This is a genomic window from Thiorhodovibrio frisius (genome assembly GCF_033954835.1).
Classification (GTDB): Bacteria; Pseudomonadota; Gammaproteobacteria; order Chromatiales; family Chromatiaceae; genus Thiorhodovibrio; species Thiorhodovibrio frisius.
The window spans coordinates 2340052-2455394 of the sequence record NZ_CP121471.1 but is presented as its reverse complement, the minus strand read 5'-3'; the positions used below and the strand labels follow the sequence as shown (position 1 = coordinate 2455394).

General features: G+C 61.3%; 101 protein-coding genes, 1 pseudogene, 1 CRISPR repeat array and 1 riboswitch (2 of these 104 only partly in view). Of the genes and pseudogenes, 53 read left to right on the top strand and 49 right to left on the bottom strand.

Annotation, left to right across the window (positions count from 1 at the left end; genetic code table 11):
• A protein-coding gene (gene rpsU / locus Thiofri_RS11465) for a 30S ribosomal protein S21 (RefSeq protein WP_009151539.1) crosses the window boundary here: on the bottom strand, positions 1–157 show its 5' portion. It extends 59 nt beyond the left edge of the window; only the first 157 of its 216 coding nucleotides appear in the window; the start codon lies at positions 155–157; the stop codon falls past the left edge of the window.
• Between the two features lie 150 nt (positions 158–307).
• Between rpsU and Thiofri_RS11460 the strand changes: the two genes are divergently transcribed.
• Positions 308–1561, top strand: a complete 1254-nt coding sequence (locus Thiofri_RS11460) for a lipoprotein-releasing ABC transporter permease subunit (protein ID WP_040857702.1) — start codon at positions 308–310, stop codon at positions 1559–1561.
• Between the two features lie 5 nt (positions 1562–1566).
• Positions 1567–2265, top strand: a complete 699-nt coding sequence (locus Thiofri_RS11455) for an ABC transporter ATP-binding protein (protein WP_009151537.1) — start codon at positions 1567–1569, stop codon at positions 2263–2265.
• Here the strand turns inward: Thiofri_RS11455 and Thiofri_RS11450 are convergent.
• Entirely contained in the window at positions 2211–2765 is a 555-nt protein-coding gene (locus Thiofri_RS11450) for a DUF2062 domain-containing protein (protein WP_040857700.1), read from the bottom strand. The genes Thiofri_RS11455 and Thiofri_RS11450 overlap by 55 nt on opposite strands.
• A gap of 111 nt (positions 2766–2876) precedes the next feature.
• On the opposite strand from Thiofri_RS11450, the gene Thiofri_RS11445 reads away from it, so the two are divergent.
• Entirely contained in the window at positions 2877–5219 is a 2343-nt protein-coding gene (locus Thiofri_RS11445; protein WP_190275878.1) for a DNA internalization-related competence protein ComEC/Rec2, read from the top strand.
• A 243-nt stretch (positions 5220–5462) separates the two neighbouring features.
• Here the strand turns inward: Thiofri_RS11445 and Thiofri_RS11440 are convergent, their stop codons facing one another.
• From Thiofri_RS11440 to cysS, 5 genes are all read right to left on the bottom strand, one after another.
• Positions 5463–7226, bottom strand: coding sequence for an Hsp70 family protein (locus Thiofri_RS11440; protein ID WP_009151533.1), 1764 nt, complete (start codon positions 7224–7226; stop codon positions 5463–5465).
• 80 nt (positions 7227–7306) lie between these two features.
• Entirely contained in the window at positions 7307–8101 is a 795-nt protein-coding gene (locus Thiofri_RS11435; RefSeq protein WP_009151532.1) for a nucleotide exchange factor GrpE, read from the bottom strand.
• Positions 8101–8394: a DnaJ domain-containing protein gene (locus Thiofri_RS11430; RefSeq protein ID WP_009151531.1), complete on the bottom strand. Its 294-nt coding sequence runs from the start codon at positions 8392–8394 to the stop codon at positions 8101–8103. The genes Thiofri_RS11435 and Thiofri_RS11430 overlap by 1 nt, the downstream gene beginning before the upstream one ends.
• Positions 8394–11225: a tetratricopeptide repeat protein gene (locus Thiofri_RS11425; protein WP_009151530.1), complete on the bottom strand. Its 2832-nt coding sequence runs from the start codon at positions 11223–11225 to the stop codon at positions 8394–8396. Before Thiofri_RS11425 ends, Thiofri_RS11430 begins: the two co-directional genes overlap by 1 nt.
• A 186-nt stretch (positions 11226–11411) precedes the next feature.
• Positions 11412–12812, bottom strand: a complete 1401-nt coding sequence (cysS, locus tag Thiofri_RS11420; RefSeq protein ID WP_009151529.1) for a cysteine--tRNA ligase — start codon at positions 12810–12812, stop codon at positions 11412–11414.
• Positions 12813–13057: 245 nt separating this feature from the next.
• On the opposite strand from cysS, the gene Thiofri_RS11415 reads away from it, so the two are divergent.
• The 3 genes from Thiofri_RS11415 (at position 13058) to Thiofri_RS11405 (ending at position 17568) form a co-directional block, all read left to right on the top strand.
• A complete protein-coding gene (locus Thiofri_RS11415; protein WP_009151528.1) occupies positions 13058–13546 on the top strand; it encodes a peptidylprolyl isomerase in 489 nt (162 codons plus the stop codon).
• A 57-nt stretch (positions 13547–13603) separates the two neighbouring features.
• Complete coding sequence (locus Thiofri_RS11410; protein ID WP_009151527.1) at positions 13604–14425, top strand: UDP-2,3-diacylglucosamine diphosphatase; 822 nt, start codon at positions 13604–13606, stop codon at positions 14423–14425.
• A 71-nt stretch (positions 14426–14496) separates the two neighbouring features.
• Positions 14497–17568, top strand: a complete 3072-nt coding sequence (locus tag Thiofri_RS11405; protein ID WP_009151526.1) for a DUF349 domain-containing protein — start codon at positions 14497–14499, stop codon at positions 17566–17568.
• Here the strand turns inward: Thiofri_RS11405 and Thiofri_RS11400 are convergent.
• The 4 genes from Thiofri_RS11400 to Thiofri_RS11385 form a co-directional block, all read right to left on the bottom strand.
• A complete protein-coding gene (locus Thiofri_RS11400) occupies positions 17536–18351 on the bottom strand; it encodes an adenosylcobinamide-GDP ribazoletransferase (protein ID WP_009151525.1) in 816 nt (271 codons plus the stop codon). The genes Thiofri_RS11405 and Thiofri_RS11400 overlap by 33 nt on opposite strands.
• A gap of 119 nt (positions 18352–18470) precedes the next feature.
• Positions 18471–20564 carry a CHASE3 domain-containing protein gene (locus Thiofri_RS11395; protein ID WP_009151524.1) on the bottom strand — a complete coding sequence of 698 codons (2094 nt, stop codon included), beginning with the start codon at positions 20562–20564 and terminating at the stop codon, positions 18471–18473.
• 85 nt (positions 20565–20649) lie between these two features.
• The gene (locus Thiofri_RS11390) at positions 20650–21240 is read right to left on the bottom strand and encodes a Uma2 family endonuclease (RefSeq protein WP_009151523.1); all 591 of its coding nucleotides are present in this window, start codon (positions 21238–21240) and stop codon (positions 20650–20652) included.
• A 380-nt stretch (positions 21241–21620) separates the two neighbouring features.
• Complete coding sequence (locus Thiofri_RS11385; RefSeq protein ID WP_223296847.1) at positions 21621–22355, bottom strand: class I SAM-dependent methyltransferase; 735 nt, start codon at positions 22353–22355, stop codon at positions 21621–21623.
• A 100-nt stretch (positions 22356–22455) separates the two neighbouring features.
• On the opposite strand from Thiofri_RS11385, the gene Thiofri_RS11380 reads away from it, so the two are divergent.
• A complete protein-coding gene (locus tag Thiofri_RS11380) occupies positions 22456–22917 on the top strand; it encodes a DUF1810 domain-containing protein (RefSeq protein WP_009151521.1) in 462 nt (153 codons plus the stop codon).
• A 111-nt stretch (positions 22918–23028) separates the two neighbouring features.
• Here the strand turns inward: Thiofri_RS11380 and Thiofri_RS11375 are convergent, their stop codons facing one another.
• The 3 genes from Thiofri_RS11375 to Thiofri_RS11365 all read right to left on the bottom strand — a co-directional run bounded on the left by Thiofri_RS11375 (position 23029) and on the right by Thiofri_RS11365 (position 26230).
• Positions 23029–24267 (bottom strand): glycerate kinase, encoded by a 1239-nt coding sequence (locus Thiofri_RS11375; RefSeq protein WP_323706150.1) that lies wholly within the window; start codon positions 24265–24267, stop codon positions 23029–23031.
• A 29-nt stretch (positions 24268–24296) separates the two neighbouring features.
• Entirely contained in the window at positions 24297–25658 is a 1362-nt protein-coding gene (locus Thiofri_RS11370; RefSeq protein WP_009151519.1) for a GntP family permease, read from the bottom strand.
• A 194-nt stretch (positions 25659–25852) separates the two neighbouring features.
• A complete protein-coding gene (locus tag Thiofri_RS11365; protein WP_040857694.1) occupies positions 25853–26230 on the bottom strand; it encodes a HipA domain-containing protein in 378 nt (125 codons plus the stop codon).
• Positions 26231–26618: 388 nt separating this feature from the next.
• On the opposite strand from Thiofri_RS11365, the gene Thiofri_RS11360 reads away from it, so the two are divergent.
• Genes Thiofri_RS11360 through cas2 form a run of 9 tightly spaced genes read left to right on the top strand, consistent with a single transcriptional unit; the run spans position 26619 to position 35189 of the window.
• Positions 26619–28868, top strand: a complete 2250-nt coding sequence (locus tag Thiofri_RS11360; protein ID WP_009151518.1) for a CRISPR-associated helicase/endonuclease Cas3 — start codon at positions 26619–26621, stop codon at positions 28866–28868.
• A gap of 8 nt (positions 28869–28876) precedes the next feature.
• Positions 28877–29545 (top strand): type I-C CRISPR-associated protein Cas5c, encoded by a 669-nt coding sequence (gene cas5c, locus Thiofri_RS11355; RefSeq protein ID WP_009151517.1) that lies wholly within the window; start codon positions 28877–28879, stop codon positions 29543–29545.
• On the top strand, positions 29542–31383 hold the full coding sequence (gene cas8c, locus Thiofri_RS11350; RefSeq protein ID WP_009151516.1) for a type I-C CRISPR-associated protein Cas8c/Csd1: 1842 nt from the start codon (positions 29542–29544) through the stop codon (positions 31381–31383). The genes cas5c and cas8c overlap by 4 nt, the downstream gene beginning before the upstream one ends.
• Positions 31380–32498 (top strand): type I-C CRISPR-associated protein Cas7/Csd2, encoded by a 1119-nt coding sequence (gene cas7c, locus Thiofri_RS11345; RefSeq protein ID WP_009151515.1) that lies wholly within the window; start codon positions 31380–31382, stop codon positions 32496–32498. The genes cas8c and cas7c overlap by 4 nt, the downstream gene beginning before the upstream one ends.
• A gap of 10 nt (positions 32499–32508) precedes the next feature.
• Entirely contained in the window at positions 32509–32751 is a 243-nt protein-coding gene (locus Thiofri_RS11340) for a DUF433 domain-containing protein (RefSeq protein ID WP_009151514.1), read from the top strand.
• Complete coding sequence (locus Thiofri_RS11335) at positions 32748–33131, top strand: DUF5615 family PIN-like protein (protein ID WP_009151513.1); 384 nt, start codon at positions 32748–32750, stop codon at positions 33129–33131. The genes Thiofri_RS11340 and Thiofri_RS11335 overlap by 4 nt, the downstream gene beginning before the upstream one ends.
• Positions 33128–33802 (top strand): CRISPR-associated protein Cas4, encoded by a 675-nt coding sequence (gene cas4, locus Thiofri_RS11330; RefSeq protein ID WP_009151512.1) that lies wholly within the window; start codon positions 33128–33130, stop codon positions 33800–33802. Before Thiofri_RS11335 ends, cas4 begins: the two co-directional genes overlap by 4 nt.
• Before the next feature lies 1 nt (position 33803).
• The gene (gene cas1c / locus Thiofri_RS11325; RefSeq protein WP_009151511.1) at positions 33804–34859 is read left to right on the top strand and encodes a type I-C CRISPR-associated endonuclease Cas1c; all 1056 of its coding nucleotides are present in this window, start codon (positions 33804–33806) and stop codon (positions 34857–34859) included.
• A gap of 39 nt (positions 34860–34898) precedes the next feature.
• On the top strand, positions 34899–35189 hold the full coding sequence (gene cas2, locus Thiofri_RS11320) for a CRISPR-associated endonuclease Cas2 (protein ID WP_009151510.1): 291 nt from the start codon (positions 34899–34901) through the stop codon (positions 35187–35189).
• Positions 35190–35367: 178 nt separating this feature from the next.
• A CRISPR array of direct repeats spans positions 35368–36127; the repeat unit is 37 nt; unit sequence GCATCGCCCGGCCAATTGGCCGGGCGCGGATTGAAAC.
• Between the two features lie 145 nt (positions 36128–36272).
• Here cas2 and Thiofri_RS11315 read toward each other — a convergent pair.
• The 5 genes from Thiofri_RS11315 to Thiofri_RS11295 all read right to left on the bottom strand — a co-directional run bounded on the left by Thiofri_RS11315 (position 36273) and on the right by Thiofri_RS11295 (position 42293).
• Positions 36273–36911: a histidine phosphatase family protein gene (locus Thiofri_RS11315; protein WP_009151509.1), complete on the bottom strand. Its 639-nt coding sequence runs from the start codon at positions 36909–36911 to the stop codon at positions 36273–36275.
• Entirely contained in the window at positions 36908–37459 is a 552-nt protein-coding gene (gene cobU, locus Thiofri_RS11310; protein WP_009151508.1) for a bifunctional adenosylcobinamide kinase/adenosylcobinamide-phosphate guanylyltransferase, read from the bottom strand. The genes Thiofri_RS11315 and cobU overlap by 4 nt, the downstream gene beginning before the upstream one ends.
• Positions 37460–37468: 9 nt before the next feature.
• Positions 37469–39349: a TonB-dependent vitamin B12 receptor gene (btuB, locus tag Thiofri_RS11305; protein ID WP_009151507.1), complete on the bottom strand. Its 1881-nt coding sequence runs from the start codon at positions 39347–39349 to the stop codon at positions 37469–37471.
• Between the two features lie 135 nt (positions 39350–39484).
• Positions 39485–39789: riboswitch (cobalamin riboswitch) on the bottom strand.
• Between the two features lie 153 nt (positions 39790–39942).
• Complete coding sequence (locus Thiofri_RS11300) at positions 39943–41715, bottom strand: N-acetylglutaminylglutamine amidotransferase (protein WP_009151506.1); 1773 nt, start codon at positions 41713–41715, stop codon at positions 39943–39945.
• A gap of 14 nt (positions 41716–41729) precedes the next feature.
• Entirely contained in the window at positions 41730–42293 is a 564-nt protein-coding gene (locus tag Thiofri_RS11295) for a Uma2 family endonuclease (RefSeq protein WP_040857691.1), read from the bottom strand.
• 460 nt (positions 42294–42753) lie between these two features.
• On the opposite strand from Thiofri_RS11295, the gene Thiofri_RS11290 reads away from it, so the two are divergent.
• The 5 genes from Thiofri_RS11290 to hypE all read left to right on the top strand — a co-directional run bounded on the left by Thiofri_RS11290 (position 42754) and on the right by hypE (position 48223).
• Positions 42754–44271, top strand: a complete 1518-nt coding sequence (locus Thiofri_RS11290; RefSeq protein WP_009151504.1) for a DUF4139 domain-containing protein — start codon at positions 42754–42756, stop codon at positions 44269–44271.
• Positions 44272–44287: 16 nt separating this feature from the next.
• Positions 44288–45484, top strand: coding sequence for a nickel-dependent hydrogenase large subunit (locus Thiofri_RS11285; RefSeq protein ID WP_009151503.1), 1197 nt, complete (start codon positions 44288–44290; stop codon positions 45482–45484).
• Positions 45485–45670: 186 nt separating this feature from the next.
• Positions 45671–45946, top strand: coding sequence for a HypC/HybG/HupF family hydrogenase formation chaperone (locus Thiofri_RS11280; RefSeq protein WP_009151502.1), 276 nt, complete (start codon positions 45671–45673; stop codon positions 45944–45946).
• The gene (gene hypD / locus Thiofri_RS11275; protein WP_009151501.1) at positions 45943–47085 is read left to right on the top strand and encodes a hydrogenase formation protein HypD; all 1143 of its coding nucleotides are present in this window, start codon (positions 45943–45945) and stop codon (positions 47083–47085) included. The genes Thiofri_RS11280 and hypD overlap by 4 nt, the downstream gene beginning before the upstream one ends.
• Before the next feature lie 67 nt (positions 47086–47152).
• Entirely contained in the window at positions 47153–48223 is a 1071-nt protein-coding gene (gene hypE, locus Thiofri_RS11270; RefSeq protein WP_009151500.1) for a hydrogenase expression/formation protein HypE, read from the top strand.
• Here the strand turns inward: hypE and Thiofri_RS11265 are convergent.
• From Thiofri_RS11265 to Thiofri_RS11255, 3 genes are read right to left on the bottom strand one after another with little or no spacing between them, the layout of a single operon-like run.
• On the bottom strand, positions 48220–50277 hold the full coding sequence (locus Thiofri_RS11265; RefSeq protein WP_009151499.1) for a proton-conducting transporter transmembrane domain-containing protein: 2058 nt from the start codon (positions 50275–50277) through the stop codon (positions 48220–48222). The genes hypE and Thiofri_RS11265 overlap by 4 nt on opposite strands.
• Positions 50274–51818 carry a proton-conducting transporter transmembrane domain-containing protein gene (locus Thiofri_RS11260; RefSeq protein WP_009151498.1) on the bottom strand — a complete coding sequence of 515 codons (1545 nt, stop codon included), beginning with the start codon at positions 51816–51818 and terminating at the stop codon, positions 50274–50276. The genes Thiofri_RS11265 and Thiofri_RS11260 overlap by 4 nt, the downstream gene beginning before the upstream one ends.
• Positions 51815–52822 (bottom strand): hypothetical protein, encoded by a 1008-nt coding sequence (locus Thiofri_RS11255; RefSeq protein ID WP_009151497.1) that lies wholly within the window; start codon positions 52820–52822, stop codon positions 51815–51817. Before Thiofri_RS11255 ends, Thiofri_RS11260 begins: the two co-directional genes overlap by 4 nt.
• Before the next feature lie 369 nt (positions 52823–53191).
• Here Thiofri_RS11255 and ppdK point away from each other — a divergent pair, with 369 nt between their 5' ends.
• From ppdK to vapC, 5 genes are all read left to right on the top strand, one after another.
• Positions 53192–55975, top strand: a complete 2784-nt coding sequence (gene ppdK / locus Thiofri_RS11250; RefSeq protein ID WP_009151496.1) for a pyruvate, phosphate dikinase — start codon at positions 53192–53194, stop codon at positions 55973–55975.
• A 182-nt stretch (positions 55976–56157) separates the two neighbouring features.
• Entirely contained in the window at positions 56158–56436 is a 279-nt protein-coding gene (locus Thiofri_RS11245; protein WP_040857679.1) for an EAL domain-containing protein, read from the top strand.
• A 1176-nt stretch (positions 56437–57612) separates the two neighbouring features.
• A complete protein-coding gene (locus Thiofri_RS11240; RefSeq protein WP_223296845.1) occupies positions 57613–58419 on the top strand; it encodes a PEP-CTERM sorting domain-containing protein in 807 nt (268 codons plus the stop codon).
• A gap of 463 nt (positions 58420–58882) precedes the next feature.
• Complete coding sequence (gene vapB, locus Thiofri_RS11235) at positions 58883–59122, top strand: type II toxin-antitoxin system VapB family antitoxin (RefSeq protein ID WP_009151494.1); 240 nt, start codon at positions 58883–58885, stop codon at positions 59120–59122.
• On the top strand, positions 59122–59520 hold the full coding sequence (gene vapC / locus Thiofri_RS11230) for a type II toxin-antitoxin system tRNA(fMet)-specific endonuclease VapC (RefSeq protein ID WP_009151493.1): 399 nt from the start codon (positions 59122–59124) through the stop codon (positions 59518–59520). Before vapB ends, vapC begins: the two co-directional genes overlap by 1 nt.
• A gap of 68 nt (positions 59521–59588) precedes the next feature.
• On the opposite strand, the pseudogene Thiofri_RS11225 reads toward vapC, so the two are convergent.
• Positions 59589–60988, bottom strand: a pseudogene (locus Thiofri_RS11225) (IS4 family transposase).
• 219 nt (positions 60989–61207) lie between these two features.
• Here Thiofri_RS11225 and Thiofri_RS11220 point away from each other — a divergent pair.
• A complete protein-coding gene (locus Thiofri_RS11220; protein WP_009151491.1) occupies positions 61208–62161 on the top strand; it encodes an RpnC/YadD family protein in 954 nt (317 codons plus the stop codon).
• 136 nt (positions 62162–62297) lie between these two features.
• Here the strand turns inward: Thiofri_RS11220 and Thiofri_RS11215 are convergent, their stop codons facing one another.
• Complete coding sequence (locus Thiofri_RS11215) at positions 62298–62690, bottom strand: type II toxin-antitoxin system VapC family toxin (protein WP_040857677.1); 393 nt, start codon at positions 62688–62690, stop codon at positions 62298–62300.
• A gap of 10 nt (positions 62691–62700) precedes the next feature.
• Positions 62701–62964 carry a hypothetical protein gene (locus tag Thiofri_RS11210; RefSeq protein WP_009151489.1) on the bottom strand — a complete coding sequence of 88 codons (264 nt, stop codon included), beginning with the start codon at positions 62962–62964 and terminating at the stop codon, positions 62701–62703.
• Between the two features lie 448 nt (positions 62965–63412).
• Between Thiofri_RS11210 and Thiofri_RS11205 the strand changes: the two genes are divergently transcribed.
• From Thiofri_RS11205 to Thiofri_RS11190, 4 genes are all read left to right on the top strand, one after another.
• On the top strand, positions 63413–63694 hold the full coding sequence (locus Thiofri_RS11205; protein ID WP_009151488.1) for a type II toxin-antitoxin system Phd/YefM family antitoxin: 282 nt from the start codon (positions 63413–63415) through the stop codon (positions 63692–63694).
• Positions 63669–63938, top strand: coding sequence for a Txe/YoeB family addiction module toxin (locus Thiofri_RS11200; RefSeq protein ID WP_009151487.1), 270 nt, complete (start codon positions 63669–63671; stop codon positions 63936–63938). Before Thiofri_RS11205 ends, Thiofri_RS11200 begins: the two co-directional genes overlap by 26 nt.
• A gap of 18 nt (positions 63939–63956) precedes the next feature.
• A complete protein-coding gene (locus Thiofri_RS11195; protein WP_143742056.1) occupies positions 63957–64178 on the top strand; it encodes a DNA polymerase III subunit beta in 222 nt (73 codons plus the stop codon).
• A 163-nt stretch (positions 64179–64341) separates the two neighbouring features.
• On the top strand, positions 64342–64701 hold the full coding sequence (locus tag Thiofri_RS11190; RefSeq protein ID WP_009151485.1) for a hypothetical protein: 360 nt from the start codon (positions 64342–64344) through the stop codon (positions 64699–64701).
• A gap of 65 nt (positions 64702–64766) precedes the next feature.
• On the opposite strand, the gene Thiofri_RS11185 is transcribed toward Thiofri_RS11190, so the two are convergent.
• From Thiofri_RS11185 to hflK, 5 genes are all read right to left on the bottom strand, one after another.
• Positions 64767–65207, bottom strand: coding sequence for a type II toxin-antitoxin system VapC family toxin (locus Thiofri_RS11185; RefSeq protein WP_009151484.1), 441 nt, complete (start codon positions 65205–65207; stop codon positions 64767–64769).
• Entirely contained in the window at positions 65197–65424 is a 228-nt protein-coding gene (locus Thiofri_RS11180) for a type II toxin-antitoxin system Phd/YefM family antitoxin (RefSeq protein WP_009151483.1), read from the bottom strand. The genes Thiofri_RS11185 and Thiofri_RS11180 overlap by 11 nt, the downstream gene beginning before the upstream one ends.
• A 195-nt stretch (positions 65425–65619) precedes the next feature.
• Positions 65620–67452 (bottom strand): sensor domain-containing diguanylate cyclase, encoded by a 1833-nt coding sequence (locus tag Thiofri_RS11175; protein WP_009151482.1) that lies wholly within the window; start codon positions 67450–67452, stop codon positions 65620–65622.
• Between the two features lie 517 nt (positions 67453–67969).
• On the bottom strand, positions 67970–68983 hold the full coding sequence (gene hflC / locus Thiofri_RS11170; protein ID WP_009151481.1) for a protease modulator HflC: 1014 nt from the start codon (positions 68981–68983) through the stop codon (positions 67970–67972).
• Positions 68980–69924: an FtsH protease activity modulator HflK gene (gene hflK, locus Thiofri_RS11165; protein WP_223296876.1), complete on the bottom strand. Its 945-nt coding sequence runs from the start codon at positions 69922–69924 to the stop codon at positions 68980–68982. The genes hflC and hflK overlap by 4 nt, the downstream gene beginning before the upstream one ends.
• Before the next feature lie 378 nt (positions 69925–70302).
• Between hflK and Thiofri_RS11160 the strand changes: the two genes are divergently transcribed.
• Positions 70303–71019: a lipid-binding SYLF domain-containing protein gene (locus tag Thiofri_RS11160; protein WP_009151479.1), complete on the top strand. Its 717-nt coding sequence runs from the start codon at positions 70303–70305 to the stop codon at positions 71017–71019.
• Between the two features lie 62 nt (positions 71020–71081).
• On the opposite strand, the gene Thiofri_RS11155 is transcribed toward Thiofri_RS11160, so the two are convergent.
• From Thiofri_RS11155 to Thiofri_RS11140, 4 genes are all read right to left on the bottom strand, one after another.
• The gene (locus Thiofri_RS11155) at positions 71082–71768 is read right to left on the bottom strand and encodes a response regulator (RefSeq protein WP_009151478.1); all 687 of its coding nucleotides are present in this window, start codon (positions 71766–71768) and stop codon (positions 71082–71084) included.
• The gene (locus Thiofri_RS11150) at positions 71765–73222 is read right to left on the bottom strand and encodes an ATP-binding protein (protein ID WP_009151477.1); all 1458 of its coding nucleotides are present in this window, start codon (positions 73220–73222) and stop codon (positions 71765–71767) included. The genes Thiofri_RS11155 and Thiofri_RS11150 overlap by 4 nt, the downstream gene beginning before the upstream one ends.
• Positions 73223–73281: 59 nt before the next feature.
• A complete protein-coding gene (locus tag Thiofri_RS11145; RefSeq protein ID WP_009151476.1) occupies positions 73282–73815 on the bottom strand; it encodes a Spy/CpxP family protein refolding chaperone in 534 nt (177 codons plus the stop codon).
• 144 nt (positions 73816–73959) lie between these two features.
• Positions 73960–74988, bottom strand: a complete 1029-nt coding sequence (locus tag Thiofri_RS11140) for a DUF4424 family protein (RefSeq protein WP_083848593.1) — start codon at positions 74986–74988, stop codon at positions 73960–73962.
• Positions 74989–75370: 382 nt separating this feature from the next.
• Here Thiofri_RS11140 and Thiofri_RS11135 point away from each other — a divergent pair, with 382 nt between their 5' ends.
• Both Thiofri_RS11135 and Thiofri_RS11130 read left to right on the top strand, forming a co-directional pair.
• On the top strand, positions 75371–76987 hold the full coding sequence (locus Thiofri_RS11135; RefSeq protein ID WP_009151474.1) for an NADH-quinone oxidoreductase subunit L: 1617 nt from the start codon (positions 75371–75373) through the stop codon (positions 76985–76987).
• A gap of 22 nt (positions 76988–77009) precedes the next feature.
• A complete protein-coding gene (locus Thiofri_RS11130; RefSeq protein ID WP_009151473.1) occupies positions 77010–79715 on the top strand; it encodes a DUF2309 domain-containing protein in 2706 nt (901 codons plus the stop codon).
• A 194-nt stretch (positions 79716–79909) separates the two neighbouring features.
• Here the strand turns inward: Thiofri_RS11130 and Thiofri_RS11125 are convergent, their stop codons facing one another.
• On the bottom strand, positions 79910–80755 hold the full coding sequence (locus Thiofri_RS11125; protein WP_009151472.1) for a DMT family transporter: 846 nt from the start codon (positions 80753–80755) through the stop codon (positions 79910–79912).
• 177 nt (positions 80756–80932) lie between these two features.
• Between Thiofri_RS11125 and Thiofri_RS11120 the strand changes: the two genes are divergently transcribed.
• Positions 80933–82696 carry a SulP family inorganic anion transporter gene (locus tag Thiofri_RS11120; RefSeq protein WP_009151471.1) on the top strand — a complete coding sequence of 588 codons (1764 nt, stop codon included), beginning with the start codon at positions 80933–80935 and terminating at the stop codon, positions 82694–82696.
• 184 nt (positions 82697–82880) lie between these two features.
• Here the strand turns inward: Thiofri_RS11120 and Thiofri_RS11115 are convergent, their stop codons facing one another.
• From Thiofri_RS11115 to Thiofri_RS11100, 4 genes are read right to left on the bottom strand one after another with little or no spacing between them, the layout of a single operon-like run.
• Positions 82881–84281, bottom strand: a complete 1401-nt coding sequence (locus Thiofri_RS11115) for a ribonuclease H-like domain-containing protein (protein ID WP_009151470.1) — start codon at positions 84279–84281, stop codon at positions 82881–82883.
• Positions 84282–84317: 36 nt separating this feature from the next.
• A complete protein-coding gene (locus Thiofri_RS11110) occupies positions 84318–84587 on the bottom strand; it encodes a hypothetical protein (protein WP_009151469.1) in 270 nt (89 codons plus the stop codon).
• A 31-nt stretch (positions 84588–84618) separates the two neighbouring features.
• Entirely contained in the window at positions 84619–84927 is a 309-nt protein-coding gene (locus tag Thiofri_RS11105; protein WP_009151468.1) for a type II toxin-antitoxin system RelE/ParE family toxin, read from the bottom strand.
• Positions 84924–85199, bottom strand: coding sequence for a YlcI/YnfO family protein (locus tag Thiofri_RS11100; protein ID WP_009151467.1), 276 nt, complete (start codon positions 85197–85199; stop codon positions 84924–84926). The genes Thiofri_RS11105 and Thiofri_RS11100 overlap by 4 nt, the downstream gene beginning before the upstream one ends.
• 253 nt (positions 85200–85452) lie before the next feature.
• Between Thiofri_RS11100 and Thiofri_RS11095 the strand changes: the two genes are divergently transcribed.
• From Thiofri_RS11095 to Thiofri_RS11085, 3 genes are all read left to right on the top strand, one after another.
• Entirely contained in the window at positions 85453–85665 is a 213-nt protein-coding gene (locus Thiofri_RS11095; RefSeq protein ID WP_009151466.1) for a TA system antitoxin ParD family protein, read from the top strand.
• Positions 85662–85934: a type II toxin-antitoxin system RelE/ParE family toxin gene (locus Thiofri_RS11090; RefSeq protein WP_009151465.1), complete on the top strand. Its 273-nt coding sequence runs from the start codon at positions 85662–85664 to the stop codon at positions 85932–85934. The genes Thiofri_RS11095 and Thiofri_RS11090 overlap by 4 nt, the downstream gene beginning before the upstream one ends.
• Positions 85935–86108: 174 nt before the next feature.
• The gene (locus Thiofri_RS11085) at positions 86109–87008 is read left to right on the top strand and encodes an IS91 family transposase (protein WP_051024003.1); all 900 of its coding nucleotides are present in this window, start codon (positions 86109–86111) and stop codon (positions 87006–87008) included.
• Between the two features lie 128 nt (positions 87009–87136).
• Here the strand turns inward: Thiofri_RS11085 and Thiofri_RS11080 are convergent, their stop codons facing one another.
• The 4 genes from Thiofri_RS11080 to Thiofri_RS11065 all read right to left on the bottom strand — a co-directional run bounded on the left by Thiofri_RS11080 (position 87137) and on the right by Thiofri_RS11065 (position 91037).
• Positions 87137–87409: a DUF2442 domain-containing protein gene (locus Thiofri_RS11080; RefSeq protein WP_009151464.1), complete on the bottom strand. Its 273-nt coding sequence runs from the start codon at positions 87407–87409 to the stop codon at positions 87137–87139.
• Positions 87390–87626 carry a DUF4160 domain-containing protein gene (locus Thiofri_RS11075; protein WP_009151463.1) on the bottom strand — a complete coding sequence of 79 codons (237 nt, stop codon included), beginning with the start codon at positions 87624–87626 and terminating at the stop codon, positions 87390–87392. The genes Thiofri_RS11080 and Thiofri_RS11075 overlap by 20 nt, the downstream gene beginning before the upstream one ends.
• Before the next feature lie 124 nt (positions 87627–87750).
• Entirely contained in the window at positions 87751–90159 is a 2409-nt protein-coding gene (locus Thiofri_RS11070) for a DEAD/DEAH box helicase (protein ID WP_009151462.1), read from the bottom strand.
• Entirely contained in the window at positions 90159–91037 is an 879-nt protein-coding gene (locus tag Thiofri_RS11065; protein ID WP_009151461.1) for an HDOD domain-containing protein, read from the bottom strand. The genes Thiofri_RS11070 and Thiofri_RS11065 overlap by 1 nt, the downstream gene beginning before the upstream one ends.
• A gap of 178 nt (positions 91038–91215) precedes the next feature.
• Here Thiofri_RS11065 and Thiofri_RS11060 point away from each other — a divergent pair, with 178 nt between their 5' ends.
• Complete coding sequence (locus Thiofri_RS11060) at positions 91216–91686, top strand: EVE domain-containing protein (RefSeq protein ID WP_009151460.1); 471 nt, start codon at positions 91216–91218, stop codon at positions 91684–91686.
• Between the two features lie 116 nt (positions 91687–91802).
• On the opposite strand, the gene Thiofri_RS11055 is transcribed toward Thiofri_RS11060, so the two are convergent.
• From Thiofri_RS11055 to Thiofri_RS11040, 4 genes are read right to left on the bottom strand one after another with little or no spacing between them, the layout of a single operon-like run.
• Positions 91803–92156, bottom strand: a complete 354-nt coding sequence (locus tag Thiofri_RS11055) for a hypothetical protein (RefSeq protein WP_009151459.1) — start codon at positions 92154–92156, stop codon at positions 91803–91805.
• A 32-nt stretch (positions 92157–92188) separates the two neighbouring features.
• Positions 92189–93067, bottom strand: coding sequence for a phosphatase PAP2 family protein (locus Thiofri_RS11050; RefSeq protein WP_009151458.1), 879 nt, complete (start codon positions 93065–93067; stop codon positions 92189–92191).
• The gene (locus Thiofri_RS11045) at positions 93060–94700 is read right to left on the bottom strand and encodes an ArnT family glycosyltransferase (protein WP_009151457.1); all 1641 of its coding nucleotides are present in this window, start codon (positions 94698–94700) and stop codon (positions 93060–93062) included. The genes Thiofri_RS11050 and Thiofri_RS11045 overlap by 8 nt, the downstream gene beginning before the upstream one ends.
• A gap of 36 nt (positions 94701–94736) precedes the next feature.
• A complete protein-coding gene (locus Thiofri_RS11040; RefSeq protein ID WP_009151456.1) occupies positions 94737–95753 on the bottom strand; it encodes a glycosyltransferase family 2 protein in 1017 nt (338 codons plus the stop codon).
• 277 nt (positions 95754–96030) lie between these two features.
• Here Thiofri_RS11040 and Thiofri_RS11035 point away from each other — a divergent pair, with 277 nt between their 5' ends.
• The 6 genes from Thiofri_RS11035 (at position 96031) to lon (ending at position 105137) form a co-directional block, all read left to right on the top strand.
• Positions 96031–96474: a hypothetical protein gene (locus Thiofri_RS11035; protein WP_040857666.1), complete on the top strand. Its 444-nt coding sequence runs from the start codon at positions 96031–96033 to the stop codon at positions 96472–96474.
• 112 nt (positions 96475–96586) lie between these two features.
• Positions 96587–97768 (top strand): efflux RND transporter periplasmic adaptor subunit, encoded by a 1182-nt coding sequence (locus tag Thiofri_RS11030; RefSeq protein ID WP_009151454.1) that lies wholly within the window; start codon positions 96587–96589, stop codon positions 97766–97768.
• Positions 97765–100875, top strand: coding sequence for an efflux RND transporter permease subunit (locus tag Thiofri_RS11025; protein ID WP_009151453.1), 3111 nt, complete (start codon positions 97765–97767; stop codon positions 100873–100875). The genes Thiofri_RS11030 and Thiofri_RS11025 overlap by 4 nt, the downstream gene beginning before the upstream one ends.
• 115 nt (positions 100876–100990) lie before the next feature.
• A complete protein-coding gene (locus tag Thiofri_RS11020; protein WP_051024035.1) occupies positions 100991–101437 on the top strand; it encodes a flagellar basal body-associated FliL family protein in 447 nt (148 codons plus the stop codon).
• A 61-nt stretch (positions 101438–101498) separates the two neighbouring features.
• Complete coding sequence (rsmA, locus tag Thiofri_RS11015; RefSeq protein ID WP_009151451.1) at positions 101499–102371, top strand: 16S rRNA (adenine(1518)-N(6)/adenine(1519)-N(6))-dimethyltransferase RsmA; 873 nt, start codon at positions 101499–101501, stop codon at positions 102369–102371.
• Positions 102372–102416: 45 nt separating this feature from the next.
• Positions 102417–105137 carry an endopeptidase La gene (gene lon, locus Thiofri_RS11010; RefSeq protein ID WP_009151450.1) on the top strand — a complete coding sequence of 907 codons (2721 nt, stop codon included), beginning with the start codon at positions 102417–102419 and terminating at the stop codon, positions 105135–105137.
• Between the two features lie 61 nt (positions 105138–105198).
• On the opposite strand, the gene rfbD is transcribed toward lon, so the two are convergent.
• Both rfbD and Thiofri_RS11000 read right to left on the bottom strand, forming a co-directional pair.
• On the bottom strand, positions 105199–106101 hold the full coding sequence (gene rfbD / locus Thiofri_RS11005; RefSeq protein ID WP_009151449.1) for a dTDP-4-dehydrorhamnose reductase: 903 nt from the start codon (positions 106099–106101) through the stop codon (positions 105199–105201).
• 213 nt (positions 106102–106314) lie between these two features.
• Complete coding sequence (locus tag Thiofri_RS11000) at positions 106315–106797, bottom strand: hypothetical protein (RefSeq protein ID WP_009151448.1); 483 nt, start codon at positions 106795–106797, stop codon at positions 106315–106317.
• 232 nt (positions 106798–107029) lie between these two features.
• Here Thiofri_RS11000 and pta point away from each other — a divergent pair, with 232 nt between their 5' ends.
• The 8 genes from pta to Thiofri_RS10960 form a co-directional block, all read left to right on the top strand.
• The gene (gene pta, locus Thiofri_RS10995; protein WP_009151447.1) at positions 107030–109189 is read left to right on the top strand and encodes a phosphate acetyltransferase; all 2160 of its coding nucleotides are present in this window, start codon (positions 107030–107032) and stop codon (positions 109187–109189) included.
• A complete protein-coding gene (locus tag Thiofri_RS10990) occupies positions 109186–110385 on the top strand; it encodes an acetate/propionate family kinase (protein WP_009151446.1) in 1200 nt (399 codons plus the stop codon). Before pta ends, Thiofri_RS10990 begins: the two co-directional genes overlap by 4 nt.
• 124 nt (positions 110386–110509) lie before the next feature.
• Positions 110510–111460 carry a transporter gene (locus Thiofri_RS10985; RefSeq protein WP_009151445.1) on the top strand — a complete coding sequence of 317 codons (951 nt, stop codon included), beginning with the start codon at positions 110510–110512 and terminating at the stop codon, positions 111458–111460.
• A gap of 1 nt (position 111461) precedes the next feature.
• On the top strand, positions 111462–111797 hold the full coding sequence (locus Thiofri_RS10980) for a hypothetical protein (RefSeq protein WP_040857661.1): 336 nt from the start codon (positions 111462–111464) through the stop codon (positions 111795–111797).
• 8 nt (positions 111798–111805) lie between these two features.
• Positions 111806–112636 carry a DEAD/DEAH box helicase gene (locus Thiofri_RS10975; protein WP_143742053.1) on the top strand — a complete coding sequence of 277 codons (831 nt, stop codon included), beginning with the start codon at positions 111806–111808 and terminating at the stop codon, positions 112634–112636.
• On the top strand, positions 112606–112812 hold the full coding sequence (locus tag Thiofri_RS10970; protein WP_143742052.1) for a hypothetical protein: 207 nt from the start codon (positions 112606–112608) through the stop codon (positions 112810–112812). Before Thiofri_RS10975 ends, Thiofri_RS10970 begins: the two co-directional genes overlap by 31 nt.
• Before the next feature lie 61 nt (positions 112813–112873).
• Positions 112874–113140, top strand: coding sequence for a hypothetical protein (locus tag Thiofri_RS10965; protein ID WP_009151444.1), 267 nt, complete (start codon positions 112874–112876; stop codon positions 113138–113140).
• 372 nt (positions 113141–113512) lie between these two features.
• Positions 113513–115343: the 5' portion of a DUF294 nucleotidyltransferase-like domain-containing protein gene (locus tag Thiofri_RS10960; protein WP_009151442.1), read on the top strand. The gene runs 74 nt beyond the window's last position; the window shows 1831 of its 1905 coding nt (coding positions 1–1831); its start codon is at positions 113513–113515; its stop codon lies beyond the right edge, outside the window.

Genomic DNA, 115343 nt, shown 5'->3' with positions numbered 1-115343 from the left:
CGGCAGCGGCTTTTTTGCGTTTCCGCTCAGAGGTGGGCTTTTCGTAGAATTCCCGACGACGGACTTCGGCAAGGATGCCGGCTTTCTCGCAGGAGCGCTTGAAGCGGCGCAGAGCGACCTCGAAAGGCTCGTTTTCTTTGACTCGAACGTTTGGCATGCAACAATCTCGTTCAGTGGCGGTGGCGCTGACCCTGTTAGGCAGCAAAACTGTTTGGAAGGAAACAACCGACAATGATAACGTGCACTGCTCCCAGGGAGCAACGCATTCGTGCCCCGCTTCGCTGCTAAATTTTCCCAACGCCAGCCCATGTTTCACCCACTGCCGCTTTTTATTGGCCTGCGCTACACCCGCGCCAAGCGTCGTAACCATTTTATTTCGTTCATCTCCCTGATTTCCATGCTGGGCATTACCCTGGGCATGGTGGCGCTCATCGTGGTGCTGTCGGTGATGAACGGCTTCCACAAGGAAATCCAGGAACGCATTCTGGGCATGGCCTCGCACGCCACCATTAGCAGCGCCGATCCTGGCGGGCTTGCCGACTGGCGCGACCTACTCGCGCAAGTGCGCAACGCGCCCGATGTGGTAGGCGCGGCGCCCTTTGTCGAAATTGAAGCCATGCTGATGAGCAACGGCCAGACCAATGCCGCCATCCTGCGCGGCATTCTGCCAGCGGAAGAAGACCAGGTCTCGGACCTGCGCACCGATATGATTGCCGGGCGGGTTGAGAATCTGATCCCCGGTGAGTTCAACATCATTCTTGGCGTGGAGTTGGCCAATGCGCTCCGCGTCGGCCTTGGTGACAAGGTTACAGTGGTCACACCTCAGGTGAATGCCACACCGGTCGGCGTGATGCCGCGGCTCAAGGCTTTTAATGTCGTTGGCCTGTTCGAGGTGGGCATGGCCGAATATGACAGCGGCGCGGCCTTCATGCACATGAGCGATGCCGCCCGGCTAATGCGCTTAGGTGAGGATAACGCCGAGGGCGTGCGGCTGAAAATCACCGACATGTTTCAGGCCCCGCGCATCGCACGCGAGATCGCCTCCACGCTCGGCGGCTACTATCGCGTGTCCGATTGGACCCAGATGCATCGCAATTTCTTTGCCGCATTGCGCACCGAAAAGCGCATGATGACCATTATTCTGTTCCTGATCGTGGCGGTAGCGGCCTTTAACATCGTCTCCACGCTGGTGATGGTGGTCACCGACAAACGCGGCGATATCGCCGTGCTGCGCACACTGGGCGCCTCGCCTGGCACTGTGATGGCCATTTTCATGGTGCAAGGCACCAGCATCGGCCTGGTGGGCACTGTGCTCGGCATGATTGGCGGCGTGCTGCTCGGGTGGAACGTCGAAACCATTGTCGCCAGCATTGAACAGGCCTTTGGGGTGCATTTTCTCGACCCCAGCATTTACTACATCAGCGCCCTGCCCTCGGATGTGCGCCTGAGCGACGTGCTGAGCATTGCCGGTGGCGCCTTTGCGATGTCGATTATCGCCACCCTCTACCCCGCCTGGCGCGCCGCGCGCACCGACCCGGCCGAAGCCCTGCGCTACGAATAATCACCATGACTAATCCCATCCCTGCTCTCGAAGCCAGCGGCCTGACCAAAACCTTCCGCGAAGGCCCGCAGGAGGTCAGCGTACTGCGCGGGCTCAACCTGCGCGTCGACCCCGGCGCGCGCATTGCCGTGGTAGGCGCTTCGGGCTCGGGCAAAAGTACCCTACTGCATTGCCTGGGCGGTCTTGATCGCCCCAGCGGCGGCGAAGTGCGCTGGGCCGGCGAACCTATCGCTGGGCTCTCTGAGCGCCAGCGCGGCCTGCTGCGCAACAAACGGCTTGGGTTCATCTATCAGTTCCATCACCTGCTCGGCGAATTGAGTGCGCTTGAGAACGCCGCCCTGCCCTTGCTGATTGGAGGCACCAAGGCGGCCGATGCGCGCACCCAGGCGGCCGATCTGCTCACGCGCGTCGGCCTGGCCGCGCGACTCGAGCACAAACCCTCGGAACTCTCCGGCGGCGAGCGCCAGCGCGTCGCCATTGCCCGGGCGCTGGTCACCCGACCGGACTGCGTACTGGCGGATGAGCCGACAGGCAATCTCGACCGCCGCACCGCGACAGACATTTATGAATTGATTCTGGAGTTAAACCGCGACATCGGCACCAGCGTGGTGCTGGTGACCCATGATCTGGACCTGGCCGCGCGTGCCGATCAGATCTGGCGGCTGGAGGATGGTGCGCTGGTCGCCGGGGACGGGCGGCCGTAGCGGGCAAGACGGCGTGCCTTGAGCCGTTGTATGAGGTTCCAGCGCCACAGCCCCTGCACCACCCAGTAGGCAATTACGGCGCCGATTGTGGCGCAGACCAGGCTACCGAGTAGCACGGGGCCGAGAATGCCAAACCAGTTGTGCCAGTCGATCCAAAAACTGAATTGAAAAGGCAGGATCGGGCGCAGCAACAGCAGGCAACCAACGATATAGGCAAAGTAGAACATGGGTGGAATGGTCAGCGGATTGCTGATCCACACCAACAACACGGAAATCGGCAGGTTAACGCGCAGCTTGACCGCGCCTATGGCCGCACAAAATGTTTGACCCACAGGCGGCAGGTAGAGAATGAAAAAACCCAGCGCAAAGGCGCCGGCGACTGAGCGCCGGTTCAGCGCCCATAGGCTCGGCTCGCCCAGCAAATGGGCAATACCTCGAAGGGCCCGGTTTTCAAGCAGAACCCGGGGATCAGGCAGACGCCGTTGCAGCCAGCGTTTCATGCGTCAGCACCTACTCCGCCCAAATACCGCACCAGTTTTCCCCCCAGCTTCATCCATCGCCTCGCCTCTGATTTGAGTATAACGGCAAAGTCCCGCAATGGTTCGCGGTATTTGAGCGCTGGCGACCTTGTGCCTGGCGGTCTGCCAGCCATCGCCTTGGCTTTGTCGGCAGGCATTGGGATCTTCTTCCTGCAACAACGGCTGCCATCAGGTCTGCTGGTCCTCGGCATGGGTGCGCTGCTGACGCTGGCGGCTATAGGCTGGCGCTGGCTGCGGCTGGCCGCCCTGGTGGTCATCGGGTTCGGTTACGCCTATTGGGCCAGCAGCCCACTGCTGACTCAGCCCTTCTCCGAGTCCCTGTTGCGCCAAGATCTGCTCATCGAAGGTCGGATTGCCGGCCTGCCGGACCAAACGCCGGAACGCGCGCGCTGGCTGTTCGACATCGAACAGGCCAGCCATCAGGGCCAGTCAGTTCGCCTGCCCGAACGGGTTCGACTGAGCTGGTACAAGGGTGCTCCGGCACTGGCAGCGGGCGAGCGCTGGCGCCTGCTGGTGCGGCTGAAGCCGCCGCACGGGTTTATGAATCCCGCCGGTTTCGACTACGAGCGTTGGCTGTTTCAACAAGGCATTGGCGCCACCGGCTATGTGCGCGACAGCGACCAAAACCAGCGTCTTGATGCCGGCCCTGGCGGCGATTGGCTGAACCGTCTGCGCCAGCAGTGGCGCACGCACATCATTACCGTGCTGGGCGAGACTCGCGCCGCAGCCCTGGTGCGCGCGCTGGTGCTGGGTGATCGCGAAGGACTTGGCCCGCCGGAATGGCAGGTGCTCACGCGCACCGGCACCAATCATCTGCTGGCCATCTCGGGGCTGCACATCGGCCTGATCGCGGCGGCGGTGTTTTTTCTCGGACGCTGGCTGTGGGCGCGCCTGGGCTCGCTCGCCCTGCGGTTGGCGGCGCCGCGCGCCGGCGCCGTGGCAGCCCTGCTGGCGGCGTTCGGCTACAGCGCGCTGGCCGGGTTTTCCATCTCGACCCAGCGTGCGCTGGTCATGCTGGCTGTGGTGCTGGTGGCCTTGCTCGCCCGGCGCCAGCTACGACCGCTGAGCGGCATCAGTCTCGCCCTAGTGGCGGTGCTACTGATCGATCCGCTGTCCGTTCTCTCCTATGGATTCTGGCTGTCTTTCGGCGCTGTAGGCGCCCTACTCTATGCACTGGGCAGTCGGCTGGGGCAGCCGGGGCTCATCGCCGGCTGGACACGCGCGCAATGGGCGGTGGCGCTGGGGCTATTGCCCTTGCTGCTGCTGTTGTTCGGGCGCGCGTCCTTGATCGCGCCACCAGTCAATCTGCTCGCGGTGCCCTTGTTCTCGGTACTGCTGCCCGCGATTCTGCTCGCCACTCTGATCAGCCTGGCCAGCGGCTGGGGCTGGCCGCTGCTGATGGTTGGCGCGCTCCTGGAGCAAGGTTTCCAACTCCTCAACATTCTCGCCGAGCTGCCCTGGGCAACTTTGGGTCTTGGCGAGCGCCCGCTGTGGGTCTGGGGCGCGGCCTTTGCTGGCGTGGCCCTGCTGCTGGCACCGCGCGGCCTGCCAGGGCGTTGGCTGGGATTGATCTATCTTCTGCCGTTGCTGCTGGTGCGGCCGCTGCCGCCAGCACCTGGAACGGCGGCCGTCACGGTGCTTGATGTCGGTCAGGGGCTGGCGGTGGCTGTGCGCACCGCGCGACACACCCTGGTCTATGATCTGGGGCCGCGCTTCCCCAGCGGCTTCAATACCGGCTCGGCGGTGGTTGCGCCCTATCTGCGCGCCCTTGGCATCGGGGAGGTCGATCTGCTGGTGGTCAGCCATGCCGATCAAGACCATGCCGGCGGGCTGTCCGGGCTGCTTGAGGAGATTCCGGTCGCACGGCTGCTGAGCGGAGAGCCGGCCGAGCTGGAGTCGGCACTGTCATCCGGCGTCACTGCCGAGCCCTGTCAGGCCGGCCAGCAGTGGCACTGGGACGGCGTTGACCTGGCCATCTTGCACCCGAGTGCTGCGACGCAACTGGAAGGCAACGACAGCTCCTGCGTGCTGAAAATCACCACCGGCGGCGCCAGCCTGCTGCTGAGCGGTGATGCTGGCAGGCGCATCGAGGCCGAGTTGGTCCGCGACTATGGCCAAGCCCTGCGCGCCGAGGTGCTGGTGGCCGGGCACCACGGCAGCACGACTTCCTCAGCGCGCGCTTTTCTCCAACAGGTCGATCCGCGCTGGGTGATCTACTCGGCGGGTTTCGCCAATCGCTATGGATTTCCGGCCAAGGTGGTGTCGGAGCGGGTCGATCATCTTGGTATTCCGTCGCTGAACACGGCTACCACTGGCGCCATCTCCTTTCTGCTGCCGGCTCGGCCGCCGCTGGGGCCGCCGGAGCTGGCGCGGGCGCAGCGCGACCGATTGTGGCGCCATCATCCAGCGCCCTGATAAAACCCAGCAGTTCGCCGGCCAAGGGCTGGGATTTCAACCGCTGCGCCTCGCGCAGCAGCCTGGCCGCGAGCGACCGGTTTCCGTCCGCCAGGGCCGCCACGGCCTCGCGCAGCTTGCGCTCCGCAGCAACCTCGACCTCGGCGAGTCGCTCAAGCGCCATGCCGCAGCGGCGGCAATTCGGGTTGCAATCATAGCGGGCACGGCAGTTGGGGCAACGATCCATAGATACTACCCCCTGGCTCAGGACTCCAGGTAAAACACCAGGTCGGAGAGCTCCGCCATGGTCCGCTCGATGGCCGCCGGGTCATTGGCCTCGAGCGCGTCGCGCACGGCTTCGGTCATATCGACCAGATCTTCCTTGTCGTCGGCATTGGCGCTTTCCATCAAGCGCTCGGCCTTTTCGATCAACGCCTGGGCTTGGACATTCTCGCGCCGCGCGGCGGTATCGCTGGCCGCGCCAGTGGCGGCATCATCGTCGACTCGCTCGGCCTCGCCGTCGATCAGGGCCGAGAGGCGGTTGCGGGCGGCCTCCAGCTCCTGCTCCTCGAAACGCGCGGTGGCATTGTCGATGGTGATCTGCTTTTCCAGCCCGGTGCGCTTCTCGCTCGCGGTCACCTGCAAAATGCCGTTTAAGTCGAGCGTGAAGGTCATGACGATGACATTGCCCGCCGGCACGTCGCCCAACCCCTCGACGTGGAAGGAGCCGATCTCGGTGTTATTGAGCGCGTCCGGGTCCTCGCCCTGGTAGACATGCACCTCGATCTTGGTCTGACTGTCGTACATGGTCTGGAAGGCTTCACTCTTGGTCACGGGCAGCGGCGTGTTCTTGCGGATCACCGGCACATAGACGAAGGGATAGGGCTCGCCATTGAAGTCCCCGAAGGCGCTGGTGCCGAAGGTGTAGGGCGTGACATCGACCAACACCGAGGCGACCGTCTGCCCGCTGATCACAGCGGCCTGGATGGCGGCACCGGCGGCGACGCACAGGTCCGGATCGACCTCGGCGCGCGGCTGCATGCCGAGAATCTGTTCCAGGCGTTCCTGAATCAGCGGCGTGCGCGTGCTGCCGCCAACCAGCAGCACCTCGTCGAGATCGGCCACCGCCAGGCCAGCGCCCTTGAGCGCGGTGTGCACGGCCTCGAGGGTTTCGTCGATGTAGCTCTTGATCAGGTCCTCGTAGTCGCTACGCGAGATCTCGAGCGACAGGTTAAGTGGCTGGCCCTGGTGCTCGAGCAGGTATTCCTCCTCGATGCGCGCGAAGGGGGAGTCACTGAGGGTGATCTTGGCCGCTTCGCAGGCGCGCTGAATGCGGGCTAGCGCGCTGCGGTCTTCCAGCGACGCGATGCTGTGCTCGGTTTTGAGATGCGTCAGCACATGCTCGACCAGGCGGGCGTCGAAATCGTCGCCGCCAAGCTGGTTGTTGCCATGGCTGGCAAGCACCTCGGTGATGTCGGCGGTCATGCGCACCACCGACACGTCGAAGGTGCCGCCGCCAAGGTCGTAGACCAGGATGGTGCGGCTGCCCTGATGGTCGGCTTCGTAGGCGAGCGCTGCGGCGGTAGGCTCATTGATGATGCGCACCACCTCGAGCCCGGCCAGTTCGCCGGCATCGCGGGTGGCCTGGCGCTGGGCGTCGGAGAAATAGGCCGGAACCGTGATCACCGCCTTGCCGACGGACTCGCCGAGATGCTGCTCGGCGGCTTGCTTGAGGCGCTTTAAGATGAGCGCGGAGATTTCCTGCGGGCGATAGGACTGCTCGCCCAGGCTCAGATGCACGTCCTCGCCCATGCGCCGCTTGACCGAGCGGATGGTGCGCTCCGGATACAAACTGTACTGATTGCGCGCGGCCTGGCCAACCAGCAGGTTGCCGTCGTCGCCCAAACCGACCACCGAGGGCAGCAGCTTGGCACCGTCGATGGCGAGAATCTCCGGGCGCCCATCGCGCACCACGGCCACTTCCGAGTTGGTGGTACCCAGATCGATACCGATGATGATGTCAGTCACAGCTTAGGATTCCGTGCGTTTTGATGAATGTTCTTCTGATGCATGCTTTGCTAATCCATGCTTTGCTAATCCATGCTTTGCTAATCCATGCTTTCTGGGGTGTCGATGCGGTTGACGACCACCTCGGCCAGCCGCAGCAGATCGTCGTGCAGCAGCCAGCCGGGCCGCGACTCGGCCATCACCTCGCCATTGCGGTACTCGGGCTCGCGGGTCAGCTCCGCCGCGCGCATGCGGTGCGGGTCGAACAAGCGCCCAACTGTCGCAATGGGCCGCACCCCGCGCCGCGCCAGGCTCTCCTCGAGCCGACGCAGATTCATGGCCATGCCTTCGGCCAGAGAGCCGATCAGCCGTGCCTCGCGGCGATTGCGCGCATACCAGTGGGGCTGAAAGCGTGCGGCCTGTTCCTGACCGGCCTGCAGCCGATCGCGCAGCTCGACCAACTCGAGCAGCATGTCGCGCCAGCCGGCGCGGTCGGCCGCGCGGGTCTGCTCGCAGCGGCGTTCCTGCTCGTCGGCGAGCCGCGTCTGGCTCTCGCGCAGGTTGTCGAACAGACCACGGAACTCCTCCAGCGCGGTTCTGACCTGCCGGGACTCGAGCTTGACCTCGTTTTTGAGCGCGGCCAGTTCGGCGAAGAACGAGAAAAGATCGGGCGCGGGTGCCTCCTCGGCTCCGCCCTCGGCTGCGCTGACGGCCCGCCCGTCAGCTCCCGAGTCGCGCCGACTCTTGTCTTGGCCGTCGTCCCAGTCGTCTGCGCCGGCCCCAAGGTCACCGGCCAGTTGATCCGGTGCTTGTTCTTCTGCCGCTTGTTCTGCCGCAATGGTATCGAGATAGGCGCGAAACTGGGCTGTCAGCGCCTCGCGAGTGGCCAGGTCCATCAGGCATCTCCCCGCAACAGAGCTTGCAGCATGGCCGCGTCCGGACGTCGGGGCTCGCCGACCGGCGCGGCGCGCTCGAGGATATCCGCCGGTTCCACGGGCGTGCGGTCGAACAGCTCATAGGCGATGCGATCGCGCTCGGTGCGCAGCATCTCAAAGGCCGCGCGAATGGCGCTGAAGTGCTCGCCATCGCGCTCGGGCGGACAGCGGCGGATGGCGTCGTGATAGGCGCGCTCGACGGCGGCATCGTCGGCGTCGGCGCCGAGGCCGAGAATCAAGTAAGGGTCGCGCATCAGAAAAGATCCAGTTGTTTGGGCGGGGGATCATTCGGCCCATCACTCGACGGACCACTGCCATCGGCGCTCGAGCCGGGTTTGGTAGCCTGTTTTGACGGCGGCTTGGGTTTCGCACCTGATCCGGTTTTGGGCTTGGACTGAGACCTTGCTTTGGACGAGCCTGTTGACGGAGGCTCGGAATCTCCCGGGCCGGGAAAGGGCGAGTCACCCAAAAGGGCACTTGCGTCGACGCCGCCCTGAATGGCATTCAACACCATATCGATCACGGCTTGCCGGCCTAACGCCTTCTCCATTTCCTTGGCTTCGCGAATCACGCTTTTCGGCGCGCCGAGCATTTCCATCACCTTGACGGGCCCGATGGACTCGATCATGTGACGCACGGCGTCATTGGAGAGCATCTCGTCAGCGTCCAGATTGTCCAAAAACGGGGTTGGCACATCGGGCGCATCGAAAAGATCATCCGGCCAGAATTCGTCTTCTTCATCCTCGTCATCGAAGAACATCGGCGGCATCGGGAAGTTGCCGCGCAGCGGCGGGCCGTGCGGAAGGACTTTCTCGATGCGGATGGCGGTGCGGGTGTCGCCGTCGTCGCGCGCCCTCTGCCAGGCATCCTCGAGCTCACTCAGGTCGGCGCGGCGGCGGTAATCGAAGCCGCGCGGGTATTTCCCCTGGAAATGGTACATGACAAGAATCGGCTCACGCGGCCATTGCTTCAGCGCCGCCTCGGCCGCTTTCTGGCAGGCCAGATGCAGACCGAAACGGTGCAGGGTATCGCAGGCGGTCTCCAGCTCCGTGCGCGAAAGATCCCGCCATGGCGCGGCGTTGAAAACCTTTTTTTGCAAAGTCGCGGCCAGGTCGTCGCTGATGGGACTCTTGTCCTCGAGATGGCGGCGCAAACGCCCGAGGGCGGCGAGCAAATCCTCCCGCCCCCGGCCCTTGGACTTGTTCAATGACAGCAGCCGGAACACGTCCGATGCCTGGACCCTTACCCGAGCGCAGGCCAGGGCCAGCTCGACCCGCGCGTCCAGACTGTCGCCGCGCCCGCCATAGCGGGCTTTCAGCTCCGCGACCGCCACGTCCGTGCTCCGACGGTCCATCGCGTCCACCAGCACCAGCCCCAGGGACAGCTGATCCTTGTCCTCGTCACTCGATGCCCACTCCTGGGCGTCAACCAGCTCTTTGCGCGCAAGGTCCAAGCGGCAATTGCCGACCTGCTTGTGGGCATGCAGGAAATGCGCGCCGACCAGCCGCCGGCGCACATCGGTGTTGATCGGATCGATCTCCAACACTTTTTTGGCCAGGGTCGCTGCCTTCTTGAAGGCACTGCCATCGAGGGCCGTCTGCATGGCCTCGATCAGGAGCGGCAGATCCTGCGGCCAACGCTTCTGCCCCAACTCCAGCACCCGGCGGGCATCCTTGAGCCGGCGTGCTTTACGGAAGAACTCGATCAGCTTCAGATAGGTGGCGCGGTCGTCCGGGTCCCAGCGCAGACTTTCCTCAAGTTGTTCCGCCACCGCCAGCTTAAAAGCGTCTGGCTCTTGGCTCGCTGAACAGCGCTCGAGCACTTTCAACACCCTGTCGGTCCGGCGCAGGATGAGCGCGATACGCAAAGGCGACTGCGCATCCCGCGCCTCCTCGGACTGAAACATTTGCAATTGCGCACATTCGCGCCAGCATTCGATCAGGTCGAATGGATCGCCATGGGTGTCCACTTCGGCATCCCAGGCCGACACCAGCTCGCGCTCCCATGTCGTCAATGCGGGCGCCCCACATTCGCGCAGCCAAGTCGAAACATTCGCACGGATATCGAAATCGAAGACCGAGGTGGGCGTTACCGCGTCACTAAAGGCCAGTGTCAGCGCCTTGCGCCGCACCCAGTTGCGCCCAAGATCCTTGATGTGGCGGTACAACGTCTTCGCCAGTGCGCGCGGCGCCGGTTTCGATCCAGGTTTCGGACCAAGGCGATTCAGCTCCTGCCAAAGCGCAAGCCGCTCCGGCGGCCAACCCCGCAGCGCGCAAGCCACCTGAAACTCCGCCCCGGTCGCACCACCAGCGGCATCGGCAAAGGCCCGATCGGGCAAGACCGCAAGCGCAAGGGCTCGCTTCAAAGGCGCGAATGGCGATGAATCCGACACCCGCTCAAGCTGAGCCACCACGGGCTTTGCATCGCCTTGCGAAGCCCCCGGCTCCGTCGCGGTCTGCCGCTGAAGCACCTTGAGCAACTGCACCCAGTCGCGGTAAGGCGAGCGAAACGGAATGGCCGAGAGCGCCGCGCGCAAGTCGTCATCCCGGCCCTCGCAATAGGCGTGCAACGCAGCCAAGGCCGGCTCGGCATGCAGACGCACCGGATCATCCGCTGGGAGCTGCGCGAGCAGGGCCGAATGTCCGCCGACGACCTGGGCGGCGATTTGGGCGCGCAGACTCTCACGTTGCCCGGCTGCCAGGGCATCACTCCCCGCGCTGTCCGGATTATCGGTGAGCGCGCCCACCACCGCCTCCATGCGGCCGAGCCTGACCAGCAGCCCCGCATGCTCTAGGTGCATGGGCGCCTTGTCATGGAGAGCGGCGCGGTTCTCCCAGATCGCCAGCGCCTCCTTCAGCATGCCCTTGGCGGTCAGCTCCCCCGCCCGTCCGGCGTAGGCATCCGCCAGCGCAGTGCGCCACTCGGGGCGCGGCTCGCGCTTGAGCAATTCCTTGAAATCGGCGATCGCATCGCGCCAGCGGCCGCTCTCAAGCGCCGCGCGCGCTTCTTGCTCGAGCACGGAGGTGTTGCGCTTGTGGAGGTTCTCGCCACTTCGGGGGCCGCGCTTTTTCTGCTTCTTGCTCATCTTAAAGATACCGTCGGGCCATTGCGAGGACCGGTGGCACCTGCCCCAGCCCGGCTGAATTCTTGGTTTGTCGCCTCGGAGTTGAAAAGCCCATGCTACCAAGCGGCTCGTTTGATTGGCAGCGCCACGCGGAGCCAGTTTGCCCAGCGGACTAACAACAGGGCAACCACCTGGGCTACCAGCGGGCTACCCGCGCCGCCAGCGCGTCCCGCCAGCACCGTCTTCAAGCAGAATACCGGCCTGCTGGAGTTGATCGCGAATACGGTCGGCTTCAGCAAAGTCTTTGTCCTGACGGGCTTGCACGCGGCGCTGGATCAGGTTCTCGATTTCAGCATCGCTTGGCCCCTCGGGCTGGGCATCAGCACCACCGCGCAGGAAGTCATCGGCCTGGTCTTGCACCAGACCCAGCACGGCGCCCAGGCTCCGAAGCTCAGCCCCAAGCGCGGCGGCCCTTGAAAGATCGCTGTCGCGCAGCCGATTGATCTCACGTGCCAGATCGAACAACACCGCCAAGGCCTCGGGCGTATTGAAGTCATCGTCCATAGCGTCGGTGAAGCGCTGCCGATGCGCATCGCCGCCGTCTGGCTCAGCGGCTGGCTCAGCGGCAGGAAGACCGCGCAGGGCGGTGTAAAGCCGCGTCAAAGCCGAACGCGCTTGCTCCAAATTGCTCTCGTCGTAGTTGAGCGGACTACGGTAGTGACTGGCGAGAATGAAATAGCGAATCTCCTCGGGCCGGTAGCGCGTGAGAATCTCCCGCACCGTAAAGAAATTGCCCAGCGACTTGGACATTTTCTCGTCGTTGATGCGCACGAAGCCGTTGTGCATCCAAATGTTGACGAATGGCTCGCCGGTCGCGCCCTCGGACTGGGCAATTTCGTTGTCGTGATGCGGAAACTGCAAATCCGCACCGCCGCCATGGATGTCGAAATGATTTCCCAGGCATTGGGTCGACATGGCCGAGCATTCGATGTGCCAGCCCGGACGCCCCGGCCCCCAGGGCGACTCCCAGGCCGGCTCGCCCGGCTTGGCCGCTTTCCAGAGCACGAAATCCAGCGGATCGCGCTTGTGCTGATCGACATCAACCCGAGCGCCAGCGCGCAAATCACCCGGGTCTTTGCCAGACAGACGCCCGTAGCCGGAAAAGCTCGACACCTGATAGTAGACGTCACCCTTATCGGCCACATAGGCATGCTCACGCTCGATCAGCCGCTGCACCATGGCCAGGATCTCATCGATATGGGCGGTGGCGCGCGGCTCGAGCGTTGGCGGGCGCACGCCAAGCCGGGCGGCATCCTCGTGCATGGCGGCGATGAAGCGCTCCGTCAGTTGGTCGATGGGGATCCCCTGCTCCGCCGCGCGCGCAATGATTTTGTCATCAATATCAGTAATATTGCGCACATAGGTCACCGCGTAGCCCGCCTGTTGCAGGTAACGGTAAACCATGTCAAACACCACCAGCACCCGCGCATGACCGAGATGACAGAGGTCGTAGACCGTCATGCCGCAAACATACATCCGCGCCCGGCCCGGCTCGATTGGCACGAAAGGCTCCTTGTGGCGGGTGAGACTGTTGTAAATGTGAAGCATCTGGGTTCCCATGACCGAGCGCAAAAAATTAGCTCGTCATGCTAGCAAAGCACTCCGTCCGACACCAATTCCGCCTGCGAGCCTTGCGCAATCCCCGGGGTTCTCGCCTGGCGATACCGCCGCGCCCTCCTCGGTCGCGTTCGACAGAATCCGGCCGGACGCTTTATTCTGCCGGCGGAACCACTTAGGATGCCCCTTCATTTTTGGTTTTCAACGCAACAGAATCAATAGAGCCTGCGACACAGATGATCAAACTCAGCACCAACCACGGCGACATTCTGATCGAACTTGACCACGATAAGGCGCCCGCTACTTGTGAAAATTTCGAGCAATACGTCCGCGACGGTCATTACGACGGGACCATTTTCCATCGGGTGATCGACGGCTTCATGATCCAGGGCGGCGGCATGACAGCGGATTTCAACCAGAAGAGTACGCGCCCGCCCATTAAGAACGAAGCCAGCAACGGCCTGAAAAACACCACCGGATCCGTCGCCATGGCCCGCACCGCTGATCCGCACTCGGCCTCGGCGCAGTTCTTCATTAATGTCTCGGACAACGGCTTTCTCGACCACCCTGGGCAAGACGGCTGGGGCTACGCTGTCTTTGGGCAGGTCACTGATGGCATGGACGTGGTCAATGCCATCAGAGCGGTGCGCACCGGCAATCGCAACGGCCATCAGGATGTCCCGGTCGAAGATGTGATCCTCATCAAGGCCGAATTGGTCGACTAGACCTGGTCAACTAAGAGCCAGGCGGATTCGGTTTAGGCTGTGGAGAGGGCTGCGGACATGGCTTTGGACGCAGCTCAGTCGGCGACTGCCATGGGCCAGGGCAGCGACCAAGCGCGCAATCCGAGCGCACAGCGCCTGTTTATCTCCGACCTGCACCTTGCCCCCGATCAGCCGGAGATCCTGGCGCATTTCCTCGCCTTCCTGCGCGGGCGCGCGCGCGCAGCCGCCGAACTTTACATCCTCGGTGATCTCTTCGATGCCTGGATTGGCGACGATGCGCTTGGCGACCCTGAGGTCGCGCCAGACTTCCTGCAAGTCGCGGCCAGCTTGCGCGAACTCAGTGAGCGCGGCACTCGCTGCTGGCTAATGCAGGGCAATCGGGATTTTCTGCTTGGGCGTCGTTTCGCTCGCGCCAGTGGATGCCGTCTGCTGCGCGACCCCAGCCTGGTGCCTATGGCCGATCAGTCCATACTGCTGATGCACGGCGACCTTTTGTGCACGGATGACATTCCCTACCAGCGCTTTCGCCGCCGCGTGCGCAACCCACTGGTGAGGCAACTTTTTTTGCTACGCCCCAGGCACCAGCGCCAGCGCATCGCGGCGGATTATCGCCGCCGCAGCCGCGCGGCCACAGCCGCCAAGCAAACAGCCATCATGGATGTCAGCCCGCAGACGGTGATTCAGTATGTGCGACGCTACCGGGCCGACCGGCTCATCCATGGACACACCCACAGGCCGGGCGATGATCCTGTCACGCTTGACCAGCGCCAGTGCCTGCGCCAAGTACTCGCGGACTGGCGCCTCAACAACGGAGAGGTCCAAGCCGAGATGCTGGTTGAAGAAGCAGGTCGCTGGTGGCGGGAGCCGATCCAGCCCTGACCATGCCGCTCTTCCAATCGTCCTCAATGGTACAATGACGCCACTGTGACAGCCACCAACGATACTTCACCATGATCTTCAAGCGCCTATTCCGCAAGGCGCCGGCACCCGCGCAGCCGGACCCGCACCTGCTCGCCGAGGCGGCGCTGAACAGTGCCGACCCAGCCGCGCAACGCCAAGCCTGCCGCATGATCGACGACCTGCGCGTGCTACGTCAGGCGGCCGAGGAGTCGCCAGACATCGGCACCCAGGATCTCGCCGCAGCGCGCTATCGCCACCTGATCTGCCGGCTTGAATCCGGCGCCCCGCAGCTTGATCAAGCCCTGGCGGAAATCGCATCCATCCACGACCCCGAACACCTTGGTGAGATCGCACGCGAAGCCCAGGCTGCGGAGTTGCGTCTGGCGGCCATGAATCAACTACCTGCGGATGCGCCCGCCCTCGCCCGCTGCGCGATTGAGGACGCCCTGCCCAGCCATCGCCAGCATGCGGTTGAGCGCCTCTCCGAGCGTCATCTTCTTGAACAAGTCATCAAGCAGATCGGCAAGAAAGACACCAAGGTTTACCGGCTCGCGCGCGAGAAAATGCGCACACTGGCGCAGCAGGAGGACCGCCCGCGCCTGGCCCGTCAGCGTTGTACCGAGCTTTGTGCTCAGGTTGAACGCCTCGGCCGGCACAATAACTGGATTCAAGACCGCGCCCGCCTCAAACTGCTCGATCAACAATGGGCCGAGATTGAGGTCGATGTCGAATCCAAGGATCGCGATCACTACCAAGATCTCCGCGCGGCCTTCATCGCCGCATTTGACCAACACGCCCGCGCCAACGCCCAGCTGGATGCGGACCGCCAGAATCGTGCCGACAGCATTGCACAAAAGCGTCGGCTGATCGCGCGCTTGCGAGCGCTGGCAACTGCCACCGATGCCGAACACTTGACTTCGGAACTGGCCGCCATTGGCGACGCCTGGAGCGCTATCGATGGCGAGCATTCCCTAACTGAACCTGGCGCCACCGCCCCGATAGATGCCATACCCGCCCAGGAAGATGACGAGCTTGATGCCTTGCGCTCAGCCGGTCAACAAGCCCTTGAACAGGCGCTGGCGCGACAGCGTCAATTAAACGTGCAACGGCAAGCTGGGACAGGCCCGCGCGAACAGAACGCAAACGAAGCAGGCGAGCCGAGGAATACACTGGCAGACCAGACAAGGCAGCGCGAGCGCCAGGAGCAATTGCTGGCCGAGGTGCATGCCCTGCTCGAGACCCCAGGCCCCATGGATGCTCCCTCGGCACGCAAACGCCAACAGCAGCTTGCGGCCTTATTGGCAACGCAGTCGCGAAACGAAGACGTCCAGACCGATGCCCAGCCCGATACCCAGCCCGAGCGGGCCCAGGTAGCACTTGAGCACCTGGGGCGCCGCCTTGCGAAACAGCAGCGTCTGGCTGAACGCAAACTGGCCGAGGCGCCCGAGCAACTGCAACGCTTGGGTGAACATCTCGAAGCCGGCGAATTACGCAAGGCCGAGTCGCTGTATCAGAAAATCAATACCGCGCTTGATCATGCACGCGCGGCCGGTCTCTCCCGTTCCGACATCAACCGCGTCGACAAACAACTCAAAGCACACCAGGCGCGGCTGCGCGAACTCCAACGCTGGCGCCGCTGGAGCGCCGATCAGGGTCGCGAAAGCCTGTGCCACGAGGCCGAAAGTCTCGCCCTGCGCGCCGACGCCGAGCAAGCCGATGCCGAACTCGACAGCCTGGCGGCAGGGCTCAATCACTTGCGCCGCGACTGGCGGCGGATCTGTCAATCCGGCACCCCGGCCAGCGACAACTACTGGCAGCGCTTCAAGCAGGCGACCGATCGGGTCGCAGCACGCTGTGAGCCATTCTTTCAGGCGCGCGCCGAGCGCCAGCGTGCCAGCCGCGAGGCGCGCCGCACCCTGTGTGAAAAGCTCGAGCATTTTCTGGCTGCGGTCGATTGGGACAGCGTCGACTGGAAAGCCATGGTGCGCGCCGAGCGCGAAATGCGTCAGGCATGGAGCGCGCTCGGGCCGATGGAAGATGGTGCGCGCGGCGGGCTCGAAGGCCGCTTTCGTCGCGGACTGGCACGCGTCGACAAGGCGCTGAAAGAAGAACGGGCGCGTAATCAGGCGCACAAACGCGATCTTATCGCGCGCATGCAGGCACTGACCGAACTCGACGACCTGGACGCGGCCATTAACCAGGCAAAACCCCTGCAAAAGCAGTGGCACACCACGGTTTCCGGCCGCCAGCAGGAAGAAAACGCGCTATGGCAGAAATTCCGCACCGCCAGCGATGCTATCTTTGCCCGCCGCCAGCAGGAGCGCGCCTCCCACGACCAGGAAGTGCAAAACAACCTGAGCCATTGTGAAGCACTGTGCGAACAGGCCGAGGCGGTGTTACTAGCCTCCGGCGCACAGGCCAGTCAACTTGCCGCCGACTGGGATAGTCTGGCGCAAAGCTGGCGCGACAGCCTGAGTCTGCCGCTGCACCACCAGGCCAAGAAACGCCTGCAACAGCGCTGGAATCGTGCCGAACAGGCCTTGCATGATCGATTACAGGCGCTGCGGGACCAAGCGGACTGGCAGGAACTCGATCAACTCCGGCAACAATCGGATTTTCTCAGCCAAAGCGCGCAACAAATGCTTGCCGGCTCGCTGCCCTCACCAACGGAACTGACCGCCCGCTGGTCTGCCTTGGGCGGCACTGAACAGCCAGGTAATAAAGCCAGCAAACTGACCAAAGCCTTCGCGGCCCTGCTCGACGCCCGCAATCAAGCCGACGCCAACACCCAACTCGCCAAGTTGTGCGAGACCAACCACCGCGAGCGCGAGGAGATCTGTCTGCGACTTGAGATTCTCACCCACCTCGACTCGCCGCCAGAATGGGTGGCACGGCGCATGGAACTGCAAGTCGAGCGCTTGCAAGAAAAGCTGCGCGATGGCGATGCTAACCCGCTGACCCAGTCCAAACCCCTGCTCAAGCGCTGGTATCTGGCCGCCCCTGCGGCAGCGGACGCCGACCTGCAAGCCAGATTCGCCCGCATTGAATCAGCACTGCGGCCCAAGCCGCAAGCTGACAAATCCGAGCCATCAGCCAAGCCGCGCGGCGACCAGAAGGACTAGCCCCACCTCGGTCATCTCCACCAGGGCGCCTGCGGTATCGCCAGTAAAGCCGCCCAAGCGCTGGCGCATAGAGGCACGCCAGAGCCACAACAGCAGCCCAGCCAGCGCCAACCAGCCAAGCACGCTCCAGCCCAGCAGGAGTCCGGCCAGCAACCACCAGGCCGCCACTACCGCCCGGGCCGCCGCAAGCGGAAGGCAGGCACGCAGCGCCGCTCCCATGCCCGTTTCCGTCGCCGGGGGCGTTACCAGCGCCAGCAGTAGAATCTGCGCGCGCGCCAGGGCTGGAATCAGCAGCAGCGCAGCCGAAATCGGCAGCAAGCCAATGGTCGCGGAGTCCAACCGGCTGGCAAGGACGAAGAGCGCGCTCCATTTCGCCAGCAATGCCAGCAAAAGCGCGACCGCGCCCATCGCACCCAGATGCGGGTCTTTCAGAATCAACAGGGTTCGCGCACGGTCTCCCAGACCGCCGACCCAGGCATCGGCACAGTCTGCAAGGCCATCAAGATGCAGCGCACCCGTGCCCCATACCCAGGCGATGAGCACCAGGGTCGCAACCACTGGCGCCGGAGCCGCCCCCAATAGCCATACCACCAGCCACAAGATAGCGCCAACCAGCAGACCCACCAGCGGGTAAAGCAGCGCCGCGCGCGCGGAATCCGCCGCTTGCCATTCGCCACCTCCCGGCACTTCCGGCAGAGGAATGCGCGTCAAAAATCGCGTGGCGACGACAAAGGCCCGCCACCACGGAGCCAGGCGAATCTGTGTGGAAAGCTGCGGCATCATCCTCACTCTAGGTCTTCAAGAATTAACGAAGGTGCCCGACTAGAGGCTTCAGGAAAGCGCTCATCAGAGCACAACAGAACCTGACGAGTCCCATAGAATCGCTCATCTCCTTTGTCCACTCAAAAACGCTCGAAGTCGTCGCTGTCGGCCGAGAAGTCCCCTGCGTCGTCGCCGGTCTTGTCAATGTCAGCATTGATTTTGTGCAATGCGCTGCGGACGGCGGCTCGCTGGCTCCCCCCACTGCCGGTGCGAAAGAAGGCCATCGTCTGCTGTAGCTGACCGGCCTGACCACTGAGTTCTTCTGCGGTAGCAGCCAGCTCTTCGGAGGCGGAGGCGTTTTGCTGGGTGGCCTTGTCGAGCTGGCTCATCGCCTGGCTGATCTGACCGATGCCGGCGGCTTGCTCACTCGAAGCGGCCGTGATCTCTTCAATGAGGTCGGCGGTCTTGACGATGTCCGGCACCATCTGCGCCAACAGCTTGCCGGCCTCCTCAGCAATGGCGACGCTGCCGGTGGCAAGCTGGTTGATCTCCTGCGCAGTCACGCCACTATTCTCGGCAAGCTTGCGCACCTCGGCGGCCACCACGGTGAACCCCTTACCATGTTCACCTGCGCGCGCCGCCTCAATGGCGGCGTTAAGCGCGAGAAGATTGGTCTTGTAGGCGATGTCTTCAATCAGACCGATCTTGCCGGCAATCTCCTTCATGGCATTCACCGTGCGCTTCACGGCATCACCGCCGCGTCCGGCCTCGTCCGCCGAACTCTTGGCAATACCGCTGGTGACCCGGGCATTCTCGGTGTTCTGCTGGACCGATCCATTCAGCTGCTCAATGCTCGAGGTGGTCTCCTCGACGCTCGCCGCCTGTTCGGTCGCACCTTGGCTCAGCGCCTGGGCCGTCGAACTCACCTGGCTCGACGCGGAGGAAAGACTGTCGGCACCCACACGCACCTCACCGACGATTTGGCGCAGGCGCTCGACCATGGCAAACATATCCTTGTAGACGCCCTGCAGATTGGTTTGATCAAACTTGATTGCCAGGTCGCCGTCAGCAACCCTGCGCGTGACATCGGCAATCACGGCCGGCTCACCACCCAACTGCCTCATGATTATGCGGGTCAACAGAACCGCAATGCCGATGCCGATAATGACTGCCAATAAGGTCCCAAAAATGGCGACATTGACGGCCCTGGACGAAGTTGACTCAAGACTTGCCATCCGGGCACCCATGAGCCCTTCTTCTCTCTCCTTAAAAGTCTTGATCTGCTCGCGGAATTTATCGAAATAGACCTTGCCTTTTTCCTCTCCAACCAATCTCGCCATGTCATCCATACTCTTGGCATCGCCAATTTCGCGACGCAGGGCGATCTGAACTTCGACCACCTGATTGATCCACTCAGTAATGGTGGCATTGATCTCTTTCAGCAGGTCAACCTGGGCGGGGTTGTCGTCGACAGTTTTCGATAAGGAAGCGACTAACTGATAAAAGTTGGCCTTGCCGGAGTTATAGGGTTCGAGAAATTCATCTCTGCCAGCAAGAAGGTAGCCGCGCATACCGGTTTCCATATCAACCGCAGATGCGAGAATGGCCTGTGCACTTGCAATCACCTCATAGGTGTGATCAACCCAGGCAACCAATTGCCTGAGCTCATCGATATCGGTAGCTGATCTGGCCTTGGCCTGGCGCTCTTGCATCAACTTTTCTTCGCGCCCAATAAAGGTGGCAATCTGCTCGCGAAATGTGTCAAAGTATTGCTTACCGCGAGCCTCTTGAACCAAGCTTGCCATGTCGTTCATGGTCTTGGCATCGCCAATCTCCCGCCGCAATTCAATGGCTGGCTCGGTCACCTTGGCTTGCCACTGATCGATCGTTTCCTGGGTCTCCGCAAGCAATTGCACCTGAGCAGGATTGTCATCGACGGTCTTTGACAGCTGGCCAATCAGTGCATCAAAGGCCTGCTTTCCGCTCTTGTACGGGTCGAGAAACTGCTCCTTTCCCGCAAGCAGATAGCCGCGCATGCCTGTTTCCATATCAACAGCCGCAGCTTCAATGCTGGACGCCTCAGCAAGGACTTCATGCGTATGGTTAACCCACTGAAAATTCTGTAGCAGCGAGTTGATGCTCAGATAGACCACGACTGCGATGGCAATCATCAGAGCCAGAATCAGGGCATTTCCCGAAAGAAGCTGGGTTCTGAATTTTAAGTTTGCAATCATTGTTCGGTTCGCTCCAAGTAAGAATAGTCAGGCCAGCAAAAAAGCCGGGAGTCACACGCCCTTCGCGTGCAGTGCCAAAAGCATGTCAGCCGTCGTCCGTTTCGCGCGAATTGAAGATCACATCCTCATAGACGGCGTCTTGCTCGCAGGAGAACTCCAAAGACTCGAGCATCAGGGGCGCTTCAGGGACGAGCGGACACAGCAGCCAACCTTGGTCGCGACGTCGGAAAACCTCGATCGATCGGGACCGTGAATCGATCAGCACATATTCTCGCAGCGACTCCAACTGCCGGTAGTGGGCGAACTTGGCGCCGCGATCATAGGCCTCGGTCGACTCCGAGAGCACCTCAACAATCAGGGTCGGATCGCGCTTGAGCTTTCGCTCCGCCGCATCCGCCGGTGAACAGGTGACGAAGACATCTGGATAAAAAACGTTCTCGGCGGCTTCGATGGCGACCAGCAGCTTCATGTCGGTGATATAGACCCGGCAATCGCTGCCGCGTACATGGGCGCGCAGCATCGCGAATATATTGCCCGAGATGGTGACATGCTCCTCGCTCGCGCCCGCGATGGCGAAGACCTCGCCGGCGATATATTCGTGCTTCACATCCGATGTCTCTTCGCCCGCAAGATAGTCTTCCAGCGTCAGATAGGGTAATCCAGCGAGATTCGACATGGCGGTCACTCCATCAATCAGTCTTTATGCACGAATTTACTACAACCCGCTCAAGCGCGTCACAGCAGCACCCCCCAGGGCCGATGGACGACCGTCGAACCCCCTGGCCTGCGCTCTCCGCTGGATGGCTCGGCAGTCGAGGCAATGCCGGCGCCAGCGCGCTGGCTACAAGGTGTTGCGGACAATGAAACTGCGGTAGTCAAGGAGCAATCAATCACAATCGGCTCGTTACAATTGATCTATGACGAAACCGGTTTGCAGATGTGCTGATGTAGCCGAGAACACTCGAATCAACTCGGCGATGCATATTTTGGCCGCGCTGGAGTGGCTCAGCTCAACAGGCTAAACCCATTGATAAGCGTCGTCTCTGGGCCGAGCGCTTAGCGCTTGGCAGACACCCATAGAAACCGCTCGCCACCGATGTCGCGCGGGGTAACCGCCTCCAGTTCCAGACCGGCGTCGGCTACCTGCTGCGCCAAGCCTGCTGGCTCGCGATGGCTGTAATACAGCTGCTGCCCCATGAAGGTCTTGTAGCCGTCGAACTCATCCTGCCCAGTGTAGTCGCGACTGGCGTAGGTAAAGAGAAACCGCCCGCCGGGCCGCAACCAGCCGCGCACGCGCGCGAACAAGTCCGGATGCTCGCTCGCTGGCAGATGGAACAGACTATAGATGGCGGTGACGGCATCGGCACTTTCAGCCGGGAAGTCGACCTCCTGCATGTCGGCTTCCACCCGCTGCATTTGCGGCACATGGCGCGCAGCCAGGGCGAGCATTTCAGGGCAGAAGTCGACGCCGATCACCTGCCAACCGCGCTCTAGAAAGGCCGCCGGAACCGGTTCTCCGGCTCCGCAGCCAAGGTCGATCAGGGTACCCGGCGTCAGCGGCAGACGACTGAAGCTATCCTCCAGCACCTCGCTCATGTCGAACAGACCGCGATTGGCGTCATAGGTCTGCGCCAAAGCCGCATAGGCTTTGAGCAAACCGGCTTGCACGGAGAGATCGTGATGGTGGGACATGGTCAGAGGATAGGCCGAGCGATCAGTTTGAACGGAGTTGTCATCGGGCGCTTGAGCGCGACAGTGTATCGCAATGTCTGGTCCTTGCTGCGTTATCATCCGGGACTGGACACCTAAGGATATGCTCCAGCCAAGGCCTGTTTCGCTTTCGCTCAACTGGTTCGGCAGAGCATGAGGCCAGGCAGCGGGGGTGAAAATTATGTCTACTGTAGAGAAAGCGAAGGGAGCAACTGATCCCTATCATTTAACGCGTTTCATACAGGCACAAGAAGGGAATTACGTGCGGGCTTTATCTGAAGTTAATAACGGCAAAAAGCAATCACATTGGATGTGGTATATTTTCCCGCAGTTTGACGGCTTAGGCTTTAGCGCTACGTCAAGACAATATTCGATAAAAAGCATCACGGAAGCCAAAGCATACCTCAACCATCCAATCCTGGGCATTCGATTGAATGAATGTGTTCAAGCGCTCCTTGGTCTTGAGAATCGCTCTGCGCAGGAGATTTTTGGCTCTCCCGATGACATGAAGTTGAAATCATGTGCAACATTGTTTGCTTATGTATCCCCTCCCGGCTCAGTGTTTGAACAACTTCTTGATCAGTACTATCAAGGGGAACGCGATGGGAAGACTATCAGCCTTTTAGAACAATCCGTCTTTTAGAACAATCACACTGAAATTCCAGCTGCATCACAGGGCAGTTGATGCAGCAGCGGTTGCCGCACGGCGTTAAAGCTGGCCATTGCATTCTCGACACCCAAGCAGCACCCCATCCTAGCAAGACGTTGCATGGTCGACCAAGCTCCCGACCCGCCACAATCGGCACAGGTCGGTCAGTCGCCGCCGCAAGAGCATTGGCGCCTGTTCCATCGCTTGCTCCAGCGTCATCGGCCCCTCAACGATACTTGAAACGCTGGTCACGCCGGCGCGGTACAGGTTCTCCAAATCACCGCTGATCGAACCAGCCACCACCAGAACCGGAATCTGGTGCGCCTGCCCCAGCTCGGCCAGTCGTCCGACCAGCTTGCCCTGCATGCTCTGAACATCGACCTGTCCCTCGCCGGTGATCAGCAGATCCCAATGGCCCTGTTGGAGCCGTTGCTCCAGGCCGTAGGTCTCGGCGACGACCTCGAAACCACTGCGTAGCGTGGCGCCGAGATAACTCAAGAACCCGAACCCCATGCCGCCGGCCGCTCCCGCGCCGGGGTGTTCGCGGTGATCGGTCCCGGTCGCCTGGTCGGTGAGATCGGCAAAATGGGCTAAACCCTGCTCCAAGTGCCGCAGCGCCTTTTCGTCGGCCCCCTTCTGCGGACCATAGACTGCGGTCGCGCCGCGCTCACCAAGCAGGGGGTTGGTGACGTCCGAGGCGATGGTGAAACGGGCAGAGTCCAGCTTGGCATGGAGGTCGTCGAAAACCACGGACTTGATCTGCCTCAGCGCCTCGGCAGTTGGGGCAACCGGGGCGCCGGCATGATCGAGAAAACGGAAGCCCAGCGCCTGCAGTGCGCCCATGCCGCCGTCGTTGGTCGCCGACCCGCCCAGTGCCAGGATGACGTGCTCGGCACCCTGCCCCAGTGCCTCGGCGATCAGTTCGCCGGTGCCATAGGAGGTCGCCCGCAGCGGATCATGCGCCCCCGGTGGCACCAGCGGCAGCCCCGACGCCTGCGCCATCTCCACCACCGCAGTCACGCCGTCGCCGAGCAGGCCGTAACTGGCCTCGACCGGCGTGCCCATGGGGCCAGTCACGCTGAGCATCCGCACTTCGCCGCCGGTGCCTCTCACCATCGCCTCGGCGGTTCCCTCGCCACCATCCGCCATCGGCAGGCTAATCACCTCGCAACTGGGCACCTCGCAACTGGGCACCTCGCAACTGGGCACCTCGCAACTGGGCACCTCGCAACTGGGCACCTCGCAATCGGGCAGACAGGCACTGAACACTTCCTCAGCAATGTCACAAAAGGTCGCCGCGTCCATGCTTCCCTTGAAGGAATCAGGCGCCACCAAGACCCGCATCGGCTCGGTCCTGATCGCAGTGCGGGAGTTCATAGCAATACGAGCGACATCAGGTACACCACCGCAACCGCAGTCAGTCCCTGGATCAGGGTCGCCACCGTCATCGCCCGATAGGCGGTGCTGACGTCCATCTTGCTGAACTGCGCCACGACCCAAAAGAAGCTGTCATTGGCGTGCGATACGGTCATCGCCCCGGCGCCGATGGCCATGACCGTCAACACCTGACCAGCGGTCGAATCCAGTCCCAGCGAATTGAGCATCGGCGCGATCAGGGCTGAGGTCGCCACCAGGGCCACGGTGCTGGACCCTTGGGCGGTCTTGAACGCCGCGGCGATTACGAACGGCAGGAAGATGCCGAGGTTGTAACTCGCCAATGCGTTGCCCAGCACCTCGCCGATGCCGGCCTCTTTCAGGATGGTCCCGAGGCCACCGCCGGCGCCAGTGATCATGATGATGGTGGCCGCGCTCTTGAGACCGTCCTCAATCCAGTCGTAGGTGGTCACCTTGGTCAACGACGGCAGCAGGCCCAGCGAGATAAAGAAGCCGATGAACAGCGCATTGATGGGCTTGCCCAGAAAGCTGATGATCGCAAAGGCGGTGCCTTCGCCCAACGGATGACTGGGGAAGGCTGCGACCGAACCAAGTGCGATCAGCAGGATGGGCACCATGATCGGGGCAAAAGCCATGGTCGCCGAGGGCAGCTTGCCGTATTCCTTCAGAGCCTTTTCGTAGGCCGCCTCATCAAAATTGGCGCCATCTTCGCCACTGCTCAGGCGCTGACCGACAAAGACCGCCCAAGCATAGCCGGTCAATACCGCCGCGAAGGAGACCAGAATCCCGGTGACGATGACCAAGCCGAGCTTGTCACTCAGCCCCAGGTTTCCGGCAGCCGCAATCGGGCCTGGGGTGGGCGGAATCAGGGTGTGAGAGGCAAACAGGCCAGTGGCCAGGGCGACGCTCATCATCACCGCCGACACCCTGGCCCGCTCCGCCAATGCCCGTTTCAGCGATGACAGAATAACGAATCCGGAATCACAGAACACCGGGATAGAGACCACGTAGCCCATGAGGCTCATTGCTAGCCCCGGAAAGCGACCGCCAAGCAGCCTGAGCACCGCATTGGCCATGGTAATCGCCGCCCCGGTGCGCTCCAGGATGGTACCGATCAGGGAGCCAAGAATAATGATGATGCCAATATAGCCGAGGATGCTGCCGAACCCGGAGCGGATGGTGGCGCCGATGGCCAGTGGGTCCATGCCAGCGCCAAAGCCGATGCCATAGGAGGCCATCAACAGGACAATGAAGGGGTGCCACTTCAACTGTGAGGTGGCAAGCACGATGAACGCGACTGCCATCACTAGCACGAGAAGTAGATAACCAACCTCAGTCATGTGCTTCCCCTCATTATCAATCGAGATCGGGATTGCCGCAGCCCGGATAATACAACGTTCGCGGGATCCTGAACTGAGTTGTCGGTTGCCAGGCCAGGGTACGGATGCCGAAAGCGCGATTCCATCTGGCGTTCGAGTTGGTGGCAGTGGCCGAAGCCGGGATTGCATCGGCGTTGCTACAGGCATTCCAGCATTCAAATACCACGCGCAATGGGTAGGCGCGCCAGATGCCCGTCGATGGCCTCGGCGACCCTGGCGTAAAGGTCAAAAACCTGGGCGAAGTCCTCAATGTGAACAGCGCCTTGTGCGGCGCGATCAAAGCGTTTGATGACAAAGGCCTTGTCTCCGAGATGGTCAAGGCCGTTTGGCAGATTCTGAATGGACGCCAGATCGACAAGATCGATGGCGGGGACAGAGAGGCCGATCTGCCGCGCGAGTGTCATCATAGAGAATTCGTTCTCGGGGACGCCGCCATAGTCCCGAGCGGGCAGTTTGACGATCCAGTCGCCGCCCACGCCGCTTGCCGGAATGGTTAATCCGCCGGCCGCGTCCGCGGCGCCGGAGAACTTCAACTGCACGCCCGCAAGGGAAAATCGAAACGCTTTTTCGCGGGACTGGACAGCTACCCGCGCAGGAAAGGGGCAGCTGGCACCGAAAATCCCCGCTCAGCCCCAACCAGACACGATAACCAATCACCGGCCATTGCATTGCCCATTCTGTGCGTATAGTCTACAGCTCGAACGAGCCTGCGGCATTGACCGTGTTTTCCGTGTTAGGTATCCTCAAGCCGCGAAAGGTACTTGCATTCTTGACGAGGAAGGAATTCCGCGAACAGCTGCGCGGCTCGGCCGCCAACGATTGTGGCTTTCTAGTCGCCCCAGCTGACCGCTTCCCCCACAAACATGATTCGGTCCGGAGGCAGCGGACAGCAGAGTGTCGGTCATCAACATAGAGGGATTTATGTCGTCGAAGAAGGGTTTTTTGGCGCATGCGCGGCTGGACAACCAAGGTCGCTGGCATTTCCATTTACTCGATGATCACCTCAAAGCTGTCGCCCGGTTAGCCTCTGATTTCGCGCTCTTGTTCGGTTCATCGGATTGGGCCGCGGCAGCCGGGCTTTGGCACGATCTCGGAAAATTTAGACCACGCTTCCAGCGTTATATCCGCGAGGCTGTGGGGCTCGACCCCGAGACCGCCCATCTCGAAACCCGCCCTGGGCGCGCGCCGCACTCCACGGCTGGTGCCTTGCTGGCGGAACGGGACATGGCGATCGCTGGCCGCGTTCTGGCTTATGTGATCGCGGGTCACCACGCCGGACTGTACGACTGGGACGGCGGGTTGAAAGAGCGCATGGCCGGCGATGACGCCCGCGACGAACTGGCCGAAAGCCTCGCCGCCGAGCCACCGCCGGATATCCTGCACCCCGCACTCCCGCCGCGTGATTTGCGCCAGGTGCCGGGTGGCAAAGAGGGCTTCTCGCTCTGGGTGCGGATGCTGTTTTCCTGCCTGGTCGATGCCGACTTCCTCGACACCGAGGCCTTCATGGACCCGCCGCAGTCCGAACGCCGCGCCCACTGGCCTGAGCTGGCGAGCCTCGGCCCCGCATTCGATAAGGCGATGAAAGCCTTGGCCGAGCAAGCGTCGCCAACCCCGGTCAATCAGTTGCGCGCCGAGGTGCTGGCGCACTGCCGTCAAGCGGCGGAGATGGAGCCAGGGGTGTTTTCGCTAACGGTGCCGACCGGTGGCGGCAAGACCCTGGCCAGCATGGCGTTCGCGCTCCGCCATGCGCAGCGGCATGGACGGCGCCGGGTGATTCACGTCATCCCCTACACCAGCATCATTGAGCAAACCGCAGCGGTGTTTCGAGGCATCTTCGGTGACGCGGTGCTGGAGCACCACAGCGCGGCGGAGGCAACGCCAGACACCGAAAACCTTCGCAGCCGGCTGGCCTGCGAGAACTGGGATGCGCCCATTATCGTCACCACCAGCGTGCAGTTTTTCGAGTCCCTGTTCGCCGCGCGCACCTCGCGCTGCCGCAAGCTGCACAATATCGTCAACAGCGTGGTCGTTCTCGATGAGGTGCAACTGCTGCCGCCGGCGCTCTTGCAACCCATTGTCGATGTAATGAATCTGCTCGCCAAGCACTATGGCGTCACCTTCGTCCTGGCCACCGCGACTCAGCCAGTGCTGGGGAGCCGGCGCTATTTCGACTCCGCGCGCCATTTCGACGGGCTCGACAATGTCCGCGAGATCATCCCCAATCCCGACGCGCTCTATGATCAATTGCGCCGCGTGCGGGTGCGCTTGCCGCTCGACTGGCGGCAACCCGTCAGTTGGGAGACGCTGGCCGAGGAATTGTCCCACCATGACTCGGCCCTGGTCATCGTCAACTCCCGCCGCCACGCCCGCGAGCTTTTCCGCGCCATGCCGCCCGGCGCCCTGCATCTGTCGGCGCTGATGTGCGGCGCGCATCGCTCGCGGGTCATCCGCCGCATCCGCCAGCGCTTGGCCGATGGTGTGCCGACGCGAGTGGTTTCCACTCAGCTAGTCGAGGCGGGTGTGGATCTCGACTTTCCGGTCGTCTATCGCGCGCTGTCCGGCCTTGATTCCATCGGCCAGGCGGCCGGGCGCTGTAATCGCGAGGGGCGCATGAAGCAGGGCGAGGTGGTGGTATTCATCCCGCCCGAGCCACCTCCAGCCGGCCTGCTGCGCGCGGCCGAGGACGCCTGCCGCACCACCCTGCACGGCATTGAGGACGGAGACCCGCTCGCCCGCTCCCGCTTCGCGGATTACTTCGAACGGCTTTACTACAGCCGCGACCTCGATGCCCATGGCATTCGCCGCCTGCTCAGTATCGACGATCCCAAGGCACTGAATGTGCAGTTCCGCGGTGCCGCCGAACACTTTCAGATGATCGAGGACGATGATAGCGTTTCCGTGGTCGTGCTCGACCGGGATACGGAGAACAATGACATCGACATGCTGCTCGGCTCACTGCGTAAAAACGGCCCGGATCGCTGGCTGATGCGGCGCTTGCAACGCTACATGGTGACTATCGGGCGACGCGATGCGCTGCGCCTGCTCGACCAGGGCGATGTCGAGGAGCAGGTGCCGGGGTTGTTCGTGCAGATCAGCGACTGGCTCTACGATGCCGATCTGGGCTTGATCACCGAGGGCGCCGCACCACGGCCCGCGCAAACCATTGTTTGAGGGCCGGCATGACAACCTTTGAGGGCAACATGAACACCTACTGCCTGGAAGTCTGGGGCGATTTCGCCTGTTTCACCCGCCCGGAAATGAAAGTCGAGCGCGTCAGCTATGACGTCATCACCCCCTCGGCCGCGCGCGCCATCTTCGAGGCCATCCTCTGGAAACCGGCCATTCGCTGGCAAGTGCGCCGCATTGAGGTACTCAAGCCCATTCGCTGGATGACGCTTAAGCGAAACGAAGTCGGCGGCTTGGCGACGGATCGCAGTGGCGGGGATGGCTATCGCGGATTGTTCATTGAGGACGACCGCCAGCAGCGCGCCGGGCTGTTCTTGCGCGATGTCGCCTATCGCCTCCATGCCGAGTTGCATTTCGATGCGCGGCGCGATCCGGATGCGAAGGGCGAGAAATATCGCCAAATGTTCGAGCGGCGCGCGCGTCGAGGGCAATGCGTCAATCAGCCCTACCTCGGCTGTCGCGAGTTCGCCGCGGCCTTCGCGCTGATCGCGCCCGGTTCCGTCACCACAGCGCCAATCGCGGAGAGCCGTGACCTTGGCTTCATGTTGTACGATCTGGATTTTTCGGACCCTCACGACCCACAACCGCGTTTCTTCCGCAGCCTAATGAACAGCGGCGTGATCGATCTGCCGGGCTGGTCCGATCCGGAGGTGTTGGCATGATTTTGCAAGCGCTTGCGGCCTACTATGAGCGCCAACAGACCGCTAGCAGTGGCGGTGATCGAGTCGCGCCAGCCGGATTTGAATACAAAGAGATTCCCTTTGTCATCGAGCTCGATCATGCCGGTGACTTCGTCTCGCTGGCGGATACGCGTGGCCGCGACGGCAACATCAAGACTGCACAGCGATTCTTGGTCCCGCAGGCGGAAAAGCGCACCGTCCAGGTCAAGGCCAACCTGCTGTGGGACACGGCCGAATATGTCCTGGGTATTCCGGATCAAAAAAAGCTCGATGAACGCCAGAAAAAAGGCAAGGCGGACGACTACCTGAGCCGGGTGAAGGACATGCACCGCGCCTTCATTGCGCGCTTGGATGAGCTCCCCGAATCCACCCAGGAGGACGCGGGGGTTCAAGCCGTGCGAACGTTCTTTCGCGGCGACAGGCGCGACGACAGGCTTGGGGCCATTCAGGCGCTTCCCGCTTGGGAAGACATCGCAAAAACTAATCCCTTCATGGGCTTTCGACTGCACGGCGATCTCGATCTGGTCTGCCAGCGCCCGGACGTGGTGGCGGCCTTGCGACAAAGTCCGGCGCAGCCGGAGGAAGCCGGGGCCGTCTGTCTACTCAGTGGCAAGCCGGGTCTCATTGAGCGGCTGCATCCCCCGATCAAAGGCGTTTGGGGTGCTCAAACATCGGGAGCCAATATCGTCTCCTTCAACCTTGGCGCTTTCCGCTCATACGGCAAACTGCAGGGCGCCAACGCCCCGATCAGCAAGGCTGCCGCCAGCGCTTATACTTCGGCACTCAATCATCTGCTACGCAAGGAGTCGTCACAGCGCGTCCAGGTCGGCGACACATCAACTGTGTTCTGGGCCGAACAGCCCAATGCCCTGGAAACCGCGCTGCCCGACATTTTCGGCGAACCGCCCAAGGATGACCCCGACCAAGGCACCCGCGCCATTGCTGAGCTCTATCGCGCCGTCTCATCCGGTCACTTTGCCCTCGGCACGGGCGAAGATCGCTTTCATGTGCTTGGCCTTGCCCCCAATGCCGCGCGCATTAGTATTCGCTTCTGGGAGACCGCCCCGGCAATCGAGTTGGCCCAACGCATTCGCCAGCATTTCGAGGATCTGCGCATCGCCCGCGGTCCGAATGATCCCGAATACTTGTCGCTGTTTCGCCTGTTGGTGAGCTGCGCCCAGCAGGGCAAGGCCGACAACATCCCACCCCATCTCGGCGGCGATGTGATGCGCGCCATCCTCACCGCGCGTCCCTACCCGACCACCCTGCTGCATGCTGCGGTGCAACGCTGCCGCGCCGAGCAGCGCGTGACTTATCCGCGCGCCGCCGCCATCAAAGCCTGGCTGTGTCGCGACCAGCGACGCGCTGGAGCCGACTCATTCAACCCCGCCACGGAGCCAACGCCCATGCTCGATGTCGCCAATCCCAGCCCGGCCTATCGGCTGGGCCGACTCTTCGCCACCCTGGAGCGCATTCAGGAGGAAGCCAGCCCGGGCATCAATGCCACCATTCGCGACCGCTTCTATGGCGCCGCCTCCGGCACGCCGGTGTCGGTCTTCCCGACCCTGATGCGACTCAAGAACCACCACATTGGCAAGCTCACCAAAGGCCGCGCGGTGAACATGGAACGGCTGATCGCCGAAATTCTCGAAGGCTTGGCGGATTTCCCCAGCCAGATGGCCATGCCCGATCAAGGCCGCTTCGCCATCGGCTACTACCACCAGCGCCAGGCGTTCTTCACCAAACGCACGCCAAAGACCGGCACAACGGACCCCAATATTGATGACCCCCACATTGATCACAAGGAGACTGACTCATGAGCATTGGCCATCGTTATGATTTCGTGCTGCTGTTCGACGTGCAGGACGGCAATCCCAACGGCGACCCCGACGCCGGCAATCTGCCACGGCTCGATGCCGAAACCGGCCAAGGACTGGTCACCGATGTCTCGCTGAAGCGCAAGGTGCGCAACTTTGTCGGCCTGACCAAACAACAGGGCGATGGACAATTCGCGCCTGGCTACGACATCTACGTCAAAGAAAAAGCCGTGCTCGGCCATGCCCATGTGCAGACCTTCGAAAAACTCGGCATCAACCTGGGCGAGAAAAAAGTCGTTCCTGTTCCCGCCGAACTGGAAGACGCGCTAACAGAGATTACCCTGCCCGCGGGCATCGAGCGCATCACCGACGACGAAGGCCAGTCGCAGCTCGAATTCTCCGCCGTGCTCGACAAGGCCGAAGTCAAGGACTGGCTCAAGGAAACGCCTGATCTGGACAAAAATCTGGTCAAATTGATCAATCAAGCACTCAAGGATGCAAAACCACGGAGACCGAAACCCGAGGAGACCGAACGCGGCCGCGTCCAGATGTGCAAGGATTTCTTTGACATCCGCACTTTCGGCGCCGTGCTATCACTGAAAAGCGCGCCCAATTGCGGCCAGGTGCGCGGTCCGGTGCAACTCACCTTCGCGCGTTCGGTCGACCCCATTGTCGCCGCCGAGCATTCCATCACCCGCATGGCGGTCGCGACCGAAGCGGAGGCCGAAAAGCAATCCGGCGACAATCGCACCATGGGCCGCAAGCACACGGTTCCTTATGGACTCTACCGAGGGCATGGTTTTGTCTCCGCCTTTCTGGCCAAGCAAACCGGCTTTAGCGATGATGATCTGCAACTCTTCTGGCAAGCGCTTGGCCAAATGTTCGAGCACGACCGCTCCGCCGCGCGTGGGCAGATGGCAACCCGGGGGCTTTATGTCTTCAAGCACGACTCCGAGCTGGGCAACGCACCGGCGCACAAGCTGTTTGATTTGATTCGGATCGAGCGCAATGACACCCAGCGCCCGGCGCGTCAGATTGGCGATTATCGCATCGAATCTCCACCGCCCGGTCCGCTCGCTGACTTTCCCGGTGTGGAGTTTCTCGTCCTGAACCAATGAGGATTCACCCATGACCAACTGGCACGAGCGTATCAGCGTTGACGAGAAGATCCTGGTCGGCAAACCCGCCATTCGCGGCACTCGCATCGCTGTTGATCAGATCATGGATCGCCTCGCCGATGGCTGGACAACGGAGCAAATTCTCAGCGCCTATCCACGCCTGACACGCGAGGATGTGCTAGCCGCCATTCGCTTCGTCACCGAAGTCTTTCGCGAAGAAGACTACGTCGCCATTGATAAGGTGCGAGCGTGACAGAGTCGTCCCGTCCCGCCTGGCTACTCGATGAAAACTTTCCCGAACCGGCAGTTGCGCATCTGCGTGCTTCAGGTTGGGATGTCTTGGCGATCAGCGATACCCATGCCGCCCTGGATGACGCGGATGTGCTATCCCTCGCCCTTGACGAGCATCGTTGGCTGGCCACCTTTGATCGCGATTTTGGTGACCTGATTTTTCACCAAAAGCTGCCACCGCCGCCCCTAACGCTTTTGTTGCGTGTCACTTCCTATGGCCCCGAGGAGCCAGCGCAGTGGATCGAGCAACTGTTCGACCAGGGGCAGCTGCATCTCGGATGTTTTCATATTTTTGACGGTCGCACCGTGAGACGTCGACCGCAAGTCCGGGTGCTAGGATGACCGAGGCCATACCAATTGACGCGGCGGGCCGTTCAAGCCTTACGGGGCTGGTCGACCCCATCGCCATCTCCGCGCTCCAGCACTGGGCTTACTGCCCACGCCAATGCGCATTGATTCATCAGGAGCAGTCCTTCACCGACAACCTGCATACCGCGCGTGGACAGGCCGTACATCATCTGGTCGATCAACCCGGTGAAGCCATCAAGGCAGGGGTGAAAATCGAGCGCTCCCTGCCGCTGTGGTCGGAGCGCTTGGGCCTGATCGGCAAGGCCGATCTGGTTGAAATCCATCCCGATGGCGCCATCTTTCCGGTCGAATACAAGCATGGTCGCAAACGCCAAGCGCATCATGACGACATCCAACTGGCCGCCCAGGCGCTGTGCCTGGAAGAAATGTTCGACCGCCCCGTGCCGCGCGGCGCCATCTACCACGCCACCAGCCATCGCCGGCGCGAAGTCGCCATCGACAACAACCTCCGCGCCGCCGTCGCCGATACTCTGACCGCCATCCGCACCATGCTGGCATCCAACCGCTTGCCACCGCCCGTCAACGACCGGCGCTGCCGCGAATGTTCCCTGTCCCTCTTATGCCAGCCGGAGCTCATTGGTGAGCAGCAGCGGTTCAATCACGCACTGAGTGGCCTGTTCGATCCAGAATTCGAAGCTGACTAAGATGCCCGCCAGTCAAACCAGTTACCAGATTCAGAATAGCCTCTACGTCATGACGCCAGGGGCTTATGTGCATCTCGACAATACCACCGTGCGCATCGACGTCGAACGAGAGACCCGCCTCCGCGTCCCATTGCATCATGTCGGCAGCCTGGTCTGTTTCGGCAACATCATGGTCTCGCCAGCCTTGATGCACCGCCTTGCCGATGAAGGCAAGTCGCTGGTTCTTCTCGAGAGTTCTGGCCGCTTCAAAGCCCGGCTGGAAGGCCCCGTGTCTGGCAACATCCTGCTCCGCCAGGCGCAGTACCGGGCCAGCGAAGCAACGGATACATGCCTCGCCATCGCCCGTGCCCTGATTGCCGGCAAATTGCGTAACAGCCGTTCCGTCTTGCTGCGCGGCGCTCGCGAAACCGAGAATCCCGCCGAGTCCGCTGAACTGATCGCTGCCGCCGAGTCCTTGGCCGCGTCCCTGCGTGCCGTACCCGTCGCTGCGGACATCGACAGCCTGCGTGGTACCGAAGGAGAAGCCGCCCGTCGCTATTTCTCTGTCCTTGAGCTTATCGTCAAACCGAAAATGCGCGCGCACTTCAAACTATCGGGGCGTTCGCGTCGTCCACCGCGCGACCGATTCAATGCGCTGTTGTCCTTTCTCTACTCCATGCTGATGAACGACTGCCGCTCCGCCATCGAATCAGTTGGACTCGACCCCCAGCTTGGCTTTCTGCATGCAGTGCGTCCCGGTCGCGCCGCGCTAGCCCTTGATCTGCAGGAAGAGTTTCGAAGCATCCTCGCCGACCGATTCGCCCTGACACTCGTCAACCGCGCCCAACTGACCACCAAAGACTTCGATTTGCGCGAAGGCGGCGCCGTCATGCTCAACGATCAGGGCCGTCGCGCAGTCGTGGCCGCATGGCAGGAACGCAAGCAAGAGGAAATCAAGCATCCCATCCTCGACACTAAAGTTCCCATTGGCATTCTGCCATTCGTCCAAGCTCGCGTGCTCGCCCGCTTTCTGCGTGGCGACCTTGACGGCTACCTGCCATTCTTAGCAAAGTCTTGATGGGTATATATTTTTGCTGCCGCTTGGAGTCGCAAAACCATGCTCATCATTGTGACCTACGACGTATCCACCGAAACATCCGCCGGTCGCCGGCGACTGCGCCGAGTCGCGAAAGTCTGCGAGCGCTATGGTCAACGCGTCCAAAAATCGGTGTTCGAATGCCAGGTCGACCAAATGCTTTATGAAGAAATCGAGCGCAAGCTCCTCGCCGAAATCGACCAGACCGAGGATAATCTGCGTTTCTATCGGCTGACCGAACCCCACGATCTGCGTATCAAGCAATATGGCCGCTTTCGTTCCACTGACTTCGAAGGTCCTCTGGTCGTCTGATGCGCGAACCCCAAGCAATTTCTTTTTTCTGGCACCTTCGCGCGCACCGCTATACGTTGATTTCCTTAATTTTTTCAACTTTTCTTCCGAAAGAACGAAAGAGAACGCTCCCCTTCCAAACCAAGTTCGCGCAAACTATCCGCCGCAACTTCTTAAAACAAGCGGTTGCATCAGCGGAGCATCGCCCGGCCAATTGGCCGGGCGCGGATTGAAACGCCCTGACCTTCACCGACGAAGCCCAAGCCATCAGGCATCGCCCGGCCAATTGGCCGGGCGCGGATTGAAACGCCACACTTATTGCAGCCACCTGGTGATGGCCGGTGGCATCGCCCGGCCAATTGGCCGGGCGCGGATTGAAACATTTATTGCAAAGCTGCGGACGCTATCATCAGTTGCGCATCGCCCGGCCAATTGGCCGGGCGCGGATTGAAACTGAGCGATCCCTGCGCGCGCACCAAAAGCGGCAAAGCATCGCCCGGCCAATTGGCCGGGCGCGGATTGAAACCTTCCAGCGCGGAAGTAAACTTCTTGCTCTGCTTGCATCGCCCGGCCAATTGGCCGGGCGCGGATTGAAACGCGGTAATGGCGCCATCGGGGAAGCATAGATGGCCGCATCGCCCGGCCAATTGGCCGGGCGCGGATTGAAACACGATAACTGTCTCGCAGTTTTGTCAGTGCCTGAAGCATCGCCCGGCCAATTGGCCGGGCGCGGATTGAAACGCGGCCATGATCGCCGCAATCACGCACTAGGAGAGGCATCGCCCGGCCAATTGGCCGGGCGCGGATTGAAACATCAATTAAATCAGTAATATTTTTCTCTTTATCAAGCATCGCCCGGCCAATTGGCCGGGCGCGGATTGAAACGGGTAAGAAAATATACTTGAGTATAATTTGCTTCTTTGCATCGCCCGGCCAATTGGCCGGGCGCGGATTGAAACACGGTAGCGGACAGAACGCACATCCCGGGTGTTCATGATGCGCGAGATCCTGGAACTGGAGACCGATGCGATCTGCCATCGGCTTTCCGCGCGCCGCGATTCGCCTGCGCTCCGGTGGGGACTGAGCTGAAACTCTTCCAAATCCTCACCGGCATGGTGCTGGCGGCAGATGGGCGACCAGACTGGGTCGGCCGCCACCCTCGTGCAGCCGGATGCGGGTGATGCTTGCCGGCGGCACTTCCAGCAGCAGCAGGGAGGTATCGGCCAAGCCGAGGATTTCTCCCAGCAAGATACGAATCACACCGCCGTGGGTAATGATAAGCCTGTGGTGGCCAGTGTTTTGTGCCGAGTCGTTCTGGACCGGGTCGGCCTCGACCAATTCCCACCAGGCATCGGCCACACGGCGACGAAAGGCGGAAAATAGCTCGGCCTCCGGGGGATCAAACGCCTGCGGATCAGCCCAGAACGCCGACAAATCGGCGAGCGGAATCTCGCTGGCGTGCAGCCCTTCCCAGGTGCCGAAATCCCGCTCTGCCAGTGCTGAATGGATGGCCAGCGGCAGCTCGCGCACGCTGGCAAACTCTTGTGCAAAGGCCTGGCAGCGAGTCGCGGGAGAACAGATGACCTCATCCCAAGCGGCGCCTTGACTGGCGGCCAGTGCCGTCAGCGCCTTGCGCATCTGCCGCCAGCCAAGCTCGGTGAGCGGATCATCGCGCCGACCGCGAAAGCAAGGACCACCCTGGACCTCACCGTGGCGCAGAAGATCAACCAGGCGCCCGGTCATTCGGCCAGCATCCCGGCCAACGGCGGCCCCTTGAGTACCAGCGGCAATCCGGCCACGCAAAGCAGCGCGCGCTGGCACTGACGGGCAATGTCCTGATGCAGCTCTCCGGCCAGATCGCAATAACGCCGGGCCAGGGCATCGACCGGGATAATGCCCTGATTGGTCTCGTTGCCGACGAAGATGACCTGACCGGGCAAACTCGGCAGCAGTGCGCGCAAGTCGGCTAGTTCGCGCTGCAACAGGGGCTCGTCCTCCGCCCACAGCAGATTGGCGAGCCACAGGGTCAGGCATTCGACCAGCACGCTGCGTTCGGGGGCGCTGGCCGCGCGCAAGGCAGCGGCGAGATGCAGCGGTTCTTCGATCAGCGCCCAGTCGGCCGGGCGCCGGTCACGGTGCGCCTTAACCCGCGCGCGCATTTCTGCATCCTCGCCCGGAGTTGCCGTGGCGAGATAGGTCACCGGCCAGCCGGAGGCGCGGGCCAGCCGCTCGGCCAGCCGGCTCTTGCCAGAGCGGACGCCGCCGAGGATTAAAAGACGCTCAGCCGTCATTGAGGGTGGTCAGGGTGCATAGCGCAGGGTGACGAAAAAGCTCCGCCCGGGCTGGTTGTAGAAAGCAGCGGTTTCATAATCCTCATTGAAGACATTCTCGACCCGTCCTTGTATCAGGAGCGAGCGACTGAAGGCGTATTCCGCCCGCAGGTCCAGCAACGCAAAGCCATCGAGCTGGGTCTGATTGGCAAAGTCATCATAGCGGCGCCCCTCAAGTGTCAGGGTGCCGCCGAGACCGACGCGCCCAAAGCGGCGGTCGGCATCCAGACGCAGGCTTTGCTCGGGACGGCGAGCGAGCAATTTGCCATGATCCGCCCCAGGGGATGTGTTGCGCGGATCGAGCAACGTCAGATTAGCATCCAGATCCCAGTCGGCGATGCGCGCTACCGACCACAGCTCAATGCCCCGAATCCGGGCCGAATCCAGATTGGCCGGGGCGAAAGTGCTGCCATCATAGGCGATCAGATCCTCGATCTCGGTCTGATAGAGGCTCAAGCCCCAGTCACCCCAAGGGTGCGGGCCGCTCAGACCCAATTCAGCACTTTGGGCAGTTTCCGGTTCCAGGTCAGGATTGCCGAAGCCCGGATAGTACAGCTCGTTGAAGGTGGGCGCCTTGAAAGCCGTGCCCAGGGAGGCCGTCACCCGCAAGCGGTTTGGCAGCCGATAGCCCCAGGCGATGCTGCCGGTCGTGTGGCCACCGAACTGCTCATTGTCGTCATGGCGCAAGCTAAGCTGCCAGTCCTGCGGCCCGAATGCGCCCAGATATTCGCCAAACACCCCGAGGTTGCGGCGGCTGTCGGTCGCATAGCTGGGATCAGTGTCGACCACATCTAGCTGATAATCCAGCCCAAGACCAAGCTGCTGCCCAGCACCCAGGCTAAGCCTGTTCAGCCAGCTCAAGATGTCACGACGGGTATCGTAGTGATTGATCTCGTCGTCATCGAAATAGATGGTGGAATCATCCCAGGACCGCGCCAGGGAGAGCTTGCTCGACCAGTTTGCCAAGGGTTGCAGGGTCAGATTGATACCGGCAACCTGCAACAGACCCTTGCTGGCATCGCCGGCAAAGGCACTGCCGTCATAGTCGTTTTCGCTGGCCGCGCGCAGAAAATTCACGTCGGCTTCCAGGACGTCCGAGAACCTGTACCCCGCCCTGAGCGAGCCGTTGTCGTTGCGGTAGCCGTCGCGATCCGGCTGATTGACAAAGCAACCACCAACCAGCGGCTCCCCATCGCAGGCATTGAAGCCTTCGCTGCGCTCAAAGCCGAGTCCGGCATCAAACCAGGCGCTCCCACTGCTGCCGGAAAGCCCCAGATGTCCCTCGACCGTCCCGTAGGTGCCAGCCCCGGCGCTCACCCGCGCCTTAAGCGGGCCGGCGGTTGCCTCCCCACCACCTTTGCGGGTGAAGATTTGAATCACCCCGCCGATGGCCTCTGAGCCGTAAAGGCTCGAGCGCGGCCCGCGCACAACCTCGATGCGCTCAATCTGCTCCACCGGGATGTCCTGCCAGGGCACAGTGCCCAAGGTCGCGGAGCCGACCTTAACACCGTCGATTAACACCAGGGTGTGGTCTGATTCTGTGCCGCGCAGAAAGACCGAGGTCGGCTGCCCGGGTCCGCCATTGCTGCTGATCCCGACGCCCGGCAGGCCGCGCAATATGTCAGTCATCGTGCGCGACTGGCGGCGGTCGATATCGGCGCGGTCAATGACGGTGACGGACGCCAGGGTCTCCCCCGTGGTTTCCGGCATCCGTGTCGCGGTCACCACAATGGGGTCGAGGTTGGTCACATCTTCCACGGCAGCCAGCGCGGCCGCAGAAAGCATGGCAGTAGAGGGCAGCCCGATGACCAGGGCGGCAGGCCGTAAGAAGCCCGCGAGAGGATGGGTCATGATGATCGTCGTCCCGCACCCGCTCACCCGCGGATGCTGTTATGTCGAATGGAAACATTCGGCCATTACGGGGACAGGACACAAGACGGGAGACCAACGCGGGCGAGGCCTGACCCGGCCGCCGCCCTCCGCAACGCCGCACAGCAGACGCAGGCCGGTCTCCGGGCTCACGAGCTGGAGGCCAGGGGCAATGATGCGAGAACATCACTGGCCTGTGGTATCCGGATTGCGACGCCTTCCCATGGGGCTACCAGAACCCAAACAATGGGCCTGGCCAACCACAGTGGCATCTGTCGCGATCACAACTCGCCTACCGTTGCGGGGGCAGCGCCGGACTCGCGGTGTTATTGTTGCTTGAAACAACCACCACTGAACCGGCTTCCCGTTTCAATCCGCTTGTTCTTTTCATCAAGGGCAAAGCCCGAGTAAAAAGGTGCGAATCACCTGGCGTCTATAGGGTTTTAGCCTAAGCCAGGAGCGGGGGTGAGGTCAAATGCCTATGCGCGGTTAAGCACGAGAGAATCGGTCCGTTGCCGTCTGAACGGCGCACACGGATGCGCGCCACTGGCACATGGCACGCAGGGCGCGGGGATTTAGAGATGCCGCTGCAGCCAGTATTCCAGCAGCGCCAGTTGCCACAGCTTGCTGCCCTGGATGCGTGTGTGGTGCTGGTCGGGTGCGGCCAACAATTGGTCGACCATGGTTCGCTGATAGAGCCCACGCTCACGGCAGGTCTGGGAATTAAGAATATCGCGCATGAAACCCAGAAACTCTCCGCGCACATATTTGAGCGCCGGCATGGGAAAGTAGCCCTTGGGCCGGTCGATGACCGCATCCGGCAGCCGCCCGCGCGCAACGCGCTTAAGCAAAAACTTGCCACCCTCGCGCAGTTTCAGTTCCGGCGGGCAACGCGCGGCCAGTTCGACCAGGTGATGGTCCAAGAAAGGCACCCGCGCCTCCAGACCCCAGGCCATGGTCATGTTATCCACGCGTTTGACAGGATCATCCACAATCAGGGTGGTCACATCCAGGCGCAGCACGGCGTCGATCACCTCGTCCGCCTCCGGCTCGGCCAGCCGCTCGGCCAGCAGCGCCTCGGTATGATCGGCACCGGCATAGGCTTGGGTCACCAAACGCAGATACTCGGCATGGTCGCGGTCGAAATAGTGCTGACGCAGCCGCTCGACCGGCGTTCCTTGGGTCTCGGCGGCAATGCGCGGATACCAGAAGTAGCCGCCGAAGACCTCATCGGCGCCCTGCCCCGACTGCACCACCTTGATCTCGCGCGAGACCTGCTCGGCAAGCAGATAAAAAGCGACCGCATCCTGGCCGAACATGGGCTCAGCCATGGCATCGACCGCTTCTGGCAGGCGGCGCAGGACTTCATCATTGGGCACCAGAAAGCGATGATGGCGGGTATCATAGCGCGCAACCACCTGATCGGAAAAGACGAACTCGCTGCCGGCTTCTTCCGGTGTGTCTTCGAAGCCGACCGAGAAGGTCATCAGATCGCGCGCCCCGGCCTCGGCCAATAGCGCCACCAGCAGGCTGGAATCCAGCCCCCCAGAGAGCAGCACCCCGACCGGTACGTCGGCGATTTCGAGCCGCTTGCGCACCGACTGCATCAGCCGCTCATGCACAGCATCAACCCACTCGGACTCCGAGCGGGCAACCGGCTCGCGAGTGGCATTCAGCCGCCAGTAGCAGCCGCTGCGCTCGCGGCCATCGGCCTCGATCATCAGCCAATGCGCCGGTTCGAGCTTGCGCAGGCCTTTCAGCACAGTGCGCGGTGCCGGCACCACTGCATGCAGCGTAAACAGATGATGCAGCGCGACCGGATCGATAGCGGTATCCACCGCACCGCCCGCCACCAAAGCCTGGCTGTTGGAGGCAAAGCGAAAGGCTTGGTCATTGCGCGTCCAGTAAAGCGGCTTGATACCAAAGCGATCACGCGCTAGAAAGAGCACTCGGCGGTTGGCATCCCAGAGCGCGAAAGCAAACATGCCGTCGAAGCGCGCGACACAATCCTCGCCCCAGGCGTGCCAGGCTTTCAGGATAACCTCGGTGTCGCCATCGGAGAAAAAGTCGTAGCCCAGCCCGCGCAATTGCGTGCGCAACTCCGGGTAGTTGTAAATGGTGCCATTGAACACCAGCGCGAGTCCCAGGCGCTGGTCTACCATGGGCTGATTGGCGCGCACCGAGAGATCAATAATCGACAGCCGCCGATGGCCAAAGGCCAGCGCACCATCGCTGTAACTGCCGCCATGATCCGGCCCGCGCGGCGCCAACCGCTCCATCATGCGCGCGATGCGCCCAAGCTCCACCGGGGCACCATCAAAGCGCAATTCACCGCAGATTCCGCACACAGTCGATCAGCCTCCTAGGCTCGGTTCAGGTCCAGGTAAATCTCCGCCACAGGCACCGCAGTTGCCAGGCAATCCAGCCAGATATCGCCGTTGTCGTAGCATTCCGCGCGCCAATCATTCTTGCGCCGGTAGACTTCTACCCGCTCCCCGTCTTGAGCCACCAGCAGATATTCAAGCAAGCTCGGCAAGGTTTGATACGCCAGCAGCTTTTCGCGCCGGTCAATGCGTTCCGTAGATTCAGACAACACCTCTGCGATCAGGCAGGGCAACTGGCAGAAATCGGACTCGCGATCTTCCGGATCACAGGACAGGAGCAAATCCGGATAGTAAAACAGCGTCTTGCCGTCGATCTCGAGTCTTACCTTCATGTCCGAGGTGAACAGCTGACAGTTCTTCAACCGCGCAGCGGGGGTTAGCGCGAATGCAAAAGCGTTCAAAATAAGTCCATGCGCGCGACTTGCACCGGCCATGGCATACACCTGACCATCAATGTACTCGTGCCGAATCTCGCTGCAAGGCTCACCAGCCAGATAATCCTCGACACTCAGAGACGGTTTTTGCTGTGCATTAAAAGACATTAGTGCACCCAATAAACAACGAATGTAGGCACCCTTCGGTGTCCGCGACATCAAGAACTCTCGACAGAATCACAAGGGACATAGGTCACCCTTGACTACTATCTTAGCGCGCGAACTCAATCGGCGGCAGGTCGCCATTGCGCTTAAAATCCAGACCGCCAAGGCAGGAGAAAAACTCGCCAGCTAAATCGGTTATACCGAAACCCTCGAGATTTCGGCTCGTTCTGGGCCGGGTGACGGCCACGGGAGACGCCGTGAATACCTCCCTGTAGGCTTCCCGGCGGCGTCCTGCCGCCGAGACCCCCGTGACCGTCACCCGGCCCAGAACCGAAAATCAGTTTGCAATTGGTATAGACTCAATCATCGCCGACAGCCCTGATGCGGTGCGCAAACGCGCCCATTCGCTCTGGCATTGGGCCCTGCGCAGACGGACAATCATCCCAACCGGAGCCTTCAAATCATGCAAGCAAGCGCCAAACCACGGGCCTTCTGGCCGCTATTCACCACTGCTCTGACATTGTTGCTCGCGGAGGCGGCCATGGCCAACCCACCCGAAGCCGATCAGGCCACTGATCAAACCAATAACAGATTACCCGAAGTCCGCACCACCCTGGCCGACCAGACTGCGGTCGCGGTGACCATCTACAACAGCGATCTGGCATTGATCAAAGACCAACGCCAGATCAGCCTGCCAGCTGGGCGACTGGATCTGGCCTTTCGTGATGTCAGCGCGCGCATCAAGCCACAGACCGCCCTGCTGCGCGTGCCCGAGGGCGATCAGACCCCGGCACCACGGGTCATCGAGCAGAATTTTGACTTCGATCTGCTCACCCCCGGCAAGCTGCTGGAAAAATACGTCGGCCGCGAGGTTGGACTTATCCGTACCCATCCGACCACGGGTGAAGAGACCGAAGAAACCGCCACCGTGCTGGCCGCGAACGACGGCGTGGTGCTGAAACTTGGCGACCGTATCGAGACTGGCAGCCCCGGCAGTCTGGGCTACCGCATTGTCTATCGCGACATTCCCGCCAACCTGCGCGACCGCCCTACCTTGGTGATGCGACTGGATAACCAGGCGACACAGCCGCAGGCACTGGAACTCAGCTACCTGACCGGGGGCCTGAGCTGGCAGGCCGATTATGTCGGCGAGCTGAGCAGCGACGAGACCAAGCTCGACCTGACCGGCTGGGTGACGCTCGAGAACCGCAGCGGCACCAGCTACAGCAACGCCCGGCTGCAACTGGTCGCTGGCGATGTGAACCGCGCGCCCGATCCCCCGAGCATGTTTGACGGCATGGCCGAGCGTCGCATGATGGCCGCTGCCGCGCCGCCGATGGAGGAAGAGGCCCTGTTTGAGTACCACCTCTACAGCCTGGCCGAGCCGACCACCATTGCTGATAATCAGTCCAAGCAGGTCAGTCTGCTTGCCGCCTCTGGTGCCAAGGTGCGCAAGGAGTTGGTGATTCAGGGCGGCGCCGGCAGTTATCAGCGCGCGCTCGGCGACCTGGCGCAGGATCTGGACGTGCAGGTGTTCCTTGAGCTGACCAATGACGAGGCATCCAACCTCGGCATGCCGCTGCCCGCCGGGACTCTGCGCGTCTACAAGCGCGACTCGGCCGGCAATGCCCAGTTCATCGGCGAGGATCGCATCGACCATACACCCAAGAACGAGACTTTCAAGGTATTGCTCGGACAATCCTTCGACGTCACCGCCAGCCGCAAACAGACGGAATTCACCAAGCGCTCTGGCAGCGGCCCCTGGCAGTATGAGTTCGACAGTGCGTTCGAGATCCTGGTCAAAAATGCCAAGTCAGAACCGGCCACTGTGACCTTGCAGGAGAGCCTCCCCGGCGACTGGAAAATCCTCGAAGAAAGCGCACCCCATCAAAAAGGCAATGCCCATACCGCAGTCTGGACGCTTGATGTGCCGGCAGAGGGCTCGACAACTTTGACGTATCGGGTACGGGTGCGGCTCTAGGACGGGCGGTTACGGCATGGATGATCCGGCCGGACGATTGCGCATTGCCCTGAACTGGGATAGCGAGCGCTGGCGGGTGGACATCCGCTCCTCGCGCCCGCTGGCTGCCTCGCGGGTGTTTTCCGGCAAGCCTGTCGCCGAGGTGGCACGCCAGATTCCGCTACTCTACAGCCTGTGTGCTACCGCCCAGTCCCAGGCGTTTACCGCCGCTGCCGAGTCCATTCTAAACCTAGCACCCGACGCATCGACCCGGCTCTGCCGTCAGCAACTGTTGCACGCGGAGCTGATCAAGGAGCATCTTTGGCGTCTATTGCTCGACTGGCCGCCTCTGCTCGGCCTAACGCGCGAGGATGCTCTGATGGCCCGCGTCATGGCCGCCTGGCAAGGGCTGCGATCCCAGCTGCGCGTGACGGGTGAGCCCTTCATCCCCAGCGCGCGCATCGATCGTCCAACTGCATCAGCCAACGAGTCCGCCTTGAGCGCGCTGATCGCACTTGGCGAACAGGCCAGCCTGGGAACAACTGCCGCCGACTGGCTAGCCGCTTGCGACAGCCTTGAGCAGTGGCGACGCTTCGCAGACAGCGCTCAAACACCAGCCGCCGCAATGGCGCGTGCCCTGCATGAGCAAGAATTGGAAACACTCGGCCAGACCCGGACTGCCTTTCTTACCCAGCCCGACCTGAGCGCCATTGAACAGCAGCTAAGCGGCGCCTTGGGCAGTACCAGCACTGATGCCTTCATCGCAGCTCCGAGCATCAAGGGACGCTGTTATGAGACCACGCCGCTCGCACGCATGGCTGGGGAACCCCTGATCGCCAGCTTGATGCAAACGCATGGCAACGGCCTGCTGACCCGTTTCGCCGCGCTGCTGGTGGAACTCGCGCAAGCCCTGGCCGAGGCGAGCGCGGTCAGCAACCATGCGCCACCCATCCAGAGTCTGCATCCCCGATCAGACACCAGCCTCGCCGCCGTCCAGGCTGCACGCGGCCTGCTGGTGCATCGACTGGTCTTGCGAGATGGCCGCGTCGAGCGCCATCAGGTGCTGGCACCGACTGAATGGAACTTTCATCCGCAAGGGGTGCTGAATCAGGCTTTAAGCAGGCTACCGCCAGGTGGAAAAGCAGCTGATCGGACCGAGATTGAGCGGCTAGCTGACCTGCTAGTCACTGCCATTGACCCCTGTGTCGACTACTCCATCAGTCTGGAAGCCTAAAAACACTAACTCATCCATGCGGATCGCTGCGAGATGGTCACAACAGCTTCTTTAGAGATCCGCCACCTACAGAAACAAATCCGATATATTGAGAGGCTATAGACTCGATCATGACCTAATCACAAGCAACGGCAAACCAGCCCGTCGTTGCACTGGGCTTGCGACAAAACCCACCGGAGTTTTTTTATGTGCCTTGCGATTCCCGCCCAGGTGCTCAGCATCGATAGTGCCACCGACCAGGCCTGTGTCTCGCTTGACGGCGTGCGCAAGGACGTTTCGCTCGCCTTGGTGGAGGGGGTCGAAGTCGGGGACTATGTGCTGGTGCATGTTGGCTATGCGCTCAATCGCATCAGCCCGGAGGAGGCTGAGGAAACCCTGCGGCTGATGCGGACCATGAGCGAATTCGACCCGAGTCCATCTGATGAACGGCCACAACCAGCCCAGGTCGAGGCACCCGAGTGAAATTCATCGACGAATACCGCGACAGCGCTCTGGCCCGGAATATTGCCAGCGCCATTCGCACCGAGGTGCACCCGGATCGCGACTATCGGCTTATGGAGTTCTGCGGCGGCCATACCCACGCCATTTTCCGCTATGGCGTACAGGACCTGATGCCAGAGAATCTGCGCTTCGTCCACGGCCCCGGCTGCCCGGTGTGCGTGCTGCCGATGGCGCGCATCGATCAGGCCATCGCCATCGCCAGCCAGCACCGGGTGACCCTCTGCACCTATGGCGATCTGATGCGGGTGCCCGCCAGCGAGCGCCAGAGCCTGCTCAAAGCCAAGGCTGAGGGCGCCGACATCCGCATGGTCTATTCCACTCAGGACGCGCTCGCCATCGCCCGCGCCGCGCCTGATCATCAAGTTGTCTTCTTCGCCATCGGCTTTGAGACCACCACCCCGCCAACAGCCGTTGCGCTCAAAACCGCACGCGCCGAGGGGCTGAGCAACTTCTCGGTCTTCTGCAACCATGTGCTGACCCCACCCGCGCTGCGCGCTATTCTGAACGACAGCGGGCAAGACGCCGCGCGTATCGACGGAATCCTGGGGCCATCCCATGTGAGCACCATCATCGGCAGCGCAGCCTATGCCTTTGTCGCCCGGGAACATGGCCTGCCCTTGGTCATCGCCGGCTTCGAGCCGCTTGATGTGATGCAAAGTGCGCTCATGCTGGTGCGCCAGATCAACCAGGGGCGCCGCGATCTCGAGAACCAATACAGCCGTGCCGTCAGTCCAGCAGGCAACACCAAAGCCCAGGCGTTGATGCGCGAGACCTTAGCCCCGCGCGAGACTTTCGAGTGGCGCGGCCTCGGCTGGCTGCCAGACAGCGCCCTGCGCGTGGCCGATACCTATGCCGACTGGGACGCCGAGCAGCGCTTCCCGGTCGAGGTGACCCCCAGCCGCGAGATCAAAGGCTGCGAATGCCCCAAGGTGCTGCGCGGCTTGCTGGAACCGACAGATTGCAAGCTGTTTGGTACAGTCTGTTCACCCGAGAATCCCATGGGCGCCTGCATGGTGTCCTCAGAAGGCGCCTGCGCCGCTTACTGGAGCTATGGTCGTTCGCGCCAGTCGAATCGAGCGACCACCGCTTCGGCGGCCTAACGCTCATGGTCCCGGCCACCCCGGAGAACAATCCCGTGCAATTCACGCTAACCCCGCTTGACCCAGCATGACCGCCCCCAACTCAATCCATCCAAATTCGCCCGGCCACTCCAACCGCCGTCTCGATGTGCGCGAAGGCCGCGTTGATCTCAGCCACGGCGGCGGCGGCCGTGCCATGGCGCAGCTGATCGAGGATATCTTCCGCCGCCATCTGGACAACGACCTGCTGCGCCAAAACAACGACCAAGCCCTGTTCGGCCCGGTGCGCGGGCGCCTGGTAATGAGCACCGACGGCCATGTCATCTCGCCGATGTTCTTCAACGGCGGCAACATTGGCAGTCTCGCGGTGCATGGCACCATCAACGATGTTGCCATGGCCGGCGCCCGCCCGCTCTATCTGGCCGCCGGCTTTATTCTGGAAGAAGGCCTGCCGCTGGCTGACCTTGAGCGCATTGTCATCGCCATGGCAGAAGCCTCGAAGGCCGCCGGCGTGCCCATCGTCACCGGAGACACCAAGGTGGTCGAGCGCGGCAAAGCCGATGGCTGCTTCATCACCACCACCGGCGTCGGCGAGGTGCCAGATGGCATTGTGATTTCAGGTGAGCGCGCCACACCGGGCGATGCGGTGCTGGTCAGCGGCAGCCTCGGCGATCATGGCATCGCCATCCTGTCGCAGCGCGACAATCTCGGCTTTGGGACTGAACTCCAATCCGACAGCGCCGCCCTGCACGGGCTGGTCGCGGACATGATCGCCGCCGTGCCAGACATCCACTGCCTGCGCGACCCCACGCGCGGGGGCTTGGCGGCAACGCTCAATGAACTGGCCGCTCAGTCCGGCGTCGGCATGCTGATCCGCGAGGCAGCCATTCCGCTCAAGCCAGAGGTGCGCGCAGCCTGCGAGCTGCTCGGGCTCGACCCGCTCAATATCGCCAACGAAGGCAAGCTGATCGCCATCTGTCCGGCTGAGCGCGCCGAGGCACTGCTCACCGCCATGCGCGCCCATCCGCTGGGCCGCGAGTCGGCCATCATCGGCAAGGTAACCAAAGACCCCCAGCAGCTGATTGAGCTAGAGACCCCCTTCGGCGGTCGCCGCCTGCTCGACTGGCTCACCGGCGAGCAATTGCCACGCATTTGTTAAGTCAGCGCCCAGAACACGAAGCTCGCCAAGGCGGCGACCAGCGTCCAGGGTGCCAGGCGCGGGCCGCTCAGAGCGGCGACCAGTCCAGCCAGCCCGTCGAGCAAGCGCGCGAGCAGCGACTCGAGCAAACGCCGGCGCCCCCTACCCTGACTGGACCCGGCCTCCCCTGCCGCCGCCCGCTCCACGCCATCACCAATCGGCAAGGCTCCCAGCACCCGCCAGAGCGTCGCGCGCACTCGCTCACTTGACGCACCGCGCCAAAACCACCACAGCGCCGCCAGCAGCGGCAGCACCGCCAGCCCCTGCCACAGCGTCAACCACAGCATGTTGAAACGACCGGCGACACCCCCCAGCGTCCAATCTAGCACCGGCACCCCGAGCGCGTGCTGCATGGCCACCACCCAGCCCATGGCCGGACCCGGCAGCACCCCGGCCAGTAAGGTCAAACCCGACAACCCCAGCACCGGCGCCATGATGGCGTCGGGCCGACCCGCGCATTCCTGACCGGCCTGGGCGCGCATGATAGCCACCAACCGCAAGAGCGCGAGCAGGCTGAGCAGGCTGCCGAGCAGCGCCAGCCCAAACAGCGGCCAGCGGCTCAAGCCCAGCATGGGTTCGGTTAGAATGGCGTCATAGAGCAGCCACTTGGAGACAAACCCCAGAGTCGGCGGCAGCCCAACCAGGCTGGCACCCGCCAGCAAAGCCGCAGCAAGCGCCAGTCGCCTGCGCCCCATCGCAGCCCGACCAGAATCAGAGCCGAAGGGCGCCAACACCAGAGGCACCGCGACCAGACAAAGCCCGGCCAGCACCGCCTCTGCCAGGCCAAGGCTAAACAGCTGCAACAGGCCGCTCGCGGTACCGAAAGCCCCGCCCAGCAGCAACGCCAGCAGCACAAATCCGGTCTGGCTCAGCGCCAGCCAGCTCAGCACTGCGCCAGCACTGCTTTGCCGCCAGGCACGCCAGCCGCCGAAAAGCACCAGCAGCAAGGCCACCCAGCACAGCAGCAGGCGCGGATCAAACCAGCCGCCCTGCGCCAGCCCGCCCATGTGCGTCAGCCACTCGACCCCTACAATGCGTGAGAGCAACAACAGCAGAGCGAAAAACCCCACCCGCGCCGCAATGCCGTGCCAGAACACCGGCACCGGCGGTTGCACCTGCCCCGGCTGCCAGGCAAAGAGCGGCAAGGCGCCCAGTCTCAGCCCCAGCGCGGCCAGCAGCAACAGACCCAGCAGCAGTTCCTGCCCCATCCCCAGGGTCGGCAAGGCAGCGCTGACCTGAGTGAACTCAAAAGACTTGGCAGCGCGAAACACCAACGCCAGCGCACCAAGCAGGGCCACGCCCCCGGCAAAGGAATAGGCGGCATAGCGCACGGCCGCGCCCAGTGCCAGCCCGCCGCCGACCGCCAGCAGCAGGAAAAATGCCCAGACCACCACCTCCCAGCTCACATAGAGCGCCAGCAGATTGCCGCTGCCAAACAGGCACAGACAGCTCAGCACCGACAACGCCAGAGCCACCTGAAACAAATGCCAGAGACCTGAGTCCACGCCTAAACCGACACGCACTCTGGCACCCAAGGCTGCGATCCAGCTTGAGCCCAAGTTGGAACCCGATCTGGCACCCGCCATGGAATCACCCCGAGCGCCAGCATTGGCTCCTGCACGGCGCGACAGCATCCCGGACGACGCCGTTGCCAGCGCGAACAGACTGCACACAAAAGCCGCGCCAATGGTCAGCATGGCGAAGAACCACGACAGACTGTCGTATCGCCACAAAAGGGGCTGGCGCAAAATGCGCAAGGCAAAAGAGGCAACTAAGGGCTGGCCAGTCAACACATCAGCATGCGCCAGCGCCCAGAACTGCGCGCCATAGCCGGCTGCAAACAGCGGCGCAAAGACGCGCCAACGGCCCAGGGCCAAGGCCAGCAGCAGGGTGACCAGGGCCGCCACGAACATCCAGTCGAGTGACGAAAGCGTCTGCCACGACCAGTCGCCAGAAACAGCCGCTATAGGCGCTGTCGGCCAGGGCAAGGGCAAAGTGGCCGCGCTCGCACTCATTGTTCAACCTCCCGCCACAATGCAACCCCCCCGTCCACCGCCAGACGCGGTTCGGCAACCGCCCCCGACGGAACCACCAGCCGATTCAACCCCTCGGTCACTGACGCGATCGACAGGGTTACCAGCAGCAGAAGCGCCGCCACCAGCAAGCCATAGGCGCGAGCCCAACGGCTGGGGACGAGCAACTGCGCCAGCCGATCCGCGCGCATCAAGCCTCCCGCAGTGCCATCTGGAGCCGAAGTCCCAAAGCCGTCGTTGTCAGTGCGCGCATAAAGCTGACGCAGTAACCGCAACCAGGCCACCGCTTCCACCGCCGTGCTCAGCAGTAGTATGAGCAACACCATCAGGGCAGCCGAGCCGCCATATTCCGCAAGACTCAACACCAACATCAGCTTGGCCCAGAACCCCGGCAGGGGCGGCACCCCCACCAGAGACGCGGCCAGCAGCATCAGCACCGCAGCCGTCAGCGGCAGACGCCAGGCGATGCCGGCCAGATCCGCATGCCGCCTGCGCCAGCGATGAGCCAGAACAAAAAGGGCGGAATGCACCAGCAGAAAATGCAGCAGCAAGGCCAAGGCCGAGAAAGGCCCCGCTGGCCATGGCAGGGAGAACCCCACCGCCACGGCGCCCATGGAGGCCAGGCTAAGCCCAATGAGAAAGGTCGGGAACTCTCGCGCCCGCCACATGCCGAGAGCGCCAGCCAGCGCCGAGAGCATACCCAGCAGCATGAGCACATCAGCGCCCTGGGCGACAGCACCGCCTGTAGTCAGCTGGCGCGACAGGTTCACCAACGCTAGCGCCGGCAACACGCCAGTCAGCAAGGCCAACACCCGCGCCCCTGCCGCCCGGCCAGCCGGTGCCATCCAGGCATTGAGCGGAAAAAGCGCAACCTTGACCCCAAAACCCAGCACCAGCAGGCCAAAGCCAAGCCGCCCCAGAGTATCCGCTGCCGGATTGCCGTTTGCCAGGGAGCCAGCCGTCAGCGTCAGCCCTAGCCCAACCACCGCAAGCCCGCTGCCGATTGCGCTCCAGCGCACGAACGCGAGCATGGCGGTCAGTGAGCGCAGGGTGCCGCCGATCAGCAGCAACGCCCCGCCAGCCATAGCGCAGACTTCCAGAAACAACCAGCTGGTGACCGGGTCACCCGCAAGTGCGAGTCCGACCAGACCGCCCGCGAGCAGCAGCAGAGCCGCGCGCGTTCGCGCCGGATCAGGATGATCCTCTCGCCTGGTCCAGCTCAAGAGCACCAGCGCGAGACTGACCAAGGCCAAGACCAGCGCCAGTCGGTCGACCTTAAGCAGCAACTCGAGCGACGCACCTGTTGATCCAAGCGCGATCAGCATGGGCTGATCCCCGGCAACCGACAGGAGCCAGAGGCCAAGCAAAGCGCACGAAAGCAAAGTCAGCGGCCCGAGCCATCCAGCCACCCGTGGCGAAATAACGGCCAGTGGTCGCACCGCCAGCGCGGCCAGAAACGGCAGCGATAGCATCGCCAAAATCGGCATGGGCGTGCCGGCTAGCGTTGCGGCCAAGGGAGTCACGAGCGCTTCTCCGCCGCGCTTGCGCGCTCCGACAGCGCCAGAACATCCTCGCCCGACACGTCCTCACCAAGCGCCACCAGCCACTCCCGACTGGCCAGATCGTCCAGCACCTGGGGTTGCAGCGCACCCGCCCGCCGCTCCAGCGCGATGCGCACCGCGGCCAGCATGGAGGCGAAAAGCAGTCCCATCACAATAACCGCCACCCCAAGACCATGCAGGCGCACCGCCAGCCCGGCAGCTGAAACCTCAGAGTCGCCGCCATAACGCGCAGCCAGCCCAGCCAGAAAAAACACCAGCCCGGCATGCAGCAACACCATGCCAGCAAAGAGGCGCGCTGGACGCATGAGCAAGAGCAGGCCAAGCAACATGCCGGCAATTTCGATCAGCATGGTGCCAAAGAGCAGGCCCGCAAGCCAGGTAGCTACCGGCAGGGACAGCATCCAGCGCACAGCGGTGATAAGGGTGCCCTGATCGGTCTGCGCGTCCCAGGCATGGCCCCCAAGCAGGAAGGCCCACGCACCAGCAGCAACGACCGCGATTAGCACCACCAGCGACGCCATCCACAGCGCCGGGGTCGCCGACAGGCGACCGGCCGGGCGCGCGGATGCGTGCAAACCCCAAGCCAGTGCAAGCAAGGCACCGCCAGCCAGAGCGGCAACAATAAATCGACCAGCCAACGCGAACAGTCCCAATCCCGACAACGCCAGCACGGCCACCAGCAGGCGGTGGCCAAGCCGATTAGAGTCTCGGCTTGGGGCAGACGCTTGTTGCGTGACGCCGGACCGCTCATCGAGCATCAGCGCCACTGCCAGCGCCGCAGCGCAAACCAGCATCACCAGCAACCAGACGCCATCAATAGCGGCCACCCGCGCCCCCATTGCCGCAGACTCACCCGCCATCGACCGGGGCGACACGCCAATCAATCCAAGCCCAAGCAGCGCCTGGCGCATGGCAGAGCCGATCGCAACTCGCAACCCAGGTTGAGAAAAGGCCAAAGTCTGCATTAAGGGTGATTCCCGTACATTTTAAGCCCTGTTCTCTTAAAGCTCCCAAAGATCCGCACTTTCAGACGCACTATGCTAACCCAAATCAGGCCTGAATCTGGCCCGAATCCGGCATCACCAGGCCGAACAACCGCAGAGGAACGGAACAACTTGGCAAAGACCAGAAAACTCGGTTGAAATAGCCCGGCATCATCCGCGCACCATGGTCAAGTTTAGCTCGGAGGGAGCGCGCTCCAGGGCTCTTTCCGATTTGGCCAGCGGTTGACCCGGGGGTTGGCCGGGAGTTGCCTGGAATTAAACGGGGTCGGCCCGGGTCCAACCTCGGTCGTAAGAAATCATTCCAATTGAAACCACTGTAGGGAGAGCCAGATGTCAACGCAACAAAAATGGGTCTTTGCCTTTGAAGACGGCGACGGCAAGAACAAAAAGCTGCTTGGCGGCAAGGGCGCGAATCTGTGCGAGATGACCCAGATTGGCCTGAATGTGCCGCCCGGCTTCGTGATTTCCACCGATGCCTGCCTGACCTATCTCGACGACGTGAAGCATGCGCTGCCCGCCGGAGTGATGGACCAGGTGCGCGCCGAGATGACAGCACTGGAGCAGAAAACCGGCAAGGGCTTTGGCAATCCTGAAAAACCTCTGCTGGTCTCGGTACGCTCGGGCTCGGCCATGTCCATGCCTGGCATGATGGATACCATTCTGAATCTGGGCCTGAACCAGGACACCCTGCAGGGCGAAATTCGGGCGACCGGCGATGCGCGCTTTGGCTATGACGCTTATCGGCGCTTCATTCAGCTATTCGGCAAGGTCGCGCTCGGAGTGTCGGATGAAAAGTTTGACCAAGAATTCAACCAAGTCAAACAGGCTGCGCACGCCAAGCATGATGTGGATCTCACGGCGGCGGATCTGAAAGACATTAGCGAGCGCTTTTTGAAGGTGGTCGAGGAGGCCACCGGCCACCCCTTCCCGAGCGACCCCTACCAGCAACTCGAGATCGCCATCAAGGCCGTCTTCAACTCCTGGTCAGGCAAGCGCGCGGTCGATTATCGCACCCAGTTCAAGATCACCCCGGACATGGCCAATGGCACCGCAGTGAACGTGGTCACCATGGTCTTTGGCAACCGCGGCGATGATTCCGCCACCGGCGTGGGCTTCACCCGCAACCCGGGCACGGGCGAGAACAAACTGTTCGGTGAGTATCTTGTCAACGCCCAGGGCGAGGACGTGGTCGCCGGCATTCGCACGCCCAAGCCGCTCGATCGTCTGCGCGTCGAGATGCCACAAATGGCCACGGAACTTGACGAGCTGCGCGACAAACTCGAGAGCCATTACAAAGAGATCCAGGACTTCGAGTTCACCATCGAGCGCGGTCAGCTCTACTGCCTGCAAACCCGCAACGGCAAGATGAACGCCGTCTCCCTGGTGCGCACTTCAGTCGAGATGGAGCAGGAAGGACTGATCACCAAGGATCAGGCGCTGCTGCGTATCGACCCCACCGCGCTCGAGCAAATGCTCTTCCCCCGGCTCGACCCGGCATTCAAGGCGGATGCCGTGGCCACCGGCCTGCCCGCCTCACCGGGTGCTGCTTCCGGTATCGCAGTGTTCGACGCCGACCGCGCCGAGCAGATGGGCCGTGACATGGGCCAGAAAGTCATCCTGGTGCGCGAGGAGACCAAACCCGAGGACATTCATGGCTTCTTCGCCGCTCAGGGCATTCTCACCTCGCGCGGCGGCAAGACCTCGCACGCTGCTGTGGTCGCGCGCGGCATGGGCAAGCCCTGCGTGGCCGGAGCCGAGGGCATCAGCGTCGATGTCAGCCGGCGCGAGGCCATCGTCGGCGACACCCATTTCAAGGAAGGCGACACCATCACCATCGACGGCTCCACCGGTCGGGTCTATCTCGGCGCCATTCCCACAGTCGAGCCCGAGTTCACCGAGGAACTATCCGTGCTGCTGTCCTGGGCCGATGAGAAAGCGCGCCTGAAGGTCATGGCCAATGCCGACACCCCAGACGATGCCCGCACGGCGCTCAAATACGGCGCCGTCGGCATCGGCTTGGCGCGCACCGAACGCATGTTCAACGCGGTTGATCGCCTGCCGATCGTCATCGAAATGATCGTCGCCGAAACACCCGACACCCGCCAGGCCGCGCTCGACCGGCTGCTACCCTTGCAGCGCGAGGACTTCCGGCAGCTGTTCGAGGTCATGGCCCCGCATCCGGTCACCATCCGCCTGCTCGACCCGCCGATCCATGAATTTCTGCCCGATGAGCATCAGCTCGAACAGGACATCGCTGATCTGCGCGGCCTCGCCCAGTCCACCCGCGGCATGACGGCGCTGGCCGGCGCCATGGGCCTACTGCATGCGGCTGAAGAAACCCGCCGGGAGTTCGATACGCTGCGCCACACCCTCGATCCCATGCTGGTCGAGGAGGCCATCGTCAAGAAAGAGGCCATGCTGCGAAAGGTCCGTGTGCTCTACGAAACCAACCCCATGCTCGGCCATCGCGGCGTGCGCCTAGGCATCACCTTCCCGGAAATCTACCAGATGCAAATTCGCGCCATCCTCGAAGCCGCTGCGGAATGCCAAAAAGCCGGCCTGGACGCGCACCCGCAGATCAAAGTCCCCCAAGTCTGCACCGTACAGGAGTTGCTCAAAGTCAAAGCCTATGTGGACGAACTGCACGAACAGGTCAAGGCCGATTATGGCTTCCCGGTCAAATTCAAGTTCGGCACCATGATCGAAGTCGTGCGCGCCTGCATGCGCGCCGAATCCCTGGCCGAAGAAGCCGAGTTCTTCTCCTTCGGCACCAACGACCTCACCCAGGCGGCCTTCTCCTTCTCGCGCGAGGACGCCGAAAACAAGTTCCTGCCGCTCTACAACCAGAGCAACGTCCTGCACGACAACCCCTTCGAGGTGCTGGATGTCAAAGGCGTCGGCAAACTCATGGAACTGGCGGTGGAATGGGGCCGCAAAGTCAAGCCGGACCTGCACGTAGGCATCTGCGGCGAACACGGCGGCCACCCCGCATCCATCGCCTTCTGCGACCAGGCCGGGCTTGATTATGTGAGCTGCTCCGGACCGCGCGTGCCGGTGGCGCGTCTGGCCGCAGCGCAGGCAGCGCTGCAGCAGGCGGGGCGCAAGGACCTCTAGCGCCGTCCCTCGGGCCCGCGCATCCCGGCCTCATGCGGGATGCGCGGGCTTTTCGCGTATGAACACAAAACTCGCGCATTGGCAGCCGCCGCCACGTCCGGGTTATAAACACCAAAACACGCACAAGGAAACATAACCGCGCCTGCGACCCGCCAAGCGTCAGGTTTTTTTACAACGTCTCCATGGCGACCGTGACGCCGGTTTTCCAACCGCTGGCTCGCCTCAACGACCGCCACCCCGTCGGCGAGGAGGCCTTCGCGCGCATCAAAGACAACAGCGCCCGCCTGCTCAATGCCGGCGCCTTCATCGAGGTCGCGCTGCAGCTCAAGCTCTTGCACCGCATCGACCTAATGCTGTTCGAGGCGGCCCTCGAGCGGCTGATGTACCCCCCCCCGGGAAAGCCGCGAGCCTTTCACCTGCCGATCACACCGCGATCTTTGCTCAGGCGTCGGAGGATCTGATCCGCCACCCCTCGACCCTGAACGAACCGCGCCCTCGCCACCCTGGTCGACATCCAAAGCCAAGCCCGTTCACTCGGCATTGTCACCATCGCCAAACAGATCCAAAACCCCGACACCCTCGCCCTAGCAAAGGACCTCGGCAATCGACTGGCGCCAAGGCTACCTCCTCGGCGTCCCCACCGACCCCGCATGGCCCCTCTCCGCCCGCTCGGACCCCCAGGTTTCCGCCGGCTGAGGCAAAACCACCCGCACGGACCGACCTCAGCACCAACTCCGTCCAAGCCCGCCCGAAACATGACCTCAGTTCCATACAGACACACGGACGCTGTCGCGACCAAGACCAAAATCAGAGGCTCCGGAACCGAGAAACCCGTGTGAAACCTTCTCTGTCCTGGGAACTTCGCGACACCAGACCCGCCAACCACGCCAAGGGTGTCGAAATTTTTTACACTCAAAAAATTGCCGCCATAGCACCAGAGGCACGCCGAAATAATCTTTTATCAATCTGTTTTTATAACGCTTTTCAAAATAACACGGAAAACTCACTATACCAATAACGCACCCCGAAACGTCTCCAAGCGACGAAATCGCAAGATGAGGTGTCAGAAAATTTTACAACAGCGAAAAACACCGAAAAGCGACTCAAGCCGCACCGTCCAAACCCCAAGTCATTGAAAAGAAGAAACATCCAACCCGACGAAAACTGTCTACTTTTGCGAATAAGCGTTAGCAGGGCACAAAAATAGGCGTTTTAGGTGTCAGAAAACTTTACAACCCCGGCCGTTCACAATTCGAGTCATTTTTTAAGTATCTGATAATTGATGAAATATTATTTTGGCCTAACTCTTGCCTTACCTAAAATCGAACGATGTGCCGCGCGGGGCGAGCTATCCGGACAGAAAAGGTCCGGGCATCCGCAAGCGAGCGAACAGCGGTACCAACGGATCACCTCGCACAGCCATCTCAAGTTCCAGGGGCCGGACTTACCACTTTTCACTCAGATCCTACGGTGTCAGAACTGAGATTTAGAGGTGGTTTGTCCCAGTTTTCCCAGTTTTTCAATGCAAGGCAATATCTGGAGTGACCATGAGAAAGCTTTCAAGTCTTACCGTTCCAACCATGCGGCACCTTAGCGTCACCTCCGCTTGGAGGATAGGGGTTTTAGGGATACTAGTCATGGCCAGCACAGCGCATGGCGCAGTGTTGTATGACGAAGACTTTGAAGATGGATCAACCGACTGGTCGTCCGGCACTATCATTAGCGACCCAAGCGACCCAAACAATAATTACCTTAACTTCGGTAGTGGAGGTTCGTATTCGTGGCTTGGCGGCCAGCGCAATGATATCGGTCCCACCTGGATGTCAAGCGTTGATGTGTTTCTTGACCCGGCCTCGGCCGCTAACGGTAATTATGGCTTCGAGTTTACGCAAGCCATCACAGACGTAGACGACAATCCTTATCGTCAAGACAACCTATTCCACGTCGGCGCCTACCAAATCCGACCTGCTAGTCAGGGTTCCCCTGCGAGTTATGCGCTTGGCGTCACCGTGCCCAATCCGCACCATTCCACATCAAGCGAAGGGAACGATCCCTCTTACTATGTCCAGCAGGCCTACAACAATGATGACCCGTTGTTTACCGTAACAGCGGCCAACTGGTACACCTTCAGCTGGGAGTTCAGCCCGACGCAGAACGATGAGGTACTGGTAGACTGGTCGATGTATGACGCAGACGGAAACGAGGTTCTCGATTATGAATCAACCTCTGTTCTTTCGGCCGCGGAAATGGGCGGCAATAGCTACATGTGGTTCATCGGTGCCAGCTCCTACTACGACTCACTATCCATCGATAACGTGCGGCTCACCAGCCCCGACGCCGCAGTTCCCGAGCCGGCAACGATGAGCCTACTAGGCCTAGGTCTGCTCGGTGCGCTGGGTGGACTGACCGCTAGGCGCCGCGAAAAAACTCACATCGCACAATAAAAAACCGATGGAAATCTGTGGGTCCAGGGTGGAATTATTCCTTCCGCGTAATAAGCGGGACAGATCAGGTTAGAGGTTTCTCTCTGCCCTTACCCGTATAAGAACGGCCTGGCACGCCAGCTGATTCGAGCCGAACTCAGCTTTTGGCTACCAGCCCCCGTGGTTCGCACCTCGGGGGCTTTTCTTTTCCATTCACGACAGGCACCAATTCCAAAGCCGGAAAAAAGTGCGTGAATCCCAGATGAGCTTCCGGTTTTGGGCCGGGTGACGGGCGCGGGGGTCTTGGCGCCCCGGGATCTGATCGGGCGATGCCGCCATGAAGCCTACAGGGATGTATTCACGGCGTCCCCCGGGACTGTTACTCGGCCCAAAGCTATCCACCGAAACGACATGATATCTTGAAGAGCGAAGCGGGACCGGATATGCTTGGATATGTTTTCCGCATATCCAAGGGTGCTCGCGCATGATGTCCATGAAAAGTGGTGCGGTGTTCAAGAGCAATACCTCTCAGGCGGTTCGTTTGCCGAAAGATCTTGCTTTCCCGGACTTCGTGAAGCGGGTCGATATCATCCCGTTTGGACGTGGGCGGCTGATCGTGCCGGCGGGCGAGGGATGGGATAGCTGGTTCGACGAAGACGGTGTGACGGATGACTTCATGGCCACGCGCGAGCAAGCGCCTGATCAAGCGCGAGAAGCGCTCTGATGCTGAGGTACATGCTCGACACCAACATCGTAATCTATACGATGAAGAACCGCCCTGCCTCGGTGCGCGAGGCATTCAAAAAGCAAGACGGCCGCATGTGCATCTCCAGCATAACCTACATGGAATTGGTCTTCGGTGCCGAACGATCATCCAATCCGGAGCGCAACATGCGCAGTCTGGACGGATTAGTGGCGCGGATGGAGGTCTTGCCATTGGATGACTCAGCGGCTGCCCATGCGGGCCAGATTCGTGCCGAGCTTGCAAAGCAGGGAACCCCGATTGGCCCCTACGATCAGTTGATTGCCGGTCATGCCCGTTCGCTGGGTCTGGTGCTCGTGACAAACAATGAGAGCGAATTCTCCCGCGTGACGGGTCTGCGGCTGGAGAACTGGAATTAAAGGTGCCTGGCTCGAATGGCACTAAGATAAGCGATGGCGCATTGCGATGAGCTGGATACCGGTTTGATTCAGCGCTGTTTTTTCGGATGTCCATGTTCGCGGACTTCAGCGCGAGCGGCTTTCCTCGGCTTGGTCAGCAGCGGGTAGGCGTTGGCTCGACGTTTCAGCGCCCGCGGCTCGATGCGACCGGGTCGCAGACCGACGCGCGGCTCGGCAATCAGACTCAGTACGGCAAGCACGCAAACACCATTGGGCGTTGCCCCGCCGCGTTGCTGCCAGGATGACCAGACCTGCACGGTGTGCTTGAAGCTCAGTTGCCTGGGAACTTGGTCGGCCAGCAAAGCGGCTTGGGCCATCAGCAAGCGGATCAGGTTGTAGGCCAGTAGGTAGACCCACAGTTCCTTGATGGCCATCTCCGGGGTCTTGCAGCGCAGTTGTGCCATGCCGAGGGTGGTCTTGATGTTGCGCAGATCCAGCTCCACGTTCCAGCGGCGCAGGTAGAGCACCTTGAGTTTGTTCTTCGGAGCCGCTTTGGCATCCAGAAAGGTGGTGACCATGATTTTCCCACCGGCTGCGAACTCGCGCACCTTCAGCGTTTCCGGAGCTTGCGCGTACTACTCCTGCGTCATCCAATCCGGTCGCTTTTTTGGTTTCTCCAGCACCACCAAATGATCACGCGCGCCGAGCGTCTCCCCGGTTTTGAAGTCGGTGCTGCGTTTGCGTGCGCCGTGCTGCTCGAACACCCCATCGACGCCCCGTTGCACCAGGTCGCAGAGCAGAAAGTAGGTCGGGTAGAAGGCGTCGCCGAGCAGGATATCGTCCGCAGCGAGCGCATCGAGCATGCCGCGCAGCAACGTCTGCTCATCGCTGCCCCTGCTTCCACACTGGCCTTCGCACGGGCCAGTGGCGGCATCGAGCAGTGCGCCACTGCCCAAACAGATCAGTGCCACCATGCGGCAGATCGGAAAGCCCAAGCCGGGTTTCTGGCTGCTCGGCTGCGGATAGACCGCTTGGTTCTCCTCCGTGTCAGCCATGGTCATGGTCGCACCATCGACCAGGCGCACCGGGCGATTCCACGCATGCCACCAGTTCGGTGTGCCCGCACCGATCATGCCTCCCACCTGGCGCACCAGCGTCGAGACCACCTCTGCCGGCAAGCGTGCGCGGGCCTGGCAGTAAGCATGGTGCTCGCCGCGCAGCGCGGCAGACCGCCAATGATGCGCTTGATCGCCGCGTCGTCGACCGCCTGCTGGCAGCTGCCATCGTCGGCGAGTACCTGCGCCAGAAACGTCGACAATGTCTCCGTCGGCGGAAACACGCGCTCGCGATGTGCTGGCAAGAGTGCCTCGACTCCGTCGAGCAGTTGCGAACTGGTCAACAGGTTGAAGAACGCGTAGGAGTCGGTCTCCTCGGCGCGACGCTGAATCTGTTTCTGTTGCTCCAAGCCCGGGCGATGGTTAGCATGCATGAAGGCTGGCTCCTCGGGTGGTTGGTTTGATTTGGCGATTTCACCGTATCACCCTAGCTGCCAGCCTTACCCAATTGTTTTCAAGCCCTTGCGCTTATCTTAGTGCCATTCGGTCCAGGCTCGAATTATTTTCCCACGTCTAGCCATCAATGCGCTGCGAAGCGAGAAGGCGTCGGCGCAGCGCTCCACCCCCGCCAGGGAATCGGCTACACTCCTCCCATGACTGCCGACACCCAAGCCGCTGACACCAGCGAGAAACCCGACTACGACAGCCCGTGGAAGGAGGCCCTGGAGAAGTTATTCCCGGAGTTTCTCGCGCTCTTGTTCCCGGCCATCCATGCCGAGATTGACTGGTCCAAAGGCATGCAGTTTCTCGACAAGGAATTCCAGAAGATCGTGCGCGAGGCCAGTACTACCAGGCGCTATGCCGACAAGCTCGTCGGCGTCACGCGCCGCGATGAGACGCCGGTTTGGGTGCTGGCCCATGTGGAAGTGCAAGGTGATCCGGAAAGCGACTTTGCCGAGCGGATCTTCACCTACAATTACAAAATCCGCGATGCCTACCAGGTGCCGGTGGCGAGCCTGGCGGTGCTGGCCGATACCGACCGAGGCTTCCGCCCCCAGCACTACAGCGCCGCGCTGTGGGACTGTCGGGTGCAATTCGACTTCCCGATGGTCAAACTGCTCGACTACGCCGAGCCCGAGCGCTGGGCGGAGCTGGAAGCCAGCGACAACGTCTTCGCCCTGGTGGTGATGGCGCAGATCCGCGCCAAGGTCACCGACGATGCCGAGACACTGAAACGCTGGAAATTCCGCCTGATGCGCTTGATGTATGAGCGCGGTCACGAACGCGCGCGCATTGAGGAGGTGTTACGCCTCATTGACTGGATGATCCGCCTGCCCAAAGATCTGGAGGCGGCGTTTCGCCAAGAACTTTATGCCTACGAGGAACAACGACAGATGCCTTATGTCACCACGTTTGAGCAAGCCGGGATTGAGAAGGGCGTGCAGCAGGGCGAAGCCACGATCTTGATGATGCAGCTGGAAGAAAAATTCGGCTCAGCTTCGCTCGAAGCGCACCGCGAGCGCATTGAGGCAGCCGACCCCGAAGAACTCCTGCAATGGTCCAAACGCATCCTCACCGCCGAGACGCCCGAGACTATTTTTCACTGAGGCTTGTGCAATTCTGGGGACCGTATACTGAATGGCCCGAGGTGGTGGGTTGTGGTCGAGGTATTGAGGCGGCTGTGCTGGCGCAGGATCTGGACGCCGATGTAACAGAGAACGATCTGGAGTCCCACCGACGAAACTAAAGCGCGCTGGCGATATCGGTCTTCGAGAAATCCTCGCCCTTAAACAACAGGGACTCTTGACGTTTTTTTGCCAGAGCATAGGAAAAACAATCACCGAAGTTCAGCCCGGCTGGATGCCGACCCTTGCCGTATTGCAGCCAGGCTTGATAAGCAATGCGCGCCAGCTCGGCATCGACAGGCTGGATCTCGATCACGGCTAGCGCGAGCAGCTCGTCAAGGCTTTGGCGACCCAGTTCGCCACGCCGCGCGCTAATGACGAGCATGGTTTCAAGCCAGGTCGCTGCCGACATGACATTGGGCGAATCCGTCTCGGTCAAACGGCAGGCGCAGCGATCAGCTTCCGGCTCATCCAGCAGGATGCACACGAGCGATGAGGTATCGATGACCACGTGCCAAACTTCAGCTTGGCAATCCGTTGGCATCGTAGCCGATGATCTCGTCCGCACCGCGCGGATCGAGTTCTGGAGCAGCCGCGCAGCGTCGGCTGACCTTCAGGATGGCGGCCAGCCGTTGATTGGCGTCCAGCGGGGGCGATTGCGGCGTCTCGTCGTCGTCCACCAGAACGATGACTTTGACGGGGCGGTCTTCCCGCCAATGCCGGTAGGAAGCTGGCAGGCGAATGACGCCTTCCTTTAGATGTCCCTTAAATTCGATGGCGTGCATGTGATTGGGCCGGTGAGATAGGGCAAGGGCCTGATGACGATACTGGATGTACAGTAGTGCAACTGGCACCCTTCAGGCAACGGTATCGGTGACGTTGACATTCGTGATGAAGCAGCAATTCGTATTCTCCAATGAGTGGACAGGGAGTCAAATCTCGGCGGACTGTAAGAGCATGCGCGGTTGCCCCGGGGAACCGGACTGAGTGATCTGGTTGCTCGCGGGCTTTGCTTCGCCGTATCCCCGCGCGCGCAGCATCTGGACCAAAGCGTGATGAAGCGGAAGGCGTGGATTTGTCTCTCCTTGGCATGTCTGACGCTTTTCTAGTTTTTGGGATGCCATGCACAATTTTGAGATACTATCCCCTAATCTCTCGCTTTAGAATAATGCATCATTTGGGAAATTATTCGAGCATAAAACCTTTTCCTCTGCCCATGAGAGGTTGATAACAATGCAATTTTATACCTTGCAGCAGGCATCTGCTGATTTAGGCAATCTCATTGCCAGCGCCGTCAGCGACCATGAAGAAGCAGCCATTGTTTCGGATCGTGGATCGGTCATTCTGATTCCGCAGGAAAAATACGATGCCATGCAGGAAACGCTTCGTTTGCTGATGGATCAGCGTTCGTTGAATGCCCTGCTCATGGGTCAGGCCCAACGCGAGGCTGGACACCGAATTGATTTCCCTGCCGTTGAACAGGTGTTCCATGACCTACCGGATTTGCATTCTTGACAATGCACAAGATGATTTGGATTGGCTGCGCAAGAATGATCGCACCAGCTATGTCAAATGTTTCGATCTTGTCCGGGAAATCATGAACGACCCACGAAGCGGTTCGGGTAAGCCAGAACGATTGCGTTACTTTGAAAAAGAAGTGTATTCGAGAAGGGTAAACCAAAAAGATCGGTTGGTTTATACGATTTACGAATCCTTGCAGGAAATTGACATATCCTCGTTCAGGGGGCACTACGATTGAACCCCAGGTTTTTTGGCCTTGGCATTAAAGAAAAACCAGGTTCGATTTTTCCTCAAGGGTAGTCGTCAGCCGGTACTGGCCACCGCGTTGGGCATGGCAGATGTGGCCTCTGACGTTCTCTTGGAGACAGGAGTAGACATTGCGTCCATACCTGTGTGGCTCAATGAATGGGAGTTTCCCGAAACCCATTCGAATCCGGTCCTACTCCAAAATATCGCCAAGGAAGGGGTAAGTTTGTGACACCGACCGACTTGATAGTAAAAGCCGCCCAAGCGACGACGTCGGCAAGAGTGCCGCTCCAAAGCTCTTGGCGGTCGCGCTTGGAGAGGATGAACTATGAGCGAAATTGAAGTTGATCCGGATGTGCGTTCCCGGTTAATCCAGGACACCGCTGCAGAAGTTGATGGGCCGCATACCGGCTGAAGTTCAGGAGAGTTTTTCGGAGGAGCAGTTGAGCTGCCTCAAGGTGGCACTCGGCGCACGCAGTTGGGGTACCCATGCTATCGACTGGCGCGGCACCCTGAAATTCATGCGCCACCGGTATTATGTGGTGTTTCTGCTGGGCCGAAATCGCCGCGAGCTTTCCCGAGCTGAACAACAGGTTGGCCTATTCATGCAGGCTGCATTCCTGACGATCTTCCTGACGTTCAGCATCCTGACCGGGCTGTTGACGCTCTACCTTGCCAAGTCAGCAGCGGGGATTAATCTCATTCCCGGATTCTCTTTGGGGATCTGGGGCTGGTTCAAGGACGCTTTTCTTTAAGCCGGCCTCCTTTAAACTCTAGAACCAAAAAACCGGGACTTGACACTTAGTGCGCTAGACTTTGACTAAAAGCGCACAACCTCAAAATCCATGCTCGTTGCGGCATTAGCCATGACCGCATCGGCCGTTGCCAGCATCGCTATCCCAGCATGGGCTGCCAGCGACAGGTGGAGTGCGTCGAGCGTACGCAGCGGGTGCTCAGGATAGCGCACAATCAGGTTCGTCGCCTCAGCAAACCGGGCATCATCCATCGTGTAGTGTTGCAGCCACCCGCGATCAATATCCTCGAGAAAGGCGGCGAAAAGCAGGGTCTCGAGTTCAACCGGTAAATCGCCCATACGCCGCCGCCGACTGAGCAAAGACCGCATCTCCGTGACAGTCAGGCTGCTGATCACCGCCACGTCTAAGCCTTGAAGAAACGCCACAAAATCGTCAGAACCGAGCTCATTCAGGTACCACTTCGCCAGCGCACTGGTATCCAGATAGGCGCGACGATCAGCGCTCATCACGCTCTGCTCGGATCAGATCCCCAGATGCCGACTGAAGCAGCGCTGTGCGTTGTCGCAGATCGGCGTGGTCGGGGGGCTGGCGATGAAACGACATCGGCAATACCCGCGCAATGGGCTGACCGCGACGGCTGATGACCAGTTCTCCCTCCGCTGCAACTAACTCGTCCAAACGACCGATGTTGGCGCGCATCTCTCGAATATTTAGTTCTTTCATCACATCCTCCGCTCTTGTGTCACATTTTCTTTTATTGCAGCACATCGGGCATGGGAAGGCAAACTACTCGCTGGCTTTTGGAGAGGCAATATGAGCAAGAGACAGCGCAAGACCTTCACGGCCGCTTTCAATCCGAAAGTGGACTTAGAGACGGTGCGAGGGGAAAGGCAGCCAGCGAAATCGCGCAGCAGCTGCTTAGACGCCCGACCGGGCAGATAGAGGCCAGGATGGGTCCGTGGGCACGCCGAGTAGGTAGCCTTGCCCCCAGTCCAGACCCAGCTCGATGACCATTTTCAAAGTTTCTGGGTTCTGCAGTTGCTTGGCAATGGTGGTGATGCCTAACTCTCTCGCGGTTAGCTGAATCTCGGCTATCACCTTTCGGGCGCGCTCAGACTTCAGCGCTTCCTGAACCAGGGAAGGATCGACGGACAGGAAGCTGACAGGAAAACCCTCATAAAGCATTTGCAAGGAATTGTCGCTGTCGCCAAAGCCAGAAATCGAGAGCTTGCAGCCTAGGTCGAGCATCGGTTGGAGGATGCCTGGGAGCGTCTTCGTGTGCTCGGTGGCGATTTGCTCATTGAGCACCAAAACCACGGGCGTTACCGCCGACAAGGGATGGTCCGCTAGGGTTTTGACCATTTCATTCAGTGTGGCTGGATGCCGAATAAGGTCTTCCGAGATATGCACGAAGATGGGCTTGGCCTCGCCGTTAACCGGCAAAGGGGAGGAGGCACTCGATGGTGGATAGGTGATGCGTTCGATCACCGCGTCGAATAGCATGTGATCAATGCGGTGCAAGAGTTTGAGCTGGAGTGCAACTTCGATAAAGGCAGCTGCATTCAAGAGACGCGAGCCACCTTCCATAATGCGCGAGAACGCCTCTTCTGCGACAGGTCGCTGGTCACTGAGCCGCACCAGTGGTTGAAACACCGGGGTCACGCGAGCTGTGCGCACTGCATCCTGAACCAAAATTGCCAGCGACATGGTGCGGTTATCCGTAGCCCTGCCGCTGCCATATACACGATTGCAGCCATCCCGTTTCGCGCGATAGAGAGCGACGTCCGCGCGCGCGAGAATCTGCTCCGTGGTATCCATGGGCTGGCAAACGGAAGTCACACCGCTGCTGAAAGTAACCGATACATGGGTGCCATCGATCAGGGTGGGCACGTCGACGAGCGCTTGGCGTGCGTTGTCGATTTCCCGGACTAGACCAAGCTCATCCAAATCGGATGCAATGGCGAGAAACTCATCACCACCCCAGCGGCCCATGGTGATTTGCCGTGGCCGAAACAGCTGATCAAGCCGGGTCGCCAATTCGGACAGTAACTTGTCGCCGACAATTGGTCCGTGTATATCATTGACTTCTTTTAGGTGATCAATGTCCAGCACGGCAATGGCGCAAGCGGACCCCGTTCCTTGGGTCTGATGGTGTGCTTGTTCAACAAGGCGCCAGATGGCGTGGCGGCTCAGCAGTCCGGTCAGCTGATCGTGCGATGCCAGATGCTGGAACTGCGGCAATGGCGTGGTAAGCCCCGTCAGGTCGATCTGCGCGCCCACGATGAGAACGCGCTCGTCCTCAATGGATACAAGCCCGCGATCAAGGACCGGGACAGAATCATTTTCATTGCGATGCACAAAAATGCATAACTCGAGCTGGTCGCTGAGCTGCTGGCGAACGTCCTCAAGCACCTTTTGGTAGCTGCGACAGCCTTCACAATCCAGTTTCGCCAGGAATGCCCCTAACGGCAGATCCCTCGTTGTCGGCGGAAAGCCAAGCAGACTGAAGTACTGTGAATCGCCGTGAATGCGCTCGGACGAAAGGTCTAGCATGTAGGTGCCGACTTTTGCTGCGGCGAGTGACAGGGGGTGTCGTGCTTGACCGCCGACAAATGCGGATGCGCCGACCTCGCGGTTGGATCGGCTGGAAATTTCTGTATTGGCCGAATCCAGGACGGTGCCCTTAGGGGGATTAGGGGGACGGAAAAAAGCCCCTTGCGCGTCAAGATCCGGAGAGTCGCTGGTTTTCATTCTCGTGATCGCTGTCATTCTTGGGATACACAAAAAGAAAAGTCCGGAAAAAGCTTAGGCGCGGCTGGTGTATCTCTAGCTTTGGCTCAAATAAAAGAGTGATGTGATTTTTACGTCACACTTTGAAACAAGGCAGGCGATATTAGCTCGCCTTAAGAGGCATTTGCCCCGGAGACGCCCGCATTGAAAGGCTTAAATATACTTATTATTCAGTCGATTACGTGTTTTTACCGGAAACTAAGGCACCAGACCCGATTGGTTTCCCGGTATCCTTAGATTCCTTTCGTGGATTATACAAAGGTTTTTCCTTCTGTAAAGAATTCCACGCTAATTAATGTCGCACGTCAAAGCGCTTTAGGTCACGTGCTCTGACGGGAAGGGATCTTGGCACGGCATCGCCAACATTGAAGGTCATGACGGTGAAGTCTGGGCACTACTTTCGGCGCGAAGCTGACCTGGCCAGTCGACACCTGCTGTCATTGCGATCAGCAGGAGGATAACTGTTTACCTCAACCGGTCATCTCGGCACCGTTTCGCCGACAGGATTAAGACCCTGGCCCGACACAGCATCGCTCGGCGGGGCCGCGCCCTTCAGGAACTTAAACAGATCGCTATCCGTGGACAACACCAAGGTGGTGTTTTCCGCGATCATGGTCTTGTAGGCTTGCATGGTGCGGGTGAATTCATAAAAGGCCGCCGCTTCGGGGCTCTGGTTGTAGGCGCTGGCATAGATCTCGGTAGCCTTGGCGTCCGCCATTCCACGGATCACCTCGACTTGCCGATAGGCCTCGGACTGGATTTTGTTCAGGTCCCGCACCCGATTGCCGCGAATTCTGGCCGCCTCGCCATGACCTTCTGACAGGAAGCGCTCCGCGATCTGGCGCCGTTCGCTGATCATGCGGTCGTAGATCTTTGGGCGCACGCTCTCGTTGTAATTGATGCGCTTGAAGCGGATGTCGAGCAGCTCGATCCCGAACACCCGGACCTTCTCGGCGGCTGCGGTGAATATCTCCTGCTCGACCAGCTTGCGGCCCTTCTGGATCGGCACCAGCGAGCCCAAATCCTGCTCCTGCTCGGCGTCGGTCAGCAGAGCATCGCGCAGCGGCACGCGATCCTTGGTGGTGCGGATAATCTCGATCAGCTCGTGCTTGGCGACTGCGTTACGGGTCTCGCTGCCGAGAATGTCGTCTAAGCGCGACTGGGCGCTGCGCTCATCGCGCAGGCGCAGGAAGTATTGGAGAGGATCGGTAATCCGCCAGCGGGCAAACAGATCGACCGAGATATAAAGCTTGTCCTTGGTCGGCATATCCGACGGATTGCCGTCCCACTCCAGCACCCGTTTGTCGATGGGATTCACGTCCTGGATGAAGGGCATTTTGAGCTTCAGGCCAGCCGAAGTAACCGGCTCGCCGACCGGCTTGCCGAACTGGGTGATGATCACCTGCTCGACTTCGCTCACGGTATAGATTGAGCTGACCGCAATGTAGATGCCGATGCCAAGGACCACCAAGATAAGGATTGATTTTTTCATGGCCGACCTCCGGTTTGATCTGCGGATCGATTTCCACTTTGGGCATCCAGATTCAAAAACGGCAGAATGCTGCGCGTCCGCTCATCGATAATGATCTTGGAGCCGATGCTCGGCATCACCTCTTGCAGGGTTTCGATATAGATGCGGCGGCGGGTGACCTCCGGGGCCTTGCTGTATTCCGCCAGCAGGGCATTGAAGCGGGCTGCGTCGCCTTCAGCCTCGTTAATGCGCTTGAGCCGGTAGCCGTCGGCCTCGCGAATGCGCTGATCCTTCTCGCCCTCGGCCAGCGGGATCACCTTGTTGTAATCGCGCCGGGCCTCGTTGATCAGCTTCTCTTTCTCCTGCTGGGCCTGGTTGACCTCGTTGAAGGACTCCTGCACCGGCTGGGGTGGATTGATGTTCTTCAATTGCACCTGATCGATGCTGATCCCCATGGCGTATTTGGTCGAGAGCGCCTGCATCTTGGCCAGCGCCTCGGTTTCGATCTCCTGGCGACCAATGGTGATGACTTCATCAACGGTGCGATCACCAACCACCTCGCGCATCACGGATTCCGACACATAGCGCAGCGTCTCACTCGGCTCCCGAACCTCGAACAAAAACTTCACCGGATCGGAAATGCGGTATTGCACCACCCATTCCACAAGGGCGGCGTTCAGGTCTCCCGTCACCATCTCCGTTTCCCGCTTGCCGTCTTGAGGACTCTGGTAGGGATCCGTGGCGCCGGGGGTGGTGAACCCGAATTCCTGCTTCAACTGGCGCTTGACCGGAACAATGGTGGCCTTATCGACTCCCAAAGGCAGCTTGAAATGCAACCCTGGCTGAACCTCCTTGAGATATTTTCCGAAGCGCTGCACCACAGCCACCGAGTCGCTCGGCACAGTGTAATAGGTGGTCCATGCGGTCCATATCCCCAGAATGACGAGCGCGAGGATCGCCACCAAAATGACGACTCCGCCGTGTGGACTCCCACCTGAAAAGACCCGATTGAGCCGATTTTGTCCCTGTTGGATCAGACTCTCGAGATCCGGAGGCAAGGAACTGCTGCCCCCTGAACCATCAGAAGCGTTGCCATCAGACGAGTTGCCACCAGATAAGCCGCCACTCGACCGGTTGTTACCCTTGTACGCAGGCATGGGAAAATCCTCCTCTGTTCTGCGGGGCTGACGTCACGATCCTGTCCCCTGGTCGCGCGCATTGAGAAAAGACTATTATCTTCCTCTGCGACCAAACCGACCGTGCGTTAGCGTACATTACCCTCAAACTCTATCCTAAACCCCCATCCCACCCTCACCTTCTCCATCACTGGTGCCATAACAATGCATAACATCCGTCCCACCGCTGCACTGATTCTGCTGCTCGTCCCACTGCTCGCAACAGCCCAGCTCCCGTTGGAGGGTCTCAAACAAGGCGCGGAAAAAGCCGCAAAAGCCGTCGGCGACACCACCAAGGGTGCTGTGACCGCCGTTGGCCAGGCGGCCGGAACGGCAACCGGCGCAGTCAAAGAGACCGTCGATTCCGCTCAGGAAAGCCTGGGCAACGAAGCCACTCCCCAAGAGACGCGCGACAAGCTCGACGCCATGGCTAAAAAGACCCTGGAACGCTTGTTCACCGACCAGCCCGACAGCCAGAAGCTTTTCGAGCGCAGCGCCGGCTATGCGGTCTTCGACAGGCGCGAGGCCAGCTTCTACGTGGTCGCCGGCTATGGGCGCGGCGTCGCGGTTGAGCGCGAAACAGACGAACACACCTACATGAAAATGGCCACCACAGGCGCTGGCGTAAGCTTTGGCTTAGGCGGCTTTGCCTCTCAACTGGTGATCCTGTTCGAGTCCGATGCCCTGCTGCAGAAGTTTATCAACCAGGGCCTGGATGGCTCAGCCGAAATTGGCACCATGACCGGCGAAGAAAAAGACCAACTCCGACTCGGCTTCGACAACGGCAAAGCCGTCTTCATACTGACTGGCAAAGGCTGGAAAATCGGCGCCAAACTGACCGGATCGCGCTACTGGCCGGACGACTCGCTGAATGTCGAATAGCTGAGCAAATAGTCGTCCGCCACAGCAACTAGCGCGCGGGCTAGATCATTACTCAGCACGTATCAGTCGCTTGAAGGGCGTTGGTCCTCAAAGCGATAGCCAACACCATAGACTGACTCGATCAGCTCTTGCCCTGCGTCGAGTTCGGCGAGCTTGCGCCGCAGTTTCTTGATATGACTGTCGACGGTGCGATCTGAGACGATGCGATGATCCTGGTAGATACGCTCGATCAGTTGCGCGCGCGAGAAGATCCGGCCCGGTGTCGATGAGAGAGTGCGAAAGAGCGCGCATTCAACGGCGGTCAGCTCAACGCTCCTTTGCCCGAGACTGACGCGCAAGCGCTCTGCATCGAGCGTTAGCCGGTTGCTGGGTGCCGCTTCGGGTGCTTGCGCCCGGCGTAGCACGGCTTTGACGCGCGCGACCACTTCGCGCGGACTGTAGGGCTTGCAGATGTAGTCATCAGCGCCAAGTTCCAGGCCCAGCAGCCGGTCGATTTCCTCGACCCGCGCGGTGGTCACAATGATCGGCAGGCTGCTGAAGCCGCGCAACTCGCGGCAGATGTCCAACCCATCGCGACCGGGGAGCATCAGGTCGAGCAGCATGAGTGTTGGCGGCTGCGCGCGCACCCGCTCGACCACGGCCAGGCCATCAGCCAGATGTTCGGTCGCAAAGCCGGCGCCTTTCAGGTAATCCGCCAACAGCTCGGCGAGTCGCGTCTCGTCTTCAACGATCAGAATGTTGTTGGTCATGGTGTTTGGGGAAAGCGCATCCGAATCCACAACCCGCCCTGGGGCGATGGCAGTGCCTCAATGCTGGCCTGATGGGCTTCGACGATGTTTTTCGCAATGGCTAGCCCGAGTCCGGCACCTCCGGTCTGGCGGGTACGAGATGGCTCGACCCGGTAAAGGCGCTCAAACAGGCGTTCACGGTCCGCGTCGGAAACACCGGGAGCGGTATCCTGAAAATCGACAACGAAATGGCCGTCTTTTTCCGTGCTCAGCCGGACCAGAAGCGCGCCACCTGCATCCGTATACTGTCCGCTATTGCGCAGCAGGTTGCCGAAGAGTTGCGTCAGCCGTTGGGCATCGGCCTGAATGATCGCCGCCGTGCGCAGGCGATTGTCAAACTGCAAGTCCAAACCGGCGGCGTCGAACTGGGCGCGAAAGGCGCTGACCTCAGCCTCTAGCACCTCGGCCAAATCCGTCTTCGCCTTGCGGTAGCTCAGGGCACCAAGGTCGCTGAGCGATAATTCGTAAAGATCCCCAATCAGATGCGACAGGCGCATGACATCACTGTGCAAGGTCGCGATGGTGCCGACATCGAACGGGCGCACGCCGTCTTGCAGGGCCTCCAGCTCAGCGCGCAGCAGGCTGACCGGGGTGCGCAGTTCATGGGAGATATCAGCCACCCAGCGCCGGCGAGCCTGCTCGTTATGCTCCAGAGTGGCAGCCAGGGCGTTGAGATCATGGCCGAGTCCGGCCAGTTCGTCACGACCGGTCACTGGGGCTCGGGCGGCAAAGTGCCCGCTGGCCAGTCGGCACGTGATTTCGCGAAAACGCAGCACCGGCCGCGATAGCCAGCGCGACAGCCACCAGGCGAGCAAGGCCGACAGACTCAGAGTCGCCAGGGCGATGATCGGCAGCACTCTGGTCTGGCGTTGACGCAAGCGCAGTTCTGCCGCTTCGTGGATCGGCGGGCCTGGAATGAGTGCCAGCTCGCCGATGACTTGTCCATCCAGACGCAGCGGAAAACGCAGCGCCTGTTTCAATTGATCGCGACGGCCATAGACAGGCGCGCCCTCGGCATCAAACAGCATCAGGCGTTTGGCCAGAGGCGTCCGGCGGCGCTCCGGGAATGGTCCATGTTGAGGCATGGGCGATGCCCGATCCACCGCATCAGCACCTATGCGAGATTGGCGCGAAGAATGCGCCAGCCTCTCATCTCGACGCCCCGACTCGCGCGTGCTGAGCAGTTCCATCCACAATCGCCGGTCTTCGCTGATTCGTGACCAACTCCCATCCGCGCGATACTGAGCCACCAGGCGCGCACCGATGCTTTCCACACGCTCATTCAGGCGCTGCTCGATCATGTCCCGCAAACCATGCCGGAACGACCAGTACATCGACGTCTGCACGGCCAGCACCGAGAAGGCACAGGCCAAGAGCAGCGTCAGAAACAGCTTGGTGCGAATGGAGAGGGTCAACGGGCGACTCCCTTCGGGGCGAAGTAACTAGCCCCGAAAGCATGCGGATGCAGGTGAATCTAGCGATTACAGTCGCTGTTATCGCCCTTGCCCTGACGTCCCTTGTCGCGCCCCTTGCCAAGCTCGGCCAGTTGATCCACGGTCAAAATGCTCGCAAGTTGCTCACGCATAGAGCCGGAACCCGCGCGCGAAGAGCGCCCTGCATTCTGATTTTCGGTGAAAAGTGCCTTGAGCTGGGTGCTTTGCTCCGCGCTCAAATCGAGCCGCTCAGCCATGCGAGCCACGCGTTGGTCGATGCGCTCGGCCCTCAACTCCGCGCGCTTGGCCCGCTGCTCCTCGGTCAACACCGCATCGATTTGCTCACGCATCTGTGCTCGCATCTTGGCGCGCTGACTGGCTTGGGCGTCAAAAATCGCGGCCATGGCCTGCTGTTGCTCGGCACTGAGATCAAGCTGCTCGGTCATGCGTTCGAGACGCTGCTCAGCGCCCTGCCCTCCTGCCTTGCCAGGACCGCCCCCATGCGGGGAAGCCGCAACCGGACCGACAAGCAAAGCAGACAGCATGGCAGCGACGGGAATCATGGTCTTGTTCATAAGAAGCTCCTTGGGATAGTTGCTGAAAAGTCGTTGTCGTCGGACTGAGAACAGGATCATTCCCGACTCGCTCCCGACCTTGATAAAACTAAACCCCAAGAATGCAAAGACTGCGGATGCAATGTGCAAAAACCGTGGAGATGCCTAATTGTCCAAAGGTTTCGAGATGACGAACAGAACATCCAGATCAGAAAAAGCCCAAAAGTGGTCCTGGCTCATTTCGAGCCGTGATTGCGATTTCCGTTCCAGCCCCGGCAGGCAGGCGAAAGCGAAGTCGACCGGTTCCCGCGCCTCGATGACCAGATGGAAATTGTTGATCGGACCGCTCCAATTCGCGGCGGTCTTGAGAATGTAGCCAAGCTCTTCGGAAAACGCTGTGTAGGCCTTGCCGTCGACCTTGCCCTCATGAAGCTCGTAGATGGCTTTAGTATCTTCACCAGAAATGCAATACCTGACCATGGCTCGGGCCGCGTATTCGTCCTCCGGTTTCCGGCTGATGGGCGCATCGAAACTCGAACCGGTCAACGGCTGGTATTCGTGCTCAATCACAGTGTCCTTTCCGGCTGGAAAGACCTGATTCCAGTAAAAGACCGTGGCCACCGTCCATCCAGGAGACGGGTGCCCCTGCGAATCGATCTTCAGCAGCCCGAGCGCAGCAAGCTCATCCCACTGCGCCTCAGTCAACCGTGAAAGCCCATGATAAGCGGAGCGCTGATCCGTTGGAGGAATATAGGATTCGATCGGCACATGGTACTTTTTCAGAATTTCCGTGCGGTCGAGCCCGAGAGCCAGCGCCTTTTGTTCAACCTGCGTGACCACCGGTTGACCATCGACCCGGGTCTTGAAATTCAAGAAATTCGCACTGACACCATCATAAAAATTGTGGCCTCCGCCGGTATCGCTGGAAGGAGCGGCTTCCGGCAGCGGAAAAGCCACAATCGTCTCAAGATCCTTGTCCGTTTTGTTATGAAAAACATAGCGCACGCGGACAATATCCGGCGAAATGTAGAGGTCTTCGGACTGCATGGATATGCCAAGCTGCTTGCCAAAAACCAGCCCACCGGCGGCCATCTGCGCCGAAGTATCATTAGCAACTGCCGTGAATGGGGGCATCACGGCCGCAAGGACGACAAGAAATCTCAAAGCTGAAACCATCATCGAACTTCCGCTCATGGACACACCACGCGGCTCCCAACTTGGAGCATTGACCAAAAGATAGGCAGGTATTCAGCCATCCACACCGTTGGCGATGAATTCATCATAACCGCTGACGCATTAGGTGCCCCAAAAAGCGCCCCTCTCGCACGCAGAAGCCGCATTTGCCACCGACGGCAGCGGACTGTCCCTGTCGCGGAACCGAGCAGCAGGATAGCACTGCGCGCGCCTCGGCGAACATGGCGGCAATGGCCAAGACAGCCGCAAACTAAATGCATAGACTAAAGTAAATAGGTTTTCCTTAAAAGATCGATTTTTTATTAAGACCAAAGACCATCACACTCAATCGAGAGGATACTTGCTCGTTCATCGTGGAAGGAGAAACTCCCGGGAGGTGTGCATGTCGTTTTCGCTGACTACCACTGCGGCGCTGGCCGCGCCTTTGAGTCTCTGGGCCGTCGCGGCTGTGCCGGATGCCTGGGCGCAGCGTTTTGGGCCGCGCATGGCGGTGCTGACCAATGCGCTGGCCTGGGGTGCGTTTGGCCTGTCGCTGGTTGCGCTCTTGCTGCACGGCTTTGGTTCCGCCGAATCCCTGACGCTGGTCTCCTTCGGTCTGCCGTTCGGCATCGGTGCCTTTACCGTCGGCGTCTATGTCGATGCCGTCACCGTCATTATGCTCGCGCTGGTGTCCCTGGTCGGGGCGGTGGTCTCGACCTATTCGCGCAATTACATGGCGGGGGATGCGCGCGAGGGCTACTTTCACAAGTGGCTGATGCTGACGCTGGCTGCCATCCTCACGGTGCTGGTGGCGAGCAACCTGTTGATGTTCTCGCTCGCCTGGATGGCGACCAGCCTGTGTCTGCATCGGTTGCTGGTGTTTTATCCGGAGCGTCCGGCGGCGGTGCTGGCGGCGCATAAGAAGTTTGTCTTCAGCCGCATTGGGGATGTGAGCCTGTTCGTCGCCAGTCTGCTGATCGGCGCGACCCTGCACACCATGGAATTCCCCGGAGTCTACGCCGCCCTGGCCGGTCAAACCGGGCCACTGCCGGGCACCCTGCAGACCGCAGCCTGGCTAATCGTACTGGCGGCGGTGCTGAAATGCGCCCAGTTCCCGTTCCATGGCTGGATTCTGCAGCTGATGGAGGCGCCCACGCCGGTCTCGGCGCTGTTGCATGCTGGTATCGTCAATGCAGGGGCCTTTCTCGTCATTCGCATGAGCCCGGTGATGTCCCTCTCTGGGCCCGCGCTGGACACCCTGGCCGTAATCGGGCTGGTGACCCTGGCGATCGCCTCCCTGGTGATGCTGACCCAGACCAGCATCAAGGTGTCCCTGGCCTGGTCAACCTCAGCGCAGATGGGCTTCATGCTGCTTGAGGCCGGTTTGGGTCTCTATAGCTTGGCGCTGCTGCATCTGGTGGCGCACTCGCTCTACAAGGCGCATGCCTTTCTGGCCTCGGGCAGCGGTGTCGACGGCTTTCGCGCGCCTGTACTGCCGTTCGGGCATGGTGCTCCCCAGGGTTGGCATTGGCTGGTGGCCTTTCAGAGTGCGCTGCTGATGACCCTGATCGCCGGTTTCCTGTTTGGCATCGATCCGCGCGAGCAGCCAGCGTTGATTGTCACCGGCGCCGTGGTGGCCATCGCAACCACGCAATTGCTGTTACAGGCCCTGGTCTTGGAGGACAACGCCAAGTTATTGATTCGCGCCACTGCCATTGTCGGCTTTGTCTGTCTGGCCTATTTCGGGCTGCACACGGCGTTCGAGCATGCCATTGCTGGCAGTGTGGTGCCCGCGCAACCGGCCAGTGCCGCGTTCGAGATTGCGTTCGGCGCAGGGGTGGTCGTTGTGTTTGTAGGTCTGCTGCTGCTTCAGCATCTGTTTACGCATCTGCAGGGGCCGCTGCGACAGGCTATTCAGGTCCATCTCTACAACGGCCTCTATGTCGACATTCTGGTTACACGTCTGATCACCCGGCTCTGGCCCGCGCCCAAGCGCTCTGCCAGTGCCAGCCTGGGGTAACCGCATGCGGAGGAGGAAACTCATGAAGATGAACGATGTCCGCTTTGATGATCCGAAACTGGCGTCCCAGCACGCGATGGAAGATTCCCTCAAACAACGCATCCAGACCGCCTGTAACCGCATCGCGCCAGTATGGCCGTTGGACCGCTTCGTCGCGGTCAACCCCTTCCACGGGTTGGTCGATCAGCGCTTTCAGCAGGCGGCTGCGACACTGCGCCGCATCAGCGGGTCGCGCATGTACATGCCGCGGGCGTATTACCGCGAGCAAATCGACGCAGGAAGGATCATCGATACCGATTTGCAGGCAGCGGCGCGCCACTGCAGCAGTGAGCTGAGCCCGGCAAAGCTGCGCGAGGCAGCCACGGAAGAACCCACACCCACGCCGCGGGTGCCGCTGCTGACCGCCATGCTCGACGAGCAGGATGCCGATGACTGGTCGAGCTTTGTGGTGGAGCGCATCAGTCACCATTGCGCCGCCTTCTACGACATGGGGCAGGCGACCTGGAAGCGACCCTGGACCGGCCAGTCGCTCTATGCCGCCTGGCGCAGCTTTGCCGCGCTCGACTACAGCGCTGCCATGATGGGCCAGCCTGGCATCCGCGCGCGTGTCAAGGCGCTGCCGGAATCACACTGGGTATGTATCGCCGCGGCGCTGCGTCGGCTCGGATTGCCACGGCAGGCGCAGCTCGACTACATGCACGCTGCCCTGCTCGACATCGGCGGCTGGGCCGCCTGGACCCGACTGTTGCGCTGGGAGGCCGAACTGGGCGGTGAGCAAGACGACAGCATCGTCGAACTGCTGGCCATTCGCCTCGCCTGGGACATGCTGGTGTTTGAGCACAAGGCCGGGCCCAAGCTGCTCGCGCGCTGGGGCAATGTCTGCGAACAGCTCCGCTGCGAGGCACAAGCGGATGCCGGAGAACAGGCCTCTGGTTGCGATCCGCACGGCGAGGCCGAGCGCGCTGTCGACCATATGCTGCTCACAGCCTTCGAGATTGGCTATCAACGCCGGCTACTCGCCGCTTTAGCCGACAACAAGCAGGCCGTCGATGGAGCAGCAGCGGCACGACCAGCCGTCCAAGCCGCCTTCTGCATCGACGTGCGCTCCGAGGTCATCCGCCGCGCGCTCGAGACCATCTGCCCGCAGGGCCAGACGCTCGGGTTTGCCGGATTCTTCGGGCTGCCGCTCGAGCATGTCCCGCTCGGCGCGGTCGCTCCGCGCTCGCATCTGCCGGTGCTGCTAAGCCCCAAGTACCGGGTTTGCTCCACTCTGCAGGGCAGCGATGACGATGACGCTGTCCAGGCGCTCGCGACCCAGCGGCGGCGAAACGGTCTCACCAAGACCTGGAAGGCGTTCAAAATGGGGGCATCGTCCTGCTTCTCGTTCGTCGAGGCCGCCGGCCTGCTGCTCTACACGCCCAAGATCCTTGCCGACAGCTTTGGCTTTGGTCGACCGGTGCCGGCACCCGATGACCTGCGCCTGGACGCGGAGCAGACTCGGCAGGTTGGTCCGACGCTCAACGCGTCGCCGCATAGCGCCTGCGCCGGGCATGACTACCAGTTGCACGAGCACCGGGGGCATGACCACCAGTTGCACGAGCACCGGGGGCATGACCACCCCATTGCTGGTGACCAAGCCCATGATGAGGATTCCCAGGATGGCTGTACACATGGTCAGGGCGAGCAGGCCATGGCAATCGGCGGCATTCCCGAGGAAGACCGCATCGGTCTGGCCGAGAACATGCTGCGTGGCATGTCGCTGACGACCGGCTTCGCGCGTCTGGTCCTGCTGGTCGGCCACGGCAGCACGGTGGTCAACAACCCGCATGCCGCCGGGCTTGACTGCGGTGCCTGCGGCGGCTTGAGCGGTGAGGTCAGTGCCCGCGTAGGCGCGGCGCTGCTCAACGATGCCCAGGTGCGTGCCGGGCTGGCGGAGCGGGGCATTTTTATCCCGGCCGATACCTGGTTCCTGGCCGCGCTGCACGATACCTGTGTCGACGATATTCGGCTGTTCGATACGCATATCTTGCCGGGCGAATATGCCGAGGAACTCGCCGAGTTGCAGAGCTGGCTGGCGCAGGCCGGCGAGCTGACGCGCTTGCAGCGGTCCGCCTTGCTGGGGCTCGATGGGCGCTCGCGCCGGGCAATCACGGCCAATATTCGCCATCGCAGCCGCGACTGGTCGCAGGTGCGCCCGGAGTGGGCACTGGCCGGCTGCGCGGCCTTCATTGCCGCGCCGCGCGAGCGCAGCCGTGGGATCGATCTTGGCGGACGGACCTTCCTGCACGACTACGACTGGCAGGCCGATGAAGGCTTCGCGGTGCTTGAGCTGATTATGACCGCGCCCATGGTGGTGGCCGGCTGGATCAACCTGCAGTATTACGGCTCCACCACCGACAACCGGCGCTTCGGCAGCGGCAACAAGGTGCTGCACAATGTCGTCGGCGGCGCCATCGGCGTGCTGGAAGGCAACACTGGCGACTTGCGCGTCGGCTTGCCCATGCAGTCGCTGCATGATGGCAAGCGCTGGGTGCATGAGCCGGTGCGCCTGTCTGTGGTGCTCGAAGCCCCGCAGGAGCCCATCGACGCCATCATCGACCGCCATGATCTGGTGCGGCAGATGCTCGACAACGGCTGGTTGCATCTGTTCCGCATCGATGAGCAAGGAGCGATTCAGCAGCGACTGCCTGGGACTGGCTGGCAGACGCCCTTGGCTGCGGCAGCCTGAACCCCTTGCCTGCGAAAGGCTGAACAGGTTGCCGGCCGATGGCGATTTCGGCAGGCGCTATAGCGCCTGCCGGCTCTGGGTTCGGTTCGCTAGGATTCATGGTGCGGCCCCCCGGCGAACGAAGCGACTGTTTCATGCCAACATTCATGGCCCCGATCACCCCGGATAATGAATCCCTGTGATTCGCTGTAAGGTCAGCGGGGGTGCACGCTTTTCCGCCCGCGCTCGAGGATGACGATCAGAATGCCTCCGAGCACAACGGTGGAAGCGATCATCAAGCGCAGGGTAATAGGCTCCCCCAGCAGCAGCACTCCGCCAATGGCCACAATGACCGGCACGCTCAGCTGTACTGTCCCCGCGCTGGTTGCCCGCAGCTGACGCGCCACGTGATACCAGAGCACATAGCCCAGCGCGGAGGTCAGCGCACCGGATGCCACTGCATACGCCAGGCCGAGCGGGGCAACAGACATGCCGGGTAGCGTGAGCAGGCTGAGTGCCAGCGCAAAAGGCACAGCAAGAATAAAATTGCCGGCCGTCTCACGCGCCGGATCGGTGGTGGCACGGCCGCGCACCGAGTAGATACCCCAGGCAACGCCGGCAGCGAGCATCATCAGCGCGCTGGCAAGCGGCGGAGCAGTCAACCCCGGCCAAAGGAGGCCTACCAGACCGCCGAATGCCATGACAACGCCCAAAACCTGCACCGCGTCGAGTCGTTCTCCCGCGCGCACGCCGAAGGCAATCATGGTGACCTGCACGGCACCAAACAGCAGCAGCGCGCCAGTGCCGCTGCTGAGGCTGAGATAGGCAAAGGAGAATAGCGCCGCATAGCTGAAAAGCGCCAGCGCCGATGGCCAGCTCCCAGCACCGGCGGCTAACTTGCCGGTAAAACGCAGCAACAGCCACAGCATCAGGGCGCCCGATAGCAGCCGCACAGAGGTGAATGTCGCCGGGTCGATAGCCGTATCGCGCAAAGCCGCCCGGCACAGCCAGGAATTGGCTGCCAGGGGCAGCATCACAAAAGCGGTGAGCAAAATTTTCATCTGGCGGCTATTCTACCCCCTCTCATCCTTCACTAATCCTGATGTTTCCTCGCACCCGAGTCCAACTGAAACAGTAGAATAGAGCAAGGCCATCGGCATTCTGACCCCGGCAGAAGGCTATCGGGTCACGGCTGCGGGCTGTGAAGCATCTCATCCACCATCAGCGAACAAGCTCCCATGCCTAACTCGGCAAACGCCAATTACTGGTCTCTTTTCTGGCCCTTTGCGCGATGGCTGCCACAGGTGCGCAGCGGCGATGCGCGCGCCGACCTGATGGCTGCCCTGACCGGCGCCATCATCGTGCTACCGCAGGGCGTGGCTTTTGCCACCATTGCCGGGATGCCACCACAGTACGGTCTCTATGCCGGCATGGTTCCAGCAATCATTGCCGCGCTCTTCGGTTCTTCGCGCCACCTGGTCTCGGGCCCGACCACGGCCGCCTCGGTCGTGCTGTTTTCTGCACTGTCGCTGATGGCGACGCCCGGCAGCCCGGATTATGTCACCCTGGCCCTGACCCTAACCTTCATGGTCGGCATCATCGAGTTGGCCCTGGGCCTTGCGCGTTTAGGAGCGCTGGTCAATTTCATTTCCCACTCGGTGGTGGTCGGCTTCACCGCCGGCGCAGCCTTTTTGATCGCAGCCAAGCAGCTGAAGCATTTCTTCGGGGTCGAGATGGACAGTGGCGGCCATTTCCACGACATCCTGATGGAGTTCGGCCGTCACGCAATCGAAATCAACCCTTTTGCGACCCTGGTCGCTGTCGTGACCCTGGGCATCGGTATCGCCGTGCGCCTGTGGGCGCCAAAATTCCCTTACATGATCGCCGCAATGCTTGCCGGCAGCCTGGCAGCCCTGCTGCTCAACCACCTACTTGGTCCAGAACAGACCGGCATCCTCACCGTCGGAGCGCTGCCGGCGAGTCTGCCGCCCTTGTCGTCGCCGAGCTTCGCGCTCGATCACATCAAGCAGCTAGCCCCCACGGCGCTGGCGGTAACGCTATTCGCGCTGACCGAAGCCGTCTCCATCGGCCGCGCCTTGGCCGCGCGCGGCGGCTACCGTATCGACGGCAACCAGGAGTTCATCGGCCAAGGCCTGTCCAACATCGCTGGCGCCTTCTTCTCGGGCTATGTGGCGACTGGCTCCTTTAACCGCAGCGGTGTCAACTTTGAGGCCGGCGCACGCACACCTCTGGCGGCCGTGTTTGCGGCGGTGATGCTGATGGTCATCGTGCTGCTGGTGGCCCCACTGGCGAGCTATCTGCCCAAGGCCGCCATGGCGGGGGTGCTGTTCCTGGTCGCTTGGGGGCTGATTGATCGCCGGGAAATCCGCCACATCCTGCACGCCTCGCGTCGCGAGACTGCGGTTCTGGCGGTCACCTTCTTCTCGGCGCTGTTCTTGGAACTTGAGTTCGCGATCTTCGCCGGCGTGCTGCTGTCCTTGGTGCTCTACCTGGAGCGCACCTCGAAACCGCGCATTGTCACCCTGGCACCCGACCCCGGCCTGCCCAAGCGCGCATTCTCCGACGCCACCGATGTGCCGCAGTGTCCGCAGCTGCGCATTATCCGCATTGATGGGTCGCTGTTTTTCGGCTCGGTGCCCCATGTAGAGCGCGCCTTCGATATTCTGCGGGCGCGCTTCGCCGACCAGAAGCATCTCGCGATCTTGGCCGACGGCATGAACTTCGTCGACTTACAGGGCGCGCAGGCAGTATCCGACGAGGCCGAGCGGCGGCAGCAGGGCGGCGGCGGTCTTTACCTGATCAACGTCAAACCCGGCCTGTGGGAGACGCTCGACTCGGCAGGCTGTCTCGATGCCACCGGCGCCCGCAACGTCTTCCAGTCCAAAGAGGCCGGCATCCGGGCCATCTACCAAAAACTGGACCGAAGCATCTGCGCCACCTGCGAGAAGCGGATATTCCTTGAATGCAAGCAGACGGGCTAATGGCGGAACGGCTTGATCCAATGCGCGTCCAGGCTGGAGCTGTCGACGCCGCGGCTCAGCGGTGTCATTCGCGAGCAGGACATCAGCGCCTGCGAAAACGACCGGTTTTTGTGCACTAAGTGAGCGTAGACTCATCCCCCCAGTAAACACCGCCGTCGATTTTCCCTGCACGCTCGGCGAAGCGTCATAAGAGCCGCTCGCTTGGGGTTTTCAGTTTAATCCTCAACCGCTGGCGCCGGTGCTCGCTTACTGGATCAGCCGGCAAACGGCTGGCATAGCCGAGGGCGCGTTGCGGGTCACGGGCGATGTGCTCGTGGAATTTGGCCAGGGCCTCCAGCGCGCCGGGATGGTTGTCGCGCGCTAACATCTCCCAGAGTTCCACCGCGCGCGGCCAATTGCGATCACGGCGATGCAGCTGTGCGAGCAGTCTAATCGCCTCGGGCTCGGCAGCTTGGCCGTTCACACTGGACTCCAGCAGCGCGCGTGCCTGTTCGATATCGCCGCGTTTGATCCAATGCGCGGCCACGCTGGCGCTGTCGGCGCCATGGCGCAGCGGTTGGCGATAAACGCTTACTAGGGCCGGCATGAGCGCGGCGACGGAGAGCAGATCCTTGCGGTTGTGCTCGACCACGGCAGGCAGTCGCGTCAGGTCACCGTGGCGCAGCCAGTCGAGCCAGGCGGCAGGGGCTTCGCTGCCGGGGAGATCCTGGCCGCGATTAAAGGCGAGCAGGCGGGATTCGACGCTTGCCAGACGGCAATCCGGCCAGCGTTTCGCGAAGGCGCGGCGCACCGGGTGCAGCAGGTCGAGATGCGCCAACTGCTCAAGCCGCTGGGCGAGATCGCCAATGGCAGGCGGACCGCCCATGGCAGCTAGCCGGCAGCGGGTCAGGAGCAGTGGGATGTCGAAGGATTTGCCGTTGTAGCTGACCAGCAAGCTAGCATCCGCCAGGGAATTGGCCATGTGCTCGAGCATCAGGGCTTCGGCGTCCAGGCGGGTGAGCAAATATTGCTCCAGTTCCAGTGTCAGTGGCGGGCCTCCCTCGCCCGGTTCGGAGACGAAACGGGCGGCGCCAAACAGGAACACCCAGGTGCCGGTGCCGCCGGCCAGACCGCTGGTTTCGGTGTCCAGGAAGCACCAAGTCTCGGGCGGGGCAGGCGCCAAGTCGGTTAGCTCGCCCAGGGGATTCGCAGCGCCAACCGCCTGTGCGGGGGCGAACCGGCCATGAGGTCGGGTCGCGTCAAGTTGTTGCTGCAAAAACAAAAGTCCGGGCGCCACCTGCGCGGCACCCAGAATTTCGGCCAAGGCGCGTTCGTCACCTTGGCGCATGGACGGTTGGAGCACATGTGGGCGCAGTCGCGCGATGCGTTCGGCTAGACCAGGCTCACCCCTGTCCGCATTGGCGGAACCGCCGGAGGATTGGGGCTGGGGAGACAGGACGCCGTGAGCCAAACCGAGCGGATCTGAGGCAATCGGGTTCGAATCCAATGATTCCGCCTCAACCGGATGCGGGTCGACCGGCGTTGAAGGCGCTGGCATCGGCGCCGGCTGCTGGCGCAGCCGGTCAAGCCGGGATTTCAGGCTCATGGCTTGACCCTGGCCCTGTATTGCCATGGGTTGCGGTCAGCGCTCCGGAGGCGTCGCATCGATTGGGTCGGCGCACAAAAAATCGAGGTCTGTCTCCGAACCGAGGGATTTGATGAATGCCTCGCGCACACGCAGGCAAATTCTCCTTTCCATCCTGGCGTTTGCGGTGGCCTGCACGAGCGCCGCGTGCTCTGTCTTCTTCAGCGGGACCACCACGCTGTGCCACGACGGGGCAGCAATCGCAAGCCCAAAAATAAAGCCCGTCGAAAGACCGAGTATGTACCAAGCTGAGCCGTTATCGCCCATACTGCCCTCCTGCTCTAATGCCCCCCCTGCTCTAATGATAGTCATTCTCGCGCTGATGGCGAACAGCGAGCACCGTGACTGTCTCCGCATCATCAATTTCAAATAGCGCGACATCGCCAGTCGCGCCAAATGGGATGAGCAGCTCGCGCAGAAACGGCGAATGGGTCGCAGCCTTGCGGCAAGTAAATGGCAAGCGCTCCAGTGTGGTCAATGCGGCGCGAATCGCATCAAGCGCTCGCTCCACCACTGCCAAATCTGTTGGATTTCTCTCAAGAATAAAGGCATAGAGCCGAACCAGATCGGCCTCGGCTTCTGGAGTGAAGCGAACCCGATACCTCATCCGGAGGGTTCGCTGAATTTGGCCTCGTCGAGCATTCCTTGCAGCCGATCCACCACGGCAGACGCCTCGATATAGCGCCCCGACTGGCGCGCCTGATCCCGCGACTTCAACCCGCGTGCGATAAATTCTTGTTCAGCTTGGCGATAGGCGATGCTGTCACGGATAGCCTGTTCGACAAAGCCAGATAGGCTCTCCCCTTCATGCAAGACGCTTTCCGCGCAACGCCGCAGGTGTGGATCAACCCGCAGGGAAGGAATGGTTGCCGTTTTCATCTAAACCCCAGATGCATTGCATATGCGTTGCAGCATGCCGAACCTGGCACTCGCGCGCAAGCGGCATGGCGACGAAAACTGCTTGTCGCCAAGACCTGCAGACGATTGCTGCTGCACGCGTATGCACCAAGACAAACCGTCATCGCCCATGGCTCACTCCAGAATCCTCAAATTTCACCAAAACTTGTGCCTTGGCAAACCCAGCAATCCAACATAAACTGCATTTGTCGCAGATCGCCACAGGATTTTCAAGATGAGCGTTTCTATCCGCATTGACGACAATCTCTATGCCGCCGCCAAGTCACAGGCCAGCGCCGAAATGCGCTCGATTCCACAACAGATCGCCTACTGGGCCAAGGTTGGCCGCGCCGCGCTCGACAATCCTGACCTGCCCATTGAGTTTGTGCGCGATACCCTGCAGGCGCTTGAGGAATCCTCCGAGCCCTTCGACTTGCCAGAGCAATGACACATCGACTCGCCCAACGCCCTGCTTTCAAACGCGCATACAAGCGGCTTCATCCCAATCAGCGCGAGGCTGTCAATGACGCCATTCGCACCATCCTTGCCGACCCGGCAAGTGGCGAAGAGAAAAAAGGCGACCTTGCTGGTGTTCGCGTCTTCAAATTCGATTGCATTCATCAAACCTTCCTCCTTGCCTACACCCGGGATGACGCCCTCTGCACCTTGCTGAGCTTGGGACCGCATGAGAATTTCTACCGCGACTTAAAAGGCTAGTGCATCGTTGCAGAATCATCGAGACCGACAGAACACCGCACTCCGGCAGGTCGTGGTGCAGACGGCGGCTTTGCTGCGGGCGCAGGGATTTGGCCTGAAGTCTAGGTCACCAGCGGCAGGCTCGCCTCAAAGACTGACGTCTCCGGCCCCGCCCGAACACGTTATTTCGTGGGGATGGCTCTCGGCGGGGATGCTGATGGGGAGCGGGGCAACGGTGGCAGTGGCCGTGATCGCCTGATTTCAGCTCGCGGCGCAGTAGGAAAAGGAATCAAGAGAACGGAGAACAGCGGCTTCTCGCTGGATGCGGCGGTGCGCGTCGGTGCGCACGATCGCACCGGGCTGGAGCGGCTGCTGCGCTACTGTGCTCGGCCCCCGTTCGCGCTCGAGCGCCTGGAGCGGCTCGATGCCGAACGCGTCGTCTACCGATTACCGAAGCCCCAGCGCAATGGCATCACGGCGCTGACGCTCACGCCACTGGAGCTGATCGACCATCTCGCGGCCCTCATCCCCCCGCCCAGGCGCCACCGCCATCGCTACCATGGCGTGCTCGCGCCAAACGCGCCCCTGCGTGCGGCGGCCGTCGTCTTGGGGCGTGAACTGACCGACGACCCGAGCGCCTGCGCCGAGCTCGCCGCACCCCGTCGCGCACCGGCCCCGAACGCGCGCTCCCCAGCGCGCTACCTCTGGGCCATGCTGCTGGCGCGGCTGTTGTTAGCGGTTGAAAAAACCTGCCCCAACCGCGGCGCGGACATGCACATCATTGCCTTCATCACCGAGGCCGTGCGCCCGTCGAGCAGATCTTCACCCACATCGGTGAGCCACCGCGTCCACCCCCGATCTCGCCCGCCCGCAGACCGCCCGCCTGGGACGAGGCACCCGAGCCGATGCCGGACTGGGACCTCCTCCAGCAGCCCGAGCCCGACTTCGAGTTCGATCAGCGCGTCGCCTGGTAGCCGCCGTCTCTCTCGCAGGCAACGGTGCAGCCCCTCTCGTCTGCCGGTGGCACGCTGCCCAGCAGATGCACGCGCCAGCACCCCGGAACGCGCGCGCCTGCACCGCCCCGACGTCCGTTAGCCCCGCAGTTGGACGTTGACGGCGCATCCCACCCCCGCTACCGTTCGTCGTCCGGCCAACCTGGACGCTCAGGGTGGCTTGGATTTCCTATCCTCCGCAGAAGGGACGCTTAGAACAGCACTTCCCATTCAAGCAGCTGCAGCTGGCAAAGAGAGTTGGAACCGACCAGCGACGATGCCTGGGACAGTCAGATCTTCGTCGAGCGAGTCCCAGCGGAGGGCATAGCCGTTGAGCGCGATTTCGACACCTTTGAGCGCTTCATCGCTCGCAGCACTCAGTCTTCTGAAGCGGTCAGCAGGAAATCCGACAACTCGTCCATCAGTCAACTCAACAAAGACCATGCGGGCCTCAGCCCACGCGCGAAGGGCGCAAGGTTCGGTATCAGTCGTGTCGGAACTCATTGAATTTCTCCCATAGAAGGTCTTGATGAGCAAAAACAAGGCGTTCAATAACGCGCACCTGGTGCGGCGGGATGCCGCGATTATTGGCGAGAGCGATGGGATCGAGCCAAAATTTGCATTCGCCCTCGGCACAGCGAATGTGGATATGCGGAGGCTCAGTGCCTTCGTCAGAATAGAAGTGAAAACGGTAACCACGAAAGCGCAGGACAGTCGGCATTAAGAACCTCCTGATCTTTGTTCATTGGCACCCTCGCCGCCATAACCGGCATGACAGCCCTCCCCCTTGACGAAGCATGACTTCGGAACTCGCAGAACGCCAGTCTCCTTGCTGGCCAGACTGCTTACGTGCCACCAAGTAGGCCCAACACTAACAACGCAACGGCCTTGGGATGCTGCTCGCGTTCTTCATCCCCCGGCAGGATGGGGCCGACGCAGGCTGGGCAGCCGCCGGCGCAGTCGCAGGCGGCGACTAGGGCGCGCGCGTCGGCGACCAGCATGGCCGCGTCGCGATAGAGCGGTTCGGACAGGCCGACGCCGCCGGGGAAGTTGTCGTAGAGAAAGAGCGTCGGTTCGAAGCGACCCCCGGGGGCCAGTTCCACCGGCTCGTTATCTGGTCCGCGCAGCTGACCGCGTCCGTCATTGCCGACGGCGGCGAACCAGGTCCCCTGCCCGTCTCCGACCGCGCGGCCGAGATCGCTGACCTCTGCCATGGCGCGCAGCGCGGCGACATGGTGCAACGCATGGGCGGCGCCAAGAAAGCCCTCGATGGCGCGCTCGCGCTGCGGCAGGGCTTGGGCCAACGCCTCGGGGTGCACCTGCCACCAGACCGAGGTGGTGTGCATTTCCTGATCCGGCAGGTTGATGTTGCCGTAGCCGATGTTGTCGTGGCTGTAGTAGCGAATTTTCTTGTAGCCGGGATAGCGGCGCACCAGATGCACTTCGCCATGGGAGCTGGCGGCTTGGTCAAGGCGCTGCTGATCGAAGCGGTCGAGAATCTTCAGCCGCGTGTAGTCAATCGCATCGGTGTAATAGTCGGCGCGTGTCTTGCGCACGAAGGCCTTGCGCCCAGTCCAGTCGAGCTTTTCGACCTGATAGGGCTGCGACTGCACCATGTAGATGGCGCCTTCATAAATCGTACCTGGCGCGCTGCTGTAGTCGACCTCGGCGATGATGGTTTGCTTGCCGGCGTCGATGTCGATGACGACGAAATTGCCCTCGGCGACCGACCGCAGTGAGACCGCATTGGCCGGGTAGCTGTCGGCGATCCAATACCAGCGCCCGCTCTGGTATTGCAGCAGCCCCTGGTCACGCAGATAGCCGAGCATTTCGGCGAGATCCTCGCTGCCGAAGCTCTCGCCCTCCTGAAACGGCAGCTCAAAGGCCGCGCAGCGCACATGGTCCATCAGAATCAATAACTGATCGGGATGGATGCGCGCCTGCTCGGGCGAACGGCCGAGAAAAAACTCGGGATGGCGCACGATGTATTGATCGATGGGCGCGCTGCTCGCGACCAGCACGCCGAGGCTCGGGCGATTGCGCCGCCCTGCCCGCCCGAGCCGCTGCCAGGTCGCGGCCACGGTGCCAGGATAGCCATTGAGCACCGAGACATCTAGGCTGCCGATGTCCACGCCCAGCTCCAGCGCCGAGGTGCTGACCACCACGTCCACCCGGCTCGCGCGCAGGTCGCGCTCGATCCCACGCCGCTCGCTCGGCAGATAGCCGCCGCGATAGGCGCGCACCCGCGGCGGGCGGCGTGGATCGCGATCGAAGACGTCTTTCAGATACTTGGTGATCACCTCCACCATCAGCCGCGAGCGCGCGAAGACAATGGTCTTGAACCCGGCCTTGATCGCCGAGCGCGCCACCCGCGTGGTCTGCGAGCGCGCCGAGGCGCGAATGCCGAGATCCGGGTTGATGACCGGTGGATTCCACAGCAACAAGTGCCCTGCCCCGCGCGGTGCGCCGCTCTCGGTCACCGCCGCGACCGGCGCGCCGATCAGCCGCTCGGCCAGTTCTTGCGGATTTCCGATAGTGGCCGAGGCCATGATGAATTGCGGCTGCACGCCGTAGAAGGCACAGACGCGATTCAAACGGCGAAACACATTGGCCACATGCGCACCGAAAACGCCTCGGTAGCTGTGCAGCTCATCGACCACGATAAAGGCGAGCGACTCGAAGAACTGCGCCCATTTGGTGTGGTGCGGCAGGATGGCCTGGTGCAGCATGTCAGGATTCGACAGCACGATGTCGCCACGCGTGCGCACTGCCTTGCGCGCGTCGCCCGGGGTGTCGCCGTCGAAGGTGAAGGCTTTGATGCCGAGTGTTGTGCCCTCCCCGCCCGCGTCCGCCTGCCCAGACCCGGCCTGATTGAGCTCAGACAACTCCGCGACCTGATCCTGCGCCAGTGCCTTGGTCGGAAAGAGATACAGCGCCTTGGCCTGACGCGTCAGCACGGCATCAATCACCGGCAAGTTGTAGCACAGGGTTTTGCCCGAAGCCGTCGGCGTGGCAATGACCAGATGCTGGCCGGCACGGGCGATATCCCAGGACTGGCGCTGGTGGCTGTAGAGGCCGCTTAAGCCCCGTTGATCCAAAGCCGCGCGCAGGCGCGGATGCAGATCAGCGGGCAGCTCCGCCATGCACGCGCGTGATGCCGGCAGGGCCAGCTCGCCGGTGATGCGATCCCGGTAGCGGTCTTTGAGCCGCTCAAGAAAGCGCGTGAAATCCGCCGTGCCCGGCGCCACGGACATCAATACACCACAGAGGCGCCCGGCACCAGAACCTCGAACACCTCGACCACCTGCAGGCTGATGTCGCCGGGCAGTTCATCGAGTGCATCGCTCGGCAGCCCCAGACGCCCGGCAAGGCTCCTCAGGTAATCCGAGGCACTGGTGGCCAGCGCCTCACCGCCATCAATGGCGGTGGACTGCACAATGCTGCCGACCTGCTCGGCCCCCTGCACAATCAATGCCTCCAAGCGATAATCCGATGCCTTGTCGGGATCGAGCTGATGGGCCACCGCCTTCCAAATCGACTCAGGGAAGCGCCAGGCACGCAGAAGTTCGGCGCCAAGATCGGCGAAATTAAAGCCAAACACCCGCTCCTCGGCCTCAATCACCGAGAGGCGTTCATCATCGATCAGCCGCAGCACCTCAGCGTAGTCGTCCGCGCAGTAACTAAAAAACACAAGCTTGCCAATGCTGTGCAGTAGTCCGCCGAGAAACAAGCGCTCGCCCTCGCGCACGCCCCGCCGCTTGGCAAGCTCACGCGCCGCAATGCCGGTTGCCACGCCATGGAACCAGAAGCGTTCCATGTTGACCTTTTCTGGCGGCAGGCCGTGAAACATCTCGACTGCAAAGGTCGCCAAAATCAGATCGCGCAGCGGCCTGAAGCCGACCAACGAAATTGCCTGGGTGACGGTCTCGATCAGGACCGGGCGGGCATAGTAGGCACTGTTGACCAGCCGCAGCAGGCGCGCGGACAGGGCAGCATCGTAGAGGATGACCTCGGCGAGATCGGCCGGGCGGGTGCTGGGCTCGTCGATCAGCTGATTCACCCGCAGGGCCACGTCCGGCAAAGAGAAAAGATGCTCGGTTTCTTTAATCAGGTCTTGTGGTGTCATTTTCATTACGCCCTCAGGGTCGCATCGTGCCCCACTGGGAGAACAGGGCCAGAATCAGGATTTCCCGCGCCCCATGATTGGCGACTATGATAGTGCAGTCACGCAAACGCAGGCGGAATCCGTGCACAAAAATCGCCATGATTTTGCTCGTGTCCGCCCTTCCCCCCTTCCTGGAGGCAAGCCCATGGCCTACTGGCTGATGAAATCCGAGCCTGAAGTCTTTGGCATTGAGCACCTGGTTGCCCGCCCCGAGCAGACCGAGCCCTGGGATGGGGTGCGAAATTATCAGGCCCGCAACATGATGCGCGACCAGATGCAGCCCGGCGACCAAGCGTTTTTCTATCATTCCAACTGCAAAGAACCGGGCATTGTCGGGTTGATGGAGATTCTCAGCTCAGGCTATCCCGACCCCACGGCTTTTGATCCGAACAATCGCTACTTCGACCCCAAAAGCGATCCGGACAATCCGCGCTGGTTTTTGGTTGATGTGCGCTATGTCCGCCATCTGACGCGGACCATTACCCTGGCGGAACTCAAAAGTGAACCACTCGCCGACGCGCTTGGCGATTTCCCGCTGATTCGCAAAGGCAACCGGCTGTCGATCATGCCGGTAACGGGCGCTCAATGGCAGTTGATTTTGTCCTTAGAGAAATGACTGGATGAGCAGTGGCAGGAGTCTCGCCAGCACCGTGCATCTCTTTCGCCAAGGTCCAATCGGTGCCCGCGCCATGCCCAGATCACCTCTTGCCGCGCGTTTCTCTTGACGATCTCCTACAGCAGTTTTACAGCCTGCTGTTTCGACAGCCCCAGCGCCTGGATGCCAAGCTCCAGCGCCTGCTCGGCGAAGACGTCTGCATCCGCCCAGCGTGCGTCGCTATCAACAACCTCCGACAAGGTCTCGCTCACCACTCGCAGATGGCAGAGTCGCGGCTCGGCCGGATCGGCAGCGGATTCGCTACAGACATAAAGCCTGGGCTCGCGCTGACCATCCGGCACAAAGGCAAGAATATAGCGATACGTGCGCGCATCCGGACTTTCAATCTCGCTCAGCAGTGTCGCTGAATAGTCCCCAATCTGGTAGCGCCCTTTAGGAATCGCCGTTTTGATCGTTGGCCGATCTTGCATCCTTCGCCTCCCAGGTCGAAATCAAGGAATCATCACCCACCGGCCCCATCACCACGCCAGCGCTCACGAACATAACGCATCACAGGCAAGACCAAATAGCTCAACAGGGCACTGAGCAGCGCCAGCCCAACCACCACTCGCCCCGGCCAGAGCGCATCCGGGTAGCCGCGCCCGGCCAGAGCCAGGGCAACCGCCATGATCACGGCCAAAGTCACCATCGCCAAATGGATACTGGTGTCGGTGATGCCCCAAGGCAAGCGCCTCGCAAGCCCCACCCCCAGCCAGGCGGCTAGCAGACCGCCCGCCAGTCCGGCGGCCACGTCTACCGGCCAGTGCACCCCAAGCGCGACCCGACTCAGGCCAGCGAGCAGCGCCAGCAGCAGAAACAACAGCCGCCACTTGCCCCTACGCGCATGGTAGATGAGTACGCCAAAAAAGACCCCGGCCGTCACACCATGGCCAGACGGAAAGCTGTGATGGCGATGGCCAGGGCCGATGAGCTGAAAACTGCCGGACTCCAGCACAGCCGGCGGTCGCAGGGCATCGACCAGCGGTTTTAGCCCCCGCGCATAGGCCGCGCCCACCAGCGCCGCACAGATCAGCACCCAGAACACTCGCGGATGCCGGCGCGCGAAAAAGAGCGCCAGAGCGAAGGCCAGATGTTCGTCACCCAAGAGCGTGAGGTTCTGCCACAGCCAGGACGGATAATCCCGCGACCAGGCGTTCACCGTGCCGAAGCCCGCATGATAGCCGCCCATCAGGAACAGCCCCAGCGCCAGCAGCGCGAGGGCTAGCACGGCAAGCAGCAACTCGCGCGCGGCGTCGGGATTGGTGCTCGGATCGACCTCAAGCCCCCGCTGCAACGCGGTCTTGAGATCGCGCCCAAGAAAACCGAGCAAGCCTTCAGCCATGATCCGGCACCTCGGTGGCCGTTGGACGCTCGCCAACCCGCACCAGAGCAACAGCGCCTCGCTGGTAAAGCGTCTCGAGCTGCTCTGGCGGATAAAGTTCCCGCAGGCGTTCGAGCTTATCGATGCGCAGAAACACCAGATCCCCAGGCTCGGGGTCGCGATCAGGCGTGATCGCCTGCCGATACACACTAAAGCTCGGCATACTGGTGTGATAAACCACCGTGGGCGCGTCGAGCTGACGCGCCAGTAATGCCGCCTCCTTGACTGGCGCCTGCATCACCTCGAACACTCGCGGCACCAGCAGCCCGTAAACCACCAGAGTCTGAATGACCCCGGCCAGCACCACCCGCTGCCAGAGTGCAACCCGATGGGCCAAAAACAGGCCGATCAGCAGCGCCAGCGCCGAGAGGATGCCCAGCACATAGAAACCATCAAGCACCTCCCGGCCCAGCTCGAAAAGCGCGATTTCATGCAGCCTGTTGGCCTGCTCGGCCAGCGGACCGAGCACCAGCGGCAGTGCCAGTAACACCAGCACAAGAACCACCGCCGGCAGCAATGCCAGCCAGCGGTTACGCAGGCGTTCGCGATAGCGCGCGAGCAGGATAAAGAGCGGCGTGAGGCCATAGACCAGATAATGCGGCAGCTTGGTGCTAGAAAAGGAGAACACCAGCAACACCGTCAAAAACCACAGCAGCAGGAAACGATCAAACGGATCGACCCAGATGCGCCGCAGCGCCGGCAGCACTGCCAACAGCCAGCCGCTAAAGGGCAGAATCACCAGCGGCAGCATGGCGAGATAATAGCCGGGGAATCCCTCATGGCCATGGATAACACCGCCGAAGCGCCCGAGATTGTGCTTTAAGAAAAAGCTCTGGAAAAATCCCAGGCCGTTATCGAGATAAATCGCCAGATACCAGGGCGCCGCCACCGCCAGAAACACCAGCCAGCCGCGCGGCTCGAACACCGCACCCAGCCAAATTTTGACCTCCCGCCAGCCCATGGTCAGCGCATAGAGCAGGCTGACGACGAGCGGAAAGAACACCGCCACCGGACCCTTGGTCAGGAAACCCAGGCCCAGCCAAAGATACACCCGCCACAGCAGTCCGCGCGCCCGGGGCGAGTCCGCAAGTCGCGCGAGCCGGTAGCGATAGACATCAAAAAAGGCCAGAGCGATGAACAGATTCAGCACCGCATCGGCCACCGCCGCCTTGCCGATCAGGCCGATCTCAAGCGACAACGCCATCACCAGCGCGGCCGCGGTGGCTGTTTCTGTATCAAGGCGCTGGCGCACGAACAGCCACAGCGCCAGCAGCCAAAGGCTCGCGGCAATGGCCGAGGGCAGCCGCAGCGCGAACTCATTGAGCCCCAGCAACGCCACCGAGCCGGCCTGCAACCAGTAGATCATCACCGGTTTGTCGTAGCGCGGCTGGCCGTTCTTATGCGGCGTGATGAAATTGCCGCTCGCCAGCATCTCCCGGGTCGCCTCGGTAAAGGCACCTTCGTCTAGGTCATAGAGCGGCGAGCCGCCGAGTTGCCAGAAAAAGACAAGCCAGAGGATGAGGGGCAACATCCAAGGCGACACCAATAGCCCATCGAGCAAGCGTAGACGGAATGCCAAGTGTGAACTGTTCATTGTCCCTCCATCACCACAGCCTCCAGCAGACCGCCATTAACGCGGCAATTTCCAGCCAGGCTGAGTGCCAGAATCGTCCGGCAAAATACCGTAGTGCGTGCGCCGCGACGAGGCAAAGAAGGTACGCACCAGCATCTCCGCCAGCACACCCGTGGTTAGGAGTTGCACCGAGGCGACTAGCAGCAGGATGGCAACAAACAGCAGCGGACGCTGACCGATGTCATCGCCTAAGACAAACTTAACCACCAGCAAATGCGCCATCAACAGCGACCCAAGAGCGCCAAAACCAAGCCCAATGGAGCCAAAGAAATGTCCCGGCCGCGCACCAAAGCGCAAAAAGAAAAAGGCCGAAAGCAGATCAAGCAGCACGCGAAAGGTGCGCGAGATGCCATATTTTGACTGACCGAACTGCCGCGCCTGATGGCTGACCACCGTCTCGCCAATGCGCGCGGGCGAGGTCACAGACGCCACCCACACCGGGATGAAGCGGTGCATCTCGCCATACAGACGCACTTCTTTGATCACATCGGCACGATAGACCTTGAGCGAGCAGCCATAGTCATGCAGGCGCACCCCCGTGACCTTGCCAATCAGCCGATTGGCGATGCGCGAGGGGATTTTGCGGATAATGAGCGCATCCTGTCTGCGCTGGCGCCAACCTTGCAGCAGGTCAAGATCGCGATCAATTAATTCATCAAGCAGACGCGGAATCTCCGCCGGGTCGTTTTGCAGGTCGCCGTCGAGGGTGGCGATAAAGGCCCCGCGCGCGGCATCGAAGCCCGCCTGCATGGCTGCTGTCTGACCGAAGTTGCGGCGCAAGCGGATCACTCGGACATGCTCGCCATAGTGTGCGACAGCCTGTTCAAGCCGCGCCGGGGTCTGGTCGCGACTGCCGTCATCAACCAGAATGAGCTCCCAAGGATGCGAATACTCGGCCAGACCCTGATGCACGCGCTCGAGCAGAGGCGCGACATTCTCGGCTTCTTGATACAGTGGAATAACGACCGACAGGGAGCGGTCGGCTGGCGGCTTGGCTGGCGACGGGGATTGCATGGATGGAGCCTGTGCGAAAACTTGGAAACCGGCACCGATGCCGGGGCGCAGAGTATAGCGCAAGTTCCGCACGGGGCTGCCGATGGCCCTGGGGTACCGGCTTGCATTGGGTCAGGCCCAAAACCGGTCGCTCTATTTGTGATCGGTATGGCTCAGGGCAAAAGATTCCGCTTGCGGTGAACGGCCCGACCTAGGGAAAATGGCAAGCTAACGATTGGGACAACAATCGGGACCAAAATCAATAGGGACGAGGATTATGATGAAGAGCCACCGAAGCATGAAAGGAGCCGTCAACAAAGACATTATTCTGGCCGTGGTCGCAGCCGCCGCAGGCCTAATGTCCGGCCCAACCCTTCAACCCATCATTATCGGCAGTCTCCCCGAGATCAGCTGGTGGACCATTGGGTCCATGATCCTGATCGCCTCGCTGGCCCTGCCCGGGACCCTGGTGGTGCTGTCGATGGCAGAGCGCTACGGTGCCATGGCGCTAAGCTGGACGGCGTTCTTGCTGCTTGGGGTCTTTTTCCTTGCCGCGAGCACCTCCTCGCTGGCCCTGGCCGCCAGCCCCGCCTGGACCATCCCCTCCTCCTATCTGCTGGCCGCATGGGGACTTGGCGTTCTCCTCAGCGTTACCCTGCTGAAATGGTGGTTGGCACGGATCGTCGCCAAGAAAGCCGCGAACGCCAAAGCCTCTGCAGCCACGGCTCCACCGGAGCATTAGAATCGGTCCGGCCCTTGGCGCCGGAAAGGAACCCCTGATCGGTGCGCAGGTATCGACGCACAGGTGTCGAAGCGCAGGTAATCGATCACACAGTTAAGGGATAAATCACGCCATGCTGCGTCGCATTCTGCTCGTTCTCCTCGTCGTCGCCATCGTCATCGGTGGCCTGGGCTTTTTGAAATATCGCCAGATTCAGGGCGAAATTGCCATGTTCTCCCAACCGCAGCCGGCAGCCACGGTTGCCGCCACGCGGGTGGAGGCCATGACCTGGCAGCCAGAGCTGCACGCTGTCGGCTCGGTGCAGGCGGTGCAGGGGGTCATGGTCAGCAACCAGGTACCGGGACAGATCCAGCAGATTCTGTTCGACTCCGGCGATATGGTGGAGAAAAACCAGGCACTGGTTCAACTCGACACCGAGGTCGACGAGGCCGATCTGGCTGGGCTGGAAGCCGCGCGCAGCCTGGCTGAGACCCAGCTTGGCCGCAACCGCCGCCTGCTGGCAGATCGCGCCGTGTCCCAGGGCGATTTCGATGAGGCCAGTTCCCGCCTGCAACAGACTGAGGCCGAAGTGGCCGCCAAGCGCGCGTTAATTGAAAAGAAAACCATCCGCGCGCCCTTTGCCGGTCAGCTCGGCATCCGTCAGGTCGATCTTGGTCAGTATCTAGCCGCCGGCACCAGCATCGTCGCGCTGGAGGCCCTCGATCCCGTCTATGTCGACTATGCCCTGCCCGAGCGCGAACTGGCGCAACTTGCCGTCGGACAGGCCGTGGCAGTGCGGGTCGCGGCCTATCCGGATGAGTCCTTCCCCGGCACCATTCAGGCCATCAGCCCGGCGGTGGATCAGGCCACGCGCAATGTCCAGGTGCGCGCGCTGCTGAAGAATACCGACCATCGGCTGCGGCCCGGCATGTTCACCAAGGTCGCCACCCTACTGCCCAAACAGGACCAGGTGCTCACTCTGCCGCGCGAGGCCATCACTTTCAATACCTATGGCGATTCGGTGTTTTTGATTCTCGATGGCGAGGGTGAACAGGCCGGCAAACTGGTGGTACAGCGCCGCCAGATTCAAACCGGCGCGGTGCGCGGCGGACGGGTAGCCGTCATGTCCGGCCTTAAAGCCGGTGATCGGGTGGTGGCTGCCGGACAGGTCAAGCTGCGTAATGGCGCCGAGGTCCAAATCACCGAGGGCGACGGAGCCAGGCCCAAGGGACCCGGTGAACCAAGCAAAAAAAGGACCGCCGCAGCGCCAGACGCCGACGCATCCCAGGCTGACAGCGGAGACGCGTCGCAGTGAAATTCACCGATATCTTCGTCTATCGCCCGGTGCTCGCGAGTGTCGTGAGCCTGCTGATTTTCGTGCTCGGCCTGCGTGCCATCTTTGAGATGGAAGTGCGCCAGTTTCCGCTGACCCAAAACACCGTGGTCACTGTCACCACGGCTTATCCGGGTGCCAGCGCCGAACTGGTCAAGGGCTTTATCACCACGCCGCTACAGCAGGCCATCGCGCAGGCCGAGGGGATTGATTTTCTCAGTGCCACCAGCAGCCAGGGCGTGTCGGTGATTGAGGCCAATATGCGCCTGAATTACTCGGCCAATGATGCGGTGTCGGGAATTCAGGCCAAGGTCGCCAGCCAGCTCAATGTGCTGCCCGAGGCGGCGCAAAATCCGGTGATTGATTCCACCACGGGTGATACCACGGCGCTCTTGTATCTCGCCTTCTACAGCCGTGAGATGTCCCTGTCGCAGATTACCGATTATCTGATCCGGGTGGTGCAGCCGCAGTTGCAGGCGCTTGAGGGGGTTGCTCAGGCCGAGATTTTCGGCAATCAGACCTTTGCCATGCGCGTGTGGCTCGATCCTGATCGCATGGCGGCGCTCGGTATTTCCGGCGAGCAGGTTGCCGCTGCCCTGCAAGCCAACAATTACCTGGCCGGCATCGGCCAGTTGCGTGGCGACCTGGTGCAGATTGATCTCAGCACCACCACAGACTTAAGCGATGTCGAGGACTTCCGCCAACTGGTCATCCGCGAAGAAGGCGGAACGCTGGTTCGCCTCAATGACATTGCCACAGTGGAACTCGGCCCGGCCGATGACAACTCCCAGACGCTCTACAAGGGCATCCCGGCCATTTTCATTGGCATCGAGCAGGCACCAGGTGCCAATCCGCTCACCGTTGCCGAGCGCGTACATGAGTTGCTGCCCAGCCTGGAGGCGCAGTTCCCCGAGGGGCTCGAAGCGCACATTCCTTACGATGCCAGCGAATTCATTGAGGAATCCATCCGCGAGGTCTTCACCACCCTGGCCGAGGCGGTGTTGATTGTGCTCTTCGTGATCTTCCTGTCGCTGGGCTCGATCCGCGCCGCGCTCATTCCATCCCTGGTGGTGCCGCTGTCCATCGTCGGCGGTGCTTTCCTGATGCTGCTGATGGGCTTCTCGATCAATCTGCTCACCCTGCTCGCCATGGTGCTGGCTATCGGCCTGGTGGTCGATGACGCCATCGTGGTGGTCGAAAACGTCCATCGCCATCTGGAAATGGGCAAAGACGGCATCACCGCCGCCGTAGATGCCGCGCGCGAACTCGGCTTGCCGATTCTCGCCATGACCACCACCCTGGTCGCCGTCTATGCACCCATTGGCTTCATGGGCGGGTTGGTCGGTTCGCTCTTTACTGAATTTGCCTTCACTCTGGCCGGCGCAGTGCTGATCTCAGGCGTGGTGGCCTTGACCCTTTCGCCCATGATCGCCGGGCGGGTGCTGCATTCGAGCGAGGACTCCTCGCGCTTCGAGCACCTAGTCGAGCAGTTCTTTGCCTGGCTCGCGCGCATGTATGGCCACGCCCTGGCGAGCTGGCTCAAATACCCGGCGGTGACTATTCTGGTGGCGCTGGTGGTGATCGGCGCCATCTACGCCATGTATGGCATGACCAAAAAAGAGCTGGCGCCCACTGAGGATCAGAGCATTCTGTTCGTGATGGGTAACGCGCCCCAGACCGCGACCATCGATTACGACGTGCGCTATGTGCGCCAGATGCAGACCATTTTCGAGACCTTCCCGGAATATCAGGAAAGCTTCCTACTCGCCGGTTTTGGCGGTGATACCACCATGACCTTTGGCGGTTTCAAGATGTCCCCGCCTTCGCAGCGCGAGCGCTCGCAGATGGTCGTGCAGCCGCAACTACAGGGCGCGCTTGGACAGATTACCGGCCTGCAAACCGTCGCCTTTCCGCGTCCCAGCTTGCCGACACCGGGTAATGGCATCCCGATCGAGTTTGTCATCCTCTCCGACAGCGAGATCGAGGAGATCAACGGCTTTGCCGATCAACTTCTGGGCACCGCCATGGCCAGCGGCAAGTTCATGTTCCTGCAAAAGGATGTTGAATACGCCCGCCCGCGCACTGTGATTGAAGTCGACCGCGATCTGGCCGGGGATCTCGGCATCAGCATGCAGGCGCTCGGGCGCAGTCTGGCGGTGATGCTCAATCAGGACTATGTGAACTGGTTCAGCCTGGAGGGCCGCAGCTATAAGGTGATCCCGCAGGTGGAGCAAAGCACCCGTGCCACCACCGAGCTTATCGAGAATTACCACATACCCACCGCCAGCGGCGAGCTGATTCCGCTCTCGACCCTGGTCAGCCTGCGCAATGAGGTAGTACCGTCCAAACGCACCCAGTTCCAGCAGTTGAATTCTATCGCCCTGTCTGGCGTGATGATGCCCGGGGTGTCGCTCGGGGATGCGCTGAGTTATCTGGAACAACAAGCCACCGATATTTTCCCGCGCAATCTGCGCTGGGACTTCAAGGGCGAGTCGCGCCAGTTCAAGACCGAGGGCGGCGCGCTGGAGGCAACCTTCTTCCTGTCGCTGCTGATCATCTATCTGGTCCTGGCAGCCCAGTTCGAGAGTTGGCGCGATCCCTTCGTCATTCTGATGTCGGTGCCGCTGTCCATCGCCGGAGCCATGGTGTTTCTGTTTCTCGGTTTTGCCAGCATCAACATCTACACCCAGGTGGGGCTGATTACCCTGATCGGCCTGATCGCCAAAAACGGCATTCTGATTGTCGAGTTCGCCAATCAACTACGCGAGCGCGACGGTCTGGATAGATCCGCTGCCGTGCAGCAGGCCTCGGCCATTCGCCTGCGCCCAATTCTAATGACCACAGTCGCCATGCTGGTGGCCATGATTCCGCTGCTCACCGCCAGCGGCCCAGGCGCGGTCAGCCGCTTTGACATCGGGCTGGTGATTACCGCCGGTCTGGGCATTGGTACGCTTTTCACCCTCTTTGTAGTGCCGGCCGTTTATGTGCTGATCGCCGCACCGGATGCTGGCACCCGCCACCCTGTCGATGCGCATCCAAGCCCCCCGAGCCAGCCCGCCGATGGCGCCACCGGCGCGCTCGCCGCTTAGCGCCTGGCCAACAGACCCTTTTCCCCAACCCGAAATAACCGACGCCCATGTCCGCTGGGTATAATGCGATCACCTTCGCTAGAACAAACAGATTCGCACCATGATCCAAGGACGCATGAACAGCCTCTTGAACCTGATATCCGCCGCGCCCAGGGTCGGCTTGCACTCGCTGCTGCTAACCCTCGCACTCTTGCTGCCTGCAACACCGGGTCTGGCTCAGGCCCCGCTCAAGATAACGGGCAATTACCCCGGTTATGTCTCCATGGGCCCCTACCTGATCGTCAATCTGGCAAGCGAGGATTCCGCCAAGTACCTGCGCGTAGAGATGGACTTTTATGTGCTTACCGCCGCTGATAACGACGTCATACAGCAACACAGCGTCGCCATCCGCGACCGACTCATTACTCTCTTTGGCGGGCGTGACATGGAGGCACTGCAAAGCGTGGAAGGACGCGAGAGCCTGCGCAAGGAAACCCTGGAAGCGCTGCGCGAGACTCTGAGCCGCATGGCCGGTAACCCGGCAATCCAGGACCTTTACTTCACCGCCTTCATCATGCAGTAAGTGCGCGACTGGCAACCAAGTCGGCGGCAGGGCAACTTGTTCTCGCCCTGCCCCGCCAAGCATGGCATCACGCACGCATGAGGACGATCACATCAGCAAAGCCGTCACCGCCAACAAATGCTCACAGCAAACCACGCCTGAGCCAAAACACCAGGCGCGCAAGCGCTTCGGTCAGAACTTCCTGCATGATCCATTCATCATTCAGCGTATTCTCGCCGCCATCGCCCCCAAGCCGGACGATGCCTTGGTCGAAATCGGCCCTGGCCAGGGCGCGCTTACCCGTGGTCTGCTCGCCGCCGGCGGCCGCCTCGACGCCATTGAACTCGACCGCGATCTGATCGCGCCACTGCACCAGCAATGCGCCGGCTGCGGCGACTTGCATCTACACCAGGCCGATGCGCTGCGCTTTGATTTCACCGCCCTGCGCCCAGGCCACCCGCTGCGCATTATCGGCAACCTGCCCTACAACATCTCCACGCCGCTGCTGTTTCACATGCTCGACCAGGCCCAAGCCATCGCCGACATGCATCTGATGCTGCAAAAAGAAGTCGTCGAGCGCATTGTTGCCGCCCCAGGCAGTAAAGCCTATGGGCGCCTGTCGGTCATGGTGCAGAGCCGTTGCCAAGCCGAGTGGCTGTTTCACATCGGCCCTGGTGCTTTCAAGCCAGCACCACGAGTGGACTCCGCCCTGCTGCGTCTGCGCATCCCAATCTCTGCGCCCGTCAGCATCGCCAATCCACCGCATCACGCTAGCCTGGTCGCGGCGGCATTCGCGCAACGGCGCAAGACCCTGCGCAACAGCCTGCGCCAGTGGATTGAGCCACTTGCCTTCGAGCAGGCAGGCATCGATCCGGGCGCACGCGCCGAAACTCTGGGCATTGAAGATTTCGCCCGCCTTTCCAACCAGGCTTGCAATCCCGGGGATAAACCCTGAGATTTGCGGGCTTAACCCAAACCGGCCGCAAGCTGGAGAGACTGCATGCATCATCAGGACAGTGACGGCGAACCGACGCCGGATTCCGCCGCACCCGAGCAGGACAAGCCCGAAAACAAGGCGGCGCCTGAGCCGACTGAGAACAGCGACGAAGCCAGCGGGGAAGAAAGCGGGCAGGACTCCGAGCAGAACGACGCCGAGCATGATGGCCTCGATACTTTGCTCGAAGACATGCTGCCGCTCGCCATGGTCGAGAAACTGGCCGAAAAGCTGCCCAAGGCTCTGCGCGAAGAGTTCTTGAAAAGAATGGGCCGCGAAAAGATGGCTATCGAGCATACCGACAACGAAGACCAGGCTGAGTCTGCGACCGAGTCGGAGGATGACGACGAGAACGGGACGACCTCGAGCAGTAGCGCGAGCGGTGGCAAGCTGGCGCGCGCCCGCGATGTGATGCCCACGCGCATTCCGCTGCTGCCGGTCGCCTCGCGCCCCTTCTTCCCCGGCCAGGCGGTGCCCCTGCTGATGGACGCCGGCCACTGGGGCCGCACTATCGAGACCGTGGCCGAATCCGACCACAAAATCATCGGCATTGTGCTGGTCAACAGCGAGACCTCGGAGTCGGCCAAGGTCGAGAACTTCCGCGAAATCGGCACTGCCGCGCGCGTGCACCGCGCGGCAGAATCCGAGGGCAAACTGCAAGTGCTGGTCGAGTGCCTGCAACGCTTCCGCATCAACAAGTTCACCCGTCGGCGCGCGCCCTTTGCCGCCCTGGTGGATTACCTGCCCGAGCCGGCCCCGGTGCCGGAAGACGAGGTCAAGGCCTATGCCATGGCCGTCATCAACACCATCAAGGAGTTGCTGCCGCTCAATCCGCTCTATGTCGAAGAACTGCGCATGTTCCTCGACCGCTTTGGCCCAGATGATCCCTCGCACCTGGCCGACTTTGCCGCCAGTCTGACCACCTCCACCAAAATCCAGCTCCAGGAGGTACTCGAAGCCGTACCGCTGATGAAGCGCATGGAGAAGGTGCTGGTGCTGTTAAACAAAGAGCTTGAGCTCGCTCACGCCCAACAGACCATCCGCCAGTCGGTTGAGGAGCGGATGCAGAAAACCCAGCGCGAGTTTTTCCTCCGCGAGCAACTCAAGGCCATTCAAAAAGAGCTGGGCATCGCCAAGGATGATCGCACCGCTGAGGTCGACCGCTTTAAGGATCGATTAAAAAAGCTCACCCTGTCCGAAGAAGCCCAGAAGCGCGTCGATGAGGAAATGGACAAGATGTCCATTCTCGAGACCGGCTCGCCCGAGTATTCCGTCACGCGCAATTATCTCGACTGGATCACCCTGCTGCCCTGGGGTCGGCATTCAAAAGACAAGCTCAACCTCAAGCGCGCCCGGCGGGTGCTGGACCGTGACCACTACGGCCTGGAAGATGTGAAAGATCGCATTCTGGAATTCCTCGCCGTCGGCATCATGAAAGGCGAGATCGCCGGCTCTATCATCCTGCTGGTCGGCCCGCCCGGTGTGGGCAAAACCTCCATCGGTCATTCCATCGCCGATGCGCTGGGGCGCAAGTTTTATCGCTTCTCGGTCGGCGGCATCCGCGACGAGGCCGAAATCAAAGGCCACCGCCGCACTTACATCGGCGCCATGCCGGGCAAGTTCTTGCAGGCGATGAAAGAAGCCGGTACCGCCAATCCGGTCATCATGCTCGATGAGATCGACAAAATTGGCGCGTCCTATCATGGCGACCCGGCCTCGGCCCTGCTTGAGGTGCTCGACCCCGAACAGAACAACGATTTTCTCGATCATTATCTGGATTTGCGCTTCGATCTCTCCAAGGTGCTCTTTGTTTGCACTGCCAACCAGACCGACAGCATTCCCGGGCCCCTGCTTGATCGCATGGAGGTGATTCAGCTCTCCGGCTACATCGCCAGTGAAAAACTGGCCATCGCGCGGAAATATCTACTACCGCGCCAGATCGACAAAGCTGGCCTGGACCGCGACACCCTCAAGCTGGACACCAAAACCCTGCGTGCGCTTATTGAGGGCTATGCGCGCGACGCGGGCGTGCGCCGGCTGGAAAAGCAGCTCGGCAAGATCGTGCGCAAATGCACGATCAAGCTGCTCGAAGACGCGCCCAGGCCCATTACCGTCACCGAGGCGGATCTCAAGGACTATCTGGGCAGCCCGGTCTTTCGCGACGAGCGCAAGCTCTCCGGCCCCGGCGTGGTCACGGGTCTTGCCTGGACTGCCATGGGCGGCGCCACCCTTTCGATTGAGGCGCAGTGCACACACAACTTCACCCGCGGCTTCAAGCTGACCGGTCAACTCGGCGACGTGATGAAAGAGTCCGCCGACATCGCCTATGGCTATGTGGTCAGCCACGCCAAAGAATTTGGCGCCGATGTGGCCTTTTTCGAAAATGCCTTCATCCACCTGCATGTGCCCGCCGGCGCCACCCCCAAGGACGGCCCCTCAGCCGGCGTTACCATGGCCACCGCCTTGATCTCCCTGGCCCGAGCGCAGCCGGTGAAACGCCTCGCCATGACCGGCGAGATCACCCTGACTGGCGAAATCTTCCCCGTCGGCGGCATTCGCGAAAAGCTCATTGCCGCCCGCCGCGCTGGTATTAAGGAGATACTGCTGCCCGAGGATAACCGGGGCGAGTTCGACGAAGTCCCCGAGCATGTGCGCAAAGGGCTGATCATTCACTTCGTCAGCCGCTTCACCGAGGTGCCCATGCTGGTCTTCCGCGGCCTGCAATAAGACGCTGCGCTATTGGTCTGGTCGCTGTCGAATAATGCGCAGCGCAGGTTATGACTCAGGCTCAGCGTTGCAGGTCTGCGAGGCACAGAGCCAGTGACTGACGCCAGTCGGGCAGCGTCAGACCGAAGGTGGCGTGGAATTCATGGGTGTCGAGCACCGAATAGGCCGGACGCGGCGCGGGAGCCGGATACTCGGACGTCGGAATGGGCAACACCTTGCATTGCAGGCAACTGGCGTCGCGAATGGCCTCGGCAAAGCCAAACCAGGAGGTCGCTCCACCACTAGTGACATGGTAAAGCCCTTGATGCTTGCGCAGATCCAAATCACCGCGAAAAGCGCGATAGAGAACCTGCGCGGTCACCTCGGCCAGCATGCGGCTCCAGGTCGGCGTGCCGATCTGATCCTCGACCACCCGCAACTCGGGGCGCTCGCGAAACAACCGCAGCATGGTCAGCAGAAAATTACTGCCGCGCACGCCATAGACCCAGGCAGTGCGCAAAATCAGCGCCGTCGCGCCTGAGTCGAGCAAGGCCCGCTCCCCGGCCAGCTTGCTCTGACCATAAACACTGCGCGGCTCAGCCGGGTCATCTTCGCGATAAGGCCGATCCGTGTCGCCAGAGAAGACAAAGTCGGTTGAATAATGCACCACCGGAATCCCCGCCTCAGCCGCCAACTGACCAATGAGCGCGAGCGCATCACCATTAATGGCCATGGCCACCTCAGGCTCGCTCTCAGCGCGATCAACCGCAGTATAGGCCGCCGCATTGATCACCGCGTCGGGTCCGGTCTCGGCAAACAGCCGCCGCACCGAGGCGGCATCAGCCAAATCGACCGCCGGGCCATGCACGCCACCAAGGGAGGCGGCAATGACTTGCCCGACAGGGGCCAGGGTACGGCACAGTTCCCAGCCGACCTGACCGTCGGAACCGAGCAGAAGAAGACGTGGAGTATCGGGCGTCGCCATGGCAATCCTGAGTGGCTGGTGGTGCTTGGCTGCTGGATATAGCAACCGCGAATTAATGGTTTTGGGTCGAGTTTGCGAAGGGTTTCGGTATAGCGCCGAAAGTTGAACAAAACTATAGCGCGTTTGGCCATGGCTTGACAGCCGCGGGGGTCTGCCTCAGCGCGCATCTTCGTGCTATTTGGAAGCTTGTGAGAGAACCGCGTCAGAGACTCATCAATCGCAGAATTTCTTGAGATAATCCTCATACTCCGCGCGCTTGTGGCGCAGCCGCTGACCCTCGGCGGGACGATAACCGGCGCGCAGCTTGCGATTGGCCTGTTCGAGTTGCTGTTCTTTCTTCCAGCATTTTTCCGCTTGGCGGCGATCCGCCGCATCCTCTTTGCGCGCATCGCTGCTGGCTTCATCCGAACCACTGGCGCTCCGCGTTTTCGGTTTCTCCTCCGCGAAAACAGCGGATGGGTCTGGCGGTATCCAGCCACTGGGGCGATCATCAATCTCCAACAGCTGACTCTCGTCACGGCCATGACACGGAAATTGGCGAAACTCAATGCTCCCATCGGACATGGTGCAACGATAGACATTGGGCTCGTCGGCGCGCGCCGGCGAGACGCCCGCCAGACCAGACAAGACGCCAGCGGCCAACGCGCAGACACAAGAGATTAAGCGCAATATCCTAAAAGTTTGATGATTGAGCATCCTGTTCTCCCTGGCTAAATGACTCTCCATCCGCTACGACGCGCGCGATGCGAGACAAGGCCAAGCGTCCCCAGCAGACGCTCCGACGCTTCTGATGATGCTCTATTGTGGACTTTCAGAGTGCTTTTGTATACCGCTAGCTTGCAATCCGTCGAGACACGAATTGCTAACAATTCTAGAATAGCCGGTTAGCCTTCCGACACTATCTTTTCTGAGCGACAGAGGTTTCAGCATGCAAAGTCTTTACATCGCCGGCGCCGGGTCTGGCAGCGGCAAGTCCGTGGTCGTGCTTGGCTTCATGGAGATGCTGACCGCGATCAATCAGCGCGTCGGGTTTTTTCGCCCCATCGTCAATGGCAATATCGATGACGACAATCTAACCACCCTGATCCGTCATCGTTACGATCTGCCCTTCGCCAGCGAGATGCTCTATGGATGCAGCGCCGGACTCGCCAGCGAGTTAGTGGCGAGTGGCCATTATGACGAACTGCTCAAGCTGATTCTCAACCGCTTCAAGCTGTTGGAGGAAAAATGCGACCTGGTGCTGTGCGCCGGGACGGATTTCGACGGCCTGGTGCCCTCGCTGGAATTCGACTTCAACGCCGACCTAGCGAATAACTTTGGCTGCACCATCGTGGCCGTGGTCAAGGGTTTCAGTCACGGTCAGGAGGAAACCCTCAACTCGGTGCAGCTCGCACATGAGTCGCTTATTAACCGCGGCGGCGACTTGCTTGCCACCGTGGTCAATGGCGTCCATCCCGATCTGGTCGACACCGTGCGCCGGCGCGCGCGCGCGGCGGTTCCTGAAGCCGAGACCGTCTATGTGCTGCCCTTTATGAACACCCTGTCGCAACCGACCATTGGCGAAATCGCCAAAATGCTCGGCGCCGACTGGCTCGCTGGCGAAAGCGACGGCTACAGCCAGGTGGTGACCAACTACAAAGTTGCCGCCATGGAGATTCCGGATTTCCTCGGCTATGTCGAGGACGGCTGCCTGATTATCACCCCGGGCGACCGCAGCGACATCATCCTTGCCAGCCTGTCAGCAGACGCCTCGGCCAACTTCCCCCGCGTGGCCGGACTCTTGCTGACCGGCGGTCTGAAACCGGCCGAGCATGTGCAGCGGTTGATCGACGGTCTGCGCCGCAATAAGGTGGCCATGCTGAGCGTCCCCGCCGACACCTTCACCACGGCGCTGGGCGTGTATCGCGTGGAATCCAGTATCCTGGCTGGCGATGAACGCAAAATCGCCGCAGCCCTGGGGCTGTTTGAGGACCATGTCGAGGTGGCCGATCTGCGCCAGCGCATCTCCAAGCATCATTCGGTGCGAGTCACCCCGCTGATGTTCGAATACGAGCTGATTCATCGCGCCAAGTCCGAGCGCAAACGCATTGTGCTACCTGAGGGAACTGATGAACGCATCCTGCGCGCGGCCGAAATTCTGACACTGCGCGGCGTGGCCGACCTGGTCCTGCTGGGCGATCCGGACAAAATTCGCCGTCGCATCGGCGAACTGGGCTTGCAGCTCGATGACATTGCCATCATCGACCCGGTCAATTCACCCGAGCGCGATCAATACGCCAATGTGTATTTCGAGTTGCGCAAGCACAAGGGTATCTCGCAACAAATGGCCCATGACGCGCTCGAAGATGTCAGCTACTTTGGCACCCTGATGGTCCATGTCGGCGATGCCGACGGCATGGTCTCAGGCGCCGCGCACACCACCCAGCACACCATTCGCCCCTCCTTCGAGACCATCAAGACCCGCCCGGACACCAAGCTGGTCTCCAGTGTCTTTTTCATGTGCCTGGCTGATCGGGTTCTGGTCTATGGCGACTGCGCGGTCAATCCCAATCCAAACGCCGAGCAGCTAGCCGATATCGCCATCACCTCAGCAGGCACTGCGGCGGCCTTTGGCGTCGAGCCCCGGGTGGCCATGCTGAGCTACTCCACCGGCGCTTCCGGCAAGGGCGAGGATGTCGAGCGGGTGCGCGAGGCAGTGGCCATTGCCCGAGCGCGCCGCCCAGACCTCAAGCTCGACGGTCCCATTCAGTACGATGCCGCCGTCGACGCCGTAGTCGCGCGCTCAAAAATGCCGGACAGTGAAGTCGCTGGCAAGGCCACGGTGTTTATTTTCCCCGATCTCAACACCGGCAATAACACCTACAAGGCCGTGCAGCGCAGTGCCGGCGCGGTGGCCATCGGCCCGGTGCTGCAAGGCCTGAACAAGCCCATCAACGACCTCAGCCGCGGCTGCACGGTGACGGACATTGTCAACACCGTCGCCATCACCGCCATTCAGGCGCAACAGGCATCCGCCAAGCAAGGCAGCGGCGCGCAAACGCCCGCAGACTCGGCAACACCATCCCCAGCACAGAAGGCCACCGCATGAAAGTTTTAGTCCTGAACGCCGGCAGTTCGTCAATCAAATTCCAACTGTTCGAAATCGCCGGCTGGTCGGTGGTCGCCTCCGGCAGCATCAGCCGTATCGGCGAGGACGACGCCCTGCTCAACTTCCGCTGGGTGGATGGCAAAGGGCAATCCCAGCAGCTCGACCAGCATCATCCCATCGCCAGCCATCAAGCGGCACTGGAGCGAGTCGTGGCTCAATTGCGCACCACCGGCGCCCTGGCCGATCTGACCGAGCTCCACGCGGTTGGGCATCGAGTGGTGCATGGCGGCGAGGCTTTTCATGTGCCAACCCTGCTTGATGAAGATGTCATTGACGCAATTCGCCAAATGATTCCGCTGGCACCGCTGCACAATCCGGCCCATCTCGATGGCATCCTGGTGGCGCGTGAACTCTTTCCCGGAGTGCCGCAGGTGGCGGTCTTCGACACCGCCTTTCACCAAACCATGCCGCGCACGGCCTACCGCTATGCCATTCCGGATGCACTCTATCGCGAGCATCAGGTGCGCCGTTATGGCTTTCATGGCACCTCCCACGCCTATGTCGGCAAGCGCGCGGCAGCCATGCTCGGGCGCTCCTTTGATCGCAGCAACCTCATCACCCTGCACCTGGGCAATGGCGCCAGTGCCACCGCCATCCGCAACGGCAGCAGTGTGGATACCTCCATGGGCATGACACCGCTCGAAGGCCTGGTGATGGGCACCCGCTGCGGCGATATCGACCCTGCCGTGCTGCTCTACCTGATGCAGCATCTGGAGATGGACCATCAGCAGATCGACCAACTGCTCAATCGCCAGAGCGGCCTGCTCGGACTCTGCGGCGTCAACGACATGCGCGAAATCCATCGCAGAATCGAAACCGGCGACGCCAAGGCCGAACTGGCCCTAGGGATCTTCTGCCATCGCCTGAAAAAGTACATTGGCGCTTACATGGCGGTGCTAGGCGATGTGCACGCAGTGGTCTTCACCGGCGGCATCGGCGAAAACGACGCCGAGACCCGCACACGCACCTGCGCTGGACTTGAACGAATGGGCATCGAGCTGGACGAAGCCGCCAACTACGCCGAGACCCGAAGCGAGCGCATGATCAGTGCCGCTGACAGTCCAGTCAAGGTCCTGGTCATTCCGACAAACGAGGAGCTGGAGATCGCCCAGCAAACAGTTGAGGCCGTGGGCTAAAGACCGCCAGGTCCGGCTGCACCAGGGTGTCGATCAGATCGTCGGCTTCGTCAGACTCGGGGCAGACGCACGTCGAAGGGCGCGGCATAAAGAAACCCTGACCTGATCGAGGTACTCGTTAGATATGAGCGCGACCTTTCATCATGGCCAACAGCAAGCAGGCAATCGTCGTCAATGGCGAGCGATGCCCCGATGTGGGCGGCTTTGCCTGCTGAGTCTGGTGCTCGCGATCAGTAGAGGCACGGGCACGGCCAGCGCCGCCACCAACGACATTTTCCCTGGCGACTACTACGCGATCAACCCCGGCGACAAGGTCTTCAGCCTGTATCTCTTTGACCGGGCCAACGTCGGCCCTTATCTTGGGGGCGAGCAAGTCGCCGACAGCAAGGTCAAGGGCCGGATTGGCGCGATTCGCGGTGTCTCGGCCTTCTCGCTCGCTGGCTTGACGGCAACGGCCGTGGCTGTCCTGAGCTGCGCTGATCTCAAACCCTCGTCCGCCGCCTTGGGAGATGTCATCGGATCGCACAGCACCGGCCTTGGCGATCTGCGCCTTGGTATGACCATCTGGCCCATCAATCATCGCCAAACCGCCAATTACCTCGGGGTCACCGCCATGGTCATCGCCCCGACTGGCCACTACATCAGCGATCAACTACTCAACTATGGTGAAAACCGCTGGCGTTGGGTGCTCGCTGGTGGCTGGCAGAAAGACATCACGCCACGCCTCCTGATCGAGCTCTCTCCAGAATTGACCCTCTATGGCGACAACCGCAACTATGCCGCTGGTCAACGCCTTGAGCAGGACCCGGCGCTCGCCCTGACCGGCTACCTGCGCTGGCGCCTCAACCCGTCGTTTCACCTGCACATTGGCGCGCAGCGCAACTGGGGCGGGGCCACCAGGGTCGATGGACTCGCGCTCAAGAATCCGCCCGAGAACACCCGGCTCAACCTGGGCTTGACTTGGTTCCTGCCGGGCAAGCAACAACTCATCCTGCGCCTAGCCGAGGAAACGCAAATCGAGAACGGCTTCCGCATCGAGCGCGAGCTGGCGCTGCGTTACCAGAAGGTCTTTTAATGTGACAGCAGAAACCTTCGACGCGCTCAAGGCCCGGCTCGCGCCGCTCTGTCACAGCACGCTACGACGCCAGTTCACCCAATATGTACCCTACACCGCTCGGCACGCGCTGGTCGAAGAGTTCACTCCAGAGGACAGCGAGGATCAGCTCTACCAGCTCGTCTCCGACGACCTCGGACGCGACAACCTCTTCGCCCTACCTCCGGCCCAGCGCACCCTCATGACCTTGGTCCTGCGCAAGCTCCTCGACTTTCGCCATCGCCGGCGCCTTGCAGACCATGGCCCGCCGTCTGAAACGGGATATGGCCGAACAAGAAAGCCTCTCCCTGGTCGATGAACTGGACCATGCAACTGGAACTGAGCTTCGAGATCAACGAGGCCATGACCACGACGCGCAAGAAGCTCCTCGAACACTTCGACGACGAGGTTCGCGAAAAGCTCAAGATTTGCGACCAAGACTCAAAGGCCATTCTCGGCCAGTTCGAGCGGCAACTCATGCGCCTCACGCGCCACGAACTGAACTGTCACGCCGAGTTTCAAGGCGAGGGCTGCTTCCAGCTCCTTACTGCCCCTTTCCCCGAGATTGCGCAAAAGACGCCCAAGGGCCTCTACGAGCTTCCCCGCCGCTCCGGCGAGGCCCACCTCTATCGCCTCGGGCACCCCTTGGCCAACGCCGTCATCCGTGCCGCCAAGGAGCGATACCTCGTCCCCGCCGAGATCGAATTCAGCTACGAGGCCCATGAGGGAAAGGTCACCATCCTCGAACCTTTCATCGGTCAATCGGGCTGGCTCAATGCCTCCCGCTTCAGCGTCGATTCTCTCGACCAGAGCGAGGACTACCTCATCCTCGCCGCCCAAACGGACAGGGGAGACACGCTCGACGAAGAAACCGCGCGTCGCCTCCTTTCGTTACCGGGCACTCACCTGCGCGACCTCTCCGAGCCCGCGCCACACAGCCTTGACGACATCACCCACAAGGAGCAGGCCCGCATCGGCCGCGACATCTCTGAGCGCAATGCCCAGTTCTTCGAAGCCGAGGCCACCAAACTCGACCACTGGGCCGACGACCTGAAGGTCGGCCTAGAACGCGAGATCAAGGACATCGACCGTCAGATTTCGTCGCCGAGACAGCCGACGCGATCTTCATGCTGGAACCAAAAAAGCGCACTGCGTTGAAAGATGCCGATGTGGTAGCGAAAAAGGATGCCGCCGAAAACTGGTGCAAAAACGCAACAAACTTCACCCTCAAGCACGGAGGCAAGCCCTGGATTTATCGACTCATTCCCCATGACACCATTTCCGAGAAGATGTCGGTTGAACACCTCGGGAAGGTTTTACTCGCCGGGGATTAAGGGCCTATGCTTGGCTGACCCTTGGCGTTGCCGCAGCAATCGCAGACAGGAGGCATGCTCCATGCTGACCATGATTGAAATCGAGATCGACCGGGACGGAAGGGTCCATCCGCTGGAGCCGCCACCCTTCCCCTTGCAGGGACGCGCCTATCTTGCCCTGCTGCCTGATCCGTCTGCCAACCATACCGTGACTGATGCTACCGGAGGGACTGCCGCCGAAGCCTTGGCCCTGCTTGCGTCCCCGCGCTTCGCCCAGCGCCCCGTCAGCGACCCAAACGAGGTGCAGAATCGCATTGCGGCGCTCCGTGAGGACTGGGAGCAAGATTGATGCGCCGTGCCTATCTCGATACCTGCATCGTGATCTACCCACTTACCAGCGCAGGGGGTCAGCCGAAAATGGAAAAAGCGGTAAAGCGTGGTCTGTTAGCGCTCTCCGTCTCGCTTTCCGCCGGAAACTGCGGTCCGCCCCGGTTTGGCAGTGTCGAACCTGCTGGATATTGGTAATAAGCTATAACCTCGGTGCGCGCTGTCGAAGAGGCATCGAAGGGGCTTTTCTAGTCCAAAACTTCCTGGTTTAGCTGCCGTCGCTGTCAGTCGCCTCAGCGGCGTGCGTTAGAGCTGTAAGAGCACCGCCAAACTTGACCGATTGGACCGCTGCATCGACACTTAAGTGGCAGAAACTCCACAGATCGGGAGGACCATGGAAGCAGAAATCCAAGAGTTTCGCGATCACATCAGCCGCTACCCGCCCTTCGATGGGCTGAGCGACGAGCTCCTCGACGAGGTGGCTGGCGCGGTGGAGATCGCTTATTTCAAGGCCGGCACCACCATCGCCGAACGCGACGGCCCGGTGCGGGCGCTGTCCTACATCCGCAGCGGCGCGGTGGAGGTGTACCGCCACAACGGCCAGCTTTCCAACCGTCTTGGCGAGGGCGACATCTTCGGTCAGCTCGATCTGCTGCGCGACCGCCAGGTGCGCTACCCGGTGCAGGCCATTGAGGACACCCTGATCTATCTGATCCCAAAGCCCGTTTTCGACCACCTGTGCGCCGAAGACGAGGAGTTCGCGGATTTCGTCGAGCTGTCCGGTTCCTCGCGGCTCAAGAGCACGGTGGAGCAGAGCCAGCGCAACAACGACATGATCGCCACACCGGTGCGTCGGCTCATCTCCCGCCTGCCGGTGATGATCGAGGAATCCGCCACCGTGCAGGAAGCGGCGCGCCTGATGACCGAGCACGATGTCTCTTCGGTGCTGCTGATCAGGCCCGGCGACGAGGAAGAGTCGGACCGCGTGTTCGCCGACGCCGATGGGCGGCCGTGGCTGCTGACGGGGATGATTACCGACAAAGACCTGCGCCAGCGCATCGTCGCCGAGGGACTCTCGACCCAGACCCCGCTTTCCAGCATCAGCCACGGCTGGCTCATCGCCATCCAGTCCAGCGAGTCGGTCAACGAGGCGATGTTGACCATGCTGCGCAACAATATTCAGCGACTGCCGATCCTGCACCGCCGCCGGCCCGTGGGTGTCGTGTACCTGTCGGACATCGTCCGCTACGAGACCAACAACAGCGTCTATCTGGTCAACAATATCTTCAACCGCACCTCGGTCAAGGCCCTGGCGCGTCTCACACCCGAGGTGCGGGCCTCTTTCTTGCGAATGGTGGACGAGGGCGCCAACTCGCGCATGATTGGCGCGGCCATGACGAGCGTCGGCCGCAGCCTGATGCGCCGCCTGGTGGAGCTGGCCGAGGCCGAGCTGGGGCCGCCTCCCGTGCCCTACTGCTTCATGGTGCACGGCTCCCTGGCGCGCAACGACCAGTCCATCACCACGGATCAGGACAACGCCATGGTGCTCCATGACGCTTTCGAGCCCGAGCGCCACGGGGATTACTTCAAAGCGTTGGCGCGATTCGTCAGCGATGGACTGAATGCCTGTGGCTACCCTTACTGCAAAGGGGGCATCATGGCCACCAACGACAACTGGCGTCAGCCGCTGGCCCGCTGGAAAGCGTACTTCCGCGACTGGATCGCCAAGCCTGATCCGCAGCGGCTGCTGCACAGCTCGATATTCTTTGACCTGGAAGCGGTTCACGGCGAGGAGCGTTTCGTGGAGGAATTACAAGACCTGATCGCCACCCAGGCCAAGGCCAGCCCGCGGTTCCTCGCCGCCCTGGCGCGCAATGCCCTCGGGCGCACGCCGCCGCTGGGCTTTTTCCGCACCTTCGTGCTGGAGCAGGACGGACGGCATAACAACGCCATCAATCTCAAACGCCGCGGCATCGCGCCCCTGAACGATGTCATCCGCGTCCATGCCCTGGGCGTGGGCTCCCGCGCCCAAAACAGCTTCGAACGGCTCGATGAGATCAGCCAGGCCGGGGCCCTGCCCGCCGGACAAACCGACAAATTGAGCTACACCCTGGAGTTCCTCTCCATCGTGCGCATGCGCCATCAGGCCCAGGAGATCAAAAACGACCACGAGCCAGACAACGCCATCCAGCCGGAGCATGTCTCGGATAGCGAGCGCCACAATC

What these genes read in the sequence shown, in the direction of transcription:
- btuB (WP_009151507.1), bottom strand. Translation starts at nt 39,349, where the DNA reads ATGACCCATCCTCTCGCGGGCTTCTTACGGCCTGCCGCCCTGGTCATC.
- lon (WP_009151450.1), top strand. Translation starts at nt 102,417, where the DNA reads ATGCATCATCAGGACAGTGACGGCGAACCGACGCCGGATTCCGCCGCA.
- Thiofri_RS11120 (WP_009151471.1), top strand. Translation starts at nt 80,933, where the DNA reads ATGCCTAACTCGGCAAACGCCAATTACTGGTCTCTTTTCTGGCCCTTT.
- Thiofri_RS11340 (WP_009151514.1), top strand. Translation starts at nt 32,509, where the DNA reads ATGACCAACTGGCACGAGCGTATCAGCGTTGACGAGAAGATCCTGGTC.
- Thiofri_RS11050 (WP_009151458.1), bottom strand. Translation starts at nt 93,067, where the DNA reads ATGGCTGAAGGCTTGCTCGGTTTTCTTGGGCGCGATCTCAAGACCGCG.
- cas7c (WP_009151515.1), top strand. Translation starts at nt 31,380, where the DNA reads ATGAGCATTGGCCATCGTTATGATTTCGTGCTGCTGTTCGACGTGCAG.
- Thiofri_RS11125 (WP_009151472.1), bottom strand. Translation starts at nt 80,755, where the DNA reads ATGAAAATTTTGCTCACCGCTTTTGTGATGCTGCCCCTGGCAGCCAAT.
- Thiofri_RS11400 (WP_009151525.1), bottom strand. Translation starts at nt 18,351, where the DNA reads ATGATGCCGCAGCTTTCCACACAGATTCGCCTGGCTCCGTGGTGGCGG.
- Thiofri_RS11180 (WP_009151483.1), bottom strand. Translation starts at nt 65,424, where the DNA reads ATGAAAGAACTAAATATTCGAGAGATGCGCGCCAACATCGGTCGTTTG.
- Thiofri_RS11145 (WP_009151476.1), bottom strand. Translation starts at nt 73,815, where the DNA reads ATGAACAAGACCATGATTCCCGTCGCTGCCATGCTGTCTGCTTTGCTT.
- Thiofri_RS11425 (WP_009151530.1), bottom strand. Translation starts at nt 11,225, where the DNA reads ATGAGCAAGAAGCAGAAAAAGCGCGGCCCCCGAAGTGGCGAGAACCTC.
- Thiofri_RS11160 (WP_009151479.1), top strand. Translation starts at nt 70,303, where the DNA reads ATGCATAACATCCGTCCCACCGCTGCACTGATTCTGCTGCTCGTCCCA.
- Thiofri_RS11315 (WP_009151509.1), bottom strand. Translation starts at nt 36,911, where the DNA reads ATGACCGGGCGCCTGGTTGATCTTCTGCGCCACGGTGAGGTCCAGGGT.
- Thiofri_RS11055 (WP_009151459.1), bottom strand. Translation starts at nt 92,156, where the DNA reads ATGCAAGATCGGCCAACGATCAAAACGGCGATTCCTAAAGGGCGCTAC.
- Thiofri_RS11460 (WP_040857702.1), top strand. Translation starts at nt 308, where the DNA reads ATGTTTCACCCACTGCCGCTTTTTATTGGCCTGCGCTACACCCGCGCC.
- Thiofri_RS11210 (WP_009151489.1), bottom strand. Translation starts at nt 62,964, where the DNA reads ATGCACGCCATCGAATTTAAGGGACATCTAAAGGAAGGCGTCATTCGC.
- Thiofri_RS11040 (WP_009151456.1), bottom strand. Translation starts at nt 95,753, where the DNA reads ATGCAATCCCCGTCGCCAGCCAAGCCGCCAGCCGACCGCTCCCTGTCG.
- Thiofri_RS11100 (WP_009151467.1), bottom strand. Translation starts at nt 85,199, where the DNA reads ATGAAAACGGCAACCATTCCTTCCCTGCGGGTTGATCCACACCTGCGG.
- Thiofri_RS11035 (WP_040857666.1), top strand. Translation starts at nt 96,031, where the DNA reads ATGAAAGGAGCCGTCAACAAAGACATTATTCTGGCCGTGGTCGCAGCC.
- Thiofri_RS11110 (WP_009151469.1), bottom strand. Translation starts at nt 84,587, where the DNA reads ATGGGCGATAACGGCTCAGCTTGGTACATACTCGGTCTTTCGACGGGC.
- cobU (WP_009151508.1), bottom strand. Translation starts at nt 37,459, where the DNA reads ATGACGGCTGAGCGTCTTTTAATCCTCGGCGGCGTCCGCTCTGGCAAG.
- Thiofri_RS11245 (WP_040857679.1), top strand. Translation starts at nt 56,158, where the DNA reads ATGGCGACCGTGACGCCGGTTTTCCAACCGCTGGCTCGCCTCAACGAC.
- Thiofri_RS11370 (WP_009151519.1), bottom strand. Translation starts at nt 25,658, where the DNA reads ATGACTGAGGTTGGTTATCTACTTCTCGTGCTAGTGATGGCAGTCGCG.
- ppdK (WP_009151496.1), top strand. Translation starts at nt 53,192, where the DNA reads ATGTCAACGCAACAAAAATGGGTCTTTGCCTTTGAAGACGGCGACGGC.
- Thiofri_RS11175 (WP_009151482.1), bottom strand. Translation starts at nt 67,452, where the DNA reads ATGAAAACCAGCGACTCTCCGGATCTTGACGCGCAAGGGGCTTTTTTC.
- Thiofri_RS11000 (WP_009151448.1), bottom strand. Translation starts at nt 106,797, where the DNA reads ATGCTCAATCATCAAACTTTTAGGATATTGCGCTTAATCTCTTGTGTC.
- Thiofri_RS11290 (WP_009151504.1), top strand. Translation starts at nt 42,754, where the DNA reads ATGCAAGCAAGCGCCAAACCACGGGCCTTCTGGCCGCTATTCACCACT.
- Thiofri_RS11390 (WP_009151523.1), bottom strand. Translation starts at nt 21,240, where the DNA reads ATGTCGAATCTCGCTGGATTACCCTATCTGACGCTGGAAGACTATCTT.
- cas8c (WP_009151516.1), top strand. Translation starts at nt 29,542, where the DNA reads ATGATTTTGCAAGCGCTTGCGGCCTACTATGAGCGCCAACAGACCGCT.
- Thiofri_RS11435 (WP_009151532.1), bottom strand. Translation starts at nt 8,101, where the DNA reads ATGGACCTGGCCACTCGCGAGGCGCTGACAGCCCAGTTTCGCGCCTAT.
- Thiofri_RS11385 (WP_223296847.1), bottom strand. Translation starts at nt 22,355, where the DNA reads ATGATAACGCAGCAAGGACCAGACATTGCGATACACTGTCGCGCTCAA.
- Thiofri_RS11095 (WP_009151466.1), top strand. Translation starts at nt 85,453, where the DNA reads ATGAGCGTTTCTATCCGCATTGACGACAATCTCTATGCCGCCGCCAAG.
- Thiofri_RS11360 (WP_009151518.1), top strand. Translation starts at nt 26,619, where the DNA reads ATGTCGTCGAAGAAGGGTTTTTTGGCGCATGCGCGGCTGGACAACCAA.
- Thiofri_RS11020 (WP_051024035.1), top strand. Translation starts at nt 100,991, where the DNA reads ATGAACAGCCTCTTGAACCTGATATCCGCCGCGCCCAGGGTCGGCTTG.
- Thiofri_RS11185 (WP_009151484.1), bottom strand. Translation starts at nt 65,207, where the DNA reads ATGAGCGCTGATCGTCGCGCCTATCTGGATACCAGTGCGCTGGCGAAG.
- rsmA (WP_009151451.1), top strand. Translation starts at nt 101,499, where the DNA reads ATGGCATCACGCACGCATGAGGACGATCACATCAGCAAAGCCGTCACC.
- Thiofri_RS11410 (WP_009151527.1), top strand. Translation starts at nt 13,604, where the DNA reads ATGGCTTTGGACGCAGCTCAGTCGGCGACTGCCATGGGCCAGGGCAGC.
- Thiofri_RS11405 (WP_009151526.1), top strand. Translation starts at nt 14,497, where the DNA reads ATGATCTTCAAGCGCCTATTCCGCAAGGCGCCGGCACCCGCGCAGCCG.
- Thiofri_RS11130 (WP_009151473.1), top strand. Translation starts at nt 77,010, where the DNA reads ATGAAGATGAACGATGTCCGCTTTGATGATCCGAAACTGGCGTCCCAG.
- Thiofri_RS10990 (WP_009151446.1), top strand. Translation starts at nt 109,186, where the DNA reads ATGAAAGTTTTAGTCCTGAACGCCGGCAGTTCGTCAATCAAATTCCAA.
- Thiofri_RS11065 (WP_009151461.1), bottom strand. Translation starts at nt 91,037, where the DNA reads ATGAAAATGACACCACAAGACCTGATTAAAGAAACCGAGCATCTTTTC.
- rfbD (WP_009151449.1), bottom strand. Translation starts at nt 106,101, where the DNA reads ATGGCGACGCCCGATACTCCACGTCTTCTTCTGCTCGGTTCCGACGGT.
- Thiofri_RS11140 (WP_083848593.1), bottom strand. Translation starts at nt 74,988, where the DNA reads ATGAGCGGAAGTTCGATGATGGTTTCAGCTTTGAGATTTCTTGTCGTC.
- hflC (WP_009151481.1), bottom strand. Translation starts at nt 68,983, where the DNA reads ATGAAAAAATCAATCCTTATCTTGGTGGTCCTTGGCATCGGCATCTAC.
- Thiofri_RS11265 (WP_009151499.1), bottom strand. Translation starts at nt 50,277, where the DNA reads ATGAGTGCGAGCGCGGCCACTTTGCCCTTGCCCTGGCCGACAGCGCCT.
- cas4 (WP_009151512.1), top strand. Translation starts at nt 33,128, where the DNA reads ATGACCGAGGCCATACCAATTGACGCGGCGGGCCGTTCAAGCCTTACG.
- cas1c (WP_009151511.1), top strand. Translation starts at nt 33,804, where the DNA reads ATGCCCGCCAGTCAAACCAGTTACCAGATTCAGAATAGCCTCTACGTC.
- Thiofri_RS11255 (WP_009151497.1), bottom strand. Translation starts at nt 52,822, where the DNA reads ATGCAGACTTTGGCCTTTTCTCAACCTGGGTTGCGAGTTGCGATCGGC.
- Thiofri_RS11285 (WP_009151503.1), top strand. Translation starts at nt 44,288, where the DNA reads ATGGATGATCCGGCCGGACGATTGCGCATTGCCCTGAACTGGGATAGC.
- Thiofri_RS11045 (WP_009151457.1), bottom strand. Translation starts at nt 94,700, where the DNA reads ATGAACAGTTCACACTTGGCATTCCGTCTACGCTTGCTCGATGGGCTA.
- vapC (WP_009151493.1), top strand. Translation starts at nt 59,122, where the DNA reads ATGCTGAGGTACATGCTCGACACCAACATCGTAATCTATACGATGAAG.
- Thiofri_RS11030 (WP_009151454.1), top strand. Translation starts at nt 96,587, where the DNA reads ATGCTGCGTCGCATTCTGCTCGTTCTCCTCGTCGTCGCCATCGTCATC.
- Thiofri_RS11090 (WP_009151465.1), top strand. Translation starts at nt 85,662, where the DNA reads ATGACACATCGACTCGCCCAACGCCCTGCTTTCAAACGCGCATACAAG.
- Thiofri_RS11415 (WP_009151528.1), top strand. Translation starts at nt 13,058, where the DNA reads ATGATCAAACTCAGCACCAACCACGGCGACATTCTGATCGAACTTGAC.
- Thiofri_RS11280 (WP_009151502.1), top strand. Translation starts at nt 45,671, where the DNA reads ATGTGCCTTGCGATTCCCGCCCAGGTGCTCAGCATCGATAGTGCCACC.
- Thiofri_RS11450 (WP_040857700.1), bottom strand. Translation starts at nt 2,765, where the DNA reads ATGAAACGCTGGCTGCAACGGCGTCTGCCTGATCCCCGGGTTCTGCTT.
- Thiofri_RS11085 (WP_051024003.1), top strand. Translation starts at nt 86,109, where the DNA reads ATGGCTCTCGGCGGGGATGCTGATGGGGAGCGGGGCAACGGTGGCAGT.
- Thiofri_RS11190 (WP_009151485.1), top strand. Translation starts at nt 64,342, where the DNA reads ATGGGCCGCATACCGGCTGAAGTTCAGGAGAGTTTTTCGGAGGAGCAG.
- Thiofri_RS11380 (WP_009151521.1), top strand. Translation starts at nt 22,456, where the DNA reads ATGTCTACTGTAGAGAAAGCGAAGGGAGCAACTGATCCCTATCATTTA.
- Thiofri_RS11115 (WP_009151470.1), bottom strand. Translation starts at nt 84,281, where the DNA reads ATGAGCCTGAAATCCCGGCTTGACCGGCTGCGCCAGCAGCCGGCGCCG.
- Thiofri_RS11075 (WP_009151463.1), bottom strand. Translation starts at nt 87,626, where the DNA reads ATGCCGACTGTCCTGCGCTTTCGTGGTTACCGTTTTCACTTCTATTCT.
- Thiofri_RS10965 (WP_009151444.1), top strand. Translation starts at nt 112,874, where the DNA reads ATGCTGACCATGATTGAAATCGAGATCGACCGGGACGGAAGGGTCCAT.
- Thiofri_RS11155 (WP_009151478.1), bottom strand. Translation starts at nt 71,768, where the DNA reads ATGACCAACAACATTCTGATCGTTGAAGACGAGACGCGACTCGCCGAG.
- Thiofri_RS11240 (WP_223296845.1), top strand. Translation starts at nt 57,613, where the DNA reads ATGGCCAGCACAGCGCATGGCGCAGTGTTGTATGACGAAGACTTTGAA.
- cas2 (WP_009151510.1), top strand. Translation starts at nt 34,899, where the DNA reads ATGCTCATCATTGTGACCTACGACGTATCCACCGAAACATCCGCCGGT.
- Thiofri_RS11430 (WP_009151531.1), bottom strand. Translation starts at nt 8,394, where the DNA reads ATGCGCGACCCTTACTTGATTCTCGGCCTCGGCGCCGACGCCGACGAT.
- Thiofri_RS11205 (WP_009151488.1), top strand. Translation starts at nt 63,413, where the DNA reads ATGCAATTTTATACCTTGCAGCAGGCATCTGCTGATTTAGGCAATCTC.
- Thiofri_RS10970 (WP_143742052.1), top strand. Translation starts at nt 112,606, where the DNA reads ATGCTGGAACCAAAAAAGCGCACTGCGTTGAAAGATGCCGATGTGGTA.
- vapB (WP_009151494.1), top strand. Translation starts at nt 58,883, where the DNA reads ATGATGTCCATGAAAAGTGGTGCGGTGTTCAAGAGCAATACCTCTCAG.
- Thiofri_RS11200 (WP_009151487.1), top strand. Translation starts at nt 63,669, where the DNA reads ATGACCTACCGGATTTGCATTCTTGACAATGCACAAGATGATTTGGAT.
- Thiofri_RS11395 (WP_009151524.1), bottom strand. Translation starts at nt 20,564, where the DNA reads ATGATTGCAAACTTAAAATTCAGAACCCAGCTTCTTTCGGGAAATGCC.
- Thiofri_RS11105 (WP_009151468.1), bottom strand. Translation starts at nt 84,927, where the DNA reads ATGAGGTATCGGGTTCGCTTCACTCCAGAAGCCGAGGCCGATCTGGTT.
- hypE (WP_009151500.1), top strand. Translation starts at nt 47,153, where the DNA reads ATGACCGCCCCCAACTCAATCCATCCAAATTCGCCCGGCCACTCCAAC.
- Thiofri_RS10975 (WP_143742053.1), top strand. Translation starts at nt 111,806, where the DNA reads ATGCAACTGGAACTGAGCTTCGAGATCAACGAGGCCATGACCACGACG.
- Thiofri_RS11060 (WP_009151460.1), top strand. Translation starts at nt 91,216, where the DNA reads ATGGCCTACTGGCTGATGAAATCCGAGCCTGAAGTCTTTGGCATTGAG.
- Thiofri_RS11070 (WP_009151462.1), bottom strand. Translation starts at nt 90,159, where the DNA reads ATGTCCGTGGCGCCGGGCACGGCGGATTTCACGCGCTTTCTTGAGCGG.
- Thiofri_RS11135 (WP_009151474.1), top strand. Translation starts at nt 75,371, where the DNA reads ATGTCGTTTTCGCTGACTACCACTGCGGCGCTGGCCGCGCCTTTGAGT.
- Thiofri_RS11375 (WP_323706150.1), bottom strand. Translation starts at nt 24,267, where the DNA reads ATGCGGGTCTTGGTGGCGCCTGATTCCTTCAAGGGAAGCATGGACGCG.
- Thiofri_RS11220 (WP_009151491.1), top strand. Translation starts at nt 61,208, where the DNA reads ATGACTGCCGACACCCAAGCCGCTGACACCAGCGAGAAACCCGACTAC.
- pta (WP_009151447.1), top strand. Translation starts at nt 107,030, where the DNA reads ATGCAAAGTCTTTACATCGCCGGCGCCGGGTCTGGCAGCGGCAAGTCC.
- Thiofri_RS11295 (WP_040857691.1), bottom strand. Translation starts at nt 42,293, where the DNA reads ATGTCTTTTAATGCACAGCAAAAACCGTCTCTGAGTGTCGAGGATTAT.
- Thiofri_RS11080 (WP_009151464.1), bottom strand. Translation starts at nt 87,409, where the DNA reads ATGAGTTCCGACACGACTGATACCGAACCTTGCGCCCTTCGCGCGTGG.
- Thiofri_RS10985 (WP_009151445.1), top strand. Translation starts at nt 110,510, where the DNA reads ATGAGCGCGACCTTTCATCATGGCCAACAGCAAGCAGGCAATCGTCGT.
- cysS (WP_009151529.1), bottom strand. Translation starts at nt 12,812, where the DNA reads ATGCTTCACATTTACAACAGTCTCACCCGCCACAAGGAGCCTTTCGTG.
- cas5c (WP_009151517.1), top strand. Translation starts at nt 28,877, where the DNA reads ATGACAACCTTTGAGGGCAACATGAACACCTACTGCCTGGAAGTCTGG.
- Thiofri_RS11455 (WP_009151537.1), top strand. Translation starts at nt 1,567, where the DNA reads ATGACTAATCCCATCCCTGCTCTCGAAGCCAGCGGCCTGACCAAAACC.